Annotated in this window: 94 protein-coding genes and 2 pseudogenes (1 of these 96 running past the window's edge); 79 read left to right on the top strand and 17 right to left on the bottom strand. The window is 70.6% G+C overall.

Annotation, left to right across the window (positions count from 1 at the left end; genetic code table 11):
- From mraZ to EDF19_RS19225, 22 genes are all read left to right on the top strand, one after another.
- A protein-coding gene (mraZ, locus tag EDF19_RS14735; RefSeq protein WP_017886616.1) for a division/cell wall cluster transcriptional repressor MraZ crosses the window boundary here: on the top strand, window positions 1-77 show its 3' end. The gene continues 355 nt to the left of window position 1, outside the view; only the last 77 of its 432 coding nucleotides appear in the window; its start codon lies beyond the left edge, outside the window; its stop codon occupies window positions 75-77.
- 106 nt (window positions 78-183) lie between these two features.
- Entirely contained in the window at window positions 184-1,149 is a 966-nt protein-coding gene (rsmH, locus tag EDF19_RS14730) for a 16S rRNA (cytosine(1402)-N(4))-methyltransferase RsmH (RefSeq protein ID WP_123681741.1), read from the top strand.
- Between the two features lies 1 nt (window position 1,150).
- Window positions 1,151-1,918 (top strand): hypothetical protein, encoded by a 768-nt coding sequence (locus EDF19_RS14725; RefSeq protein WP_123681617.1) that lies wholly within the window; start codon window positions 1,151-1,153, stop codon window positions 1,916-1,918.
- A gap of 49 nt (window positions 1,919-1,967) precedes the next feature.
- Window positions 1,968-3,737 carry a penicillin-binding protein 2 gene (locus EDF19_RS14720; RefSeq protein ID WP_260217215.1) on the top strand — a complete coding sequence of 590 codons (1,770 nt, stop codon included), beginning with the start codon at window positions 1,968-1,970 and terminating at the stop codon, window positions 3,735-3,737.
- Window positions 3,738-3,751: 14 nt separating this feature from the next.
- A complete protein-coding gene (locus tag EDF19_RS14715) occupies window positions 3,752-5,398 on the top strand; it encodes a Mur ligase family protein (RefSeq protein ID WP_123681739.1) in 1,647 nt (548 codons plus the stop codon).
- Window positions 5,395-6,963, top strand: coding sequence for a UDP-N-acetylmuramoyl-tripeptide--D-alanyl-D-alanine ligase (murF, locus tag EDF19_RS14710; RefSeq protein ID WP_123681616.1), 1,569 nt, complete (start codon window positions 5,395-5,397; stop codon window positions 6,961-6,963). Before EDF19_RS14715 ends, murF begins: the two co-directional genes overlap by 4 nt.
- Window positions 6,960-8,063 carry a phospho-N-acetylmuramoyl-pentapeptide-transferase gene (gene mraY, locus EDF19_RS14705; protein WP_123681615.1) on the top strand — a complete coding sequence of 368 codons (1,104 nt, stop codon included), beginning with the start codon at window positions 6,960-6,962 and terminating at the stop codon, window positions 8,061-8,063. The genes murF and mraY overlap by 4 nt, the downstream gene beginning before the upstream one ends.
- A gap of 4 nt (window positions 8,064-8,067) precedes the next feature.
- The gene (gene murD / locus EDF19_RS14700) at window positions 8,068-9,597 is read left to right on the top strand and encodes a UDP-N-acetylmuramoyl-L-alanine--D-glutamate ligase (protein ID WP_123681614.1); all 1,530 of its coding nucleotides are present in this window, start codon (window positions 8,068-8,070) and stop codon (window positions 9,595-9,597) included.
- Window positions 9,566-10,804 (top strand): putative lipid II flippase FtsW, encoded by a 1,239-nt coding sequence (gene ftsW, locus EDF19_RS14695; protein ID WP_123681613.1) that lies wholly within the window; start codon window positions 9,566-9,568, stop codon window positions 10,802-10,804. The genes murD and ftsW overlap by 32 nt, the downstream gene beginning before the upstream one ends.
- A complete protein-coding gene (locus EDF19_RS14690; protein ID WP_260217213.1) occupies window positions 10,801-11,937 on the top strand; it encodes a glycosyltransferase in 1,137 nt (378 codons plus the stop codon). The genes ftsW and EDF19_RS14690 overlap by 4 nt, the downstream gene beginning before the upstream one ends.
- Complete coding sequence (gene murC, locus EDF19_RS14685) at window positions 11,934-13,337, top strand: UDP-N-acetylmuramate--L-alanine ligase (protein ID WP_123681612.1); 1,404 nt, start codon at window positions 11,934-11,936, stop codon at window positions 13,335-13,337. Before EDF19_RS14690 ends, murC begins: the two co-directional genes overlap by 4 nt.
- Window positions 13,334-14,707 carry an FtsQ-type POTRA domain-containing protein gene (locus tag EDF19_RS14680; RefSeq protein WP_221180679.1) on the top strand — a complete coding sequence of 458 codons (1,374 nt, stop codon included), beginning with the start codon at window positions 13,334-13,336 and terminating at the stop codon, window positions 14,705-14,707. Before murC ends, EDF19_RS14680 begins: the two co-directional genes overlap by 4 nt.
- Window positions 14,708-14,853: 146 nt before the next feature.
- On the top strand, window positions 14,854-16,017 hold the full coding sequence (gene ftsZ, locus EDF19_RS14675; protein ID WP_123681611.1) for a cell division protein FtsZ: 1,164 nt from the start codon (window positions 14,854-14,856) through the stop codon (window positions 16,015-16,017).
- A 7-nt stretch (window positions 16,018-16,024) separates the two neighbouring features.
- Window positions 16,025-16,750, top strand: a complete 726-nt coding sequence (locus EDF19_RS14670) for a YggS family pyridoxal phosphate-dependent enzyme (RefSeq protein ID WP_123681610.1) — start codon at window positions 16,025-16,027, stop codon at window positions 16,748-16,750.
- Between the two features lie 42 nt (window positions 16,751-16,792).
- Window positions 16,793-17,368 carry a cell division protein SepF gene (locus tag EDF19_RS14665; RefSeq protein WP_123681609.1) on the top strand — a complete coding sequence of 192 codons (576 nt, stop codon included), beginning with the start codon at window positions 16,793-16,795 and terminating at the stop codon, window positions 17,366-17,368.
- Between the two features lie 71 nt (window positions 17,369-17,439).
- Entirely contained in the window at window positions 17,440-17,742 is a 303-nt protein-coding gene (locus EDF19_RS14660; RefSeq protein WP_123681608.1) for a YggT family protein, read from the top strand.
- Window positions 17,743-17,930: 188 nt separating this feature from the next.
- A complete protein-coding gene (locus EDF19_RS14655; RefSeq protein WP_185022875.1) occupies window positions 17,931-18,614 on the top strand; it encodes a DivIVA domain-containing protein in 684 nt (227 codons plus the stop codon).
- A 2-nt stretch (window positions 18,615-18,616) separates the two neighbouring features.
- Window positions 18,617-19,282: a signal peptidase II gene (lspA, locus tag EDF19_RS14650; protein ID WP_260217211.1), complete on the top strand. Its 666-nt coding sequence runs from the start codon at window positions 18,617-18,619 to the stop codon at window positions 19,280-19,282.
- A complete protein-coding gene (locus EDF19_RS14645) occupies window positions 19,279-20,208 on the top strand; it encodes an RluA family pseudouridine synthase (RefSeq protein WP_123681606.1) in 930 nt (309 codons plus the stop codon). The genes lspA and EDF19_RS14645 overlap by 4 nt, the downstream gene beginning before the upstream one ends.
- Window positions 20,209-21,281: 1,073 nt before the next feature.
- Complete coding sequence (dnaE, locus tag EDF19_RS14640) at window positions 21,282-24,764, top strand: DNA polymerase III subunit alpha (RefSeq protein ID WP_395860447.1); 3,483 nt, start codon at window positions 21,282-21,284, stop codon at window positions 24,762-24,764.
- 11 nt (window positions 24,765-24,775) lie between these two features.
- Complete coding sequence (locus EDF19_RS14635; protein WP_123681604.1) at window positions 24,776-25,126, top strand: DUF2200 domain-containing protein; 351 nt, start codon at window positions 24,776-24,778, stop codon at window positions 25,124-25,126.
- On the top strand, window positions 25,123-26,040 hold the full coding sequence (locus EDF19_RS19225) for a hypothetical protein (protein WP_185022874.1): 918 nt from the start codon (window positions 25,123-25,125) through the stop codon (window positions 26,038-26,040). Before EDF19_RS14635 ends, EDF19_RS19225 begins: the two co-directional genes overlap by 4 nt.
- Window positions 26,041-26,097: 57 nt before the next feature.
- On the opposite strand, the gene EDF19_RS14625 is transcribed toward EDF19_RS19225, so the two are convergent.
- Both EDF19_RS14625 and EDF19_RS14620 read right to left on the bottom strand, forming a co-directional pair.
- The gene (locus EDF19_RS14625; protein ID WP_123681603.1) at window positions 26,098-27,552 is read right to left on the bottom strand and encodes a glycosyltransferase family 2 protein; all 1,455 of its coding nucleotides are present in this window, start codon (window positions 27,550-27,552) and stop codon (window positions 26,098-26,100) included.
- A complete protein-coding gene (locus tag EDF19_RS14620; RefSeq protein ID WP_123681602.1) occupies window positions 27,549-28,919 on the bottom strand; it encodes a glycosyltransferase family 4 protein in 1,371 nt (456 codons plus the stop codon). Before EDF19_RS14620 ends, EDF19_RS14625 begins: the two co-directional genes overlap by 4 nt.
- 168 nt (window positions 28,920-29,087) lie before the next feature.
- On the opposite strand from EDF19_RS14620, the gene EDF19_RS14615 reads away from it, so the two are divergent.
- From EDF19_RS14615 to EDF19_RS14605, 3 genes are read left to right on the top strand one after another with little or no spacing between them, the layout of a single operon-like run.
- Window positions 29,088-29,909, top strand: a complete 822-nt coding sequence (locus EDF19_RS14615) for an ABC transporter permease (RefSeq protein WP_123681601.1) — start codon at window positions 29,088-29,090, stop codon at window positions 29,907-29,909.
- Window positions 29,906-30,634 carry an ABC transporter ATP-binding protein gene (locus EDF19_RS14610; protein ID WP_221180678.1) on the top strand — a complete coding sequence of 243 codons (729 nt, stop codon included), beginning with the start codon at window positions 29,906-29,908 and terminating at the stop codon, window positions 30,632-30,634. Before EDF19_RS14615 ends, EDF19_RS14610 begins: the two co-directional genes overlap by 4 nt.
- A 41-nt stretch (window positions 30,635-30,675) precedes the next feature.
- Window positions 30,676-31,374: an acyltransferase gene (locus tag EDF19_RS14605; protein ID WP_260217209.1), complete on the top strand. Its 699-nt coding sequence runs from the start codon at window positions 30,676-30,678 to the stop codon at window positions 31,372-31,374.
- Here EDF19_RS14605 and EDF19_RS14600 read toward each other — a convergent pair.
- A complete protein-coding gene (locus EDF19_RS14600; RefSeq protein ID WP_123681600.1) occupies window positions 31,308-34,037 on the bottom strand; it encodes a CDP-glycerol glycerophosphotransferase family protein in 2,730 nt (909 codons plus the stop codon). The two genes, EDF19_RS14605 and EDF19_RS14600, sit on opposite strands and share 67 nt — an antisense overlap.
- Before the next feature lie 150 nt (window positions 34,038-34,187).
- On the opposite strand from EDF19_RS14600, the gene EDF19_RS14595 reads away from it, so the two are divergent.
- Window positions 34,188-35,723 carry a glycosyltransferase gene (locus tag EDF19_RS14595; RefSeq protein ID WP_221180677.1) on the top strand — a complete coding sequence of 512 codons (1,536 nt, stop codon included), beginning with the start codon at window positions 34,188-34,190 and terminating at the stop codon, window positions 35,721-35,723.
- Window positions 35,720-37,447, top strand: a complete 1,728-nt coding sequence (locus tag EDF19_RS14590; protein WP_123681598.1) for a glycosyltransferase family A protein — start codon at window positions 35,720-35,722, stop codon at window positions 37,445-37,447. The genes EDF19_RS14595 and EDF19_RS14590 overlap by 4 nt, the downstream gene beginning before the upstream one ends.
- Here the strand turns inward: EDF19_RS14590 and EDF19_RS14585 are convergent.
- Both EDF19_RS14585 and EDF19_RS14580 read right to left on the bottom strand, forming a co-directional pair.
- Window positions 37,437-38,309 carry a DUF6270 domain-containing protein gene (locus EDF19_RS14585; RefSeq protein ID WP_123681597.1) on the bottom strand — a complete coding sequence of 291 codons (873 nt, stop codon included), beginning with the start codon at window positions 38,307-38,309 and terminating at the stop codon, window positions 37,437-37,439. The genes EDF19_RS14590 and EDF19_RS14585 overlap by 11 nt on opposite strands.
- Window positions 38,310-38,329: 20 nt before the next feature.
- Window positions 38,330-39,445 carry a glycosyltransferase gene (locus tag EDF19_RS14580; protein WP_123681596.1) on the bottom strand — a complete coding sequence of 372 codons (1,116 nt, stop codon included), beginning with the start codon at window positions 39,443-39,445 and terminating at the stop codon, window positions 38,330-38,332.
- A 53-nt stretch (window positions 39,446-39,498) separates the two neighbouring features.
- Here EDF19_RS14580 and EDF19_RS14575 point away from each other — a divergent pair, with 53 nt between their 5' ends.
- Entirely contained in the window at window positions 39,499-40,077 is a 579-nt protein-coding gene (locus tag EDF19_RS14575) for an SGNH/GDSL hydrolase family protein (protein WP_123681595.1), read from the top strand.
- A gap of 18 nt (window positions 40,078-40,095) precedes the next feature.
- Here the strand turns inward: EDF19_RS14575 and EDF19_RS19220 are convergent, their stop codons facing one another.
- The 4 genes from EDF19_RS19220 to EDF19_RS14560 form a co-directional block, all read right to left on the bottom strand.
- A complete protein-coding gene (locus EDF19_RS19220; RefSeq protein WP_181441561.1) occupies window positions 40,096-40,251 on the bottom strand; it encodes a hypothetical protein in 156 nt (51 codons plus the stop codon).
- Window positions 40,252-40,353: 102 nt separating this feature from the next.
- Entirely contained in the window at window positions 40,354-43,017 is a 2,664-nt protein-coding gene (locus EDF19_RS14570) for a glycosyltransferase family 2 protein (protein ID WP_123681594.1), read from the bottom strand.
- Complete coding sequence (locus tag EDF19_RS14565; RefSeq protein WP_123681593.1) at window positions 43,017-44,468, bottom strand: glycosyltransferase family 2 protein; 1,452 nt, start codon at window positions 44,466-44,468, stop codon at window positions 43,017-43,019. Before EDF19_RS14565 ends, EDF19_RS14570 begins: the two co-directional genes overlap by 1 nt.
- Window positions 44,465-45,835, bottom strand: a complete 1,371-nt coding sequence (locus tag EDF19_RS14560) for a hypothetical protein (protein WP_123681592.1) — start codon at window positions 45,833-45,835, stop codon at window positions 44,465-44,467. Before EDF19_RS14560 ends, EDF19_RS14565 begins: the two co-directional genes overlap by 4 nt.
- A 52-nt stretch (window positions 45,836-45,887) precedes the next feature.
- Between EDF19_RS14560 and hisD the strand changes: the two genes are divergently transcribed.
- Genes hisD through EDF19_RS14545 form a run of 3 tightly spaced genes read left to right on the top strand, consistent with a single transcriptional unit; the run spans window position 45,888 to window position 48,758 of the window.
- Window positions 45,888-47,195 (top strand): histidinol dehydrogenase, encoded by a 1,308-nt coding sequence (hisD, locus tag EDF19_RS14555; RefSeq protein WP_123681591.1) that lies wholly within the window; start codon window positions 45,888-45,890, stop codon window positions 47,193-47,195.
- A gap of 13 nt (window positions 47,196-47,208) precedes the next feature.
- On the top strand, window positions 47,209-47,685 hold the full coding sequence (nrdR, locus tag EDF19_RS14550; RefSeq protein ID WP_123681590.1) for a transcriptional regulator NrdR: 477 nt from the start codon (window positions 47,209-47,211) through the stop codon (window positions 47,683-47,685).
- On the top strand, window positions 47,682-48,758 hold the full coding sequence (locus EDF19_RS14545) for a quinone-dependent dihydroorotate dehydrogenase (protein ID WP_123681589.1): 1,077 nt from the start codon (window positions 47,682-47,684) through the stop codon (window positions 48,756-48,758). Before nrdR ends, EDF19_RS14545 begins: the two co-directional genes overlap by 4 nt.
- A 476-nt stretch (window positions 48,759-49,234) precedes the next feature.
- Here EDF19_RS14545 and EDF19_RS14540 read toward each other — a convergent pair whose 3' ends face one another.
- Window positions 49,235-49,810, bottom strand: coding sequence for a DUF3043 domain-containing protein (locus EDF19_RS14540; protein WP_123681588.1), 576 nt, complete (start codon window positions 49,808-49,810; stop codon window positions 49,235-49,237).
- Window positions 49,811-49,863: 53 nt separating this feature from the next.
- Between EDF19_RS14540 and EDF19_RS14535 the strand changes: the two genes are divergently transcribed.
- The 6 genes from EDF19_RS14535 (at window position 49,864) to EDF19_RS14510 (ending at window position 56,637) form a co-directional block, all read left to right on the top strand.
- Window positions 49,864-51,315 carry a dipeptidase gene (locus tag EDF19_RS14535; protein WP_123681587.1) on the top strand — a complete coding sequence of 484 codons (1,452 nt, stop codon included), beginning with the start codon at window positions 49,864-49,866 and terminating at the stop codon, window positions 51,313-51,315.
- Window positions 51,316-51,373: 58 nt separating this feature from the next.
- A complete protein-coding gene (locus tag EDF19_RS14530; protein WP_123681586.1) occupies window positions 51,374-51,745 on the top strand; it encodes an iron-sulfur cluster assembly accessory protein in 372 nt (123 codons plus the stop codon).
- A gap of 280 nt (window positions 51,746-52,025) precedes the next feature.
- On the top strand, window positions 52,026-52,928 hold the full coding sequence (coxB, locus tag EDF19_RS14525) for a cytochrome c oxidase subunit II (RefSeq protein ID WP_123681585.1): 903 nt from the start codon (window positions 52,026-52,028) through the stop codon (window positions 52,926-52,928).
- A gap of 11 nt (window positions 52,929-52,939) precedes the next feature.
- Window positions 52,940-54,676: a cytochrome c oxidase subunit I gene (gene ctaD / locus EDF19_RS14520; RefSeq protein WP_185022870.1), complete on the top strand. Its 1,737-nt coding sequence runs from the start codon at window positions 52,940-52,942 to the stop codon at window positions 54,674-54,676.
- A gap of 4 nt (window positions 54,677-54,680) precedes the next feature.
- Window positions 54,681-55,097: a cytochrome c oxidase subunit 4 gene (locus tag EDF19_RS14515; protein ID WP_123681584.1), complete on the top strand. Its 417-nt coding sequence runs from the start codon at window positions 54,681-54,683 to the stop codon at window positions 55,095-55,097.
- A 166-nt stretch (window positions 55,098-55,263) separates the two neighbouring features.
- Window positions 55,264-56,637 (top strand): glucose-6-phosphate dehydrogenase, encoded by a 1,374-nt coding sequence (locus EDF19_RS14510; RefSeq protein ID WP_123681583.1) that lies wholly within the window; start codon window positions 55,264-55,266, stop codon window positions 56,635-56,637.
- A gap of 97 nt (window positions 56,638-56,734) precedes the next feature.
- Here EDF19_RS14510 and EDF19_RS14505 read toward each other — a convergent pair whose 3' ends face one another.
- Entirely contained in the window at window positions 56,735-58,642 is a 1,908-nt protein-coding gene (locus EDF19_RS14505; protein ID WP_123681582.1) for a glycoside hydrolase family 15 protein, read from the bottom strand.
- Window positions 58,643-58,718: 76 nt separating this feature from the next.
- Complete coding sequence (locus EDF19_RS14500) at window positions 58,719-59,783, bottom strand: App1 family protein (protein ID WP_123681581.1); 1,065 nt, start codon at window positions 59,781-59,783, stop codon at window positions 58,719-58,721.
- A 141-nt stretch (window positions 59,784-59,924) separates the two neighbouring features.
- On the opposite strand from EDF19_RS14500, the gene EDF19_RS14495 reads away from it, so the two are divergent.
- The 13 genes and pseudogenes from EDF19_RS14495 (at window position 59,925) to holA (ending at window position 77,141) form a co-directional block, all read left to right on the top strand.
- Window positions 59,925-60,572, top strand: coding sequence for a TetR/AcrR family transcriptional regulator (locus EDF19_RS14495; protein ID WP_123681580.1), 648 nt, complete (start codon window positions 59,925-59,927; stop codon window positions 60,570-60,572).
- Window positions 60,573-60,752: 180 nt separating this feature from the next.
- Window positions 60,753-61,622, top strand: a complete 870-nt coding sequence (locus EDF19_RS14490) for an ABC transporter ATP-binding protein (RefSeq protein ID WP_123681579.1) — start codon at window positions 60,753-60,755, stop codon at window positions 61,620-61,622.
- Window positions 61,619-62,341, top strand: a complete 723-nt coding sequence (locus EDF19_RS19215) for an ABC transporter permease (protein WP_185022869.1) — start codon at window positions 61,619-61,621, stop codon at window positions 62,339-62,341. Before EDF19_RS14490 ends, EDF19_RS19215 begins: the two co-directional genes overlap by 4 nt.
- Window positions 62,338-63,078, top strand: a complete 741-nt coding sequence (locus EDF19_RS19210; RefSeq protein ID WP_185022868.1) for an ABC transporter permease — start codon at window positions 62,338-62,340, stop codon at window positions 63,076-63,078. Before EDF19_RS19215 ends, EDF19_RS19210 begins: the two co-directional genes overlap by 4 nt.
- A complete protein-coding gene (locus tag EDF19_RS14480; RefSeq protein WP_260217207.1) occupies window positions 63,075-64,010 on the top strand; it encodes an ABC transporter substrate-binding protein in 936 nt (311 codons plus the stop codon). Before EDF19_RS19210 ends, EDF19_RS14480 begins: the two co-directional genes overlap by 4 nt.
- A 282-nt stretch (window positions 64,011-64,292) precedes the next feature.
- Window positions 64,293-65,705 (top strand): cytochrome ubiquinol oxidase subunit I, encoded by a 1,413-nt coding sequence (locus EDF19_RS14475; RefSeq protein ID WP_123681578.1) that lies wholly within the window; start codon window positions 64,293-64,295, stop codon window positions 65,703-65,705.
- 1 nt (window position 65,706) lies between these two features.
- A complete protein-coding gene (gene cydB, locus EDF19_RS14470) occupies window positions 65,707-66,711 on the top strand; it encodes a cytochrome d ubiquinol oxidase subunit II (protein WP_123681577.1) in 1,005 nt (334 codons plus the stop codon).
- Between the two features lie 10 nt (window positions 66,712-66,721).
- Window positions 66,722-68,386: a thiol reductant ABC exporter subunit CydD gene (gene cydD, locus EDF19_RS14465; RefSeq protein WP_123681576.1), complete on the top strand. Its 1,665-nt coding sequence runs from the start codon at window positions 66,722-66,724 to the stop codon at window positions 68,384-68,386.
- The gene (gene cydC / locus EDF19_RS14460; protein ID WP_123681575.1) at window positions 68,383-70,071 is read left to right on the top strand and encodes a thiol reductant ABC exporter subunit CydC; all 1,689 of its coding nucleotides are present in this window, start codon (window positions 68,383-68,385) and stop codon (window positions 70,069-70,071) included. The genes cydD and cydC overlap by 4 nt, the downstream gene beginning before the upstream one ends.
- Before the next feature lie 50 nt (window positions 70,072-70,121).
- Complete coding sequence (gene leuS / locus EDF19_RS14455; RefSeq protein ID WP_123681574.1) at window positions 70,122-72,662, top strand: leucine--tRNA ligase; 2,541 nt, start codon at window positions 70,122-70,124, stop codon at window positions 72,660-72,662.
- A 188-nt stretch (window positions 72,663-72,850) separates the two neighbouring features.
- On the top strand, window positions 72,851-73,708 hold the full coding sequence (locus EDF19_RS14450; protein WP_123681573.1) for a ComEA family DNA-binding protein: 858 nt from the start codon (window positions 72,851-72,853) through the stop codon (window positions 73,706-73,708).
- Window positions 73,709-73,717: 9 nt separating this feature from the next.
- Window positions 73,718-75,466 (top strand): annotated as a pseudogene (locus tag EDF19_RS19540) (ComEC/Rec2 family competence protein); the annotation flags it as partial.
- Between the two features lie 655 nt (window positions 75,467-76,121).
- Entirely contained in the window at window positions 76,122-77,141 is a 1,020-nt protein-coding gene (holA, locus tag EDF19_RS14440) for a DNA polymerase III subunit delta (protein ID WP_123681572.1), read from the top strand.
- Between the two features lie 266 nt (window positions 77,142-77,407).
- Here holA and rpsT read toward each other — a convergent pair whose 3' ends face one another.
- The gene (gene rpsT / locus EDF19_RS14435) at window positions 77,408-77,668 is read right to left on the bottom strand and encodes a 30S ribosomal protein S20 (protein ID WP_123312910.1); all 261 of its coding nucleotides are present in this window, start codon (window positions 77,666-77,668) and stop codon (window positions 77,408-77,410) included.
- Window positions 77,669-77,868: 200 nt separating this feature from the next.
- On the opposite strand from rpsT, the gene EDF19_RS14430 reads away from it, so the two are divergent.
- Together EDF19_RS14430 and lepA are read left to right on the top strand one after the other, a co-directional pair.
- Window positions 77,869-79,035 (top strand): pyridoxal phosphate-dependent aminotransferase, encoded by a 1,167-nt coding sequence (locus EDF19_RS14430; protein ID WP_123681733.1) that lies wholly within the window; start codon window positions 77,869-77,871, stop codon window positions 79,033-79,035.
- Between the two features lie 207 nt (window positions 79,036-79,242).
- Window positions 79,243-81,090, top strand: a complete 1,848-nt coding sequence (gene lepA, locus EDF19_RS14425; protein ID WP_123681571.1) for a translation elongation factor 4 — start codon at window positions 79,243-79,245, stop codon at window positions 81,088-81,090.
- A gap of 176 nt (window positions 81,091-81,266) precedes the next feature.
- Here lepA and EDF19_RS14420 read toward each other — a convergent pair whose 3' ends face one another.
- Window positions 81,267-81,758 (bottom strand): hypothetical protein, encoded by a 492-nt coding sequence (locus tag EDF19_RS14420; protein WP_123681570.1) that lies wholly within the window; start codon window positions 81,756-81,758, stop codon window positions 81,267-81,269.
- A 113-nt stretch (window positions 81,759-81,871) separates the two neighbouring features.
- Here EDF19_RS14420 and EDF19_RS14415 point away from each other — a divergent pair, with 113 nt between their 5' ends.
- On the top strand, window positions 81,872-82,519 hold the full coding sequence (locus EDF19_RS14415; RefSeq protein WP_123681569.1) for a DUF1990 family protein: 648 nt from the start codon (window positions 81,872-81,874) through the stop codon (window positions 82,517-82,519).
- 74 nt (window positions 82,520-82,593) lie between these two features.
- On the opposite strand, the gene EDF19_RS14410 is transcribed toward EDF19_RS14415, so the two are convergent.
- Complete coding sequence (locus EDF19_RS14410; RefSeq protein ID WP_185022867.1) at window positions 82,594-83,286, bottom strand: HAD family hydrolase; 693 nt, start codon at window positions 83,284-83,286, stop codon at window positions 82,594-82,596.
- 28 nt (window positions 83,287-83,314) lie between these two features.
- Between EDF19_RS14410 and hemW the strand changes: the two genes are divergently transcribed.
- Window positions 83,315-84,556, top strand: a complete 1,242-nt coding sequence (gene hemW, locus EDF19_RS14405; RefSeq protein ID WP_123681567.1) for a radical SAM family heme chaperone HemW — start codon at window positions 83,315-83,317, stop codon at window positions 84,554-84,556.
- Window positions 84,557-84,564: 8 nt separating this feature from the next.
- Here hemW and EDF19_RS14400 read toward each other — a convergent pair whose 3' ends face one another.
- Entirely contained in the window at window positions 84,565-84,972 is a 408-nt protein-coding gene (locus EDF19_RS14400) for a DUF4870 domain-containing protein (protein ID WP_260217204.1), read from the bottom strand.
- Between the two features lie 108 nt (window positions 84,973-85,080).
- On the opposite strand from EDF19_RS14400, the gene hrcA reads away from it, so the two are divergent.
- The 18 genes and pseudogenes from hrcA to EDF19_RS14310 all read left to right on the top strand — a co-directional run bounded on the left by hrcA (window position 85,081) and on the right by EDF19_RS14310 (window position 103,351).
- Complete coding sequence (hrcA, locus tag EDF19_RS14395; RefSeq protein ID WP_123681566.1) at window positions 85,081-86,103, top strand: heat-inducible transcriptional repressor HrcA; 1,023 nt, start codon at window positions 85,081-85,083, stop codon at window positions 86,101-86,103.
- Between the two features lie 42 nt (window positions 86,104-86,145).
- Window positions 86,146-87,258: a molecular chaperone DnaJ gene (dnaJ, locus tag EDF19_RS14390; protein ID WP_123681565.1), complete on the top strand. Its 1,113-nt coding sequence runs from the start codon at window positions 86,146-86,148 to the stop codon at window positions 87,256-87,258.
- Window positions 87,258-87,995 (top strand): 16S rRNA (uracil(1498)-N(3))-methyltransferase, encoded by a 738-nt coding sequence (locus EDF19_RS14385; protein WP_123681564.1) that lies wholly within the window; start codon window positions 87,258-87,260, stop codon window positions 87,993-87,995. Before dnaJ ends, EDF19_RS14385 begins: the two co-directional genes overlap by 1 nt.
- A gap of 40 nt (window positions 87,996-88,035) precedes the next feature.
- Entirely contained in the window at window positions 88,036-88,389 is a 354-nt protein-coding gene (locus EDF19_RS14380; RefSeq protein WP_123681563.1) for a histidine triad nucleotide-binding protein, read from the top strand.
- Window positions 88,390-88,459: 70 nt separating this feature from the next.
- Window positions 88,460-89,521: a PhoH family protein gene (locus EDF19_RS14375; RefSeq protein ID WP_260217232.1), complete on the top strand. Its 1,062-nt coding sequence runs from the start codon at window positions 88,460-88,462 to the stop codon at window positions 89,519-89,521.
- Window positions 89,518-89,979, top strand: a complete 462-nt coding sequence (gene ybeY / locus EDF19_RS14370) for an rRNA maturation RNase YbeY (protein ID WP_123312898.1) — start codon at window positions 89,518-89,520, stop codon at window positions 89,977-89,979. Before EDF19_RS14375 ends, ybeY begins: the two co-directional genes overlap by 4 nt.
- 3 nt (window positions 89,980-89,982) lie before the next feature.
- A complete protein-coding gene (locus tag EDF19_RS14365) occupies window positions 89,983-91,305 on the top strand; it encodes a hemolysin family protein (protein ID WP_123681562.1) in 1,323 nt (440 codons plus the stop codon).
- Window positions 91,302-92,246: a GTPase Era gene (gene era, locus EDF19_RS14360; RefSeq protein WP_123681561.1), complete on the top strand. Its 945-nt coding sequence runs from the start codon at window positions 91,302-91,304 to the stop codon at window positions 92,244-92,246. Before EDF19_RS14365 ends, era begins: the two co-directional genes overlap by 4 nt.
- Window positions 92,212-93,549, top strand: a complete 1,338-nt coding sequence (locus tag EDF19_RS14355; RefSeq protein ID WP_260217199.1) for a sensor histidine kinase — start codon at window positions 92,212-92,214, stop codon at window positions 93,547-93,549. Before era ends, EDF19_RS14355 begins: the two co-directional genes overlap by 35 nt.
- Window positions 93,546-94,235, top strand: coding sequence for a response regulator transcription factor (locus EDF19_RS14350; protein ID WP_123681560.1), 690 nt, complete (start codon window positions 93,546-93,548; stop codon window positions 94,233-94,235). Before EDF19_RS14355 ends, EDF19_RS14350 begins: the two co-directional genes overlap by 4 nt.
- Before the next feature lie 139 nt (window positions 94,236-94,374).
- On the top strand, window positions 94,375-95,127 hold the full coding sequence (locus EDF19_RS14345) for an ABC transporter ATP-binding protein (RefSeq protein ID WP_123681559.1): 753 nt from the start codon (window positions 94,375-94,377) through the stop codon (window positions 95,125-95,127).
- Complete coding sequence (locus tag EDF19_RS14340; protein WP_123681558.1) at window positions 95,124-96,524, top strand: ABC transporter permease; 1,401 nt, start codon at window positions 95,124-95,126, stop codon at window positions 96,522-96,524. The genes EDF19_RS14345 and EDF19_RS14340 overlap by 4 nt, the downstream gene beginning before the upstream one ends.
- Before the next feature lie 618 nt (window positions 96,525-97,142).
- Window positions 97,143-98,918, top strand: coding sequence for a 2-isopropylmalate synthase (leuA, locus tag EDF19_RS14335; RefSeq protein ID WP_123681557.1), 1,776 nt, complete (start codon window positions 97,143-97,145; stop codon window positions 98,916-98,918).
- Window positions 98,919-99,110: 192 nt separating this feature from the next.
- Window positions 99,111-99,833 (top strand): annotated as a pseudogene (recO, locus tag EDF19_RS14330) (DNA repair protein RecO); the annotation flags it as partial.
- 155 nt (window positions 99,834-99,988) lie between these two features.
- Window positions 99,989-100,786, top strand: a complete 798-nt coding sequence (locus EDF19_RS14325) for an isoprenyl transferase (protein WP_123681556.1) — start codon at window positions 99,989-99,991, stop codon at window positions 100,784-100,786.
- 119 nt (window positions 100,787-100,905) lie between these two features.
- Entirely contained in the window at window positions 100,906-102,291 is a 1,386-nt protein-coding gene (locus EDF19_RS14320) for a glycine--tRNA ligase (RefSeq protein ID WP_123681555.1), read from the top strand.
- 110 nt (window positions 102,292-102,401) lie between these two features.
- Window positions 102,402-103,136 carry a DsbA family protein gene (locus tag EDF19_RS14315; protein ID WP_123681554.1) on the top strand — a complete coding sequence of 245 codons (735 nt, stop codon included), beginning with the start codon at window positions 102,402-102,404 and terminating at the stop codon, window positions 103,134-103,136.
- A complete protein-coding gene (locus EDF19_RS14310) occupies window positions 103,133-103,351 on the top strand; it encodes a hypothetical protein (protein ID WP_123681553.1) in 219 nt (72 codons plus the stop codon). The genes EDF19_RS14315 and EDF19_RS14310 overlap by 4 nt, the downstream gene beginning before the upstream one ends.
- Before the next feature lie 138 nt (window positions 103,352-103,489).
- Here EDF19_RS14310 and EDF19_RS14305 read toward each other — a convergent pair whose 3' ends face one another.
- The gene (locus EDF19_RS14305) at window positions 103,490-103,975 is read right to left on the bottom strand and encodes an aminoacyl-tRNA deacylase (RefSeq protein WP_123681552.1); all 486 of its coding nucleotides are present in this window, start codon (window positions 103,973-103,975) and stop codon (window positions 103,490-103,492) included.
- A gap of 47 nt (window positions 103,976-104,022) precedes the next feature.
- On the opposite strand from EDF19_RS14305, the gene dusB reads away from it, so the two are divergent.
- The 7 genes from dusB (at window position 104,023) to EDF19_RS14270 (ending at window position 115,243) form a co-directional block, all read left to right on the top strand.
- The gene (gene dusB / locus EDF19_RS14300; protein WP_123681551.1) at window positions 104,023-105,177 is read left to right on the top strand and encodes a tRNA dihydrouridine synthase DusB; all 1,155 of its coding nucleotides are present in this window, start codon (window positions 104,023-104,025) and stop codon (window positions 105,175-105,177) included.
- Complete coding sequence (locus EDF19_RS14295) at window positions 105,174-106,481, top strand: deoxyguanosinetriphosphate triphosphohydrolase (RefSeq protein ID WP_123681550.1); 1,308 nt, start codon at window positions 105,174-105,176, stop codon at window positions 106,479-106,481. Before dusB ends, EDF19_RS14295 begins: the two co-directional genes overlap by 4 nt.
- A gap of 68 nt (window positions 106,482-106,549) precedes the next feature.
- Window positions 106,550-108,469, top strand: a complete 1,920-nt coding sequence (gene dnaG, locus EDF19_RS14290) for a DNA primase (RefSeq protein WP_123681549.1) — start codon at window positions 106,550-106,552, stop codon at window positions 108,467-108,469.
- A gap of 1,271 nt (window positions 108,470-109,740) precedes the next feature.
- Window positions 109,741-111,357, top strand: a complete 1,617-nt coding sequence (locus EDF19_RS14285; RefSeq protein ID WP_123681548.1) for an ABC transporter substrate-binding protein — start codon at window positions 109,741-109,743, stop codon at window positions 111,355-111,357.
- Window positions 111,358-111,474: 117 nt separating this feature from the next.
- Window positions 111,475-112,551 carry an ABC transporter permease gene (locus EDF19_RS14280; RefSeq protein ID WP_123681729.1) on the top strand — a complete coding sequence of 359 codons (1,077 nt, stop codon included), beginning with the start codon at window positions 111,475-111,477 and terminating at the stop codon, window positions 112,549-112,551.
- A gap of 2 nt (window positions 112,552-112,553) precedes the next feature.
- The gene (locus EDF19_RS14275; RefSeq protein WP_123681547.1) at window positions 112,554-113,558 is read left to right on the top strand and encodes an ABC transporter permease; all 1,005 of its coding nucleotides are present in this window, start codon (window positions 112,554-112,556) and stop codon (window positions 113,556-113,558) included.
- Complete coding sequence (locus EDF19_RS14270) at window positions 113,555-115,243, top strand: ABC transporter ATP-binding protein (RefSeq protein WP_123681546.1); 1,689 nt, start codon at window positions 113,555-113,557, stop codon at window positions 115,241-115,243. Before EDF19_RS14275 ends, EDF19_RS14270 begins: the two co-directional genes overlap by 4 nt.
- Window positions 115,244-115,343: the final 100 nt, after the last annotated feature.

Raw genomic sequence — 115,343 nt, 5'->3', positions numbered from 1 at the left:
CGTGGGAGGCCTACTACGCCGAGGCCGAAGAGGCGTTCGCCGACAACGACGAGGAGGTGATCCCGGGGATCTTCTGATCCGTGGATCGGGACTCCCAGCCGTGAAGCCCTGACATCACTTCCCCGATGTCAGGTCGCATGGATGGGGATCCGGACCCGCGGCCCGGAGGACGAGGGGCTGCACATGGCCGAGAACGACAACGAGACGCCACGCTTCCCGCACACGCCGGTGATGCTCGAACGCATCGTCGACCTGTTCACGCCGACGCTCGAGGGACCGGGCAAGGTCGTCGTCGATGCGACGCTCGGCATGGGCGGTCACTCCGAGGGGCTGCTCGAACGGTTCCCGGAGCTGACGCTGATCGGGCTCGACCGCGACACCGACGCGCTCGGCATCGCGGGGGAGCGGCTCGCCCGCTTCGGTGACCGCGTCCGCCTGGTGCACACCGTCTACGACGGCATCGTCGACGCGATCGAAGGCGAAGGGTTCGCCAAGGTGGACGGCGTGCTGTTCGACCTCGGGGTGAGCTCGCTGCAGCTCGACCGGGCCGAGCGCGGATTCGCGTACAGCCAGGACGCTCCGCTCGACATGCGGATGGACCGGACCGAGGGGCAGACCGCCGCCGACGTGCTCGCCACGTACGACGAGGGCGAACTCCGCCGGATCTTCCAGCGCTACGGCGAGGAGAAGCTCGCCGGCCGCTACGCCCGCGCGATCGTCGACCGGCGGGCAAGCAAGCCGTTCGAGATGTCCGGCGACCTCGTCCAGGTGCTGCACGACGCCACCCCGGTGGCGATCCAGCGCCAGGGCCACCCGGCCAAGCGCGTGTTCCAGGCGCTGCGCATCGAGGTCAACGCCGAACTGAGCGTCCTCGAGCGGGCGATCCCGGCGGCGCTCGACGCCATCGCGGTCGGTGGCCGGATCGTCGTCGAGTCCTACCAGTCGCTCGAGGACCGCATCGTCAAGCGGGCCCTGGTGGAGCGCACGAAGTCGAGCGCCCCCGCCGGCCTGCCGGTCGAGCTGCCCGAGCACGCCCCCACCTTCTCCCTGATCGTCAAGGGCGCCGAACTGGCCGACGAGGCCGAACGCGCCGCCAACCCCCGAGCAACACCCGTGCGACTCCGCGCGGCCGAGCGGATCCGGAAGTGACATGAGCACGAACCTCGCACTCGTCGACCCCGCCGTCATCCCGTCGCGGACCGCGCGTCCCGAGCGGACCGACCGCCCCGACCGGGCGCACCGGCCGGAACTCGTCGAGGTCACCCCGACCAAGGCCCAGCGCCGCGCTCGTCCCCGCATCGGGTACGCGGTCACCGCCGTCGTGGCGCTCGGCATCCTGCTCCTGGCACAGCTCGGCATCAGCATGGTCCTGAGCCAGGGGGCGTACACGCTGAACTCCCTCAGCACCGAGCAGACGAACCTCTCCCGCACGCAGCAGTCGCTGTCCGAGGAGCTCCGGGTGCTCGACTCGCCGCAGAACCTCGCCCGCAACGCGCAGGCACTCGGCATGATCGCGAACTCGACGCCGGTCTACCTCGACCCGAAGACCGGTCGTGTCTACGGCACGCCGACTCCGGCGGTCGCCGACCAGGCCACGGCAGCGACCTCGAACCAGGTGCCGAACTCGCTGCTGGACGACGTGCCCCTCGCGGCGAAGCAGGGTGACACCTCGGCGAGCAAGGAGACGGGGTCGAGCACGGGCAGCACGAGCAGCACCGGCACCGGCACCGGCGGCACCGGCGGCACCGGCGGCACCAGCACGGGCACCGGCACCGGCACCACCGGCACGACCACTTCGACTGAGAAGACGGGCACGGCGTCTGAGAAGACCGGCGGCGCCAGCGCGTCGGACGGGGCTTCGTCGAAGTCGTCCGTAGAGTCCGACGCGAACCAGCTCCAGGCGCCCTCCACCCGGTGACCTGCGGGTCTGCACCACCCTCAGCTCCACCCGGGAAGGACCGCACCGCGTGACGAAGACGATCCGCAACCGACGCCTGCGCTACAGCATCGTGATGCTCGCCGTGATCGCCCTGGTGGGCGTGTTCGTGGTGCGACTGGTCGACATCCAGGTCGTCCAGGCGGCCGAGCTGAACAAGCAGTCCGCCGAGAAGCGCAGCATCCCGGTGACGATCTACGGCACCCGCGGCTCCATCGTCGACCGCAACGGCACCGAGCTCGCCGACAGCGTCACGCGGTACAACATCACGACCTCGCCCCGCCTGGTGAAGAAGTTCGAGGGCAAGCTCGGCGGCACCCGCGTCAAGGAGGTCACCGTCGACACCGCCCTGAAGGCGCTGGCGAAGGCCTCCGGCGGGGACGTCGCCACCATGCAGAAGAACATCGCGGCGAACCCGAAGTCCGACTTCGCGTACCTGGTCAAGGGCCTCGACGTGAAGCACTACGAGGCCGTCACCGACCTCGGCATCCCGTGGATCTACAAGGAGCAGCAGGCCTCACGGGTGTACCCGACGGGTGCCACGACCGGCAACATCACCGGGTTCATGGGGACCGACGGAGCCCAGGCCGGACTCGAGTACGCGTACAACAAGTGCCTCGCCGGGACGAACGGTTCGGAGACCTACGAGCGCGGTGAGGACGGCGTCCAGCTGCCCGGCAGCACCGTGACGAAGAAGCTGGCCAAGGACGGCGGCACGCTCGAGACGACGATCGACAGCGACCTGCAGTACATGGCGGAGCAGACGATCGCCTCGGCCGCGAAGGACCTGCAGGCGGTGTCCGCCACCGCCACGGTCACGAGCGTGAAGACCGGTGAGCTGCTGGCCGTCGCGGACTACCCGACGGTCGACCCGAACGACGTCGACGCGACGACCGACAAGGGCGCCTTCGGGTCCCGCGCGCTGACCGACTCGTACGAGCCCGGCTCGACGATCAAGGCCGCCATCGCCGCCGCCCTGATCGACCAGGGCAAGTCGAGCCCCACCGACCAGGCCGTCGTGCCGTACTCGCGCACGTTCCCCTGGGGCGGCACGATCCACGACTCGGAGTTCCACGACACCGAGAACCTGACACTGACCGGGATCCTCCGCGACTCGTCGAACGTCGGCATCACCGAGCTCGGGTCGCGCCTCACCGCGCAGCAGCGGTACGACTACATGCAGAAGTTCGGGCTGTTCGAGCCGGAGTCGGCGATCGACTACCCGGGGCAGCCGTCGATGGACTACGGCTCGAGCCCGAACTGGGACCAGCAGACCAACATCAACTCGATGTTCGGTCAGGGCATCTCGACGACCGCGGTCCAGGTCGCGAGCGTGTTCCAGACGATCGCGAACGGCGGGGTCCGGATCCCGCTGCACTTCGTGAAGGGCTGCGAGACGGCCGACGGCACGACGATCGACGCGCCCGACGTGCAGAAGGAGCGCGTCGTGTCCGAGAGCGCCGCGACGCAGGTGACCGACATGCTGCAGAGCGTCGTCACCGGTGGCACGCTCGTGGGCATGAAGCCGATCTCGGGCTACAACATCGCCGCGAAGACGGGTACCGCCGAGGTGGCCGAGGGCTCGAAGGGCTACGGCTCGCAGCGCATCACCTCGGTGGCCGGAATGGCACCCGCAGAAGACCCCCAGTATGTTGTCACGGTGACGTTCACGAAGCCGCAGACCAACAAGTGGTCGAGCGGAGCGGCTCCGGCGTTCCGCACACTCATGTCCCAGGTGCTCGAGAAGTACCGTGTCGCCCCCTCCACGACGCAGGCGAAGACCTACCCGTCCACGTGGTGAGGAAGAAGGAGCACTTGTCCGCACGGATCCCCCCGGTCCTCCGACCGGAACACCCGACGCCGAGGCCCGTCGCCGAACTCGCGAACGCGTTCGGTCTGCGTGTCGTCGGCTCGGTCGACGCCGTCGAGACGACCGGTGTCACCCTGAGCGCCGCCGAGGTGCAGCCGGGTGACCTGTTCGTCGGCGTGCACGGTGCGAACCGGCACGGCGCGCAGTTCGCGACCGAAGCCGCCGAGCGCGGCGCCGTGGCCGTGCTGACCGACGCCGACGGTGTCGCGCTCGTCGAGCCGTCCGGCCTGCCGGTGCTCGTCGTCGACGACCCCCGCGCAGCGCTCGGTGACGTCTCCGCGTGGGTCTACCGCACCCACCCGGACGAGGCGACGGACCTGCCGCAGCTGTTCGCCGTCACCGGCACGAACGGCAAGACGAGCACGTCGTACATCCTCGAGGGGATCCTCAAGCAGCTCGGGCTCGTCACCGGCCTCAGCTCGACCGCCGAGCGCCACATCGGCACGCTTAGCGTCACCAGCCGTCTCACCACGCCCGAGGCCAGCGAGATGCACGCGCTCCTCGCCCGGATGCGCGAGAGCGAGGTCCGCGCGGTCGCCGTCGAGGTGAGCGCGCAGGCCCTCAGCCGGCACCGTGTCGACGGCATCGTCTTCGACGTCGCGGCCTTCACGAACCTGTCGCACGACCACCTCGACGACTACGCCGACATGGAGGAGTACTACCAGGCGAAGCTCCCGCTGTTCCAGCCCGAGCACGCCCGTCGCGGCGTCGTCTCGCTGGACACCGACTGGGGCCACCGCGTGGTGCAGGACTCCCGCATCCCGGTCACCACGATCACCGTGCACCCCGACGTCGAGGCCGAGTGGCACGTCGACATCGTCGAGGCGCACGCGGCCTACACCGAGTTCCGTCTGACGGGGCCCGAGGGTCGCGAGCTCACCACCCGTGTGCCCCTGATCGGGTGGCACATGGCCGCGAACGCCGCGCTGGCGATCGTCATGCTGGTCGAGGGCGGCTTCGAGCTCGGCGCCATCGCGCACGCGCTCGGGAGCAACCACCGTCGCTACCCCGACGAGGACGACACGAGCGACCGCGACGGACAAGGCTCCTCCGTCTCCGCCATCGAGTGCTACCTGCCGGGCCGCACCGAGCGGGTCTCCGGGGACCGCGGGCCCAGCGTGTACGTCGACTTCGGCCACAGTGCCGACGCCTTCGAGAACACCCTCGCCGCCGTCCGGCAGTTCACGTCGGGCAAGGTCCTCATGCTCTTCGGCGCGGACGGCGACCGCGACAAGACCAAGCGCGGCGACATGGCCCGCGTGGCGGCCGCCGGCTCCGACATCCTCGTCGTGACCGACCACCACCCCCGCTTCGAGGACGCCGCGTCGATCCGGACGACCCTCGTCGAGGCCGCTCGTGCGGCCTACCCGGACCACGAGCTCTACGAGGTCAGCCCGCCCGAGGCTGCCATCCGCAAGGCCGTGAGCCTGCTCGGCGAGGGGGACTCGATCCTCTGGGCCGGCCCCGGCCACCAGGACTACCGCGACATCGCGGGCGTCCGCACCCCGTACTCGGCACGCGACGAGGCCCGTGCGGCGCTCCGCGAAGCCGGTTGGGAGCCGAACTCCGGTCCGGCCGAGGACCTCCGATGATCGCCATGACCCTCGCCGAGATCGCCACCGCGATCGGCGGCGAGCTGATCGGCGGCGCCCAGGCGACGGACGTGGCCGAGCCGGGCGACCTCGTGGTCGAGGGCTCGGTCGAGACCGACTCGCGCCTGGTCACCCCCGGCAGCGTGTTCTTCGCGCTGCCCGGTGAGGTCACCGACGGACGACGCTTCGTGGCCGCGGCGGTCGACGCCGGTGCCGCGCTCGTGATCACCCAGGAGCGCGTGGACACCACCGCGCCGCAGATCGTGGTGGCGGACGGCTACGCGGCCCTCGCCGCGCTCGCGCACGAGGTCGTCACCCGTGTCCGGATGTCGAGCGCCGACCGTGTCGACGCCGCCGGACGCCCGGCCGGCCTGCAGGTCGTCGGCATCACCGGCTCGAACGGCAAGACGAGCACGAAGAACATGCTCCGCACGATCCTCGAGCAGCACGGCGAGACCGTCGCGCCCCAGGGGTCGTTCAACAACCACGTCGGCGCACCGATCTCGATGCTCCGGATCACCCACGACACGCGGTACCTCGTCGTCGAGATGGGTGCGAGCGGCATCGGCCACATCGCCTCGCTCGTCCGCATCGCCGAGCCGGACGTCGGTGTCGTCCTCAAGGTGGGCCTCGCGCACGCCGGTGAGTTCGGCGGCATCGAGGCGACGCAGCGCGCGAAGTCGGAGATGGTCGCCGACCTGCCGGCCACCGCGACCGCCCTGCTCAACGTCGACGACGACCGCGTCGCGTCGATGCGTGCGCTGACGGCTGCGCAGGTCGTCGGGTTCGGCACGTCGGCCGAGGCCGACTACCGCATCACCGGCATCGAGACGGACCGCAACGGCACCCGCTTCACCCTCACCGCGCCTCCCGTCCGCCAGGAAGGCGAGCGTCCGACGGACGTGACCCAGCCTGGGCCCACGCCGCCGGTTCCGGATCGACGCGCCAGCGGCGAGACGGCCGTGCCGGCGGGGAGAGGCACGGATCACGTCGACGTGCAGCTCGCGATCCTGGGTGAGCACCACGCCATGAACGCGGCCGCCGCCCTGACGGTCGCCCACCGCTGGGGCGTCCCGCTCGCCGACGGCGCCGCGGCGCTCGCGTCGATGACGCGCGCCGAGCGCTGGCGCATGGAGCTGCTCCCCGGCGGCCCCGAGGGCGTCACCGTGATCAACGACGCCTACAACGCGTCGCCCGACTCCACCGCGGCCGCGCTGCGGACCCTGGCGCAGATCGTGCGCCCGGGGGAGCGGACCGTCGCCGTGCTCGGCGAGATGGCCGAGCTCGGCGAGTTCTCGACGGAGGAGCACGACCGCATCGGCCGGCTCGTCGTCCGTCTCGGCATCGGGCAGCTCGTGGTCGTCGGCCGCGGCGCGATGCCGATCCACCAGGCCGCCACCCTCGAGGGATCGTGGGACGGCGAGTCCGTGTTCATCGAGGACGTCGACGACGCCGTCCGTGCCGTGCAGGAGATGCTCCGCCCCGGCGACGTCGTCCTGGTCAAGTCCTCGAAGTCGGCCGAACTGCGATTCCTCGGCGACCGCCTCGGAGGTGTCACCGAATGATCGCGCTCCTCATCGCCGGCGCTACGTCGCTGGTGTTCACGTTGCTGCTCACCCCGTTCTTCATCAAGCTCTTCCACCGTCTCGGGTGGGGCCAGTTCATCCGTGACGACGGTCCCCAGTCGCACCACACCAAGCGCGGCACGGCGACGATGGGCGGCATCGTCCTCATCATCGGCGCGGTGCTCGGCTACTTCGTCGGGCACCTGGTCGGGCGCGACTCGATCACGCTGTCGGGCCTGCTCGTGCTGTTCCTGATGGTCGGCCTCGGCTTCGTCGGGTTCATCGACGACTTCCTCAAGGTCCGGCGCCAGCGGAGCCTCGGCCTCGGCGGGTGGGCGAAGATCCTCGGTCAGGTCATCGTCGGTGTGATCTTCGCCACGATCGCCCTGGTCGTGCCGACGTCGAACGGCAAGCCGCCGGCGTCGACGATGATCTCCGCGATCCGCGACATCCCGTGGCTCGACTTCATGGCGCTCGGCACGGTCATCGGCACGGTGCTGTTCCTCGCGTGGATCGTGCTCCTGACGGTGTCGACGTCGAACGGCGTCAACGTCGCGGACGGGCTCGACGGTCTCGCGACCGGGTCGAGCATCCTGGCGATCGGCTCGTACGTCATCATCGGCTTCTGGCAGTCGAACCAGATCTGCGGCGGTGCCCGGCTCGACGCGAGCACGGAGCACGCCTGCTACACCGTGACGAACCCGCTCGACCTCGCCGTGGTCGCGGCGGCGGTCTGCGGTGGCCTGATCGGCTTCCTCTGGTACAACACCTCGCCGGCGCAGATCTTCCTCGGCGACACCGGTTCGCTCGGCCTCGGCGGCGCGCTGGCGGGTCTCGCGATCCTCAGCCGTACCGAGCTCCTGCTCGTCCTCATCGGCGGCCTGTTCTTCATCGTCACCGGCTCGGTCATCCTGCAGCGGGCGTACTTCAAGATCACCCACGGCAAGCGCATCTTCCGCATGAGCCCCCTGCACCACCACTTCGAACTGAAGGGGTGGGCTGAGGTGACGGTCGTCGTCCGCTTCTGGATCATCGCCGGACTCTTCGTCGCGGCGGGGGTCGGCCTCTTCTACCTCGAATGGATCGCACGCGTTGGTTGACCCGGTGTCCTCGCCGTCCCGCCTCCAGTCCCTCGACAGCTGGTACGCCGAGGGGTGGAAGGGCCTGAACGTCGCCGTCCTCGGGCTCGGCGCCACCGGTTTCTCGGTCGCCGACACCCTGGTCGAGCTCGGAAGCGACGTGACGGTGTACTCGTCCGACGCGCCGTCCGACAGCGTCGAGCTCCTCGACGTGATCGGTGCGCGGTTCGTGCAGACGCCGCTCGACACCGTGCCGGCAGGACTGCAGGAGCAGGCCCCTGACGTCGTCATCGTGTCGCCCGGCCTGCCGCCGCACAACGCGACCGTGCAGTGGGCGGTCCGGAACAGCACCGTCTGGGGCGACATCGAGCTCGCCTGGCGCGTCCGTGACAAGGTCGTGCGCGGGCCGGTCGCGGCGCCGTGGATCACGATCACGGGCACGAACGGCAAGACCACCACGACGCAGCTCACGACCGCGATGTACGAGGCCGGTGGGCTCCGTGCCGTGGCGTGCGGCAACATCGGCGTGCCGGTGCTCGACGTCGTCCGCGACCCGGACGGCTACGACGTGCTCGTCGTCGAGCTCTCCAGCCACCAGCTGCACTACATGGCGGACGCCGGCGACGGTGCGGTGGTGCCGCTCGCGAGCGCGTGCCTGAACATCGCCGACGACCACCTGGAGTGGCACGGGTCCGCCGAGGCGTACCACGCCGCGAAGGCGAAGGTCTACCAGCGCACCGTGATGGCGTGCGTCTACAACACCGCCGACGACGTCACCCGCGCCATGGTCGAGGACGCGGACGTCGTCGAGGGCTGCCGTGCGGTCGGCTTCACGCCGGGGGTGCCCGCTCCGGGTGACGTCGGCATCGTCGAGGACGTCCTCTGCGACCGCGCCTTCACCGAGGACCGCCGCAACAGCGCCCTCGAGCTCTCCACCGTCGCCGACCTCGAGGTCGCCGGGCTCGCGAGCCCCCACATGACGATGAACGTCCTGGCCGCAGCGGCACTCGCCCGCGCCGGCACGGTCCAGCCGAGCGCGATCCAGGGCGCCGTCCGCGCCTTCCGCGCCGACCACCACCGGACCGAGCGCGTCGCGGAGTCCGGCGGGGTCAAGTGGGTGGACGACTCGAAGGCCACGAACCCGCACGCCGCGACCGCGTCGCTCGCGTCGTTCGACACCGTGGTGTGGATCGTCGGCGGGTTGTTCAAGGGCGTCGACATCGACGGCCTGGTCGAGCGCTTCGGCCCCGAGGTCCGCGCGGTCGTCGTGATCGGCACCGACCGGACCCCCGTGCTCGAGGCATTCGCGCGACACGCGTCCGCGGTCCCGGTGCTCCAGGTGGAGACGACGGACACTGATCAGGTCATGCCCGAGGCGGTCCGGCATGCCGCATCGGTCGCGAGGCCGGGCGACACGGTCCTCCTCGCCCCGGCGGCTGCGTCGTTCGACCAGTTCGGCTCCTACGCCGACCGGGGGCGTCGTTTCGCGGCGGCGGTCCACGAGCACCTGGGAGGCAACGCCGATGGCGACGACGGATCTTCCGAACAGTCGTAACGCGCCGACGACGGGCAGCCCTCGTCGGACGAACGGCGCGTTCGTCGCCGTCAAGAACGTCTTCGTCGCCGAGTCCAGCACGTTCTACACGATCCTCGGCGTCACGCTCTTCCTCGTCGTGTTCGGGGTCGTCATGGTCCTGTCCTCGTCGAGCGTCGAGCAGTACGCGGCGACGCACGACTTCTTCGGCGCAGCGTCCCGCCAGGGTCTCTACGCGGTCCTCGGCGTCCCGCTCATGCTCATCGCGAGCCGCCTGCCCGCGCGCTTCTGGCGCCGCTGGGCAATGTGGATCGTCGGTGCCGGTCTCGTCGTGCAGGCCCTCGTCGTCCTGACGCCGCTCGGCTACTCGATCCAGGGCAACCGGAACTGGATCAAGGTCGGCTCGTTCACCGCGCAGCCGTCCGAGATCCTCAAGCTCGCCCTGGTGCTCGGCATCGGCGCGATCATGTACGTCAAGCGCGACAAGCTCGACGACTGGAAAGAGGTCTTCATCCCGATCGGGATCGCGAGCCTCGGGTCGATCGGCCTCGTCCTGCTCGGTGGCGACCAGGGCACCGCGATGATCATGCTCATCCTGGTGTTCGGGGCGCTCTACGTCGGTGGGGCCCGAGCCCGGCACCTGCTCGTCGGCGTGCTCGCCCTGGCGGTGGCGCTGCCGTTCGTCACGATGGCCTCGAGTTCGCGGCAGTCGCGCATCGGCGCCTGGCTGTCCGGCTGCACCGACACGAGCCAGTACCAGGACCTGTGCTGGCAGCCCGTGCACGGCATGTGGGCGCTCGCATCCGGTGGGGTGTTCGGCGTCGGGCTCGGCAACTCGAAGGCCAAGTGGTCGTGGCTGCCCGAGGCGGACAACGACTACATCTTCGCCATCATCGGCGAGGAGCTCGGGTTGATCGGCGCAGTCGTCGTGCTCGGCCTCTTCGTGGTGCTCGCCGTCTCGATGATCAAGATCATCCGGCAGTCCCGCGACCCCTTCGTGAAGACCGTCACCGGTGGCGTCCTCGCGTGGATCATCGGCCAGGCGCTCGTGAACATCGCCGTGGTCCTCGGCCTGCTCCCCGTCCTCGGCGTGCCACTCCCGCTCATCTCGGCCGGTGGCTCAGCCCTCATCATGACCCTGGTGGCGATCGGCGTCGTGCTGTCCTTCGCCCGTGAACTCCCCGGCAAGAACGACCCGCGCGCGACCATGAACGGAACCATCCGGTGAGCAAGTACCTCTTCGCCGGCGGCGGCACCGCCGGGCACGTCAACCCGCTGCTCGCGGTCGCCGACCGGCTGACCGAGCGTGTGCCCGACGCCGAGGTGCTCGTGCTCGGTACCGCCGAAGGCCTCGAGTCCCGGCTCGTCCCGATGCGCGGCTACGAGCTCCTGACGATCCCGCGCCTGCCGTTCCCGCGGAAGCTCAACGGCGCAGCGCTCCGCTTCCCGCAGCGCTTCGCCGCCGCGGTCAAGCGCACCGAGCAGATCATCCGCGACAACGACGTCGAGGTCGTCCTCGGCGTCGGCGGCTACGCGGCAGCGCCGGCGTACATCGCCGCCCGACGCACCGGCACCCCGATCGTCGTGCACGAGCAGAACGCGAAGCCCGGGCTCGCGAACCGTCTCGCCGCGTTCCTCACCGAGCACGTCGGTCTGACCTTCTCGAACACCCGGCTGCGGCACGGCCGCGTCGTCGGGATGCCGCTCCGGCGCGAGATCGAGTCGCTCGACCGTCGCGCGAGCCGGGCGGAGGCCCTCGCCGAGTTCGGGCTCGACCCGGAGCGCCCGGTGCTGCTCGTCACGGGCGGCTCGTCGGGTGCCCGGAGCATCAACCGCACGATCAACAAGTCCGCGGCGTCCATCGTCGGCGCCGGCTGGCAGGTCCTGCACGTGGTCGGCGCGGCGTCGGACATCGGTCCGAGCGACCTCGACGGCTACCACGTGCTGGCGTACTGCGACCGGATGGACCTGGCGTACGCGGCGAGCGACTTCGTCGTGTCCCGCTCGGGCGCCGGCATGGTCTGCGAGCTCACCGCCGTCGGGCTGCCGAGTGTGCTGGTGCCGTACCCTGTCGGCAACGGCGAGCAGCGGCACAACGCGAAGGACGTCGTCGACGCCGGGGGAGCGGTGCTGGTGGCGGACGGGGAATTCGACCAGGACTGGGTGACGTTCCAGCTGCTGACCATCCTGCAGGACCGGTCCCGGATCGCGGACATGACCGTCCGCGCCGGCAGCGTCGGCCACCGCGACGGTGCTGACCGCATGACCGACCTCGTCCTCGACGCCGCCACGCACGCACAGCACGGCACCGGGCGCGACGCCGGCCCGACCGGCACCGCCAGCACCACGGAGGAACCATGACCATCAAGCCGGACCTGACGCAGCCGATCCCGGACGACCTCGGCACCGTCCACTTCGTCGGCATCGGCGGCGCCGGCATGAGCGGCATCGCCCGGATGTTCCTCGCCGCGGGCCACCGCGTCACGGGCAGCGACTCGCGCGAGACCGGGACGACGGGCATCATGCGCGACCTCGGCGCCGACGTGCACATCGGCCACGACGCCGCGAACCTCGGCGACGCGGACACGATCGTCGTCACGAGCGCGCTCTGGCCGGACAACCCCGAGCTCCTCGAGGCGCAGCGTCGCGGCCTGCCGGTGCTGCACCGGTCGCAGGCCCTGGCCGCCCTGATCGCCGAGCACCGCCTCGTCGCGGTCGCGGGCGCGCACGGCAAGACCACCTCGACCGGCATGATCGTCACCGCGATGGTGGAACTCGGCCTCGACCCGAGCTTCGTCAACGGCGGTGTGATCCAGTCCCTCGGCACGAGCTCGGCCCCCGGGTCGAGCGACCTGTTCGTGGTGGAGGCCGACGAGTCCGACGGCTCGTTCCTGCTCTACGACGTCGCCGTCGCGCTCATCACGAACGTCGACGCAGACCATCTCGACCACTACGGCAGCGAGAGCGCGTTCATCGAGGCCTTCGTCGAGTTCGCCGCGAAGGCCAGCGAACGCATCGTGATCTCGAGCGACGACGCCGGTGCCAAGACCGTCACGGCCGGCATCCGCAAGCGCGCGGACGCCCCCGAGATCGTCACCTTCGGCGAGGCCGTCGACGCCGACGTCCGCATCGAGCGGATCGTCGAGTCCGCCGGTGTCGAGGTCGAGTTCCGCGCCGGCGGCGAGGCGCACCACCTGACCCTCCGCGTGCCCGGTCGGCACAACGCGATCAACGCGGTCGGCGCGTTCGCGGTCCTGATCGGCCTCGGTGTGCGTGCCGAGGATGCGATCCGCGGCCTCGAGGCCTTCGGCGGCACCCAGCGCCGCTTCGAGCTGCACGGCGTCGAGCGCGGAGTGTCGGTCTACGACGACTACGCGCACCACCCGACCGAGGTCGCCGCGGCACTCAAGGCCGCCCGGAACGTCGTCGGCGACGGTCGCATCATCGCGATCCATCAGCCGCACCTGTACTCCCGCACCCGGTTGATGGCCGGCGACTTCGCGAAGGTCTACGAGGAACTCGCTGACCACACGGTCGTGCTCGACGTCTACGGCGCCCGCGAGGACCCGGAGCCCGGTGTCACCGGCGCCCTGGTGCAGGAGCGCTTCGTCGACCAGTCGCGGGTGGAGTTCCTGCCCGACTGGGACGAGGCCTCCGCCCGTGCCGCCGCGGTCGCGCAGGACGGCGACATCATCATGACGCTCAGCTGCGGCGACGTGTACCGGATCATCCCGCAGGTGTTGGGAGCGCTGTCCCGGTGAGGCGCCCGGAGGGGTTCGACGAGGGGGACGCCCGCAGGGACGTCCCGGCCGAGGGTGCCGACGCGCCCCGGCAGCGTCGTGGTCCCTCGATGCCGCGGCTCCCGTTCCGCGAGCGCACCACCGACGACCGGGAGGCCCGTCCCGCGTCCGACGAGTCGGCTGCGGCCGTCGAGACCCCGGCCATCACCCCGGCCCCCGGTTCCTCCTGCACGCGCCCCCCAGCGGTCGGTGCGCCCCCGAGCGTCGGGGCGCAAAGGCCGTCCGCGGGCGCGGATCCGACCACCGATGCCGCCGACTCGACGCGCGACCGCGTCGGCGCCCTCGCGGGCGCGGCCGGCCGCCGCGTCGGCGCCGGCTTCGGGGCCGTCGTCGACCGCCTGCGCGAGTACACACCGGACGAGGACCACCGTGACCCGCGCCCCGACGCGGGCAACGCGCCCCGTGGAGACGGGGCGCGACGACCGTCGGGGGGCGCGGCGGGCGGTGCACGTGACCACGACGCGACCGTGACCGACGTGCTCGACGCGACCGGTGCCTCCCGGACCGACCAGCACGCCGAAGCACCCATCGGTGCCGGCGTGCGCGCGGCGGAGACCGCACGCGAAGCGCGCGTCGCGAAGCGCCGTCGTCGTCTGCTCGAACGCGCCGAGGTGCGTCGGTTCACCCGGCGCAGCCGGCACCGTCGTGCCGCCTGGATCACCGCCGCCGGGATCGTCCTGGTGCTCGGCGTCTCCATCCTGGTCGCCGTGTTCTCGCCGCTGATGGCCCTGCAGACGATCGAGGTCAAGGGCACGAACCGTGTGGACGAGACCGCGCTCCGCCAGGCGCTGTCCGACCAGATCGGCACGCCGCTCGCCCGGCTCGACTTCGACGAGATCAAGCAGGACATCGCCGGGTTCCCGCTCATCGAGAGCTACGTCACCGAAGAGGCGCCGCCGCACACCCTCGTCGTGACGGTCACGGAGCGCACGCCCGTCGTCGCGGTGAAGTCCGGCTCGACCTTCGACCTGGTCGACCCCGCCGGCATCGTCGTACAGTCCTCGCCGACCCGTCCGGCCACCATGCCGCTCGCCGACATCGGTCGTGCGCGGCTCGGGTCCTCGAGCTTCCGCACGATGACCGAGGTCGTGCTCTCGCTGCCCTCGACCGTGCGGTCGCAGGTGACGCGGGTCGCCGGGTCGACCGCCGACGACGTGACCCTGACGCTCAGCGACAAGTCGACGGTCGTGTGGGGGAGCCCGGACGACTCCGAGGCGAAGGCCGCGCTGCTCGCAGCACTGGTCGAGGACCACGCGGCGCGGAACCCCGGCGTCGTCGTGGAGTACGACGTCTCGGCACCGGACAACGGCGTGATCCGCGCGAAGGACTGAATTGCCGGACGTGATCCGCGACACGCGGCGTGGCGGGGCGACAGTGCCCGGAGCGCACCCGTAGCGTCGAAGCCAGCACCACATCTACCAGCATTGCCCCTGAACTTCAAGTAGAGGTTGAGGGTTCGACCGGAGGCCTGACTGACGTGACCACGAACCACAACTACCTCGCCGTCATCAAGGTCGTCGGTGTCGGCGGCGGCGGCGTCAACGCCGTCAACCGCATGATCGAGCTGGGCCTCCGTGGGGTCGAGTTCATCGCGATCAACACCGACGCGCAGGCGCTGCTGCTCAGCGACGCCGACGTCAAGCTCGACGTCGGCCGCGAGATCACCCGCGGCCTCGGCGCCGGCGCGGACCCCGAGGTCGGCCGTCGTGCCGCCGAGGACCACGCCGAGGAGATCGAAGAGGCCCTCGCGGGTGCCGACATGGTCTTCGTCACCGCTGGCGAGGGTGGCGGCACCGGCACCGGTGGCGCCCCGGTCGTTGCCCGCATCGCGAAGTCGATCGGCGCACTGACCATCGGCGTGGTGACCAAGCCGTTCAGCTTCGAGGGCAAGCGTCGCCAGTCCCAGGCCGAGAACGGCGTCGCCGGGCTCAAGGACGAGGTCGACACCCTCATCGTCGTGCCGAACGACCGCCTGCTCGAGATCAGCGACCGCGGCATCTCCATGGTCGAGGCCTTCGCGACCGCCGACCAGGTGCTCCTCGCCGGTGTCCAGGGCATCACCGACCTGATCACCACCCCGGGCCTGATCAACCTCGACTTCGCCGACGTGAAGAGCGTCATGCAGGGTGCGGGTTCCGCACTCATGGGCATCGGCTCGTCGCGCGGTGCCGACCGTGCCATCAAGGCCGCCGAGCTCGCCGTGGCGTCCCCGCTGCTCGAGGCCTCCATCGACGGTGCGCACGGCGTGCTGCTGTCGATCCAGGGTGGCTCGAACCTCGGCATCTTCGAGATCAACGACGCGGCCCGCCTCGTGCAGGAAGCCGTCCACCCCGAGGCGAACATCATCTTCGGTGCGGTCATCGACGACACCCTCGGCGACGAGGTCCGCGTGACCGTCATCGCCGCCGGGTTCGACGGCGGCGAGCCGGCGCAGCAGCAGAAGGAGCGTCGCTCGAGCTACGTCGACCCCGACGCCGGCTCCTCGGTGCCGGTGGCCGCGAGCGCGACCGGTGCGATCGAGGACTCCACCACCTCGGCGCCGTCCTGGGCTTCGCAGGAGCACGAGCCGCCGGTGCAGCGCGCCGCCGACCCGGCGTTCGACGACGACGACGAACTCGACGTCCCCGACTTCCTGAAGTAAGTCGCCCTTGGTAGCCGACCCGCGCCTCCCGTCCGCCTCGTCCCACGACGACGGACTGGAGGCGCGTCTCGCGTCCGTCAGGAGCGGCATCGCCGACGCGGCGCGCGCCGCAGGGCGCTCGGCCGACGACCTGACGCTGGTCGTCGTGACGAAGTTCCACCCCGCGTCCCTCGTCCGCGAGCTCGCTTCGCTCGGCGTCACCGACGTGGGGGAGAACCGCCACCAAGAGGCGCAGGCCAAGGCCGAGGAGCTCGCTGACGTGCCGCTCACCTGGCACTTCGTCGGCCAGCTGCAGTCGAAGAAGGCCCGGCAGGTCCGGCGGTACGCACACGTCGTACAGTCCCTCGACCGCTCGTCCGTCGTGGACGCCTTCGCGCCGACCGAGGCCGAACCGGAGCCGCCCGTCATCGACGGGTTCGTGCAGGTGAACCTCACCGACGACCCCGGACGCGGGGGTGTGCAGCCCGACGACGTCGAGGCGATGGTGGCGCGCGTGCTCGAGACCGGCACGATCCGGTTGCGCGGCGTGATGGCGGTCGCACCCCTCGACGAGGAACCCCGACCGGCCTTCGCACGACTGCGCGCGATCTCGGACCGGGTGGCGGCACTCGCTCCCGGCGCGACCGACATCTCGGCCGGGATGAGCGGCGACTACGCCGAAGCGATCCTCGAGGGCGCGACACACCTGCGGATCGGCACCGCAATCACGGGAAACCGGCCGGTCGCGCCCTAGCCTCGTTGCAGGGCATCCACGAGCACGAACTCCGGAGGAACCATGGCCAACCCGCTGAAGAAGACGATGGTCTACCTCGGCCTCGCCGACGAAGAACTCGACTACGAGGACGAGCCGCAGCAGGCTGCGCCCGCGCGCCAGCAGGCGCCGGAGACGAAGGCCGCTGCTCCGGAGACGCCCGCGCCCGCGGCTGCCCCCGTGGCCACCGCCGCTCCTGCCGCGGCACCCGCTGCGGCTCCGGCTGCGACGAAGAACACCCACCAGCGCGGCGCCCAGGTCACTCCGCTCCGCCGCTCGCACACGACCGCACAGAAGGCGACCCCGGTCCAGGAAATGAACGAGATCCTCACCGTCCACCCGCGCGAGTACAAGGACGCCCAGTCCATCGCCGAGAGCTTCCGCGACGGCATCCCCGTCATCATCAACCTCTCGCAGATGACCGAGAACGACGCGCGTCGCATGATCGACTTCGCCTCCGGCCTCTCGCTCGGGCTGTACGGCAAGATCGAGCGCGTCACGAACAAGGTCTTCCTGCTCTCGCCCGCCCACGTCGCAGTGAGCGGTGAGCCTGCTGAGGTAGAGTCCGACATCGAGGCGAACTTCTTCGCCCAGTCCTGAGTACCTCAGGCCCACCCGCCCCGTGAGCTCGGTCGCCTGACCGATCCCACCCGAGCTGAGCGAGCCCCATCGTGACCGTGATCCTCACGATCGTCTACTACCTCCTCCTGCTGTACATCCTGGTGCTGTGGGGGCGGTTCATCTTCGACCTCGTCCAGCAGTTCAATCGTTCGTGGCGACCGCGAGGGGGGATGCTCGTGGTGGCCGACCTGGTCTACACGGTCACCGACCCGCCGATCAAGGCGGTCAAGAAGGTCCTGCCGCCGATGCGGATGGGGCCCGTGGCGATTGACTTCGGATGGACGATCGTGCTCCTCGCGGCGATCATCCTCCGGTTCGTGGTCGCCCTGCTCATCCCGGTTTTCGCAAACTGATCCACGTGGCGAAAGCCACGACACGCGCCACGCCAACGGCATGGTCACGGTTCCGCCCCATCGTCGGTGTACGGTGGTCGGGATCGATGCACGCTCCGGCGTGACATCCGCACCGCACGGCTCGACTGGTACATTCGGTCGCACCGAGACGGTTCCACACGTTCAGCAGTTCTATTGAGGTGACGGCAATGGCTTTGACGCCGGAAGACGTAGTCAACAAGCGGTTCCAGCCGACGAAGTTCCGCGAAGGCTACGACCAGGACGAGGTCGATGACTTCCTCGACGAGGTCGTGGTCGAGCTCCGCCGCCTGACCGCGGAGAACGACGAGCTCCGTCAGCGCCTGCAGGCGGCCGAGTCCGCTCCGCAGCAGCCGGTGCAGCTCGAGAAGGCCGAGCCGGAAGCCGCGCCCGAGCCGGAACCGGCTCCCGTCGCAGCAGCACCGGAGCCCGCTCCGGTCGCAGCGGCCGCGCCGGCCACTACGGTCCCGGCGGACGAGGACACCGAGGGCACCACGAACCTCCTGACCCTCGCGCGTCGTCTCCACGAGGAGCACGTCCGCGAAGGCGTCGAGAAGCGCGACGCGCTCATCGCCGAGGGCACCGCCCAGGCAGCGCGTCTCGTGTCCGAGGCCGAGGCCAAGCAGCGCCAGATCATCGCCGACACCGAGAACACGAACCGTCAGCGTGTCGCGGTGCTCGAGCAGGAGCAGCGCCAGCTCGAGGGCAAGATCGACGAGCTCCGCACCTTCGAGCGCGACTACCGTGCGCAGCTCAAGAGCTACATCCAGGGGCAGCTCTCCGAGCTCGACTCCTCGGGCGAGCAGTCCGGTCTCACCCCGGCGCCGGCTTCGGCGCAGGGCTTCGGCAACTGACGTTGTCGCGACCAGCATCACGAGCGAAGGTCAGTGTCCGCGCGATCGCGGCACTGGCCTTCGCCGCTGTCGTGGTGGTGGCGTTCGACCAGGTCGCGAAGGCGCTGGTCGTCGCCAACCTGCCGTACGGCACCCCCGTCGCGGTCCTCGGCGGGGCGCTCCAGTTCCTGTACGTCCGGAACCCGGGGGCCGCGTTCTCGTTCGCGGTGAACATGACCTGGGTGTTCTCGATCGTCTCGGCCGCCGTCGTGGTCGCGATCATCGTCTACGCCCGGCGCATCCGGTCGATGTGGTGGGCGATCGTGCTCGGCATGCTGCTCGGCGGCGCGCTCGGCAACCTGGTCGACCGACTCTTCCGTGAGCCCGGCTTCGGTCGCGGCCACGTGGTGGACTTCATCTCGACGCCGTGGATGATGCCGGCGATCTACAACATCGCTGACTCGTTCATCTGCATCAGCATGGTGATCTTCGTGCTGCTCGTGATCCTCGGCGTGAACCTCGACGGCTCCCGCACGGTGTCGGCGAAGCGTGCCGAGGCGGACACGACCGAGCCGCTCGACGGTGGGGCCGCGTTCTCGTCGGCCGACGCCGACGTCGACGAGTCGACCCGTGCCTCCGGTCAGGATCACCGTGACCGACGCGACACGCTGGGCCACGACGCCACGTGACCGATTCGCGTTCCCTTCCCGTGCCCGACGGGCTCGCCGGTGAGCGTGTCGACGCCGCCATCGCGAAGCTCCTCGGGTTCAGTCGTTCCTTCGCCGCCGACGTCGTCGCTGCCGGCGGTGTCCGTGTCGACGGCGTCGTCGTCGACAAGTCCGACCGGCTGCACGCCGACTCGTGGCTCGAGGTCGAGTGGTCCCCGAAGGAGCCGCCGCGCATCGTGCCGGCGGTGGTCCCCGGCATGACGATCGTGCACGACGACGAGGACATCGTCGTCGTCGACAAGCCCGTCGGCGTCGCCGCACACCCGTCGCCCGGGTGGGACGGCCCGACCGTGCCCGGTGGCCTGGCGGCGGCCGGCTTCACGATCGCGACCTCCGGTGCCGCCGAGCGCGCGGGTATCGTGCACCGGCTCGACGTCGGCACGTCCGGGCTCATGGTCGTGGCGAAGACCGAGCTCGCGTACACGCACCTCAAGCGCGCCTTCAAGGAGCGCACGGTCGAGAAGGTCTACCACGCCCTCGCGCAGGGCCACCCGGACCCGACGTCCGGCACCGTGGACGCACCGATCGGTCGGCACCCGTCGAGTGACTGGAAGTTCGCCGTCACCGCCGACGGCAAGCCGAGCGTGACGCACTACGAGACCCTCGAGGCCTTCCGCTCCGCGACCCTGCTCGAGGTCCACCTGGAGACCGGGCGCACCCACCAGATCCGGGTGCACATGGCTGCGACACGCCACCCGCTCGTCGGCGACACGATGTACGGGGCCGACCCGGTGCTGGCCGAGGAGCTCGGGCTGACCCGGCAGTGGCTCGACGCCGTCCGACTCGGCTTCGCGCACCCGCGCACTGGCGACTGGGTGGAGTTCCAGGCGTCGTACCCGGAGGACCTGCAGCGTGCGCTCGACCGCATCCGGAGCGCCTCCGCCTGACGCGGCCAGCGCGCCCTCCCCGGCGGCTTGCGCCGGGGTCACTCTGACGCTTGGGCGGGCGCGCCCGCCCCGGCCGCTTGCGCCGAGGGGTCACGAACGGTCGCCCGCGGCGCCGCCAGGCGACGCTTTGCGTCCCCGTGGCGGCCTGCTCGCGGCGTGTTGCGGAACCTCGGCGTGGCGCCCCGCGCGTGTCGCAACCCGGTGCCGGCCTGGAGGCGCGGTGCGACCCCGCCACGCGCCTCCCGGCCGTCGCCGCGCCGTCCCCGGCTGCTTGGGCCGAGGGGTCACGAACTGTCGCCCGCGGCGCCGCCAGGCGACGCTTTGCGTCCCCGCGGCTGCCTGCTCGCGGCGTGTTGCGGACCCTCGGCGTGGCGCACCGCGCGTGTCGCGACCCCGTGCCGGCCTGGAGGCGCGGTGCGACCCCGCCCCGCGCCTCCCGGCCGTCGCCGGGCCGTCCCCGGCCGCTTGCGCCGAGGGGTCACGAACTGTCGCCCGCGGCACCGCCAGGCGGCGCTTTGCGCGCCCGCGGCGGCCTGCTCGCGGCGTGTTGCGGAACCTCGGCGTGGCGCCCCGCGCGTGTGGCGACCCGGTGCCGGCCTGGAGGCGCGGTGCGACCCCGCCACGCGCCTCCCGGCCGTTGCCGTGCCTTCTCCGGCCGCTTGCGCCGAGGGGTCATGAACTGTCGCCCGCGGCGCCGCCAGGCGACGCTTTGCATCCCCGTGGCGGCCTGCACGCGGCGTGTTGCGGGACCTGGGCGTGGCGCCCCGCGCGTGTCGCGACCCGGTGCTGGTCTGGAGGCGCGGTGCGGCCCCGCCACGCGCCTCCCGGCCGGCGCCGGGCGCGCCCACCCCGCATGGTGAGCAGAAATGGTCGGGTCGCGTCCTGCCACTCGACCATTCCTGCTCACCGAGCGGGGGCCGCACGAGGCTCGGACGCCGATGCCGTCGGACACGCGCGGGTTTGTCCGAGCTCGCGGTTAGGCTTGTCCCACCCCGCCGCAGACCGTACGAACCGGAGGTTCCGTGTCGGATTCCGACTCCTTCGTCCACCTGCACGTGCACAGCGAGTACTCGATGCTCGACGGTGCCGCCAGGCTCAACGACCTCGTCGCCGAGACGGCGGCGCAGGGCATGCCCGCCGTGGCGGTGACCGACCACGGCAACATGTTCGGCGCGTTCGAGTTCTGGAAGGCCGCGAAGGCCGGCGGCGTGAAGCCGATCATCGGGACCGAGGCGTACATCACGCCCCGCACGCACCGCACCGACAAGACCCGCGTTCGTTGGGGCGACGGCGGTGGTGACGACGTCTCCGGTGCGGGTTCGTACACGCACATGACGATGTTCGCCGAGAACACCACGGGCATGCACAACCTGTTCCGGCTCTCGTCGAAGGCGTCGCTCGAGGGGTACTACTTCAAGCCCCGCATGGACATCGAGCTCCTGCAGGAGTACCACGAGGGCATCATCGCGACGACGGGCTGCCCCTCTGGTGAGATCCAGACGCGCCTGCGCCTCGGCCAGTACGACGAAGCGATCAAGGCCGCGGCCGACTACCGCGACATCTTCGGCAAGGAGAACTACTTCGCCGAGATCATGGACCACGGGCTCGAGATCGAGCGTCGGATCATGAGCGACCTGATCCGGCTGGCGAAGGACCTCGGCATCCCGCTGGTCGGCACGAACGACCTGCACTACACGCACGCGCACGACGCCAAGTCGCACGCGGCGCTCCTCTGCGTGCAGTCCGGCTCGACCCTCAACGACCCGAACCGCTTCAAGTTCGACGCCGACGAGTTCTACCTGAAGACCCCGCAGCAGATGCGGCACGTCTTCCGCGACAACCTCGAGGCCTGCGACAACACGCTGCTCATCGCCGAGCGCTGCAACGTCGAATTCGACACCTCGGCCAACTACATGCCGAAGTTCCCGGTGCCCGACGGCGAGACCGAGCACTCCTGGTTCGAGAAAGAGGTCGCGGCGGGGCTGGAGTACCGCTACCCGGGCGGCATCTCGAAAGAAGTCCAGGATCGTGCCGACTACGAGGTCGGCATCATCAACCAGATGGGGTTCCCCGGCTACTTCCTGGTGGTCGCCGACTTCATCAACTGGTCGAAGAACAACGGCATCCGCGTCGGACCCGGTCGTGGTTCCGGTGCCGGCTCGATGGTCGCGTACGCGATGCGCATCACCGACCTCGACCCGATCCGGCACGGCCTGATCTTCGAACGGTTCCTCAACCCGGACCGCGTCTCGATGCCCGACTTCGACGTCGACTTCGACGACCGGCGCCGCGGTGAGGCGATCAAGTACGTCACCGAGAAGTACGGGTCGGAGCGCGTGGCGCAGATCGTCACGTACGGCACGATCAAGGCGAAGCAGGCGCTCAAGGACTCCTCGCGCGTGCTCGGGTTCCCGTTCGGCATGGGCGAGAAGCTCACCAAGGCGATGCCGCCGCCCGTGATGGGCAAGGACATCCCGCTCACCGGGATCTTCGACAAGGACCACCCCCGCTACAAGGAAGCCGTCGACGTCCGCACGGTCGTCGAGACCGACCCCGAGGCGAAGACGGTGTTCGACACCGCGCTCGGGCTCGAAGGGCTGAAGCGCCAGTGGGGCGTGCACGCGGCCGGCGTGATCATGTCGAGCGATCCGCTGATCGACATCATCCCGATCATGAAGCGCGAGCAGGACGGCCAGGTCGTCACGCAGTTCGACTACCCGGCAGCGGAGTCGCTCGGCCTGATCAAGATGGACTTCCTGGGGCTCCGCAACCTCACGATCATCAGTGACGCCCTCGACAACATCAAGACCAACCGCGGGATCGACCTCGACCTCGAGACGATGGGGCTCGAGGACCCCGAGGCGTACGCGCTCCTGCAGCGCGGTGACACCCTCGGCGTGTTCCAGCTCGACGGCGGGCCGATGCGTGGCCTGCTGCGGCTGATGAAGCCCGACAACTTCGAGGACATCTCCGCGCTCATCGCCCTGTACCGACCGGGGCCCATGGGTGCGAACTCGCACACGAACTACGCGCTCCGCAAGAACGGCGAGCAGCCGATCACCCCGATCCACCCGGAGCTCGCCGAGCCCCTGCAGGACATCATCGGCACGACCTACGGCCTGATCATCTACCAGGAGCAGGTCATGGCCATCGCGCAGAAGGTCGCTGGGTTCTCCCTCGGCCAGGCGGACATCCTCCGTCGCGCGATGGGCAAGAAGAAGAAGTCCGAGCTGGACAAGCAGTACGCCGGCTTCGAGAAGGGCATGCTCGACAACGGCTACTCGCCCGCGGCGATCAAGACGCTGTGGGACATCCTGTTGCCGTTCTCCGACTACGCGTTCAACAAGGCGCACTCCGCCGCGTACGGCGTGGTCTCCTTCTGGACCGCCTACCTCAAGGCGCACTACCCGGCCGAGTACATGGCGGCGCTGCTGACCTCCGTCGGTGACGCCCGCGACAAGCTCGCGCTGTACCTCAACGAATGCCGCCGGATGGGCATCAAGGTCATGCCGCCGGACGTCAACGAGTCGATCGGCTTCTTCGCCGCCGTCGGTGAGGACATCCGTTTCGGCATGGGCGCGATCCGCAACGTCGGGTTCAACGTCGTCGACGACATCGTGAAGGCCCGCACCGAGAAGGGCGCGTTCGAGTCGTTCCACGACTTCCTGCGCAAGATCCCGATCTCGTCCGCGAACAAGCGCACGGTCGAGTCGCTCATCAAGGCGGGTGCCTTCGACGAGTTCGGCGACTCCCGCCGCGCGCTGGTCGAGATCCACGAGGGTGCGGTCGAAGGCGCCGTCAAGGTCAAGCGCGACGAAGCCCACGGCAACGTCGGCTTCGACTTCGACTCGCTGTTCGCCGAGGTGGCCGAGGAATCGCCGGCCGCCGGTCCGGTGTCGCAGGTGCCCGACCGTCCGGAGTGGTCCAAGCGCGACAAGCTCGCGTTCGAGCGCGACATGCTCGGGCTCTACGTCTCCGACCACCCGCTCGCCGGTCTCGAGATCGAACTCGCGAAGCACCAGTCGATCACCATCGCCGACCTCATCGCGGCCGACGACTCGGTCGAGGGGGAGACCGTGACGGTCGCGGGGCTGCTGACGAGCGTGCAGCACCGCGTGGCGAAGACGAGCGGCAACCCGTACGGCATCGTCGACATCGAGGACTTCGGCGGCCAGATCGGCGTGATGTTCCTGGGCAAGACCTACCAGGAGTTCGGGCCGTCCCTGGTGGCGGACTCGATCGTGGTCCTGCGCGGCCGTGTGAACGTCCGCGACGATGGCAAGGCCCTGCACGCGGTGAGCATGTTCCAGCCGGCGATCGGCGACGCGATGGGCTCCGGCCCGCTCACGTTGTCGCTGCCGGAACGACAAGCCACGACGAGCACGGTCACCGAGCTCGCCGCGGTGCTCAGTCGGCACCAGGGCGAGACCGAGGTGCGACTGAAGCTCCTGAAGGACGACGTCGCCCGCACCTTCGAACTGCCGTTCCCGGTGAACCTGACCCCCGACCTGTTCGGCGAGCTGAAGAGCCTGCTCGGGCCGCGCTGCCTGGTGTAGAGGAGACGACCGTGGCCGAGCACCGGATCTTCGACACGCCGTTCGCGTCGGTCTACCCGCACTACCTGGCGAAGGTGGAGCGGAAGGGCCACACGAAGGCGGAGCTCGACACCGTCGTCGAGTGGCTCACGGGCTTCGACGACGCCGCGCTCGACCGGCACCTGGCGGACGAGACCACGTTCCGTGACTTCTTCGCCGCCGCACACCTGAACGAGAACGCACCGCTCATCACGGGTGTGATCTGCGGCGTGCGGATCGAGGAGCTCGACGATCCGCTGATGCGGCAGATCCGGTACCTCGACAAGCTCGTCGACGAGGTCGCCAAGGGCCGTCCGATGGCGAAGGTGCTCCGGACAGCGTGACCGGCGCGGGGACGGCCGCTCCCGACGCCGGGGTGCTCCGGGCGTTCGGGGTGGGGGAGTCCACGCCCGTGCCGCTCGCCGGCGGTCGCGGGCTGTCCTGGCGTGCCGACGCCGCCGCGGACGCCGGTGCCGCCGCGGACGCCGGTGCCGCCGCGGACGCCGGTGCCGCCGCGGACGCCGGTGCCGACGCGGCCGCCGGTGTCGGCACACGAGCCCGTACCCGCGCCGTCGTCCTCCGGCCGCACGACGGCGCCGACGTGACCGACTGGCGCGCTGAGCTGCTGTCCCACCTCGGGCACACCCCGGCGTTCCGGACACCCCGGCCCGTCCCCACCCGTGACGGGGGCTGGCGGTCGGGCGACTGGGAGGCGTGGGAGTTCGTCGCCGGTGCCGCGGACGAGTCCCGCGTCACCGACGTGATCCGGGCCGGCCGAGCGTTCCACCGGGCGGTCGCCGACGTCGACCGACCCGACTTCCTGCGCGTCGCCGGAGCCGACACCGACGACCCCTGGCGTCGTGCCGACGGCATGGCCTGGGGCGAGGAACCGCTGCCGGCCGACCCGACCCTCGACCGGCTCGCTGCCGCGTTCCGTCCCGTCGACGCCCCGGCGCAGCTGGTCCACGGCGACCTGCTCGGCAACGTCCTGTTCGCCGCCGGGCACGCGCCCGCGATCATCGACTGGCCGCCGTACTGGCGCCCTGCCGGGTTCGGGCTCGCGGTCGCCGCCGCCGATGCGGTCTGCTGGCACGGCGTCGCCGTCGACCGGCTCGACGCCCTCGGCGCGGGTGAGCCCGAGTGGCGGCAGCTCCTCGTGCGGGCCCTGGTGTTCCGCATCGCGACGCTGCACCTGGTGGGTGCGTGGGACGCGACGACCGTTGCGCGGCACGTTGCGGTCGTCGACGCGGTCACCTGACGGACTGGAGGCCCGTGGCGGCGCCGCCACGGGCCTCCCGTCAGCCGACGGGTCGCGTCACGCGCCCCGCCCGGTGATCGCGCGGATCCGCGCGACGATGCGTGGGTTCCGTGCCCCGAAGCTCAGTGCGGTCAGGCGACGGAAGGAGACCGTGGCGCGGTGCACGAGCAGGCCGGTGGCCTCGGCGATGTCCGAGACGGCGTGCCAGCGCGCACGGAGCGCCGCCGGGTCGATCTCGGTCCCCGCTGCCATCCGGATCAGCCCGATGAGCTCGTCGCCACCCCGCCAGGAGGTGCTCTGGTTCTCGAACCGACGCAGGATGCGGTCGATCGCGGACGCCCGGTGGTTCGCGACGGCGTGCGACCAGCGGATGTCGTGCGACACCGGGTCGACCAGGATCCAGCGGGGTGCGTTGGCGTTCAGCGTGGAGAGCTGCGCGAAGGTCGTCAGCGCGCCGAGGGCGACCGCGACGTCGAAGATCTGCCGGGGGCGGCCACCGGCGGCGATGAGTGCGCCCGGGAAGGCCTGCCTGGCTACTCGGATCTGCGCCTTCGCGACGATGACCGTCACGACGACGTCCTCCGGAGCGGCGGCGAGGACCGAGCGGACGCGGGCCGTGACGTCGTCGGAGAGTTCGGCCGGCAGGTGCAGCGCGACGCGCACGACGTCGTCGTCTGGGAGGAACGCGTCGGCGAAGACGTCGACGGCGTCGCGGTAGCGCGCCAGGAACAGGGCGACGGCGCCGGCGTAGAAGGGGTACCGCTCGAGCAGGATGCGCTCGTGCTCCAGGCGGAGGGACGGGCCGCGGTCACCGCTGAAGCTCGTCGACCCGGTGTGCAGGACGAGGGCGCGGTTGGCGAGGACGGAGGTGAAGCCGTGCTCGTTGATCCGCAGGCAGAAGTCGTTCTCCTCGCCGTAGCCCGGGGAGAAGACCTCGTCGAACAGGCCGTACCGGTCGATGACCTCGCGCCGGATGAGGAAGCAGAAGCCCATCGCGACCGGCGACACCGTCGACCGGGGGAGCAGGTACTTCGTACGGCCGTGCAGCTCCCGCGTGCGGCGCGGGGAGAGCGTCGCGCGCGGGTTGCGGCGGGCGTAGGGGAACGAGGCGATGGTGGCGTTGTCGCTCCGGGCGCACACCACGCCGATCGAGTCGTCCGAGGCGAGCACGTCGGTCATCTCGTCGAGGAAGCCGGGCATCGGCACCGTGTCGCTGTTGAGCAGCAGGACGTCGTTGCCCGTCCGGTCGAGGTCGAGCACCGCGCGGTTGCAGTTGCCGACGAACCCGAGGTTCGCCGCGTTCCGCGTGTACTCGAAGCCGTCGCGGTCGCCGACGAGCTCGAGCACCCGGGCCTCGATCGTGTCGACGTGGGGGCCGACGTCGTTCGCCAGCAGGACGCGGTCGATCGAGAAGTCGACGGTCTCGAGCAGCGCCTCGATGCAGCGTTCGAGCCCCGGGAGGTCGTCGTAGATCGGGACGACGATCGTGACCGGTCGGCGTTCGCGCGTCATCGTCTGGCCAGCTTCCGGAGCACCACGCCGGGGCGGGCGAGGAGCCGGCCGACCGCACCGGAGCGCGACCGCACGCGGTTCGCCAGCAGGCCCGCTGCGGCACGGGCGCTCGTCGCACCGAGGGACGCGTACGCCCCGGGGAGCTCGAACCAGTAGCGCGCGGCCTGGGGGAGTCGGTAGCCCTCCGTCCCGACCAACGCGACGAGGCGCGCGATCGCTGCGGCGTTGTCGTGACCAGCACCCGTGACGGCGGCGAGCCGGTCCGGGGCAGCCGCGCCGTGCCTCCTGGCCGAGTCGGGGTCCGTCGCGTACGCGGCCAGCGTCTCCGCGAGGGCGGTGACGTCGTCGGCGTCCACCAGGACGCCGGTGACGCCGTCGTCGACGAGTTCGGCGCTGCCGCCCTGACGGGTCGCGACGACGGCCTTGCCGAGCGTCATGTACTCCGCCGTCGTGCGGCCGAAGGCCTCGATCGTCGAGGGGGTGATGCAGATGTCGGCGGCCGCGATGTACGGAGCGGGCGTGTGCTGCTCGCCCGCGAAGACGACGCGGTCGGCGACGCCGAGGGCCCGCGCGCGCTCGGCGAGACGCTGGTCCTCGCCGGGGTGCTTCCAGCTGCCGACGAAGCAGACGCTCGCGCCGATGCCGCGCTCGTGCAGCGCGCCGAGGGCGTCGACGACGCGGTGCTGGCCCTTCGACTCCTCCACCCGGCCGACGACGGTGATGCGGAGACCGGGGTCTGCCTGCGGGAACGGGGCGACCGTCGGGGTCTCGTCACGTGTGCCGAGGAGTCGTTCGGTGTCGACCGTCGGGTAGGCGACCGAGAGCTTCTCGGCGGGGATGTACTGGGCGAGGTGCTCGCGCATCGCCTCGGAGTTGGTGACCACGGCGCCGGACAGCAGCCCGATGTCGCCGAGGACGCCCGCACGGCCCGTCTGGAACTGCAGCCCGTGGTCGAGGTCGCCGTACTCGCGGACGAACCACGCCTGCGGGATCCCGAGGACCGCCGCGGCGAAGGACGCCCACGGAGCGACGAGGGTGTTCGTGACGACGAGGTCGGGGCGCTGTCGTTCGTACAGCCGGATGATCGCGTTCACGGCGGCGTAGTCGACGGTCGCGAACGCGGCGCGCTCGGCAGCCGGAGCCGGCTGGGGGCTCGGCAGTGCCCAGCCGCGGAACCGCAGGGCGTCGTACGACCAGCCGCGGGCGTCGAGGGCCTCGATGAACTTGCCCTTCGGGGCCTTCGTGACGAAGGTCGGGGTCATCGTCGGGTCGATCGCCTGCCAGTCCTCCACGAACCGGAGGAGGGACCGCTCCGCGCCGCCCAGGTTCACGGGCGCCGTGGAGTGGTTGGCGAAACTGACGATCACCCATTGACTCTACTGAGGTTTTACCAAGTGTTCGTGCGCCAGGCACCCTCTGTGGACAGCCGTCACCGTGGCGAACGTGTCTTGTGCAACGTTTGTGCGAGAATGTCTCGTCCCTGAATCCCTGTGAGGAGCGCTCTGCTGCGCCCCGGAGGAGCCTGCACCCGAAGCATGACGTACCTGAACGAGCTCATGTCGTCACGGGAGCTCCTGGCGAACCTCACTGCGCGTGAGGTGAAGGGCAAGTACCGCCGCACCGTCTTCGGGCAGCTGTGGTCGTTGATCAACCCGCTCGCGACGATGTTGATCTACACGATCGTCTACTCGTTCATCTTCCGGGCGAGGCTCGAGGTCGGCGACCCCAGTGGGCTGAACATCTACCCGCTGTGGCTCATGTGCGGCCTGCTGCCGTGGATCTTCGCGCGCAACGTCATCAACTCGGGGATGACCTCGATCGTGGCCAACGGCTCGCTGATCAAGAAGGTCTACTTCCCCCGGATGACGCTGCCGCTCGCAGCCGTCGGGTCCTTCGGCTTCACCTGGCTGGTCGAGATGGGTGTGCTGCTCATCGCACTGGCCATCGCCGGGTCGAACTTCTGGCTCTACCTGCCGCTCATCGCGCTGACGATGGTGTTCCTCGCCATGTTCGCCGCCGGCCTCGGGCTGATCCTGTCGATCATCAACGTGCACTTCCGCGACATGCAGCATCTCGTCGGCATCGGCCTGCAGATGTGGATGTACCTGTCGCCGATCATCTACCCGCTGTCGCTCGTCGAGGACGCCGCGAACAAGGCCGGGCACCCGTGGATCATCCACGTCTACAAGCTCAACCCGATCGAGCGGTTCTCCGAGGTCTTCCGGAACCTCATGTACGACAACCGTCTCCCGAACTGGACCGACCTGGTCGCGTGCGCCATCGCTGGATGCGCTTCGCTCGCACTCGGCTACTTCGTGTTCTCCCGCAACGAGAAGAAGCTGGCTGAACTGCTGTGACCGACTCCGCTGTCTCCGTCGAACACATCTCCAAGCGTTTCCGCATGTACCACGAGCGGAACGATTCGCTGAAGAGCATGGTCATGCGTGGCAAGAAGTCCGTGCACGAGGACTTCTGGGCACTGAAGGACGTCTCGTTCGAGGTTCCGCACGGGTCGACCTTCGGCCTGATCGGCAAGAACGGCTCGGGCAAGTCCACGCTGCTCAAGTGCCTGGCCAAGATCCTCTGGCCTGAGGAGGGTTCGATCACCGCGCGCGGCAAGCAGGCGTCGCTGCTCGAGGTCGGTTCCGGGTTCCACCCCGAGCTCTCCGGTCGCGAGAACGTGTTCCTGAACGGCTCCATCCTCGGGATGAGCCGGAAGGAAGTGGCGCGGAAGTTCGACGACATCGTCTCGTTCTCCGGCGTGGGCAACTTCATCGACCAGCCGGTGAAGAACTACTCGTCCGGCATGTACGTGCGCCTCGGGTTCTCCGTCGCGGTCGCCGTCACGCCGGACATCCTGGTGGTGGACGAGGTGCTGGCCGTCGGTGACGCGACGTTCCGCAAGCGCTGCCAGACGAAGTTCAAGGAGATGAAGGACGAGGGTCGTACGGTCATCCTCGTCTCGCACTCGATGGGCACCGTCAAGGACATGTGCGACCAGGTCGCCTGGCTCAACGAGGGTGAACTGAAGATGATCGGTCCGACCAAGAAGGTCGTCTCGGCCTACGAAGCCACCGTCTGACCCTGCCCCGCGTCGGCCGTCCGTGCCCGTAGGGTTGATCCGTGCAAACGGATGTTGAGGAGCTGTCGGCGTACTCGGACGAGCGCGGCAACCGGATCGAGTACAGCGGCGCGAAGCGCGGGAACGTGAAGATCACGTTCCGAGGGTCGAACAACGTCGTCAAGGTCCACGAACGCGCGCGCCTCGGGCGACTCGTGCTGAGCATGGACTGCGACAACGGACGGTTCGAGATCGCGGAGAACCACGGCGCGCCGGCGTTCGTCGCGAACATCCGGATCGGTCAGGACTCCTCCGTCCTCGTGGGGGCGAACTCCTCGACGACCGCGAACTGCGTCATCTCGGCCACCGAGGGGACGACCGTGCGGATCGGCGACGACGTCATGATCGCCTCACACGTCCAGATCCGCGCCGACGACGCGCACCCGATCTTCGACGTGCGCACCGGCGAGCGTGTCAACGTCTCACGGTCCATCGACATCGGGGACCACGTCTGGCTCGCCCTCGGGGTGACGGTCCTCGGCGGGACCACAGTCGGGCGCGGTTCGGTCATCGGCACTGGGTCGATCGTCACCAGCCGGGTGCCGAACAACTGCATCGCCGTCGGGACCCCGGCGCGGGTCGTCCGGCGGGACGTCGCGTGGGAACGCCCGCACCTGTCGCTCAAGGAGCCGTTCTACAAGCCGGACGCGTCCACGGTCGAGCGATCGCCGTTCTGGGAACTGACCGAAGCCGACGACTGATCGACCGCGGGCTGTTCGGCCTGCGGCTCGGCCGGCCGCGGTCCGCCGGTCAGCCACTCCATCATCTGGATGACCCGCTCGGAGTTTCGGCCGTCGCGGGTGACGAAGGTGCGTCGAGCCCGCTCCCGGAACGTGTCCGACGGGCGGAAGCCCGCTGCCGCGATCCGCTCGATCGCGTCCTCGACCTCCCGCACCGAGCCCGTCACCTCGCCGAAGCCAGCCTCGTCGTAGTCGAAGTACCCGCGACGGCCGCTGTGTGAGCCGCCGAAGAACTCGCGGAGGTCGAAGTGGAAGTACACGACGGGCACGTCGATGAAGGCGGCGTCGAACGCCAACGACGAGAAGTCCGTCACGAAGGCGGCGCTCCGCGACAGGACGTCCTGCACGCCGTCCACTGCGAAGTCGAGGATCTCCACGTCGTCGGGCAGGTGGAAGTCACTCAGGTACGGCCGGAGGAGCGGGTGCGGCATGAGCGCGAGGCGCTTGCCGGTCCGCTTCGCGAGCGCGCGGAGTTCCGGTGACGACATCAGCGCCGTGTACTCCTTCGCGAAGCGGCTCTCCATGAACCGGTCGTCGCGCTCCCAGGCGCCGGACCCCGCGACCTGCGCGCCGACCAAGTAGTGACGCCAAGTCGGCATCACGAGGATGAGGTCGCGCTCGACTTCTTGCTTCGCCCGACTCTTCTCGAGCAGGGCGTCGAAGCGTGGTAGCCCGGTCAGGACGACCTCGTGCTCGGAGAAGATCCACTGGCCGTGGCCGGCGATCGCGTCCCGCTCCTGGGGCGTCGAGACGACGAACAGGTCGGGTCGCTTGGAGTTGAGCCACCGCGACAGGTCGTAGTTGATCACGCCGTGCTGCAGGAACGTGAAGTGGAAGCGTGGGTTCCCGAACTTCGAGACGGGCAGGGGCTTCGTGACGAAGTCGGCGATGTGCGACGAAGCGACATGCTCGGCGTGGAGCATGAGCTGCACCCACTCGAGCGAGCGGAACGCGACCATGCGGAACCCCTCGCGCTCGAGGCGGTCCCAGTCCTTCGAGTCGCGGTTCAGCACGAAGAAGGCGTTGATGTCCGGCCGGTGTCGCTGCACGTACCGGTACGCGTGCTCCGCGTTGTCGTTCGCGTCCGTGTCCCGGTCGATGAACACCCACGCGCCCTGGAACCGTTCGCGAGCGCGTCGCGTGCGCGCGAGCGCCGGCGCGACAGCGTTCCGGAGTGCGGTCTTCCGGAGCGAGTTCCGCGTGCTGATCGCGCGCTCACGCACGGCCCGCCAGACGTGCTGCTTGTTGGTGAGCTCGACCTCGTTCGGGTCGATCACCCGGCGGCGCTGCGCGAGGATCTGCGGCTCGAGCTGCCGACGGGTGAGGGTCGCGTAGTGGTTCGGCACCTCGCCGCGCGCGAACACGACCTGCTGGCCGTCCACGTGCATCTCGGTGACGAAACCACGCGGGATCCACAGGACACGTCGTCGGACCAAGGGGCGCCCGTAGAAGACGAAGTCCTGGACGGTCTCGAAATCGGGCGTGACCTCGTGACCGTCGACCGTGATCTGTTCGACGGGGATGTCCCGCGTGAACCAGTACTGCAACTGGACGAGCTGATGGGATTCGTCGACGCGAGCCAGGTTGACGGTGCTGGGACGATCGGGATCGGTCTGGTAGCCCACGAGCATCGCCCGCCGGACCGCGAACTCGACCGGGAGGAGGTCGAAGGAGCGCACGGCCTCGGATCCAACTCGGTCGAGGACCGCCGCCGCCAGCTCGTGGAACTCGTCGAACGCGTCGACCGGAGCCAGCGCGGAGGGGGAGCGGATGGCGCGCTCGCGCCGGAAGTACCCGACGAGGTCGTAGAGGACGGTGTTGGCGACCCATCGATCGACGGTACCGATCGCCGAGGCCTCCTCGAGGAGGCCGAGGTGGCCGTGACGGAGCACATCGGTGTACTTCCGGCGGTCCTCGTGGCTCGTCTGCATCGTGGAGGTACCGTCGCCCCGCTGACGGTACCGGTACTTCGCGGAGGCCATCAGGCCGATCTTGTGCAGTCCGTTCCGGAGCAGGTACCGGGCGACGAAGTGGGCGTCCTCGAAGGTGGGGCGGACGCGTCCGTCGAACTCGAGAGCAGTCGCCTCGATGAGGTCGCGGCGCATGAACGCCGCGTTGACCCCGGTCTGCACGATGGGGTCCAGGCGCATGTCGACGATGCGCGAGCCCTTCTCGAAGCGCTTGCGGGAGGGGTGGCCGTCCGTCACGACGCCGTCGTCGTCGAGGAGGAGCTGGTGGGCTGCGAGCAGCGCGACCTCGTCCGACGCGTGCAGTTCGATGAACTTCGCGACCTCCTCGAAGTAGCGCTCCTCGAGCTCGTCGTCGGCATCGACGAAGGTGACCCACCGTCCGGTGGCCCGGGCCAGACCCGCGTTGCGTGCACCGGCGATCCAGGTGTTGGTCTGGTGGATCACGGTCACATCCGCACCGGAGGCCCGACTCCACTCGTCCAGCTGGGCGCCGGTCGAGTCGGTCGATCCGTCATCGACGAACACGAACTGCAGGCGGTCCTTGTCGAACGACTGCCGCTCGAACGACTGCAGGAGCGTCGGCAGGTAGCGCGCGACGTCGTGCGCCGCGACGACGACGGAGATGAGTGGCGTGGTCCGGATCGCTGAGTCCATCGGTCGAGCGGCTCCCTGTCGTCGTGAGGCACGTGCTGCGATAGTTTAGGGCGGAAGTCGAGGTTGGCTCGTCGCGCACTGCGCAACCCGAACGTGATGAACTCCTGGAGAAGTGCTGTGGGTGGACCCCTTCCTCTGCTGTCGGTCGTCGTGCCGGTCGGCAGCGTCGGGCCGTGGTTCGACCGGGCGCTCGACGCCCTCCGGTCACAGAGCCACCGTCGGCTCGAGATCATCCTCGTGCTCGACGGCCTCGGCTCCGACGCGTCGGACGCGGTCCACTCCGTGGCAGCCGAGGACCCGCGCATCGTCGTGGTCGAGAACGCGGAGCGTCGCGGGGCCGGCAACGCCCGGAACGTCGGGCTGCGCGTCGCGACCGGTGACCACGTGGCGTTCGCCGACGCCGATGACCTGGTGCCGCCCGATGCGTACGAACGCCTGCTCGCCGTCTTCGCCGAGTCCGATCCGGACGTCGTCAGCGGGAGGGCCGAGCAGTTCACGGCGGACGGGCGCGAGGTGACCTACTGGACGACGGACGACGCACTCTGGGCGACCGGGGGGTCCGCGCTGCGGATCTCTGACACGCCGCAGCTGGCGTTCGACCACACTCCGTGGAACAAGGTCTTCACGCGGACGTGGCTTCGCGGGTCCGGTGTCGAGTTCCCCACCGGCACGACGTGCGAAGACGTCTCGTGGTGGGCTCGGCTTGCGGTGCGGGCGACGGTCGACGTGCTGCCGGAGGTCGTCTACCGCCACCGGAGGCACGATGAATCGGTGACGTCGGGCATCGGGCGCGGAGACGACCTCGACGACTGGATCGCGCAGACCCGCGCCGCAACGGGGACGTACACGGCGCACGGGGCACGCGAGGCGACGGCCGCTCTCGGACGACGGCTGATCCGTCGCGAGGCCTGGACGCGGGTGCGCGGGATCGATGCGCTCGGTCCGGACGGTGCTCGCCTGCTCGTCGACTTCGTGCGGTGGATCGAGACCTGGGCCGACGTGAGCGAGTTCGACCAGCTCAGTGCGTTCCCGAGGACCGCTTACGCCCTGCTCCGGCAGGGGGAGCCGGAGCTCGCGGCCGACCTGGTCCAGACCTTCGACCGACCGAGCGAGGACGCGGTTGCGCTGTGGCGGGACCTCGCGACCGGGTGCGACCGGGCGATCGGGCCCGACGCGGAACGCGCTGCGGCACTCTGGCGCGAACGGATGTTCCGACCGGCCGTCGATGCCGCGCAACGTGGCGAGACCCTTCCCGTCCGTCCAGAGGTCGTGGCAGCGTTCTGGGACGAGTTCATCGGCGGCGGGCTGGACGAGCACGAACAGGTCGTGCTGTCGGCGTTGCGCGACGGAGCGGTGGACGACGTCGCGTTCCTCCGGCGGAACCGGCGCGTCCGCCCCACCGCCGACCGCCGCCGCGGTGGCCTCCGGATCAGCGTCGCGGGTCTCGAGCGTGCAGTGCACGGGCGCATCGTGCTCGAGCGCGGTGGGGCCAGGACGATCGTCCACGAGGGCGCCGTGTCGTCGGATGCGGTCGTCATCTCCACCTCCCATCGGCCTGGTGATCGCTGGAGCGTCGACTTCCCGCTGAGCAACGGTCGCAGCCACCGCGTCGCGGTGACCGTCGCGCCGTCCGGTCTGACACGCTTCGTCGGTGCCGTCCGGACGATGAGCGGTCGTCGGGCATGAGTGTCCGGCTCTCCGTCGTGATGCCCGTGCACGACGTCGCTCCGTGGATCGAGGAACAACTCGACTGTGTGCTCCGGCAGGACGTCGACCTTGAGCTGATCGTCATCGACGACCGGTCGAGCGACGAGACGTTCGCGATCGTGGAGCGGATCGCGTCCGGCGACCCGCGCGTGCGACTGCACCGGTCCCGAGTCGCCGGGGGAGGCGCCGCCCGCAACCAGGGCATCGACCTCGCGCAGGGCGAGTACGTCGTCTTCGCCGACGGTGACGACCTCGTGCCGGACGGGTCGTACCGAGCGCTCGTCGATGCGGCGGACCGCGGCGACGCCGTGATCGCACTCGGGCGACACCTGAAGTTCAGTTCGGGATCGACGTGGGAGCCGATGTCGAGTTGGTACGACGTCCTGGAGGAGTCGGTGACGGACCTCGAGACGATGCCGAGGCTCCTGGCGAACCGCGCGTGCTGGAACCGGGTCTTCCGGACCGAGTTCGTGCGTGCGGCGGGTGTCCGGTTCCCGGACGTGCCACGGTCCAACGACATCGTCCCGATGGTCCGTGCCGTCCTCGCGGCGGACCGGATCGCGGTGGTGCCGGAGGTCGTCTACCTCTACCGGGAGCGTCCCGGGACCTCGTCCATGACGGCCAGGGCGTCGGGCGTCGACGGCGTGATGAGCTACTTCGATCAGGAGCTCGAGGTCGCATCCCTGCTCGCCGACACAGCACCGTCGGTCCGCGCGGCGCACGCCGAGGTCGTCCTCGCCGCTGACGGGTACGTCCACCTCAAGCGGTTCCTCCGCGGACAGCCGGATGCGCACGACCTCGACCGGGTCGTCCGAGCGGTGCGCGACCTGCTTGCGGCCCTGCCGACCACCGATCGTGCGACGATCCGTGCGGAACGACGGGCACTCTGGTTCGCGGTGGCGAACGGCGAAGGCGGACTCGCAGTGCGTCTCGCGTCCGCGCTGCATGATGCGCGCGATCACCACGAGGCGACGCCGACGTTGCTCCGTGCCTGGGCGGACGCGGTCCGCTCGGTCGGAGCGCTCGGAGGATCCGCCGTCTTCTCGCTCGATCGCGCGTCCCTCGTGAACGACGGGCCGTTGGTGCTCCTCGCCAACCGCGCCGAGCACACCGACGTGACGGTGCTCCGATCCGCCGTCGCGGACCTCGGTCCGGAGGTGCAGGGGATCGACGGTCACTCCGAGCTCCTGCACGCGGTCGCCGAAGCCGTCCGGGCGAACGACCCGCTCGCACTGCAGCTGGTGTCGGCGGTGCGGCACCTCGCGCCGCTCGTGGTCGACGAGGCGCACCCGGACACCGACGGCGTGAGCCTGACCGGACCACTGGTCGCAACGGTGCCGGACGGCGCTTCCCTCGAGATGGTGCTGACCGCGGTCGGAACTGCCGAGGGGCCCGCGACTGCGGGGGCCGAGGTCGTCTTCGGGCTCGAGCACGAAGCGCCCCGCTGGTCGCTCCGCATCGCGAACGGAGACCTCGCGACGGGGAGGCACCGTGCTGCCGTCCGGATCGCGTTCCGTGGTCTCCGGCTCGAGTTCCCCGTCGTGACCGCGAGGATGCCGCTCCCGCCCGTCATGGAAGGGGTCCAGCTGCAGCCCCTGGCCGACCGTGCCGACGGCTGGCGGTTCCTCGTCGACCGTCGGGCGGGCGGCGTGCCGCTCGCCCGACGGCTCCTGCGCGCAGCGCGCGCCAGGCTCAGGAGCTGACGGCGGCGAGTTCGTCGGCTGAGCGCGCGGCGGTCAGGGCGTCACCGAGGACCATGCGGTCCAGGTCGGCCATGAAGTCCTGGAAGAACGGCCGGCCGAAGTGCCACGGCGAGATGCCGTAGGGGTGCGCGCCGTCGGAGTGGTACGAGCGGTCGCGGTTGTCGATGGTGCGGAGGTCGTGCCGGGCCGTGATCGAGCGGTAGAGCGAGTCGTACCGGTCGTTCTCCCGCAGCAGTCGGCGGTACAGGTCGTCCCGCTTCTGGTCACCGCGGTACTTCACGAACTCGAGGTCGCCGGTGCTCGTCCGGTAGTACGAGCTGTACCGGAAGCAGTTCAGCACGAGGGTCGTGTTCGGGAGCGCCCGCTGCTGCCAGTCCACCAGCTCGTCGACCGCTGCTTCGAGGAGTGGCACGTACTCCGCGCTCGAGTTCGCCATGTGGAGGGTCGTGAACCCCTCGCCCGCGGCGAAGAAGTCCGTCTTGCGGAAACTGTTCGGGTTGTTCGTGATCGTCGCGTCGCCGATCCGGGCGAGGCCGTAACGGACGTCGGAGTACAGGTCGAACAACAGGTAGTCGGGCGCGAACGCCTCGAGTTCCGCTCGGTCCGACTTGGCGATGTCGCGCCCCATGGTGCGCGCCCCGTGCTCGTTGACCTTGTCGCCCGGTTCGATGCGCGCTGCGACGTCCGGCGCGACAGGGCTCGACAGGAAGCTCACGAGTCCGGTCTGCCACGCCAGCGGGCCGAGGTCGTAGACGTCCTTGTATTGCGGGTTGTTCCGCGTGATGAACGCTTCTCGCGTGACGCACGAGCCGATGATGGCCACCTTGATCCGTGACACCGAGTTCTCCGTTCGATCGAGCATGAGCCAGCGACAAGGACTGATTATGCCTCAGGGCCAGATGCGGCAACGTCCGACCGGCCGACCGTCATGTCCCGGAGGAGCGCGTCGTACCGTCGGGAGACGGCGAACGGCGAGAGCCGTGTCGTGAACGCGCGCGAGGCTCCTCGCTCCGGCACGGGCCCCGACAACACCCGAGCGAGTGCGCCAGGATCACCGGGCTCGAACCACCGGATCCAAGGTTCACTTCCGAAGTCGCTCCGGAGGTGCGGTTCGTCGGGCAGCACAGCGGGCACGCCGAACGTCGCAGCGAGGTGCAGGCTGCCGGAGTTCAGGATGCGACGGTACGGCAGCACCGCGACGTCCGCCGCGTCGAACCAGACCTTGACGTCCGCATCGTCCACGTAGTCGTGGTGTCGAACCGTGCGGAGTCCGTCGGGCAGGAGCCGATCGATGATCGCTTCGTCCTCTGCCGACGTCCTCCCCGCGAGGAGGAGGACGAAGCGGCGCGCCGGCTCCGCTCGCTCGAGGGCCTCGATGAGGACATCGACCCCCTTGTACGGACGGATCTGCCCGAAGAACAGCACCGCAATCTCGTCGTCGTCGAGTCCGAACCGCGATCGTGCCTCTGCCCGGGACCCGACGCCGTCGTAGATCCCTCGGTAGCTCGGATGCGGGATGTGCTCGACCGTTCGCCCCGAGAGGTCGTAGAACGCTGCGACCGCATCGGGCGTGCGCGTGTTCATGACGTGGACCACATCAGCCGTCGTGGCCAGGTAGCGGTTGAGCGCGATCTCGAGGTCCTCGTGCCGCACGTCGTGCGCGAGCGCGTTGTGGACCGTCCAGAGGATCCGGGCGCCGCGTGTGCGTGCATTGTCGACCGCGGTCCGGAACCGACCGAGTCGGTCGGCTGCCTCGTCGGTGTCGTCCGCGCGCTGCACGATGGGAGCCGTCCAGTGCACGTGCGCGACGTCCCCGGTGCCGAGGGACGCGAGGTCCTGCTCGAAGCGCTCGAGCCTCGCGGACTCGAGGACGTCCCAGCCCGACGCCCGTGGGGCCAGGAGCATGAGGTTCAGGTACGGGTTGTCGCGGTAGACCGGGAAGACCGCGAGCCGCGGTGGACGGCCTCCGCGAGACCGCGAGCGCGCTGTTGCTGCCACAGAGCGATCCTACGAGGGCTCGAGGGCGTCGCTGTGATCGATAGCATCGAGGGATGTTCAGAGCTCGTTCCAGGATCACCGCCGATACATCGCTGACCTTCGCCGTGTCGGGTGACTCCGTCACTGCGCGGCCGGAGTCCTGGCGTGACCAGATCGGCGACCGGCGCCTGCGGCTCGTGGGCGGCTTCGCCGAGGACGACGCGACGTCAGAACGTGCGTTCGGTCAGGTGCGTCGTTCGTTGGCCGACGTGCTCGTGGTCATGCTCGGGATGAACGATGTCCGCCAGGGCGTCCCCTTCGAGGAGATGACGGCGAACATCGAGAAGATCGTGCGGTTCGCCGAGTGCCAGACCGCGCTCCTGTGTCTCGTGCCACCGAGCAACCACAGCGACGGTGCCGTGAACCAGCGGGCGAACGGCGTCGTGGCGAACCGGCACTTGTTCGACCTCGGCGCACGGCGCGGGTGGGTCGTCGCCGACCCGTTCGCGTTCGCCCGGGCGTCCAACAACTCATGGGGTGGCGGCTCGTCCGACGACGGGACGCACCCGCTCCCGCACGTCTCCACGGAGGCGGCGGTCCGCATGCGGCTCTTCATCCGGCAGGCCGCAGCAACCACCGGCCTCAACCAGTGAGCTGAGGACGGGCCGACGTCAGTCGAGCGTCGCGACGATGTACTCGGCCTCGTGCAGGACCGAGCAGAACGCGTGTCCGTCGTGGTCGAGCGCGTCGCGCTTGCGGATGACTGCGCTGCACACCACGCACTTGGTCGTGAAGGTCGACCGCATTGCTTCCGAGAGGAGCGACATACCCGGAACTCTGCTCCGCGAAGGTGAACGCTCTGCGGCACACGACCATGAGGACGGTGAACATGTCCGAAGAATCAGCCCCGGACGCGAGGGAGCCTCGCGTCAGAGCGCTCGCACGACCTGCGCAGCATCGTCCCCGGCCGCGACGACCACCGCGAAGTCCCCCTCCGTCACGGCCTGCCCCGCACCGAGCCACACGATGTTCCGGGCACCCGGCTGCGGGACCCACGAGACGGACCCGGAGTCCGTGCCGCCGCTGACCAGCACGGTGACGTCGTCGAGCCCGCTCGATCCCCGGTACCAGGACGTCGGGACGTCGACCTGCACGGTGTGCCCGGCCGTCTCGAGCGCGGACAACAACGCGGTGACGTCCGCCACCCGTGACCCGTCGTGCTTCAGAGCGACCCGAAGACCGGAACCACCCGCAGCACCCGCAGCATCGGAGCCGCCCCGGACGACGACCGGCCGCGACGACCGCACCATCACCCGGTGCCCCTTCGGCAGCCCTGGCTCGACACCGAGGTACCGGAGCCCGGCCGCCTCGTAGCGCTCCGCAGCGTCCGCCGCTGGGTACCGCCCTCGCCACCGCTCGTCGAACACCCGCCGGTTGTCGACGCGGGCGTCGTCTCGACCTGGGGAGCGGCTCTCGTGGTGCACGACGACCGAGGACGGCACGACGACGAAGGCCGAGCCGGCCGGTGACGACGCGAGCGCCCGCAGACACAGGTCGACGTCTTCGAGCCCGTTCGCGAACACGGGGTCGAACCCCTGCCAGCGGATCAGGTCGGCGGCCCGGAACGCAGCAGCCGCAGCCGTGATCGCGGAGAACCGTGGAAGCCCCGCAGGCCGAGCAGCACCAACCAACGGCCCGGCGGGCCGCGCAGCACCAACCGACGGCCCGGCAGCCCCGCCCCCGAACGCCCGCTCCGCATCGTGCCGCGGGTGGTCGCCGAGGAAGTGCCACGGCAACACCTTGTCACCGCCGAACACCGTGCCGGCGGCCTGCACGACGCCGTCCGGGTAGACGAGCAGCGGTTGCGCGCCGAGCACCGACGGGTCCTCGAGCGCCGACACCAGCGGCCGCAGCCACCCGGCCCCGACCTCCGTGTCGTTGTTGAGCATCACGACGACGCCACCACCGGACCGCGCGAGCCCGAGGTCGCTGCCGAGCCCGAAGTTCCGGTTCCGGTCCTCGCGCTGCAGCAGCACGCGTGGTTCGTCGCGGAACCAGGCCCCGAGGACGGCGGACACCGACCGTGGGGAGCCGTTGTCGACGAGCACGACCTCGACGCGGTCGCCGTCGTGGTCCGCCGCACCGAGCACGGCGTCGACCGCGCGGCGGGTCATCGTCCAGTCGCGGAACACCGGCACGACGACCGAGACGAGCCCGCCGTCGCGTGACGGTGCGGCGGCGGCCAGGGCGTCCCAGTCGATGCGGTGCCTGGCGAGCGCGACCTCCTGCCACGACGCGGGCTGGGCGGAGGAGACCCGTCGCGGGTCCCGCACGTTGTCGTAGTCGACGCCGATGACGGGCACGTACGTGGGCACCCCGAACCGTTTCCCGATGCGGAGCAGCCACTCCCAGTCGATCCAGCGGCGGAGCGTCTCGTCGAACGGCCCGACGGCTGCGGCGACGTCACGGCGGACGACGAGCGCGTTCAGGTCGATGAAGTTGCCGGCGAGCAGGTCGTCGAGCGTGCCGTCCTCGCCCCGGTACGTCTCGACGGGGGCGGTGGAGTCGTCGGCGTTGTTCGCGCCGATCATCCGGACGCCGGTGTGCACCCCGGCACCGTCGGTCTCGAGCAGCGCCGCGACGGCGGCGGACAGGTGCTCGGGCCGCCAGGTGTTGTCGGCGTCGAGGAAGGCCACGAAGTCGCCACGGACCGCGGCGAGTCCGGTGTTGCGTGCGGCGCCGGCACCGCCGTTCGCCCGTTCGATCAGGCGTGTGCGCGGTTCGTCGGCGGCCGCGGCCCGGACGACGTCGACGGTGTCGTCCCCGGAGCCGTCGTCGACGACGAGCAGCTCCCAGTTCGCGTACTGCTGCGCGCGGACGGACGCGATCGCCGCGCCGACGACGTCCGCGCGACGGTGCACGGGCATGACGACGGAGACGAGCGGCTGTTCGGCGTCGCGGCGTGCGGCTCCGCGCGGGTACCGGCTGAGCGCCTCGGCGACGTCCGGCCCGTCCCACGCGCTCCGGTAGCGCCGGCGGGTGCGGTGCTGCGCGTCGGCGAACGCGCGGGCCGCCGACATGGCTGCGTCGCGCGCGGCGCCCCAGGTGGGTGCGTGGCCACGTCGGCCTGGAGGCACGGGGAGCGTGGTCGCGTCGGTCGCGTTCCGCAGGAAGTCGCGGAGCGCATCGAGCGTGGACGCCGGGCGGTCGGCCGCCGGCCGCGATGCTGCGTGGACGCCGGCGTCGAAGAGGGGTCCGGTCTGGAAGAGCTCGGGGCCCTCCTGGTGGAGCGCGTCGTACCAGGACATCGCGGGCACGGGCTGGTGCTCGCGCATCCACTCCGGTTCGATGAGCGGGCTGAGCGAGAGTCCACGCTGGCCGTCGTTGTGGACGTAGAAGGAGACCGCCTCGGCGTCGCTGGCGAACCTCCGGCCGGTCTGCGCCTCCAGGTACGCGCGGTCGAGGACGCCGAACTCGACGATCCGTTGCGCCCAGCGGTCGAGCCGGTCTGCTGTGGTGAGCGGTCGTTCGGGTCCGCGCAGCCGCCGTGCGACCCGGCGTGCGACCCCGCCGATGCCCCCGCGGTCGACCATCAGCGGCGCCCCGGCAGACGGGAGGCGACCTTCGCGATCGCCTGGCCCGTGCGGAACGAACGGCTCGCGCGCAGGTCGTCGAGTTCACGGCGCAGGCGCACGACCTCGTCGGCGGCGCTGGCTGCGGCGACGTCGGCGGCCGTGAGGTCGAGGGGGAGCAGTGCCGCCCACCGGCTTTCGAGCGCGGCGGCCGTGCCGTCGACGGGAGCCATCAGGGAGTTCTCGATGCCCTCGCGGGCGTCGGCGACCTCGCCGGGTGCGACGACCTCGGCGAAGCGGTCCACGACGGCCGCGACGGTGTCGGCACCCGTCCGGTGCGCCCGTGACGACCACGGCACCGTCGGGGGAGCGGACCGGACGACCACGAGGTGCAGCGCCCGACGGTTGGCCGCGACGACCTCGGCGGGCGAGGGGTCCACGAGCACGGCGACGGTCACGAGGTCGTCGGGATCGGGGTCCTTCGAGGTGACGGTCCACGCGGCCGGAGCGGTCGTGCCGGCGGGGAGCCGCGCCTCCAGGGCGAAACCGTCCCCGAAGGCCGCGTCGATCTCGCGGACCAGCGCGTCGGCGTCCGCGACGTGCCGCAGGTCAACGGCGAGCCGCGGGGGCTTCCCGGAGGGGACCAGGACGTCGGCGAACCGTTCGGTGGCCGTCATGCCGTGCCGCTGGTAGGCGGCCACGGCGTCCGGCAGGAACGGGTACCGACCTTCGAGCACACGCTGGTGCGCGGCGCGCAGGGCGGTGCGGTTGCCCGAGAAGCTCTTGCCGCCGGCGTGCAGCACGAGCGCACGGTTCGCGATCTTCGCCAGCCAACCGTGCTCGGCGATGCGCAGGCAGTAGTCGTTCTCCTCGCCGTACCCGGGGGCGAAGGCCTCGTCGAACAGCCCGTGCTCGGCGATGAGCTCGCGGCGGGTGAGGAAGCAGAAGCCCATCGCGACCGGCAGGACCTGCGACACGGGCAGCAGCGGCGCGAGTTCGCCCCAGACACGGCGTGTGCGTGCCTCGGTGCGGGCGGCACCGCGGTCGGTCAGGCGGTACGGGATGCTCGCGATCGTCGCGTTGTCGCTCCGCGCCGTGACGACGCCGGTGTGGTCCTCGTCGAGCACCTGGAGCATCGCGTCGAGGAAGCCCGCTGTGGGCACCGCGTCGCTGTTCAGCAGGAGCACGGCCTCGGGGGCGCTGGTGTCGCCGGTGTCGAGCTCGAGGACGGCACGGTTGCAGGTCCCGACGAAGCCGAGGTTGGCGTCGTTGCGCTCGTACCGGAACCCGGGGCGTCCGTCGATCCGCTCGAGCAGGGCACGCTCGATCGCGTCGACGTCGGGGCCGCAGTCGTTGACGAGCAGGGCCCGGTGCACCGATGTGTCGAGGTGCTCGACGAGCCCGTCGACGCAGCGCAGCAGGGAGTCGAGGTCGCCGTACACGGGGACGACGACCAGGCTGGAGCGGCTCATCGGGTGGTCTCCTCGTGTGCGTCCGTGCGGTCGAGTTCGGTGGCGAGCGCGTCGACCGCGGCGTCGAGCGGGCCGCCGAGCGCACCGTCGGCGAGCGGCACGAACCCGGTGGGTCCGTCCGCTGCGGCGCGGCGGACGGCATCGGCGACGGCGAGTCCGAGGGACCGGGCGTCGGCGGGGACCGCGGTGAGGTTCGGGTGCAGGTGCGCCCGGGTGTCGCGGAACTCGTTCGTCACCACCCGTGCGCCGGAGATCGCACCGTCGAACGGCGGGTGGCTGGGGTGCGGGCTGTGCTGCAACGACAGGACCACGTTCGTCGACGCGATGAAGCGGAAGTAGTCGTCCCAGGGCATCGTGCCGTGGCTCACGAGCTTGACGTCGCCCCGGCCGCCGTCGAGCTCGACGTCGCCGTGCTGCTCGCCGGCGGAGTGGAACTCGACCCGGATGCCGTCGGCGGCGAGCTCCTGCACGGCGACGCGCAGTGCGGCGACCCCGAGCCGGAACAGGTTGCGGTGCTTGCCCGGACGGCCGTAGAAGAGGACGCGCACGACGTCCTCGTGCTGCCGGGCACCCGCGACACGGTCGAGCAGGTCGACGTCGAGGTGCGGGGCGAAGGTGCGCTCGGACGGCACGTCGAGGCCCTCGACCTCGGAGAGGTACCGGCGGAGCGGCTCCGAGTTCACGAGCATCCGGAAACCGGCGCGGTAGGTGGAGGCAGCGACCGCGTACTCGGTCGACCACGGGCTGAAACCGGGCTCGTAGTCCTGCACCAGGTACACGACGCGGTCGCGGGCGATCACGCCGGCGGTCACGGCGACGTCGATCGGGTGCGCCGTCTTCCAGTGCGTGGCGATCCACACGTCGTCGCGGCCGAACTCGGTGCCGAGGACGTCCTCGCGGCGGACGACCTGGACCCCCGGGCGGCCGTCGACGCGCGACTCCGGGAACCGGTCGGCGACGAGAGCCTCGGCGGCGGCGGCGCTGTTGCCCGGTGTCGTCCAGCGGACCATGACGACCCGGACCGGGCGTCCGAGTCGCGCACCGAGCGCGATCGCGACGGCGAGGGCGGTCTGCACACCGGCGAACGCGGCGCCCTCGCGCAGCTCGTCGACGACGAGGACGACCTCGGGCGCGCGGTCGACGGTCCGGATGCCGGCGATCGCCAGGCTCGTCTCGACCAGCCCCTCGAACGGACGGGCGGTCAGCGGTGCACGGTCGCGCTCCCGCCGGGCGACACCGACGTCGATGCGGGACACCGTCCGGCCGAGTCGTTCGCGGACGTCGTTCCTGTAGTGGCCGTCCCGCGCGTACCGCTCGTTGACGCGCACGAGGTCGCTGACGAGGCGCCGGGCCTTCTCGAAGTTCATCGTCCCTCACGTTACTGGGCCGCGCGGTCCGCCTCGGTAGGCTTGTCCCCTGATGATGCAGCGAATCGACCTCCGCGGCGGCCTGCCCGCCCGTGCCGAACTCCTCCGACTCATGCCCCGTGCCATCGGCGACGTCTCGCACGCCGTCGACGCCGCGCGCGAGCTCGTCCAGGACGTCCGACACCGGGGAGCGGACGCGCTGCGCGACCAGGCCGAACGGTTCGACGGCGGTGCCCCCGCGAACGTCCGCGTGCCCGCCGCCGAGATCGCCGCGGCCGTCGCCGGTCTCACCCCGGAGCTCCGGACGGCCCTCGACGAGGCCATCCGCCGCGTCCGGGCCGCCAGCGCCGCCCAGGTGCCCGCCGCCTCGGTCACCACGCTCGCCGACGGCGCCGAGGTCCACCAGCGCTGGCAGCCGATGCGCCGCGTCGGCCTGTACGTGCCCGGCGGCAAGGCCGTGTACCCGTCGAGCGTCGTGATGAACGTGGTGCCGGCCCAGGTCGCCGGCGTCCGCTCGATCGCCCTCGTGTCCCCGCCGCAGCGCGACCACGGCGGCGCGGTGCACCCGACGATCCTCGCCGCGGCCGGGCTGCTCGGCATCGACGAGGTCTACGCGATGGGCGGTGCCGGCGCGATCGGTGCGCTGGCGTACGGCGTGCCGTCGATCGACCTCGAACCGGTCGACCTCGTCACCGGCCCTGGCAACAACTACGTCGCCGCGGCGAAGCGCCTGGTGCGCGGGGTCGTCGGCATCGACGCCGAGGCCGGTGCCACCGAGATCCTCGTGATCGCGGACGACACCGCCGACCCCGGGTTCGTCGCCGCCGACCTCATCAGCCAGGCCGAGCACGACGAGCAGGCCGGCAGTGTGCTGGTGACGACGTCGGCGGCGTTCGCCGACGCGGTGGAAGCCGCCATCCCGGAACGCACGGCGGTGCTCGGGACGGCTGCGCGCCTCCAGGCCGCCCTGGACGGACCGCAGTCGGCGGTCGTGCTGGTGGACTCGCTCGCCGACGCCGCGACCGTCAGCAACGCGTACGGGCCGGAGCACCTCGAGATCCAGACCGCGGACGACGACGCCGTGCTCGCCGACATCGACGCCGCCGGTGCGGTGTTCGTCGGACCGAGCACGCCCGTCAGCCTGGGGGACTACCTGGCCGGGTCGAACCACGTGCTGCCCACCGGCGGCCAGGCACGCTTCGGCTCCGGGCTGTCCGCGTCGACGTTCCTCCGGCCGCAGCAGGTCATCCGGTACTCGGCCACGGCCCTCGACGAGGTCGCCGGGCACATCGTCGCCCTGTCGACGGAGGAGCAGCTCCCCGCGCACGGCGCCGCCGTGACGGAGCGCACGAACCGGTAGCCTGGGCGACGACATGTTCTGCCCCTTCTGCCGCCACCCGGACTCCCGCGTCGTCGACTCCCGGACGAGCGACGACGGTACCTCCATCCGACGCCGCCGCCAGTGCCCCAACTGCGGGCGCCGGTTCTCGACGACCGAGACCGCTTCGCTCAACGTGGTGAAGCGCAACGGCGTCACCGAACCCTTCAGCCGCGACAAGATCGTCTCCGGCGTGCGCAAGGCGTGCCAGGGCCGCCCGGTCACCGACGGCGACCTCGCGGTGCTCGCGCAGCGGGTCGAGGAGACCGTGCGGTCCTCCGGCTCGAGCCAGATCGACGCGAACGACATCGGGCTCGCGATCCTCGCGCCGCTCCGTGAGCTCGACGAGGTCGCGTACCTCCGGTTCGCCAGCGTCTACCAGGCCTTCGACTCGCTCGAGGACTTCGAGGACGCCATCGGCCAGCTCCGCATCGACCACCACAGCGCCACGGCGACGGGCGCCGACGCGTGAGCAACATCGCGGAACGACTCGTCCGCGGTGGCTACGCCGTCGTGTTCCGTTCCGTGTTCGCGAACATGGACCCGGAGCGGGCCCACCACCTCGCGTTCGCGGTCATCAAGGTGTTGCCGCACGTCCCGATCGTGAGCGGTCTGGTCGAGCGGTACTCCCGGCCCTCGGGCAAGGACGGCATCACCACGATGGGGATCCACTTCCCGTCCCGGTTCGGCCTCGCCGCCGGGTTCGACAAGGACGCCAAGGGCATCGGCGGACTCGGTCTGCTCGGCTTCGGCCACGTCGAGGTCGGCACGATCACCGCGAAGCCCCAGCCCGGCAACGAGCGACCGCGACTCTTCCGGCTCATCGCCGACCGGGCGCTCATCAACCGGATGGGCTTCAACAACCACGGCGCGCCCGCTGCAGCACGACGCCTCGAGCGAGCCCGGCGGAACCCCGGCCGTCCCGTCATCGGTGTGAACATCGGCAAGAGCCGGGTCGTCGCGGTCGAGGACGCCGTCGACGACTACCTCGAGTCCACCCGCCTGCTCGCGCCGTTCGCCGACTACCTGGCGGTCAACGTCAGCTCGCCGAACACCCCGGGTCTGCGCGGCCTGCAGGAGCTCGACCAGCTCCGTCCGCTGCTGTCCGCGGTGCGTGACTCTGCCGGCCGGGTCCCCGTGCTCGTCAAGATCGCGCCGGACCTGACCGACGAGCAGGTCGACGCCATCGCGGAGCTCGCGGTGTCGCTCGGGCTCGCCGGGGTCATCGCGAACAACACCACGATCTCGCGCGAGAACCTGACCGCCGACCCGTCCGACGTCGAGGCGATGGGCGCCGGGGGGCTCTCCGGCGCACCCGTCGCCGCACGGTCGCTCGAGGTCCTGCGGCGCGTCCGTGCCGCCGTGCCGGACGACTTCTGCGTGATCGCGGTCGGCGGTGTCACCACCGAGCAGGACGTCCAGGACCGCATCGAGGCCGGCGCGACGCTCGTGCAGGGCTACACGGCGTTCCTCTACGAGGGGCCGACCTGGGCGACCCGCATCAACCGCTTGCGGCGGCGTCGCTTGCGGCGCGCCACGCGCTGAGCGCGCTGCGCTGCGCGTGCTGCGCTGCGCGTGCTGCGCTGCGCTGCGCGTGCTGAGCGCGCTGAGCGCTGAGCGCGCTGAGCGTGCTGACCCGGACGCGCTGACGCACCACGGGGCCGCCCCCGGCGTCACGCACGCCCCGGACGGCCGGGAGGTCCGTGGCGGCGCCGTCCCGCGCCTCCCGTCCGCCCTGTGCGCGCGTGGGGCTCGCGCCGCCTGCCGCTTGATGAGCAGAAATGGTCGGGTGCGCGCTGCCGACTCGACCATTTCTGCTCACCATCGCGCCGCGCGCGCTGCGCGCCGCGCCGCGCGCCGCGCCGCGCGCCGCCCGCCCCTCCGTTTCGTGAGCAGAAATGGTCGGGTGCGCGCTACTGACTCGACCATTTCTGCTCACCATCGCGCCGCGCGCGCTGCGCGGGAACGACGAAGCGCCGCCCGGCGAGGCCGGACGGCGCTTCGGTGCGCTCGCGCGCGGGTCAGAGCGTGGGGTACTGGCCCCGCTTGACCTGCGGCTTCGGCAGACGCAGGAAGCGCAGCTGCCACGCCCGCGTCAGGATGTAGAGGAACGTGCCGCGCTGCATCTCGCCGAACTTCGTGGTGAGCTTGCGGCGCAGGGAGAGCCAGAGCACGACGCAGTCGATCACGAAGAGTGCCACGAACGCCCAGACGAGCAGGAGCGAGTACGAGGCGAGTGCGGTCTGCGACGCTGCGAAACCGACGATCAGGAAGACGACGAGCACCGGCATCATGATCTCGCCGACGTTCCAGCGGGCATCGATCCAGTTGCGGACGAAGCGTCGCTGGTCACCGCGGTCCTTCGCCGGCAGGTAGCGCTCCTCGCCGTTCGCCATGCCGACTCGGGCACGCTCGCGGTCGGAGTTGAGCCGTGCACGCGCCGCCTTCTTGTCCACCGGCGTGTTGCCGACGAGCGGGCGACGGTTCGCGGCCTCGCGCTCACGGCGGGACGGCGTCGGGCGGCCCTTGCCCTGCTCGAGGAGTTCTTCCTCGGAGGGGTTCACGGTCGTGTTGGTCTTGGGGGCTGCCTTCGCCACGGTGCGTTCCTAACGGCGGTGTGCGTGCGGGATCGTCCTCTAGATTACCGGGCATGACCGACACCGAACAGCACAGCACCGCGACCGACCCCGCACTCCTCGACGCCCTCCGCGAACAGGTGCAGGGCGCACTGCCCGCCACGATCGCCGATCTGTCCGCGCTCGTGCGCCTGCCGTCGGTGTCCTGGTCGGCGTTCGACCCCGCGAACGTGCGGGCGAGCGCCGAGGCCGTCGCGGACCTGGCGCGGTCCACCGGCGTGTTCGGCGCCGACGACGTGCGGATCATCCGCTCGGCCTTCGACGGCTCCACGGCCGCCGTCGCCGAGGCGGACGCGGCGACGGGCCTCGGCCAGCCGGCGGTCCTCGCGGTGCGACCCGCCCGGAACGGCAAGCCGACCGTGATGCTCTACGCGCACCACGACGTGCAGCCGCAAGGCGACGACGCACTCTGGGAGACGCCGCCGTTCGAGCCGACGCTCCGCGGTGACCGGCTGTACGGCCGCGGTGCCTCGGACGACAAGGCCGGCGTGATGACGCACATCGCCTCGCTGCGGGCGATCCACGCGCAGTTCGGCGACGACCTCGACCTCGGTGTCGTGCTGTTCGTCGAGGGCGAGGAGGAGTTCGGCTCCCGCTCGTTCCGCACGTTCCTGCGGGAGCAGAAGGAGCACCTCGCCGCCGACGTCATCGTGGTCGCGGACAGCGACAACTGGTCGGTCGACGTCCCCTCGATCACGGTGTCCCTGCGCGGGAACGTGACGTTCAAGCTCACGCTGACCACCCTCGAGCACGCGAGCCACAGCGGCATGTTCGGGGGAGCGGCCCCCGACGCGATGATCCCGATGGTGAAGCTGCTCTCCTCGCTGCACGACGATGCCGGCTCGGTCGCGGTCGAGGGCCTGACCTCGTACGACGCCGACGTGCCGGACCGCACGGACGACGAGCTCGCCGCCGACGCCGCACTGCTGCCCGGCGTCCGCCCGATCGGCACCGGCGCGGTGCTGTCGCGGATGTGGTTCCAGCCGTCGATCACCGTGACCGGCATGGACGTCCCGAGCGTCGCGAACGCCTCGAACACGCTCCTGCCGACGGTGTCCGCCCGCGTCTCGGTCCGCATCGCCCCCGGGCAGGACGGTCCGGCGGCGTACGCGGCCGTCGAGCGGCACCTGCGCGAGCACGTGCCGTTCGGCGCGAAGCTCGAGATCACCGAGGCGGACAGCGGCGACGGCTTCCTCGTCGACACCGCCGGCTGGGCCGTGCAGGAGGCCCGGACCGCCATGCGCGAGGGCTGGGGCGCCGAGGCGGTCGAACAGGGCATCGGCGGCTCGATCCCGTTCGTCTCGGACCTGGCCGCCGAGTTCCCGGAGGCGCAGATCCTGGTGACGGGCGTCGAGGACCCGGACACCCGTGCGCACAGCCCGAACGAGTCCCAGCACCTCGGCGTGCTGCACCGTGCGATCGCGTCGGAGACGATCCTGCTCGCCAGGCTCGCGACGCGCAGCTGACGGTGCTTACAATCGACGCCAGGCGCGGTGAACGGCACCGCCCGGAGGGAGACGCGCGATGAGCGACACCATCACCGACGAAGCACCGGCGACCGAGGCAGCGTCCCACGGCGTCCTCCTGAGCGACGCCGCTGCCGGCAAGGTGGCCAGCCTCCTCGAGCAAGAGGGGCGCGACGACCTCCGACTGCGCCTCGCCGTGCAGCCCGGTGGCTGCTCCGGCCTGATCTACCAGCTCTACTTCGACGAGCGTCTGCTCGACGGTGACACCACCGCCGAGTTCGACGGGGTCGAGGTCGTCGTCGACAAGATGAGCGTCCCGTACCTCGACGGCGCGACGATCGACTTCGAGGACACGATCCAGAAGCAGGGCTTCACGATCGACAACCCCAACGCGCAGGGCAGCTGCGCGTGCGGTGACAGCTTCCACTGATCGCCGAGCGATCCGACACGCGAGCGGGGAGTGGCCGACACGGCCGCTCCCCGCTCGCGTTCTCCATGGGGGAGCGGGCGCACTCGAGCGCGGCATGACCGGGGAAAACCCGGACTCCGGGGGTGCGGATCGGGGCCAGAGGCGTGTCGGGTGTGCGCGAGCGGTACCGAGCTGCGAGTAAGCTAGGAGTGTTCCAATCAAGCTGGGAGCCACCCAAGAGCCGCCTCCGTGCTGCTCGCTGTGCTCGGCTCCGAGCTCACGTCTTTTGCGAGAGGTAACAGTGCGTTCGAATCGCCGTATACGTTGGGCGGCCGTCCCGGTGGCCGTCGGTCTGGTCATCGCACTGGCTGGCTGCACGCAGCAGCAGATGAACGGATGGCTCCCCGGCACGGAGGAGACGAAGGACGTCACGAACCACACGAGCCGCATCGTCGGCCTGTGGACCACCAGCTGGGTCGTGCTCCTCGCCGTCGGTCTCATCGTGTGGGGCCTGATCATCTGGGCAGCGATCGTGTACCGCCGCCGGAAGGGCCAGACCGGCCTGCCCGTGCAGATGCGCTACAACATGCCGCTCGAGATCTTCTACACGATCGTGCCGCTGATCCTGGTGCTCGGCTTCTTCGCCTTCACCGCGAAGGACCAGGCCGCGATCGAGAAGCCGTTCACGAACCCCGACGCGACGATCCACGTCTACGGCAAGCGCTGGGCGTGGGACTTCAACTACATCGACAAGAACAACCCCGAGGACAGCGTCTACTACCAGGGCATCCAGGCCCAGGAAGAAGAGAACGCCGACGGGGCCATCGACGAGTCGCAGCTCCCGACCCTGTACCTGCCCAAGGGCAAGAAGGTCGCGATCGAGCTCTCCTCGCGTGACGTCGACCACTCCTTCTGGATCATCGACTTCCTCTACAAGAAGGACATGCTCCCGGGCAAGACGAACTGGGAGTACTTCATCCCGGAGAAGCTCGGCACCTACCAAGGCAAGTGCGCCGAGCTCTGCGGTGAGTACCACTCGCTCATGCTCTTCCAGGTGAAGGTCGTCACGCCGACGCAGTACCAGGCGTACCTCGACACCCTCACCGAGCAGGGCAAGGTCGGCCTCCTCGGCGACGAGTACAACACCAACACGAACGAACCGAACAACAAGGCGCCGGTCGAGGCGTCCAGCGAGAACAAGTAGGGGCTCGTCAGATGACAACGTCACTCGTCGGCCAACCGACCCAGACCTCGACGCCGGACTTCCAGGCGTCGAAGGTGGGCCGGAAGGGCAACATCATCGTCCGGTGGATCACCTCCACCGACCACAAGACCATCGGGTACATGTACCTGATCGCGTCGTTCGTCTTCTTCCTGCTCGCGGGTGTGATGGCCCTGGTCATCCGCGCCCAGCTGTTCGAGCCCGGCCTGCACGTGGTCGCGACGAAGGAGCAGTACAACCAGCTCTTCACGATGCACGGCACGATCATGCTGCTGATGTTCGCGACGCCGCTGTTCTCCGGCTTCGCGAACGCGATCATGCCGCTGCAGATCGGTGCCCCCGACGTCGCCTTCCCGCGACTCAACGGGTTCGCCTTCTGGCTGTACCTGTTCGGCTCGCTCATCGCGGTCGGTGGCTTCCTCACCCCGCAGGGCGCCGCGTCCTTCGGCTGGTTCGCCTACGCCCCACTGAGTGACACGACGTTCACACCAGGGCTCGGCGGCACGTTGTGGGTCTTCGGGCTCGGCATGACCGGCTTCTCGACGATCCTCGGTGCGGTGAACTTCATCACCACGATCATCACGATGCGTGCCCCGGGTCTGACCATGTTCCGCATGTCGATCTTCACGTGGAACACCCTCGTGACGGCCCTCCTCGTGCTGATGGCCTTCCCGGTCCTCGCGACGGCGCTGTTCGGCCTCGGGCTCGACCGCGTGTTCGACGCCCAGATCTTCAACCCGGCCAACGGCGGAGCCCTGCTCTGGCAGCACCTCTTCTGGTTCTTCGGCCACCCCGAGGTCTACATCATCGCCCTGCCGTTCTTCGGCATCGTCTCCGAGGTCTTCCCGGTCTTCAGCCGCAAGCCGATCTTCGGGTACAAGACCCTCGTCTACGCGACCATCGCCATCGCAGCCCTGTCGGTCACGGTGTGGGCGCACCACATGTACGTCACCGGAGGCGTCCTGCTCCCGTGGTTCTCGCTCATGACGATGCTCATCGCGGTCCCGACCGGCGTGAAGATCTTCAACTGGGTCGGCACGATGTGGCGCGGTTCGGTCACGTTCGAGACGCCGCTCCTCTGGGCCGTCGGCTTCCTCATCACCTTCACCTTCGGTGGTCTCACCGGTGTGATCCTGGCGTCGCCGCCGCTCGACTTCCACGTGTCCGACTCGTACTTCGTCGTCGCACACTTCCACTACGTGGTCTTCGGCACCGTCGTCTTCGCGATGTTCTCCGGCTTCTACTTCTGGTGGCCGAAGTGGACCGGCAAGATGCTCAACGAGCGTCTCGGCAAGATCCACTTCTGGCTCCTGTTCATCGGGTTCCACACCACGTTCCTCATCCAGCACTGGCTGGGCGTCATCGGCATGCCGCGTCGGTACGCGACGTACCTGCCGAACGACGGCTTCACCTGGATGAACCAGCTGTCGACGATCGGCTCGATGATCCTCGCGATCTCGTTCCTGCCGTTCATCTTCAACGTCTACGTGACCGCTCGGAACGCACCGAAGGTCGCCGTGAACGACCCGTGGGGCTACGGCCGCTCGCTCGAGTGGGCCACCAGTTGCCCGCCGCCCCGCCACAACTTCACGTCGATCCCGCGGATCCGTTCCGAGTCCCCGGCCTTCGACCTGAACCACCCCGAGGCGGGTGTGCCGATCGGTGTCGGTCCCGCCAAGGACGCCCCGGACGCTCCGACCTACGACGCCGCGAAGGGCGAGGTGAAGTAAGGCCATGCGCGCCAACGTCAACCTGTTCTGGATCCTCTTCGGGTTCTTCATCCTCGCGGACGCCGCATACACCATCTGGGCACTGATCTACTTCGGTGAGCCGGAGTGGGTCGGCACCGTGGCCATCGGCCTCACGGGTCTGATGTCCGCCTTCATCGCGTTCTACCTGGGCAAGGTGATGTCGTCCCAGGGCGGCGACCTGCCCGAGGACCGTCCGGACGCCAACATCGAGGACGGCGACGCCGAGCTCGGGCACTTCAGCCCGTGGTCGTGGTGGCCCATCCTGCTGGCCGGCGCGGTCGCGCTCTGCTTCCTCGGTGTCGCAGCCGGGCTGTGGATCGTCCCGATCGGGCTCGTCTTCGTGGCGATCACCCTGGTCGGCTGGGTCTACGAGTACTACCGCGGCAACTTCGGGCACTGACCCAGCGCTCCAGCGCACCTGACACATTCGGGCGGCACCGCACACGGTGCCGCCCGAAGTGCGTCCGGGGGCCAGCCACAACCTCCGGTCCCGATCCGGAACAAACGGGCCCGCCCGCGACTTGACTGGAGCGGACCTCCCACCACAGCGAAAGGAGTCACCTCAGGTGACCGACAAGCGCACCCTCATCATCTTCGGCGCGACGGGCGACCTCGCCTCCCGCCTGCTGCTGCCGGGCCTCGGCACGTTCCTGCAGAGCGGTCGAGCGGTTCCCGTCCAGCTGATCGGCACGGGCCGCAGCGCCCGGTCCGAGGAGCAGTGGAAGGACATCGTCACGAAGTCCTTCGCGTCGCAGGACGTCAAGGGCCCCGAGGTCGACGCGACCCTCGCCTCGACGGAGTTCATCCAGGGCGACCCCACCGACCCGGAGCACCTGAAGGCACTGCTCGCAGCGGCCGACGCCGAGCCGATCCTGTACTTCGCACTCCCGCCGCAGATCGCCTCGGACATCTGCGAGGCGCTCGAGCACGTCGAGCTCCCCACCGGCACCACGCTCGCGTTCGAGAAGCCGTTCGGCACCGACGTCGCCAGCGCGAAGGCCCTCAACGAGACGGTGCTCAAGCTCGTCCCCGAAGAGCGCGTGCACCGCACCGACCACTTCCTCGGTCGCACCACGGTGCTCAACATCATCGGTCTGCGCTTCGCGAACCGGCTGTTCGAGCCGATCTGGAACGCGGACAACATCGAGAAGGTCGACGTCTTCTACGACGAGACCCTCGGTCTCGAGAACCGTGCCCAGTACTACGACGAGGCCGGTGCGATGGTCGACATGATCCAGTCGCACCTGCTGCAGATCCTCGGCCTGGTCACGATGGACGCCCCGGCAGCCATCGACGCCGTCGAGTTCCGTTCGTCGCTGGCGCGTGCGCTGCGTTCGACGCGGCTCAAGGGCGACGACCCGAAGATCGCCTCGCGTCGTGCCGTCTACACGGCCGGCACCATCGACGGCAAGGACCTGCCGTCGTACCAGGACGAGGACGGCGTCGACCCGTCGCGCCAGACGGAGACCCTCGCCGAGATCTCGGTCGAGGTCGACACCGCCCGCTGGGCCGGCGTCCCCTTCACGCTGCGCTCCGGCAAGGCCCTCGGCGCCAGCCGCAAGGAGGTCCTCATCACCTTCAAGCCGGTCACGCGTCTGCCCTCCGGCCTGAGCGGTCGTCCGAAGACGGACACGCTGCGCATCGTCCTGAACCCGGACGAGATCGAGCTGACCGTGTCGGCCAACGGTGGCGGCAACCCGTTCGAGATGGGCCAGGTCACGCTGTCCTCGTCCTTCAGCGACGGCGAGCTCACCCCCTACGGCGAGGTCCTCAACGGCATCTTCCACGACGACCCGCTGCTCTCGATCCGCGGCGACGTGGCCGAGCGCTGCTGGGAGATCGTCGAGCCGGTCGTCAAGGCCTGGAAGGCCGACGAGGTCCCGCTCGAGGAGTACCGCGCCGGTTCGCGTGGTCCGGCGGACTGGGAGTCGTCCTCCTGACGCACGCCGTGTCCTGATGCGCTCCACCTGACGGACGGGAGGCGCGGTGCCAGCTGGCACCGCGCCTCCCGTCCGTTTCGTGGTCAGGACCACCCCATCAGGCGGGTGCGCCTGCGCGCTCACCCTCGCCGGTCCACGACCGGGTCCCGCCGTCGTGGACGGGGAGCCGGGTGCGGTGGCCGGTCGCGGCACCCCGCGCGCGCTGGATCGCGTCCGCCGCCGACACCAGCGTCAGGTGTGAGAGCACCTGCGGGGTGTTGCCGACGTGGTGCCCGGTCTCGACGTCGATCTCCTCGGAGAGCATCCCGACGTCGTTCGCGAAGCCCACCAGGACGTCCATGAGCCGCTCGGCGTCCTCGACCCGACCGGACCCGGCGTACTGCTCGACGAGCCAGAACGAGCACGCCAGGAACGGGTGCTCGGTTCCGGAGAGCCCGTCGAAGCCAGCCTGGGTCCGGTACCGCAGCACGAGACCGTCGGAGCCGACCCGGAGGTCCTCCTCGATGGCCCGGACCGTGCCGATCATGCGCGGGTCACCGGCCTTCAGGTAGCCGATCTGCGGCAGCACGAGCAGGCTCGCGTCGACCTCGTCGGTGTCGTAGTGCTGCCGGTACGAGCCGCGCTCGGCGTTCCAGCCGTGCTCCTCGATCTCGGCGCGGACGGTGTCGCGCAGGCTCCGCCAGCGGTCGGCTGGGCCCTCGAGCCCGAACTCCTCGACGGCGGCGACCCCGCGGTCGAACGCCGCCCAGATCATCGCCCGCGAGTGCGTGAAGTGACGGCGGGGGCCGCGCATCTCCCAGATGCCGTTGTCGGGTTCCTGCCAGTGCTCCTCGACGTAGCCGAGCAGGGCGCGCTGCAGCGCCCAGGAGTCCGCGTTCTCCTCGACGCCGAGCTCGCGGGCGTCGTGCAGGGCGTTGAGCACCTCGCCGAAGACGTCCCCCTGGTACTGCGTGTACGCGCCGTTGCCGATCCGGACCGGCGTGGACCGGGCGTACCCGGGCAGGTTCGCGAGCTCGCGTTCGGGCAGCTCGCGTTCCCCGGCGATGCCGTACATGATCTGCACGTCGGCGGGGTCCCCGGCGATCGCGCGGAGCAGCCAGCCGCGCCAGTGCATCGCCTCGTCGCGGTACCCGTGCGCGATGAGCGACGCGAGCGCCAGCGAGGCGTCCCGGAGCCACACGTACCGGTAGTCCCAGTTCCGCTCGCCACCCGGGTCCTCGGGCAGGCTCGTGGTGGCGGCTGCCACGACGCCGCCGGTCTCGCCGTGCGTCATCGCGCGGAGGAACATCAGCGACTGCCGGGTCGCGGCGACGTACCGGCCCTCGGTGCGGATGGGCGCCATCCACTCACGCCACCACGCCGTCGTGCGGGCGAGCGCCCCGTCGACGTCGAGCCGCTCCGGCGGCTCGCGGTGCGACGGGTACCAGGTGAGGACCGTGTCGAGGACGTCGCCGTCCAGGATCGTCGCCGTCGCGACGTGCCGGTGGTGGTCGGCGTGGAAGTGCGGACCGCGCACGATGACCGAACCCGGGCCGGCGGTGGCGAGGAGCGCCGGGTCGTCCTCGTCGCCGATCTGCCGCACCCAGGGCAGGGCCCGGGCGTAGTCGAACCGGATCCGGAGCGCTTGGCGCACCTCCACCGAGCCGCTGAGCCCACGGACACGGCGGACGATGGTGGCCCGGTGCGCGCCGACGGGCATGAACTCGGTGACCTCGACGACGCCGTCGGTCGTCGTCCAGACCGTGGTGAGCACGAGGGTGTCCTCGCGGTACTGACGGACCGCGGTGGCATCGGGGTCGGTGGGACGGAGGGTCCAGTGCCCGTGGTCCTCCGTCCCGAGGATCGACGCGAACGTGGACGGGCTGTCGAACCGCGGCAGGCACGCCCAGTCGATCGTGCCGTCCCGGCCGACGAGCGCGGCGGTGTACGTGTCACCGATCAGTGCATGGTCCTCGATGCGGTTCGGCGGCGAGGTCGGTCCCGGTGCTCGGTGCTCGGTGCTCATGCGTCGATCGAACCACCGGTTCCCGCACGTCGCGGATCGGTGGTGGCCCGGCGCGCGTTCCTGGCTGAGGGACCCCTCAGGCCGGGTCGGACGCGTCGGCCTCGGCGAGCCCGACGCGGGTGAGCTCGCTCCAGAGTCCGGCACCGTCCGGCGCGAACACCCACGGAGCGGCGGTGTCGCGCGATCGCTCCTGCGCACGGGACCGGCCACCGGCCAGCACCGCCTCGCTCGTGGAGAGCTGGCGGATCGCCACGCCGGCGACGTTCTCGGGGTGCTCACGGGCGAACTCGCCGTACAGCGACTCGTCGTGCTGTCCGTCGTCACCGACGAGCAGCCACTGCACGTCCGGGAAGTCCTCGGCCAGCCGACGGAGGTTCTGCTGCTTGTGCAGCTGCCCGCTCCGGAAGAAGCGGTCGTGGGTGGGGCCCCAGTCGGTCAGGAGCAGCGTGCCTGACGGGTACATGTTGCGGGTGAGGAAGCGCTGCAGCGTCGGCGCGACGTTCCACGCCCCGGTCGACAGGTAGACCGTCGGCGCTCCCGGGTGCTGCGCGAGCACGCGTTCGTAGAGCACAGACATGCCGGGGACGGGTCGCCGCGCGTGCTCGGTCAGGACGAAGGAGTTCCAGGCCGCGAGCATCGGGCGGGGGAGCGAGGTCACCATCACGGTGTCGTCGATGTCGGACAGCAGGCCGAACCGGGTGTCCGGGTGCACGACGAAGACGTCGGCCTCGACGTCGCGCCCGCCACCGGCGGAGAGCCGCACCGTGCGCCAGCCCGGCTCGAGGTCGATCGGGACGATCGTGTCGACGACGCCGCCGCGGTCCGTCTCGACGACGTGCGAGACCCCGCCGGCGGTGACGGTGACCTCGGCGTGGTCGACGGCGACGCTCGTGAAGCTCTTCCAGCCGCGGACCCCGGCGTACGAGACGTCGGAGGCGAGCCCGCGACGGGTCAGCAGAACCCGGCAGAGGATGCGGACCCAGCCCGGTGCGCCGTACCCGGTGTACGGGACCACGGTGGGCACGAGGCCACGTCGGACGGCGCGCTGTTCGCGGAACTCCTGGACGGCGTCCTCGATCCGCGCTGCGCGGTGCAGGAGCGGCTCGGCCAACGACGGCTCGTGGGGCGTCGGGTCGGGCATGCACCGATCATCCCACGCCCGACCCGGATGTCCACGAACCGGGGTACGGACATGGTGAGTCGCAGCCACGTTCCAGCCACTCTCTGCGAAAGTTGACCCCGTCACACCAACCAACCGCGCTGGAGCGCAAGAGGAGAACACGTGCTCGTCACCGAGGTAACGAACGCTCTGCCGGGGGGATCATCACTGCTCAGGAACGAGCCGGTCCAAGCCCGCAGTTCGGCGCGCCTCGCCGGCCTCCTCGACGCCGCTGCCGCGGTCATCGACGAGATCGGGTTCGAGCGGCTCACGACCGCCATGGTCGCCGAGCGGGCGGGGGCGTCCATCGGCACCGTCTACCGGTACTTCCCGGACCGCATCGCCGTGGTCGAGGCGCTGGCGATCCGCTGCACCCAGCGGCTCGCGGCCCGCTTCGTCGAGGCGCTCGACGCCAGCGGCGCCGAGACCTGGCAGGACGCCTGCGACGCGCTCATCGACATGACCGCCGAGATGTACCGCACCGAACCGGGCTTCCGGGCGATCCGCTTCGGCGACCCCGCGGACACCGGCACCGGTGACGCCGAGGACCGCATGGGAGCGCTCGGCGGTGCCGTCGGTCAGATCATGCGGGACCGTTTCGGGCTGCCGGACACCGAGCGCATGAACCGTGCCTGGGTCGTGCTCGCCGAGTCCGGGCACGCCGTACTCGCCCGGGCGCACCGCGACCGCGAACACCCCGACACCGCGCTCATCGAGGAGTACCGCACGATGAACCACGCGCACCTGGAAGCGGTCATCGCCGCGTCCTGACCGGCCGCACCCATCCGACGACGCCCGTCCCTCCGAACAGGAGGGGCGGGCGTCGTCCGTCGTCCCGCCGTGTCGCGAACACGTCACGGAAGCGTCACGGATCGTCACGGCTGAACCACCGTCGGACCCTGCGGGTACTCTCGTGCGGAGTCGGGCTACCTCCGAACAGAAGGGCACCCCATGATCGAGTTCCGCTCGGTGCGCAAGACCTACCCGGACGGCACCACCGCGGTCGACGACTTCGACCTCGTCATCCCCTCCCGGACCACCACCGTCTTCGTCGGATCCAGCGGCTGCGGCAAGACCACCCTGCTCCGGATGATCAACCGCATGGTCGACCCCACCTCGGGCTCGGTCCAGATCGACGGCTCGGACGTCGCGGGCGTCGACCCCGTCAAGCTGCGACGGAGCATCGGCTACGTCATGCAGAACTCGGGGCTGCTGCCGCACCGCAAGGTCGTCGACAACATCGCGACCGTGCCGCTGCTGACCGGCGTCTCCAAGGCCGACGCCCGGAAGCGTGCGCTCGAGCTGATGGACACCGTCGGGCTCGACCGGGCGTTCGCGGACCGGTACCCCTCGCAGCTGTCCGGGGGGCAGCAGCAGCGCGTCGGTGTCGCCCGCGGTCTCGCGGTCGACCCGAACATCCTGCTGATGGACGAACCGTTCGGCGCCGTCGACCCCCTCGTGCGCAACGACCTGCAGGACGAGCTCATCCGGCTGCAGCGCGAGCTCGGCAAGACCGTCGTGTTCGTGACGCACGACATCGACGAGGCCTTCAAGCTCGGCGATCAGGTCGTCATCCTGAAGAAGGGTGGCGAGATCGCCCAGCAGGGCACGCCGTCGGAGATCCTGGCCGAGCCGGCGGACGACTTCGTCGCGAACTTCATCGGCGCCGGTCGGGGCCGACGGGCGCTCCGCGTCGAGCAGACACCGACCGGGCCGATCGTCGTGGACGGTGAGGGCCGCGCAGCCGGTGTGCTCACCGGTCCGGTGCAGGTGGTCGATGCTGCAGCGGCGGTCGAGCAGACCCCGCGGAGCGACGCGTGAACTGGGTCTTCGGCAACCTCGACACGATCACGTCGAACCTGATCGCGCACGTCTGGCTGTCGATCCCGCCGATCGTGATCAGCTTCGTGCTGTCCGTGCCGATCGGGTTGCTCGTGTCCCGGCTCCGCGCCCGGACCGGACCGGCGCGTGCCACGGGTTCGACGGTCGTGGTCATCGCCAGCCTGCTCTACACGATCCCGGCGCTCCCGCTGTTCCTCGTGCTGCCCGCGATCCTCGGCACGAGCTACCTCGACCCGGTGAACGTCATCATCGCGCTCACGATCTTCGGTGTGGCGCTGATGGTCCGGTCCGCCGCCGACGCCATCGACGCGGTCGACCCGGACGTCGTCCAGGCGTCCGAGGCGCTCGGCTACTCGCCGGTGCAGCGGTTCTTCCGCGTCGAGCTCCCGCTGTCCGGTCCGGTGCTCCTGGCCGGCATCCGGGTCGTCTCGGTGTCGACGATCAGCCTCGTCACGGTCGGTGCGCTGATCGGCATCCCGAACCTCGGCTTCCTGCTGACCGACGGGCTCAAGCGCGGCATCAGCGTCGAGATCCTCACCGGCATCGTCCTGACGATCGTGCTCGCACTGGCGATCGACGGCCTGCTCGTGCTCCTCGGTCGCCTCGTGATGCCGTGGACCCGGGGCGGCAGCCGTGCCGCCAGGGCCGTCCGCCGCCGTGCCGCCGCCGACGTCGAGACCCAGAAGGTGGCCGCGTGAACCTCTTCGCCCAGGGCTTCGCCTGGATCTTCGACCCCGCGAACAACACCGGCAGCAACGCCATCGGTGTGCGGCTGTGGGAGCACGTCTGGATCACCCTGCTCGCGGTGGCGATCGCCGTCGTGATCGCGGTGCCGCTCGGGCTGCTCATCGGGCACACCGGCAAGGGGCGCTCCATCGCGGTCGGCGTCTCCGGGGGCATCCGCGCGCTCCCGACGCTCGGTCTCCTCACCCTGCTCGCGCTCGCACTCGGCCTCGGACTCGGCGCGCCGCTCATCGCGCTCGTCGTGCTCGCGATCCCGTCGATCCTCGCCGGTGCGTACTCCGGGGTGGAGGCGATCGACCGCGTGACGATCGACGCCGCGCGGGCCCAGGGCATGACCGCCTGGCAGATCCTCGGCAAGGTCGAGATCCCGCTCGCGCTGCCGCTAATCGTCGGTGGCATCCGAGCCGCCGTGCTGCAGGTCGTCGCCACCGCGACCCTCGTGGCCTACATCAACGCCGGAGGGCTGGGCGGCTACGCCTTCTCCGGCATCGCCAACTCGGACTACGCCGAGGTGCTGGGCGGCTCGATCGTCGTCATCGCCCTCGCCATCGCCTTCGAGATCCTCTTCGCCGTGCTGCAGCGGCTCGCCGTCCCCGCGGGTGTCTCCGCCGGCGCGGCCAGCCGGTCAGGGCGGAGCACCCGTCGCTCGGCACCACGAGCATCAACCCCTGTGGAAGGAACCACACCGTGATCACAGCAACCACCCGGCGTCTCGCCGCGACCATCGCCGTCGCGTCCGCTGCCGCCATCGCCCTCGCGGGCTGCTCCTCGAGCGACCCGCTGTCCTCGGGCTCGGGCGGCGGCTCGGGCGACACCATCACCGTCGGCTCGCAGGCCTACCCCTCGAACGAGATCATCGCCGAGCTGTACGCGCAGGAGCTCGAGCACGAGGGCTTCACCGTCAAGAAGCAGCTCAACATCGGCCAGCGCAAGGCGTACTGGCCCGAGGTCGAGAAGGGGAGCATCAACGTCTTCCCGGAGTACAACGGCAACCTGCTGAACTACCTCCTGCAGGAGGACGGCAAGGACACCACGACCGAGACGACGACGGACGGCATCAACGACGCCCTGTCGGGCATCCTGCCCTCCGACGTCAAGGCACTCGCCTCCGCCGACGCGTCCGACGCCGACACCTACACGGTGACGCAGGCGACGGCCGACAAGTACGACCTCAAGTCGATCGCCGACCTGTCGAAGATCGGCGGCACGATCTCGATCGCCGCCAACCCGGAGTTCGCCACCGCTGCCTACGGTCCGAAGGGCCTCAAGGCGAAGTACGGCATCACCGGTGAGGTCAACCAGCAGAACGACTCCGGTGGCCCGCTGACGATCAAGGCGATCCAGGACGGCGACTCGCAGGTCGCCGACATCTACTCGGCCAGCGCCTCGATCAAGACCGAGAAGCTCGTCACGCTCGAGGACCCGAAGCACCTGGTGCCGGCGAACAACGTCACGCCCATCGTGTCGAAGGACCTCGACTCGAAGGCGGCCGACGCCATCGAGAAGGTGAACAAGCTGCTCACCACCGACGTGCTCATCGAGCTGAACCGCCAGAACTCGGTGGACGAGAAGTCGGCGGCCTCGGTCGCGAAGACCTTCCTGCAGGACAACGACCTGCTCTGAGGACCGCGCGGGACCTCCGCAGAGATAAACGACAGGCGTCGGGCAACTGCCCGGCGCCTGTCGTCGTTCGTGATCCGGACACGCAGCACATCCGTGCCGCACGGTTGTGCCGTGCAATGCCCCTGCACGTTCGTGCAGAGAGTACTTCTACAAGTTGTCGAACGGGGGTTCGGAGCGGTAGCGTTGCAGTGTCCCAACGGCTGTGACACCTGATGTACCCGTTCCACAGGAAGCAACCAAAGTGCCCGAACAGCGCGCGGCGACCCGGCTGGGAAGTGCCGCATGAACGACCTCCTCGATCCGCTCCTCCTGTCGCGGTGGCAGTTCGGTCTGACGACCATCTACCACTTCCTCTTCGTCCCGCTGACGATCGGCATGGCCGCCGTGGTGGCCGTGTTCCAGACCGCCTGGTACCGGACGGGGCGCGCGCACTACCTCCAGCTCACCCGGTTCTTCGGGCGCATCTTCCTCATCAACTTCGCGATGGGTGTCGTCACGGGCATCGTGCAGGAGTTCCAGTTCGGCATGAACTGGTCGAACTACTCCCGCTTCGTCGGTGACGTCTTCGGGGCACCGCTCGCGCTCGAGGGGATCCTGGCCTTCTTCTTCGAGGCCGCCTTCATCGGGATCTGGATCTTCGGCTGGGACCGCCTGCCGAAGGGCCTGCACCTGGCGAGCATCTGGTGCGTCAGCGCGGGGACGATCATGTCCGCGTACTTCATCATCGCCGCGAACGCGTTCATGCAGCACCCGGTCGGGTTCTCGATGAACGAGGCCAAGGGGCGCGCGGAGCTCACCGACATCTGGGCCGTCCTCGGCAACAAGGTCGCCCTCGCCGCGTTCCCGCACACCCTGTTCGCCTGCTTCATGGTCGCCGCCGCGGTCATCATCTCGGTCGCCGCGTACCACCTGGCGCGCAACCAGAACCTCGAGACGATGATGCCGGCGCTGAAGTTCGGCATGTGGACGATGGTCGCCGCCGGCGCGCTCACGGTGCTCACCGGTGACCAGCTCGGCCTGACGATGGTCGACACGCAGCCGATGAAGATGGCCGCGGCCGAGGCGCTGTACAACACCGCCACCGGCAAGGACGCCTCGTTCTCGATCTTCACGCTCGGCACCCCGGACGGCGTGCACGAACTGTTCTCGATCCGGGTGCCGTACCTGCTGTCCTTCCTGTCGACCCACACCTTCAACGGCACGGTGGAGGGCATCAACGACCTGCAGGCCGAGTACACGCAGGTGTACGGCCCCGGTGACTACAAGCCGATCATCTGGGTCACCTACTGGTCCTTCCGGTGGATGATCGCCCTCGGCGTCGGTGCCGTCATGGTCTCGCTCGCCGGACTCTGGCTGACCCGCAAGGGCCGGTTCCCGACGAAGCGCTGGATCTGGCGGATCGCCACGTGGACGGTGCCACTGCCGATGGCCGCGATGATCGTCGGCTGGGTCTTCACCGAGATGGGTCGACAGCCGTGGCTCGTGTTCGGGCTGCTCAAGACCAGCGACGGTGTCTCGCCCAACGTGACGGGGCTCGAGGTGCTCATCTCCCTCGTCGTGTTCACCGTCATCTACGGCTCGCTGGCGGTGGTCGAGTTCAAGCTCATCAAGAAGGTCGCCCAAGAGGGCCCCGCCGACCCGGCGGAGGTCGACGAGGAGACCGGCGAGGTCAAGCACGAAGTGACGGTGTATTGAGATGGACCTGCCCGTTCTCTGGTTCGCGATCGTCGGCGTCTTCTTCGTCGGCTACTTCGTCCTCGACGGCTTCGACTTCGGGGTCGGCATGTCCCTGCCGTTCCTCGGCAAGGACGACACCGACCGTCGCGTCCTCATCAACACCATCGGCCCGGTGTGGGACCTCAACGAGACCTGGGTCATCGTCGCCGGGGCGTGCCTGTTCGCCGCGTTCCCGGAGTGGTACGCCACGATGTTCTCCGGCTTCTACCTGGCGCTGCTGCTGATCCTCGCCGCGCTCATCGCCCGCGGGGTGTCGTTCGAGTACCGGCACCAGAACAAGCACCTCGAGTGGAAGCGCCGCTTCGACCTGATGATCATCGTCGGCAGCGCCGTGCCGTCGTTCCTCTGGGGCGTCGCGTTCGGCAACGTCGTGCGGGGGATCCCGATGGACTCCGGGCACAACTACACCGGCACGCTGTTCGACCTGCTCAACCCGTTCGCGCTGCTCACCGGTGTCGCGACGCTCCTGGTCTTCTTCACGCACGGCGTCGTGTTCGTCGCACTGAAGACCGAGGGCGAGATCCGGGAGCGTGCCAAGCGCCTCGCCACCAGGGCGGGCATCGTGACGATCGTCGTCGGTGCCGCGTTCCTGGTCTCGATGGCGTTCGTCCGCGCGACCCCGGCGTCGCTCGTGCTCTCGGTCGTGGCGGCGCTCGCGCTGGTCCTCGCCGTGCTCTGCAACGCTTGGGGGAAAGAGGGTCGTGCGTTCACGCTCATGGCCGTCACGATCGCCGCGATCGTGCTCGCCATGTTCACGGCGATCTTCCCGGACGTGATGCCCGACTCGGTCGACGCGGCGAACAGCCTCACCGTGTACAACGCGAGCAGCGGTTCGTACACGCTGACCGTGATGAGCTGGGTGGCGCTGATCTTCGTCCCGCTCGTGTTCGCCTACCAGGCCTGGACGTACTGGGTGTTCCGCAAGCGTGTCTCGCGGGCCCAGATCACCCAGGCGGCGCACTAGGCGGGCGACGGTGAAGCCGTTCGATCCGCGCCTCCTGCGCCACTCGCGGTCGGCGCGCGGCTTCATCGTCGCGGCCGCCGGCACCGGCCTCCTCCGCACGCTCGCGACCATCGCGATCGCGTGGGGGATCGCCGCCGCGGTCACGATCGGCGTGGACGCCGTGCGGCAGGGCAGCCTGCCTGCGGCGTTCGTCCAGTCCCTGGCGCTGCTCGGTACCGCGTTCGTGGTCCGGGCCGTCGCTGCCTGGGCGACCGACGACCTGGCGGCACGTGCGGCCGCGACGGTGAAGAGCGAGCTCCGCACCGCGGTCCTCGCCCGTGCCGCCGAACGCGGGCCGGGCTGGCTCGCGGGGCGGTCGAGCGCCGGGTTCGCCACGACGCTCGGTCCGGGTCTCGACGCGCTCGATGCCTACTTCGGTCGGTACCTGCCCCAGCTCGCGCTGACGGCCGTCGCGACGCCGGTGCTCCTCGTCGCGATCGGTCTCGGTGACCTGACGAGCGGGCTCGTGATCCTCTGCGCGCTGCCGGTCATCCCGGTGTTCATGATCCTGATCGGCCTCGCGACGCAGTCGCTGCAGCGGGCGCAGTCCGACGCCCTCGCGCGGCTCGGTGGCGCCTTCACCGAGGCCGTCGAGGGGCTCGCAACCCTGAAGGTCTTCGGCCGTGCGCGGCGACAGGTCGACCGCATCGGCGCGGTGACCGACGCGTACCGGCGCGGCACGCTCGGCGTGCTCCGGCTGTCCTTCGTCAGCGGCTTCGCGCTCGAACTCGCCGCGAGCCTGTCCGTCGCGCTCGTCGCGGTGTCCATCGGCATCCGGCTCGTCGACGGCTCGCTCGGCCTCGGCGCGGCGATGTTCGTCCTCGTCCTCGCTCCGGAGGCCTTCGCGCCGATCCGACAGGTCGGCGCCGACTTCCACGCCGCGCAGGACGGCGTCGAGGCGGCCACGGCGGTCCTCGACGTCCTCGACGACGACGCAGCAGCGGCCGCGGACCAGGACGCCCCGGGAGCAGCCCCGACGACGACGACGCTCGCGACGGCCCTCGTCCTGCGCGGCCTGACCGTCCGACGCCCCGACGTCGTGATCGGTCCGGTCGACCTGCACGCCGAGCCCGGCACCGTCGTGGTGCTCGCCGGCCCGAGCGGGTCCGGCAAGTCGAGTCTCATCGCGGCGATCCGCGGCGCGCTGCCGCACGACGGCTCGGTCCTCGTCCCCGGTCCGGCCGGCTCGACCACGGCCGAGCGCACCACCTGGGCCGACCAGCGCCCGCGCCTCGTGCGCGGCAGCATCGCGGAGAACGTGGCGCTCAGCCAGGCCCCCGACGCCCTGGACGTGCGGAGCGCGCTCCGTGACGCGGGGCTGGGACTCGACCAGGGCCTCCAGGTCGGTCCAGGCGGGAGCGGACTGTCCGGCGGCCAGGCGCAACGCGTCGCCGTCGCGCGGGCGCTCTACCGGGCCCGCCGCGCGGCGACGCCGCTCGTCCTGCTCGACGAACCGACGTCGGCACTCGACGCCGAAGCCGAGGCGCGGGTGGTCGACGCGATCCGCGGCCTCGCCGCGGACGGCGCCGTGGTCGTCGTCGCGAGCCACCGACCGGCGGTCGTGGCCGCCGCCGACGTCCGGGTGGACATCGGCACCAGCGGGTCCGTCACGGTCCGCAAGGGGGTGCGAGCATGAGCCGGGAGGCGCGTGGAGCGTCCGTCCTGCGGCTCGCGATGCCGCACGGGTCGGGTTGGGCGAAGGCCGTGGCGGCCGGGGCGCTCAGCGCCGTCTGCGCCGTCGCGCTCCTCGCCGCGAGCGGCTACCTCATCACGCGGGCCGCCGAGCACCCGCCGATCCTGTACCTGACGCTCGTGATGGTCGGCGTGCGGGCGTTCGCGCTCGGGCGGGCGGCCCTGCGGTACGTCGACCGACTGGCCGGCCACGACGCCTCCTTCCGGCAGCTCGCCGTGGTCCGCACCGAGATGTACCGGCGGCTGGCCTCGGTCGCGCCGGCGGGGCTCGGCAGCACCGGTCGCGGCGACCTGCTCACACGGCTGGTCACCGACACCGACCGGCTGCAGGACCTGCCGATCCGGGTCGTCGGGCCGCTGGTGTCCGCCGGGGTCGTCGCCGTCCTGTCGGTCGTCGCGGTCGCGATCGTGTCGGTGCCCGCGGCCCTCGTGCTCGTGCTCGCCCTCGTCGTCGCCGCCCTGCTCGGCACCGTCGTGACGTTGTCCGTGGCGAAGCGTTCCGACGCCGAGACCGCCGCGGACCGGGGTCGGGTGGCCGACCTCGTGCTCGACACCGTCCGGACGCTCGACGTCTTCGCCGCGTACGGCACGCTGGACGAGCGCCTGGCGCACATCGCCCGCCTCGACGCCGGCGTGACCCGTGCGGTGCGCCGACGTGGCACCGTCGAGTCGCTCGTCGGCGCGCTCGTCGGACTGGTCGGCGGCGCCGCGGTGATCGGGATCCTCGCCGTCGGGGCGCCCGCAGTCGTCAGCGGTGCGCTCGACGGGCCGCTCTGGGCGCTCACGGTCTTCGTGCCGCTCGCCCTGTTCGAGGTCATCGGGGGCGTGCCGCTCGCCGTGCTGACCCTGCGCCGGGTGCGTGCCGCAGCGGACCGCGTCGAGCGGGTCGTCCCCGCCGAGGTCCCCGCCGGCATCGTCCCCGAGCCGGAGACCCCTGCCGACCCGGCGTCGCTCGAGGTCACCGGCCCCGTCGCCGTCGCCGTGCGGGACCTCACCGTGCGGTGGCCCGGAGCAGCGGTGCCCGCCGTGGACCGGGTCTCGTTCGACCTGCACCCGGGGGACGTCGTCGTGCTCGAGGGGCCGAGCGGCGCGGGGAAGTCCACCCTCGTCGACGCCCTGGTGCGGTTCGTCGACCACGAGGGGTCGTACACGCTCGACGGGGTCCCGGCGAAGGAGATGCACCCGGACGCCGTCCGTGCCCGCATCGGGCTCATCGAGCAGGACCCGTTCGTGTTCGACCAGTCGGTCCGGCAGAACCTGCTGTTCGCCCGGGACTCCGCGACCGACGACGAGCTCCTCGCGGTGCTCGACCGGGTCGGGCTCGGTGAGTGGGTCGTCCGGCGGGGCGGACTCGACGCATCGGTGGGGGAGCGCGGCGGGCTCGTCTCCGGCGGACAGGCGCACCGGCTCGCCCTGGCCCGCGCGCTCCTGCACGCCTTCCCGGTGCTGGTGCTCGACGAGCCGACCGCGGACATCGACCCCGACCTCGGCGACAGCGTGCTCACCGACCTCGTGACGACCGCCCGCGCAGCGGGGCGGACCGTCGTGATCGTGTCGCACGTGCCGGTCCGGGCGGACCTGGTCGACCGCACCATGCGGATGCGCGACGGACGCCTGCTCGCCCGGTGAGCCGACCGGCGGACGCAGGACGGGCCTCCCGGCTTGTATCGTTGACGTCCGTGACCACCGAGCAGCACGCCGAGGACCCGAACGCCTACGACTTCCGTCGTATCCAGGAGAAGTGGCAGCCCCGCTGGGAAGAGCTCGGGCTCTTCACCACCGACCTTGACGACACGCGTCCGCGCAAGTACATCCTCGAGATGTTCCCGTACCCGTCCGGCGACCTGCACATGGGCCACGCCGAGAACTGGGCGCTCGGCGACTTCGTGGCGCGCTACTGGCGCCAGCAGGGCTTCAACGTGCTGCACCCCATCGGCTGGGACTCGTTCGGCCTGCCCGCCGAGAACGCCGCCATCAAGCGCGGGGTGGACCCGAAGGACTGGACCTACGCGAACATCGCGCAGCAGAAGGCGTCCTTCAAGCGCTACGCACCGTCCTTCGACTGGACCACCGAGATCCACACCTCGGACCCCGAGTACTACAAGTGGAACCAGTGGCTGTTCCTGAAGATGTACGAGAAGGGACTGGCGTACCGGAAGGACAGCTGGGTCAACTGGGACCCGGTGGACCAGACCGTGCTCGCCAACGAGCAGGTCCTGCCGGACGGCACGTCGGACCGCTCCGGCGCCGTCGTCGTGAAGAAGAAGCTCACGCAGTGGTACTTCAAGATCACCGAGTACGCCGACCGTCTGCTCGACGACCTCAACCAGCTCGAGGGCCGCTGGCCGGCGAAGGTCATCGCGCAGCAGCGGAACTGGATCGGCCGCTCGGTCGGTGCCGACGTCGACTTCGTCATCGAGGGCCGCGACGAGCCGGTCACCGTGTTCACGACGCGTCCGGACACGATCCACGGCGTGACGTTCCTGGTCGTGGCACCCGACTCGGACCTGGCCGCCTCGCTCGTGGAGTCGGCTGACGAGTCCGTCCGTGCGGACTTCGATGCCTACCTCGTCGCCACGCAGAAGACGTCGGAGATCGACCGGCAGAACGCGGACCGCCCGAAGACCGGTGTGCCCCTCGGTCGCTTCGCGATCCACCCGCTGACGGGGGAGCGCCTGCCGATCTGGGCCGCCGACTACGTGCTGGCGGACTACGGCCACGGTGCCGTCATGGCCGTCCCGGCACACGACCAGCGCGACCTCGACTTCGCCCGGGCGTTCGACCTGCCCGTGAAGGTCGTCGTCGACACGAACGCCGCCGTCACCGGGGCGATCCCCGTCATCACCGACGAGACCGAGCTGCCCGACCTGAACCCCGCCACCACGGGCGAGGCGCTGACGGGGCAGGGCCGGATGATGAACTCCGGGCCGCTCGACGGCATGTCGAAGCAGCACGCCATCACCGCCGCGATCGCCCTGCTCGAGGAGCGCGGCACTGGTCGCGCCGCGAAGACCTACCGCCTGCGCGACTGGCTCATCTCGCGTCAGCGCTTCTGGGGCACGCCCATCCCGATCATCCACGGCGCCGACGGCTCCGAGCACCCCGTGCCGCTCGACCAGCTGCCGGTCCGCCTTCCGGACACCGAGGGCCTCGACCTCAAGCCGAAGGGCACCTCGCCGCTCGGCGGCGCCACCGACTGGGTGAACGTCCCGAACCCCGTCGACGGCACCCCGGCACTCCGCGACACCGACACGATGGACACGTTCGTCGACTCGTCGTGGTACTTCCTGCGGTTCCTGGCGGCGAACGACGACACCCAGGCGTTCGACCCCGCCATCGCCCGCAAGTGGGCCCCCGTCGACCAGTACATCGGCGGCATCGAGCACGCGATCCTGCACCTGCTCTACGCACGCTTCGTCACCAAGGTCCTGTTCGACCTCGGGTACCTCGACTTCACCGAGCCGTTCTCGGCGCTGCTCAACCAGGGCATGGTGCTCTCCGGCGGCTCGAAGATGTCGAAGTCGAAGGGTGGCGTCTCACTCGGCGACGAGCTCGACGCGAACGGCGTCGACGCGATCCGCCTGGTGATGGGCTTCGCCGGACCGCCGGAGGACGACATCAACTGGGAGGACGTCTCCCCGTCGGCCTCGGCGCGCTTCCTGGCCCGGGCCTACCGACTCGCCGTCGACGTGACGTCCACGCCCGACGTCGTGTGGGCCGACGGCGACCGTGCCCTCCGCCAGGTCACCCACCGGTTCCTCGCCGACGCCCCCGGCATGATGGAGTCGTTCAAGTTCAACGTCGTGATCGCGCGACTGATGGACCTGGTGAACGTCACCCGCAAGGCGATCGACAGCGGCCCCGGTGCCGGCGACCCCGCCGTCCGTGAGGCCGTCGAGACCATCACGCTCGGCCTGAGCGTCTTCGCGCCGTACACCGGCGAGGAGATGTGGGAGAAGCTGGGCTACGAGGCCACCGTCGCGACGCACGGTTGGCGGAAGCCCGACCCGACGCTGCTGGTGCAGGAGTCCCTCACCGCGGTCGTGCAGGTCAACGGCAAGGTCCGCGACTCGTTCGAGGTGTCGAAGTCGATCGAGGCCGACGAGCTCGAGCAACTGGCGCGGTCCTCGGCGGCCGTGCAGCGGTACATCGGCGACCGGGAGATCGTGAAGGTCATCGTGCGGGCGCCGAAGCTCGTGAACATCGCGATCAAGGGGTAGGGGCCCGGCGCCGCCCCGGGCCGCCCCGGCGCCGCCCCGGGCCGCTCCGTCGCCGTCCCGGGCCGCTCCGTCGCGGCCCCGGCGCCGGGGCGGCGCCGTCTGTGCACAGGCGCTGCTCCGGTGGCGGCTGTCCCCAGTGTCGACGGACGGAGCCCGGCCGGTCGGCCGGGCTCCGTAGCGTTCGGGGCATGTCGTCGTCCTCGTCCTCGTCCCCGTGGTGGTCGCGGTTCGCGTTGTCGCCACGGGCTGCCGTCGTGCTGGCCGGGGTCGTCGTGGTGGTGGCGCTCGTCGTGGTCCTGCTCGGTTCGCTGTCGGGTCCCGACGGGGGCGGAGCTGGCGGGGTCGTCGTGAGCGGGGCGCCGACGGTGGCGGCGTCGGGGGAAGGGGTGCCGTCTGGTGCTGGTGCTGGTGCTGGTGCTGGTGCTGGTGCTGCCGGTGCGGGTGCTGGTGGTGCTGGTGCTCCGTCCGGGTCGGCGTCGGGTGCTGGTGTGCCGTCGGGGGCGGGCGGTGCGCGGGTCGTCGTGCACGTGCTCGGGGCGGTGCGTCGGGACGGCGTGGTCGACCTGCCGGCGTCGAGCCGGGTGGCCGATGCCCTGGAGCGGGCGGGCGGCGCCACCGACGACGCCGACCTCGCGCGGCTGAACCTGGCCCGGCCGGTCGCTGACGGTGAGCGGTTGTACGTGCCGAGGGTGGGGGAGGACGACGTGCCGGCGGCGCTCGAGCCCGTCGTCGGGGGCGCGGGTGCCGGCGGTGCGGGCGCTGCGGGTGGTAGCGCTGCGGGTGGCGGTGCGGCCGGTGGCGGTGCGGCCGGTGGTGGCGGAGGGGCTGGTGTGGCCGGCGGCGGCGACTCGGGCGTGCTCGTCGACCTGAACGCTGCGGACCAGGCGGCGCTCGAGACGCTGCCCGGCATCGGCCCGGGACTGGCCGGCCGGATCCTCGCCTGGCGTGACGAACACGGGCGGTTCGCCGCGGTGGAGGACCTGCTCGACGTCAGCGGGATCGGTGACGTCCGGTTCGCGGACCTCCGCGACCGCGTGCGGGTCTGAGCGGCCGCGGTGCCCGTGCAGCTCGCACCGCGTGCGACGGACCTCCGGGTGGCCGCGCCGGTCGTGGTCGCCTGGATCGTCGTCGCGCTGCTCGTCGGAGCGCCGGGACTCGCCGGACCGGTCGGCGTCGGTGCGCTCGTCGCCGCACTCGTGAGCGGCACGGTGCTGCGGTGCGGACGGGCCCCGGTGCCGCGGGCGGTGGCCGGCCTGCTGCTCTCCACGACGGCGCTGATCGGCCTGCTGTCGGTCGCCGTCGTCGTGGGCGAGGCCCGGCGCGGACCGGTGGCTCTGCACGAGGTGGTGGGTGGTGCAGGTGCCCTTCCGGTGGAGGCGGTCCTGGCCCGTGACCTGGTGCCCGGTGACCGCTCGGTCCTCGCCACGGTGGTGCGCGTCGATGCGACCGCCGGGCTCCGGGTGCCGGTGCGACTCGTCCCCGACGGCCAGCGCGAGGAGACCGAGGGCGTCCTCGCCGCAGGCACCCGGCTCGTCGGCCGGGCAGTGGTCGAGCCCGACGACCCGGGGGCACCGACGGCCTGGGTGCTCTTCGTGCGGGGCACACCGACCGCAGAGCCGCCGGGGGGACTGCTCGGAGCCACCGACACCGCTCGGCAGGCGTTCGTGGGAGCCACCGCCGGGCTGCCCGAACCCGGGGCCGGTCTGCTGCGCGGGCTTGCCATCGGCGACCGCTCGGGGCTCGACCCGGCGACCGAGGCAGCGATGCAGACGTCGGCTCTGACGCACCTCACGGCGGTCTCGGGTGCGAACTGCGCGGTCGTGGTCGGGCTGGTCGTGGTCGTCGGCCGTGCGTGCGGGCTGTCCCGGGGTGGCCGTGCCGTGGTCGCGATCACGATGCTCCTGGCGTTCGTGGTGCTCGTGCGGCCGGACCCGTCCATCGTCCGGGCCACGGTGATGGCGGTGGTGGTGCTCGTCGTGCACCTCGCCGGCAGACCGGTGCGCGGCGTCCCGCTGATCGCCCTCGCCGCGATCGGCATGCTCGTCGTGGACCCCTGGTTCGCACGGTCGTTCGCGTTCGGGCTGTCGGTCCTGGCGACGAGCGGGATCGTCGTGCTCGGACCGCCGCTCACCGCGCTGTTCGCCCGACGTCTGTGGACACCGTTGGCGGCCGTCGTCGCGGTCCCCGTCGCCGCGCAGGTCGCGTGCTGGCCGCTCACCATCCCCCTGTCGGCGGCGGTCCCGACGTACGCCGTGCCCGCGAACCTGCTCGCCGAACCGCTCGCCCCGATCGTCACGGTCGTCGGGCTCGCGGCGTGCCTGCTCGCGCCGTTCTGGGCACCCGGCGGCGCGGCCCTCTCGGCGGTGGCGTGGGTGCCGGCCGCCGCGGTCGGTGGGGTCGCCCACGGTGCTGCCGCGCTGCCGTACTCGTCGGCGCCCTGGCCGGGTGGTGTCGTCGGGGTCACCGCGGCCGTGGTGGTCAGCGGGTGCCTCGCCGTCGCGGTGTTCGCCTCCCGGACCGTCCGGGCACGGCTGCTGCTCGCGGCCGGGGTCGTCGTGGTGATCGGGGTCGCCGCCGTCGCGGTCCCCGTGCTGGTCGTGCGGGGATCGGTGCCCGGCGACTGGAGCGTCGCGGCGTGCGACGTCGGGCAGGGGGACGCGGTGCTCCTCCGCGCTGGGGCCGCCGTCGCCCTCGTCGACACCGGGGACGACGAGGAACGACTCGCCGCCTGCCTCGAGCTGCTCGACGTCGAGCACGTCGACCTGCTGGTCCTGACGCACTTCGACCGCGATCACGTCGGCGCGGTCGGTGCCGTCACGGGGATGGTCGGGTCGGCGCTCGTCGGACCGGTCGGGCGGGCATCGGACGCGCGGGTCGTGCTGGAGCTGCAGCGCGCCGGGGTCGACGTCCGACAGGCCGACGACCGGGTGACCGGGGAGCTCGGTCCCCTCGGATGGCGGGTGGTCTGGCCCCGCGCGGGGAGCTGCGACGACGGCAACGACGCGAGCATCGTCCTCGTGACCGGGCCGAGGCCGGGAACCGCGTGCGAGGGCTGTCTGACGGGGGTCTTCCTCGGGGACCTCGACGAGAACGCACAACGACGACTCCGTGACGGCGGCGGACTGCCGACCGGGCCCGTCGACGTCGTGAAGGTCTCCCACCACGGCTCCGCCGACCAGGACCCACTGCTCTACCGACAGCTCGCGGCACGCGTCGGACTCATCGGCGTCGGTGCGGACAACACCTACGGACACCCGACGCCGTCGGCCATGGCGATGCTCGGGTCGTCGGGGACCACGTCGTTCCGGACGGACGAACGCGGCACCGTCGTGGTGGGTCGTGCGGGCGCCGACGACCTGGAGGTGTGGACGGAGCGCGCGCCGTCGGTGGCCGCCCGTAGGATCGTCGGAGCACCACTCGACCCGGCACCGTCCGGGCCGGCACCACCGGAAGGACCGCATGCCCGCCAAGAAGCCCGCGCGCGCCGCAGCGAAGATCGACCAGGTCCCCTGGTCGGGGATCCGCCCGGCTCCCGTCGTGCTCATCACCGGGCCCGAAGCGTTCCTGGCCGACCGTGCCAGGGGGGTGCTCAAGGACCTCCTGGTGGGCGAGGACCCCGCGCTCGAGGTCCACGACCTCGAAGCCGACCAGTACGCACCCGGGGTGCTGGCGACCCTCGCGAGCCCGTCGCTCTTCGGCGAGCCCCGACTCGTCCGGGTCACCAACGTCGAGAAGTGCACCGACGCGTTCATCACCGAGACGATCTCGTACCTGCAGGCCCCGGCGGACGACGTCACGTTGGTGCTCCGGCACGGCGGCGGCGTCCGCGGCAAGAAGCTGCTCGACACGATCCGCAGCGGCGTCGGCGGTGGGGTCGAGGTCCTCTGCGACGAGCTCAAGCGGGAGACCGACCGCATCGACTTCGTGAACGCGGAGTTCCGCGCCGCGCGCCGCAAGATCGCCCCTTCCGCCGTTCGCACTCTCGTCGCGGCGTTCGCGGACGACCTGGCCGAGCTCGCTGCGGCGTGCCGGCAGCTCCTCGCCGACGAAGCGCAGGAGATCACCGACAAGGTCGTCGACAAGTACTACGGCGGCCGGGTCGAGACGAACGCGTTCAAGGTGGCCGACATCGCCCTGGCCGGCCGATCGGCCCCGGCGATCGTCGAGCTGCGGCACGCCCTCGCCACGGGAGAGGCGCCGGTGCCGATCGTCGCCGCGTTCGCGAGCAAGATCCGCACGATGGCGAAGGTCAGTGCCTTCCGCGGGCCGAGCGGGCAGGCAGCCTCCGCGCTCGGCATGGCACCGTGGCAGGTGCAGCGCGCCCAGCGTGACGTCGCGGCATGGAGTGAGGCGGGACTGGCCAACGCGATCACCAGCATCGCCGAGGCGGACACCGCGGTGAAGGGTGGCTCCCGCGACGCGCACTACGCGCTTGAGGTCATGGTCCGCACCATCGCCCGTCGCGGCGAGTCTCGCTGAGCCGACCCGAGCCTCCCGGCCGCGCCCCGCGCCCACGTGCCGTGCCGCGCCGCGCGCCCCGCGCCCCTCGTGCCGCGCCACTTGGTGAGCAGAAATGGTCGAGTGCGGCCCCGCTACCCGACCATTTCTGCTCACGAAGCGCGTCCGCGCCGCGCCCGCGCCGCCCCCGCCCGCCCCGCGCCGCGCCCGCGCGCGCGCGCCGCGCACCCGCACACGACGAAGGCCCCGCACCAACGGTGCGGGGCCTTCGTGCTGCGCTCAGGAGATCAGAGCGAAGCAACCTTCTTCGCGATGGCCGACTTGCGGTTCGCGGCCTGGTTGCGGTGGATGACACCCTTGCTCACGGCCTTGTCGAGCTTCTTCGACGCGGTGGCCAGGGCGGCAACGGCCTTGTCCTTGTCGCCAGCGGCAACGGCCTCGTTGGTGTGACGGATGAACGTCTTGAGCTCCGACTTGTACGCCTTGTTGCGCTCGGTCGCCTTGAGGTTGGTCTTGATGCGCTTGATCTGCGACTTGATGTTCGCCATGTGTAGCTCCTGCTTCGTCTCGTACGGGTGGGCGCGACCGCGGGGTAGAGGGGCCCTCGGTCGCATCGCGTTCCACCCGTGGGCGGGGAACGCGCAAGCCAGCCACCAACATTACCAGGCGAACGGCCTGCCACCAAAGCACGAAACACCGCCGGATCGGCGTGATCTCGCGGCAACATGCACCGGATACGGTGACGGACATGCCATCCCTCGCACCTCGGATCGACACCGTGCCCGCCTCCGGCATCCGGAGGGTCTTCGAGCAGGCCGCCCTGATGCGCTCGAGCGGCACCGACGTGACGATGCTCGTGATCGGTGAACCGGACGTCGCGGTCGCGCCGCACATCGGCGACGCCGCGCGCCGGGCGTGGACCGAGGACCGCACCGACTACACGCCGAACGGTGGCATCGCACCCCTCCGCGAGGCGGTCCGCGACAAGCTGCGCCGCGAGAACCGGATCGAGGTCGACCTCGAGCAGATCTGGATGACGATCGGTGCGACGCAGGCACTGTTCCAGGCGATGACGCTGACGCTGAGCCCTGGTGACGAGGTCCTGGTGCCGGACCCGGGCTACACGACCTTCACGATGAACGCCCACATCATCGGCGCGACCCCGGTGCCGTACCGGCTCGAACCGCAGCACGGGTTCGAGCCCGACCTCGAGGCCCTCGAGGCGAGCGTCACCGAGCGCACTCGGGTCCTCGTGGTGAACTCGCCGTCGAACCCGCTCGGTTCGGTGTTCGGCGAGGACACCCTCCGCGCGCTGCTCGCCTTCGCGAAGCGGCACGACCTGTGGGTGATCAGCGACGAGGTCTACGAGTACTTCACCTACGGCACCCGGCACGTCAGCCTGGCCGCGCTGGACGAGGACGACCGGGTCTTCTCCGCGTTCTCGCTGAGCAAGACGTACGCGATGACGGGCGTGCGCGTCGGGTACCTCGTCACGCCGAAGGGGCTCGGGCCGACGATGCGCACCACGCAGGAGGCCATGATCAGCTGCGTCGCCGAGCCGGACCAGTACGCGGCGCTGGCGGCGATCGTGGGGGACCACTCCGCGGTGCGTGACGCCCGGGAGCACTACCGCGCGAACCTCGAGGTCGCGAAGGAGGTCCTGGACGCTGCTGGATTCCGCTACCTCGACCCGCGCGGGGCGTTCTACCTCTGGATCGACGTGTCGCACGCCGCCGACGGGGACGTCGCCGCGTGGGCGCTCGCCTTCCTGCAGCGCGACGGCGTCGCGGTCGCCCCGGGCAGCGCCTTCGGCCGCACCGGCGAGGGCTGGATCCGCGTCTGCCTGGCCGCCACCCCGGACGACCTGCGGCGCGGCCTGGGCGCACTGCCGGCGCCGGTGCACGCCTCCGTCTGACGGCCTGGAGGCCCGCCCCGCGTCCGCAGGGCATCGCACCGTGCGAGGTCTGGTCGCGTTCCGTGCCCGGTTCCGGTCACCGTGCGAGGTCCAGCACCTCGCACCGTGACCGGAACGCCGCACGGTGGGGACGGACCCGCACATCTGCGCGACGCCCGCACGCAACCGTGGGAGACTTGTCCGACCGTCCGACCCACCTGAGGAACCGTGAGCCCACAAGCATCTGCTCCGCTCGAGCCCGCCGCGACCCCGGCCGACGCGATCCGCAACTTCTGCATCATCGCGCACATCGACCACGGCAAGTCCACGCTGGCCGACCGCATGCTGCAGATGACCGGCGTCGTCGAGGAGCGCGCGATGCGTGCGCAGTACCTCGACCGCATGGACATCGAGCGCGAGCGCGGCATCACGATCAAGTCGCAGGCCGTCCGCATGCCGTGGGAACTCGACGGTGAGACCTTCGCGTTGAACATGATCGACACCCCCGGGCACGTCGACTTCTCGTACGAGGTCTCCCGGTCCCTCGCTGCGTGCGAGGGCGCGATCCTGCTCGTCGACGCCGCACAGGGCATCGAGGCCCAGACGCTCGCGAACCTGTATCTGGCGCTCGAGAACGACCTCGAGATCATCCCGGTCCTCAACAAGATCGACCTGCCGGCGGCCGAGCCCGAGAAGTACGCGGCCGAACTGGCCCAGCTCATCGGTGGCAAGCCGGAGGACGTCCTGCGCGTCTCCGGCAAGACCGGCGTCGGCGTCCCCGAGCTCCTCGACCTCGTGGTCCGCCGCGTGCCCGCCCCGGTCGGCGACGTCGAGGCCGCGCCCCGCGCGATGATCTTCGACTCGGTCTACGACAGCTACCGCGGCGTGGTGACGTACATCCGGATGATCGACGGCTCCATCAAGCCGCGCGAGAAGGTCCAGATGATGTCGACCAAGTCGACGCACGAGATCCTCGAGATCGGGGTGTCGAGCCCCGAGCCGATCCCGACGAAGGGGCTCTCCGTCGGCGAGGTCGGCTACCTCATCACCGGCGTGAAGGACGTCCGCCAGTCCAAGGTCGGCGACACGGTCACGAGCGCGCAGAAGCCCGCGACCGACGCCCTGCCCGGCTACACGGACCCGAAGCCGATGGTGTTCTCCGGCCTGTACCCGATCGACGGGTCGGACTACCCGGACCTCCGCGACGCGCTCGACAAGCTCAAGCTCTCCGATGCGGCCCTGGTCTACGAGCCCGAGACGTCCGTGGCGCTCGGGTTCGGCTTCCGCTGCGGGTTCCTCGGCCTGCTGCACCTCGAGATCATCACCGAGCGGCTGTCCCGCGAGTTCGGCCTCGACCTCATCACGACCGCGCCCAGCGTGATCTACGAGGTCACGAACGAGGACAACTCCGTCACCGAGGTCACGAACCCGTCCGAGTTCCCCGGCGGCCGCATCGTCGAGGTCCGCGAGCCGATGGTCCGTGCTGCCGTCCTCGCCCCGAAGGACTACGTCGGCGCGATCATGGAACTGTGCCAGTCGCGCCGTGGCTCCCTGCTCGGCATGGAGTACCTCGGCGAGGACCGCGTCGAGATCCGCTACGAGATGCCCCTCGGCGAGATCGTGTTCGACTTCTTCGACCAGCTGAAGAGCAAGACGCAGGGCTACGCGTCGCTCGACTACGAACCGATCGGGGACCAGGCGGCCGACCTCGTGAAGGTTGACATCCTGCTGCAGGGCGACCAGGTCGACGCGTTCAGTGCGATCGTGCACCGCGACAAGGCGTACGCCTACGGCACGCTGATGACCGAGCGCCTGCGCAAGCTCATCCCGCGTCAGCAGTTCGAGGTCCCGATCCAGGCGGCCATCGGTGCGCGGATCATCGCCCGCGAGAGCATCCGCGCGATGCGCAAGGACGTCCTGGCGAAGTGCTACGGCGGTGACATCACCCGCAAGCGCAAGCTCCTCGAGAAGCAGAAGGAGGGCAAGAAGCGCATGAAGACCATCGGCCGGGTCGAGGTCCCGCAGGAAGCCTTCATCGCAGCCCTCTCCGGCGACGTCGAAGAGAAGAAGAAGTAGCCCGAGAAGCAGAAGTAGCCCGGGAAGAAGAAGGAGCCCGCGCCGCGGCGGGTGCCGACGTTTCGCGCTGAGCGACACCGCACGCGCGGAGGCGGCCGTGAAGTGTCGCTGGGCGCGAAGGTTCGTCCGGGCCGTCGGCGCCGGCGGCCGTCGGCGACGGCGGCCCGTCGGCACCGTCAGCGGAGGCGCGCGGCGCGGGTCCGCAGGGCGGCCAGGCAGAGGGCCGGGAGGCTCGCCGCGGCCAGTCCCGCCAGTGCGGTCCGCAGGATGGTCCAGCCGGCAGCAGCGTCGAAGTCGTCCTGGGCGCCCGCAGTGATCCCGGCCGCCACGGCGCCGACGACCATCGTGAGCGTCACGACGGCGAGCAGGTGCGGCAGCCGAGCCGCACGGTGCCGACGGACCGCGACGACCAGGGTGGCGCCGAACAGCAGGACACCGGCCCCCGCGCAGCACGCACCGACGCCGGCGATCACGTTGGCGGTGTCGAACGCGTCCCACTGCGCGGCCGGCACGGCGACGGAGCGCGCCGACGAGCCGATGCTCGCCGTCGTCACGTCGACCAGGACCCGTGCTGAGGCCGCGGCGCCGAAGGCGACGAGCGTGAGCACGGCGAACGCCGCGGTCCGACGGTCGACCGACTGCCGGGGTGAGGGGGTGGAGCGGGGCACGAGCCGACGATAGCGGCGTGGCGGGCGGGTGTCGGGCCTCCAGTTCGGGGCGCGCGGAAACCGGACGACCGCTCGGTTCGATCCGACGGGGCACGCCCAAGTAGCATTGCCGCATGAGCATCCGCGGGAGCTACCGGACCGCCCTGACGTACGGCGCCGTGGGGGCGACCCAGGCGTCGGACCTCATGACGTACCCGCCGGAGGGGTTCACCCCCTCCGAGTCGCGCTCGCGCATCGGTCACGGCGACCAGCGGTTCGAGACCGCGGTGACGCAGGCGCTGACCTGGCAGATCCAGGAGCGCAGCGGCATCCGCGTGCAGGTCGAGGAGCAGCCCGACGACGACGAGGTCCGGTACAACCCGGTGACCTTCGACGACGACGGTGTCCCGATCGCACCGGCGTCCATCGGGACGCCCCGGGTCGAGAAGTTCGCGCCGGACGGCACCCCGCTGGTGACCGCGGGCACGAGCGCGACGCTCACGATGCACGCGTTCGGGCAGACCGTGCTCGCCCCGGTCCGCGTCGTCTCGATCATCGACGAGCACGACCGGAAGGGCTTCGCCTACGGCACGCTCGAGGGGCACCCGCTCTCCGGCGAGGAGTCCTTCGTGATCGAGCGCACCTCCGACGGGTCGGTGTGGCTGCAGATCCGGCAGTTCTCGCAGCCGTCGAGCCGGAAGTGGCAGTTCGTCGCACCGCTGGTGCGTCGGCAGCAGAAGGTGATGGCGGAGAAGTACCTGGCGGCGTTGCGCGGGGACTAGCGCAGGGGCGGCAGCGCGGCGACTAGCGCAGGGGCCGCAGCGCGGGGACTAGCGCAGGGGCCGCAGCGCGGGGACTAGCGCAGGGGCGGCAGCGCGGCGATCGCGTCCTCGATGAGGGCGGCGTCCTGCTGGCAGTCCCGGGCCACCGTGACGGCGTTCGTCGCCCGGAGTTCGTCCACGTCGTAGACCCCGGTCGCCACCGCGAGGAACGGGATGCCCGCGGCGTCCGCTGCCTCGCCGTCGCGCGGGGTGTCGCCGACGATGACCGCGCGAGTGCCGGCGAGTCCTGCAGCGGCCCGTGCGGTGACCCCGGCCCGGTCGACCTCGGTGTCGCCGAAGTAGGAGTGCTCCCAGTCGAACACCTCGGCGTCGAACCCGGCGCCGGTGAGCTTCACCCGGGCGCGGTACTCGGAGTTGCCGGTCAGCAGTCCGTTCCGCCAGCCCAGTTCGGCGAAGCGGGTGAGCAGCGCCTTCGCGCCGGGGACCGGGCTGCGGTGGTCGCCGGACTCGTGCCGTTCCGTCGTGAGGTCGCGCAGGTGTCCGCTCACGGTGGGGATGATGGTGTCCTCGAAGGCGTGCGCGCGGACGTGCTCGGCGATGAGCCCGGCGTCGGTCCGCCCGTGCTGGTGGCCGACCCGCAGCGTGAGGTCGCGGCCCACCGCCCGCTCGAGGGCGAGGTGGTACAGGTTGCCCGGGGACGACGCGTTCATCACGAGGGTGCCGTCGATGTCCCACAGGACCGTGGTGGGGACGGGGTGGTGCTCCATGTCTCCATCATGACGGAGAATGGACTCCATGCCGAGTGCTCTCCCGATCGCCGATCCGGCTCCCGCTGACGGGCTGATCGCGCCGCGAGCGGCGGCGGGCTCCGCCGCTGGCTCCGACCCGGCAGACGTCCCCTTCGGCGTCTACGTGCACGTGCCGTTCTGCCGGGTGCGCTGCGGCTACTGCGACTTCAACACCTACACGGCGTCCGAGCTCCGCGGTGTGCGCCGCGACGACTACGCCGGACACGCCGTGCGTGAGATCGAGTGGGCGGCGACGGTCCTCGACCGCTCCGGGGTCCCGCGTCGGCCGGTGTCGACCGTGTTCTTCGGCGGCGGCACCCCGACGATGCTGCCCGCGTCCGACCTCGTGATGATCCTGCGCGCGATCGACGACACCTGGGGGATCCTGCCCGGCGCCGAGGTCACGACCGAGGCGAACCCGGACTCGGTCGACGCGTCCTCGTTGCAGACGCTGCGCGAAGGTGGCTTCAACCGGATCAGCTACGGCATGCAGTCGGCCGTGCCGCACGTCCTCGCGACGCTCGACCGCACGCACGATCCGCTCCGGGTGCCGGTCGTGGTCGACCTCGCGAAGCAGCAGGGCCTCGACGTCTCGCTCGACCTCATCTACTCGACGCCGGGGGAGTCCCTCGCCGACTGGCGCACGTCCCTCGACGCCGCACTCGCCTGCGAACCCGACCACGTCTCCGCGTACTCACTCATCGTCGAGGACGGCACCGCGATGGGCCGCATGGTCGCCCGTGGAGAGCTGCCGGCTCCGGACGACGACCTCGCCGCGGACATGTACGAGCTCGCCGACCAGGTCCTCGGAGACGCCGGGTACTCCTGGTACGAGGTGTCGAACTGGGCGCGCGGCTCCGCGCACGCGAGCCGGCACAACCTGTCCTACTGGAAGGGCCACGACTGGTGGGGCGTCGGTCCCGGCGCCCACTCCGCCGTCGCCGGCACCCGCTGGTGGAACGTGAAGCACCCAGCCGCGTACGCGAACCGGGTGCTGTCCGGCGAGTCGCCGGCCGCCGGCCGCGAGGTCATCGACGACGAGACGCGCTACGTCGAACGGCTGCTCCTCGCGGCTCGCGTCCGTGGAGAGCTCGCGACGAACGAGATCCGCCAGGAGGCCCGTGGCCGGGTCGCGGGACTCATCGCACGTGGTCTCGTGGACGGCTCGGCCGCGGTGCGGGGACGCATCGACCTGACCCTGCAGGGGCGCCTGCTCGCCGACGCGGTGGTGCGGGAGCTGCTCGACTGAGCGGGTGACTACTGCTTGATGAACTCGATCGTGAGCGGGTAGCGGTAGAACTGCCCGCTGTTCGCCGCGACGGCCGCCAGGATGCCGAAGACGATCGTCACGATGGCGATCGCGGGCAGCAGGAACAGGCCGATCAGCACGATCGTGAGGATCCCGGACACGACGTACGCGATCGCCATCGTGATGTGGAAGTTCAGCGCGGCGCGGGTGTGCTCCCGGATGAACCCGCCGCGGTCGCGCAGCACCAGGTAGGCGACGAGCGGGGCGACGAAGTTGAAGAAGATGCCGCCGATGTGGGTCAGCGTGGCCCAGAGCCGCTGGTCCTCGGGGCTCATCGGCTTCGGGGGCGTGTACCCGCCGGGGTACTGCGGTCCGCCGGGGTGCTGGGGGCCGCCGGGCTGCTGTCCGTAGGTCATGGGCGAAGCGTAGCGGCCGCTCGGTCCGAAGTCCCGAGCTGACGGTGGTCGGGCGTAGGATCAGCAGTCGACACGTCCGAGTGCCAGATCGACCAGGAAGGAGCCCGCGTGGTCAGTGAACGCAGCCTCGAGGTCCTGAAGGCGATCGTGCGCGACTACGTGGCCTCCCGTGAGCCCGTCGGGTCGAAGACCATCGTCGAGCGGCACGCGTTCGGGGTCAGCGCCGCCACGATCCGCAACGACATGGCCCTGCTCGAGGACGAGCAGCTCATCGTCGCGCCGCACACCTCGTCCGGCCGGGTCCCGACGGACAAGGGCTACCGGCTCTTCGTCGACCACCTCGCTGCCGCCCGACCGCTCTCCAGCGCCCAGCGGCACGCGATCGAGACCTTCCTCGGCGCCCCGAACGACCTCGACGAGGTCCTCGGGCGCACCGTCCGGCTCCTCAGCCAGCTCACGAACCAGGTCGCCCTCGTCCAGTACCCGTCGATGGTGCGGGCACGGGTGCAGCACATCGAGCTCGTCCGCCTCGGGGACAACCGACTCATGGTGGTCCTGATCACCGACACCGCCCGGGTGGAGCAGCGGGTCGTCGAGACCGACGTGGCCCTCGACGAGCCGTCCCTGAACGAACTCCGCACGGTGGTGAACGGCGCGTCGGTCGGACTCCTGCTGCAGGACGTCGCGACGGCGCTCCGCGCGGTGCCGCAGCAGCTCCGACCCGGGGCCCAACCGCTCGCCGGCGTCGTCGTCGCGACCCTCATCGAGCAGGTCGCCGCGAACCGCCAGGACCGCCTGCTGATGGCGGGGGCCGCGAACCTCGCGAAGAGCGAGCAGGACTTCTCCGGCGGCCTCTTCCCGGTGCTCGAGGCGATCGAGGAACAAGTCACCCTGCTCCGGTTGTTCGGGGAGATGCAGGTGGACGACATCGCGGTGGCGGCGAGCATCGGCGTCGAGAACGCCGAGTACGGACTCGACGCCACCAGCATCGTCGCCGGCGGGTACCTCGCCGGTGGCGGCGAGGTCGCCCGACTGGGTGTCCTCGGACCGACCCGGATGGACTACGGCACGAACATGGCGGCCGTCCGCGCCGTCGCACGCTACCTGTCCAAGCTCCTGGGCGAACACTGACCGACCTGACCGACCGACCGAACCCAACCGACTGAGGGATACGTGGCAGACCACTACGACGTCCTCGGCGTCCAGCGAGACGCCTCCGATGCCGACATCAAGAAGGCCTACCGCCGACTGGCGCGTGAGCTCCACCCGGACGTGAACCCCGCGCCCGAAGCCGCCGAGCGCTTCAAGGACGTGACGCACGCGTACGACGTGCTGAGCGACCCCGAGCAGCGGCGCCGTTACGACGCCGGTCCGCAGGCCGACAGCCCGTTCGGCGGTGGCGCCGGCGGGTTCAGCGACATCTTCGACGCGTTCTTCGGTGGCGGCGGCGGTGGCGGCCGGGGCAACGGTCCCCGCAGCCGTGCCGAGCGTGGGCAGGACGCCCTGCTCCGCATCGAGGTCGACCTCGACGAGGTCGTCTTCGGCACCCACAAGGACGTCGAGGTCGACACGGCCGTGCTCTGCGAGACGTGCAACGGTTCCTGCTGCGCGCCCGGCACCAGCCCCCGCACCTGCGACATCTGCGGCGGCTCCGGGCACATCCAGCGCCAGGTCCGCTCGCTCCTCGGCAACGTCGTGACGAGCGCACCGTGCGGCACCTGCCGCGGCTACGGCACCGTCATCCCGAACCCGTGCCCGACCTGCCAGGGTCAGGGCCGTGTCCGTGCCCGCCGCACGGTGCCGGTGGACGTCCCCGCCGGTGTCGACTCGGGCCTGCGGCTGCAGATGCCGGGTCAGGGCGAAGTCGGCCCGGCCGGCGGGCCCTCCGGTGACCTGTACCTCGAGATCCGGGTGCGCCACGACGACGTCTTCAGCCGTGACGGCGACGACCTGCTCGCCACGCTCGAGGTCGCGATGACCGATGCCGTCCTCGGCACGACCACCACGATCGACGGGCTCGACGGCCCGGTCGAGCTCGAGATCCGCCCGGGTGTGCAGAGCGCCGACGTCCTCGTCATCAAGGACCGCGGCATCACGAAGCTGCGCGGGAACGGCCGCGGTGACCTCCGGGTCGGCGTGCAGGTGGTCACCCCGACGAAGCTCTCCCACAAGGAGCGCCAGCTCGTCGAGCAGCTCGCGAAGTCGCACAAGGCGCAGCAGCCGCAGCTCGCCCGGTTCCAGCAGGGCATGTTCGGCAAGCTCCGCGACCGTTTCTTCAACTTCTGATGGCGTCGCTCTACCTCGTCGACTCGCTCGAGGGCGTGACCGTCGGCGACCTCGTGTCGCTCGACGGCGCCGAGGGCCGGCACGCGGTGTCGGTCTCCCGGGTCCGGGTCGGCGAGGTCCTGCGCATCGCGGACGGTCGCGGCACGGTCGTGACCGGGTCCGTGACGAGCGTGGGTCGTGACGCCCTCGAGCTCCTCGTGGCGTCGGTGTCGGTCGATCCAGCACCGACGCCGTCGCTCACGTTGGTGCAGGCCCTCGCCAAGGGCGGTCGCGACGAGATGGCGGTCCAGGCGGCCACCGAGATCGGCGTCGACCAGGTCATCCCGTGGGCGGCGTCGCGGAGCGTCTCCCGGTGGGACGGACCGAAGGTCGAGAAGGGCCGTGCCCGCTGGGGCGCGATCGTGCACGAGGCCGCCAAGCAGGCGATCCGCTCCCGGGTACCGTCCGTCGGACCGCTCGTCACGGCGGCCCAGCTCGCCGCCGGCGCCCGAGAGCGCGTCGCCGTGCTGCTGCTCGAGCCCACCGCGACGGTGCGGCTCGCGACCTGGGAGCCGCCGGCCGACGTCGACGAGATCGTCCTCGTGGTCGGGCCCGAGGGCGGGATCGACGGTGCGGAGCTCGACCGGCTCGAGGCCGCCGGCGCCGTCCGGGTCCGCCTCGGTGACAGCGTCCTCCGGACCTCGACCGCCGGGCCCGCCGCACTGGCGATCCTGCAGGCCCGACTCGGGCGATGGTGAGGGAAGACCCACGGTCGGTCGTGCGTTCTACGATGGAGTCATGAGCACCAGCACGCCCAGCGTCTTCACGAAGATCATCGCGCGCGAGATCCCGGCGACCGTCGTCGCCGAGGACGACCGTGTGATCGCGATCGAGGACATCGCGCCGAAGGCCCCCGTCCACGTGCTCGTCGTCCCCAAGACCGAGCAGTACGCGAACGTCGCCGAACTCGCGGCCGGTGACCCCGACCTCCTCGCCCACGTGGTCGCCACCGCGCAGCGCATCGCCGACGAGCGCGCCGGCGGCCAGTTCCGTCTCGTCTTCAACACCGGCGAAGCCGCCGGTCAGACCGTTTTCCACGTGCACGCGCACGTACTCGCAGGAGATCTGCAGGAAGGGAACCTTGCCGGCTAACGAACCAGCACAGCCCACCACCGACGACGAGCAGGTCGTCTCCGTCGCGATCCAGGTCGACGGGATCGCGATGGTCCAGCTGCTCGGCCCCCAGGACCGCCTCCTCAAGACCGTCGAGCGGCAGTACACCGGCGTCCGCGTCGTGGTCCGCGGCAACGAGGTCACACTGACCGGGCCGGAACGCGACGTCGCACGGGCGAAGGCGCTCGTCGACGAACTCGTCGGCATGGTCAAGCGCGGCCAGGACATCGGGCCGTCCGACATCCCGATGTCCGCACGGATCCTCGACGACGACCGGAAGCCGTCGGACACCTTCGGCACGCCGATCGTCTCGAGCCGCGGCAAGTCCGTTCGCCCGAAGACCGACGGGCAGCGCGCATACGTCGACGCGATCGACGAGAACACGATCACGTTCGGCATCGGCCCGGCCGGTACCGGCAAGACGTACCTCGCGATGGCGAAGGCCGTGCAGGCGCTGCAGCGGCGTGAGGTCACCCGGATCATCCTGACGCGTCCCGCGGTCGAGGCCGGCGAGCGGCTCGGCTTCCTGCCCGGCACGCTCACCGACAAGATCGACCCGTACCTGCGGCCCCTCTACGACGCCCTCAACGAGATGATGGACCCCGAGCTCGTCCCGAAGCTGCTGGCTGCGGGCACGGTCGAGGTCGCACCGCTGGCGTACATGCGCGGCCGGACGCTCAACGAGTCGTTCGTCGTGCTCGACGAAGCGCAGAACACCACCCCCGAGCAGATGAAGATGTTCCTGACCCGTCTCGGCTTCGGCTCGAAGATGGTCGTCACGGGCGACATCACCCAGGTCGACCTGCCCGGCAACGTCTCCGGACTCCGGCTCGTGACGCGCATCCTCGAGGACGTGGACGACATCCACTTCGCCCGTCTCGGCAGCGAGGACGTCGTCCGCCACACGCTGGTCGGACGCATCGTCGACGCCTACACGGTCTACGACGAGGAGCGCCTCGCCGAGCAGGCCGGTCACCGTCCGGGCGGCCGCGGCACCGCGCCCGCCGGCAACCCGGACGGCGTCAACCGCGCCGAGCGCCGCGGCCGGCCGCCGCAGGACCGCCAGCGGTCCCCGTACCCCCAGAACGACGCCCGAGGAGGCAACCGGTGAGCATCGAGCTCAACAACGAGTCCGGTGTCGAGGTCGACGAGGCAGCGATCCAGCGCCTCGCCGCCTTCGCGCTCGACGCCATGCACGTCCACGCCGACGCCGAGCTGGCGATCGTGCTCGTGGACGAGGGCGCGATGGAACAGCTCCACGTGCGCTGGATGGACGAGCCGGGCCCGACCGACGTCCTGAGCTTCCCGATGGACGAGCTCCGACCGGGCACCGAGGACGACCCCACGCCCGCCGGGCTGCTCGGGGACATCGTGCTGTGCCCGCAGGTCGCCGAGGAACAGGCGAAGACCGCCGGACACTCGAGCACCGACGAGATGCTCCTGCTGACCTGCCACGGCATCCTGCACCTGCTCGGCTTCGACCACGCCGAACCCGACGAGAAGGCCGAGATGTTCGGCCTGCAGGGCGAGATCCTGACGGCGTTCGCGGCCCAGCGCCGGGGACGGTAGCCGATGCTCGTCGTCGTCGGACTCATCGCGGTCGCGCTGGTCCTCGTCGTCCTCGGCGGGCTCCTCGCCGCGAGCGACGCCGCGCTCTCCGTGGTGTCCCGAGCCGACCTCGACGAGATCGCGCGGGGCAACAAGCGCCGCCGTGCACTCGAGGCCATCGCCGACGACGTCGGGGCGCACGTCAACGCCCTGAACTTCTTCCGGGTCCTCGCCGAGACGGCTGCGGCAGTGCTCGTCACCGTCGCCCTGGTCCGTGCGTTCGACAGCTGGTGGGTGGCGCTCGTCGTCTCCGCCGCGATCATGACGGCGGTCTCCTTCGTCCTGGTCGGGTCGAGTCCCCGGAGCGTCGGCCGTGCCCACGCCGAGCGGCTCCTCGGTGCGACCGGTGGACTCGTCCGCGGCGTCCGGATCGTGCTCGGGCCGCTCGCCGGGCTCCTCGTCAGGATCGGTGACCGGGTGACCCCGGGCCGTGGCCGGAGCGCCTCCACGGTGTCGAGCGAGGAACAGCTGCTCTCGCTCGTCGACGAGGCGACCGAGAGCAACGTGCTCGAGGACGAGGACCGTGAGCTCATCCACTCGGTGTTCGAGTTCAGCGACACCCTGGTGCGCGAGGTCATGGTGCCCCGCACCGACATGCTCACCGTCGACGGCGACGACACCCTGTCCGCAGGCATGGAGCAGTTCCTCGCGGCCGGGGTCTCCCGCATGCCCGTCACCGGCAAGGACAGCGACGACGTCCTCGGTGTCCTGTACCTGCGCGACGTGTCGCGAGCGCTGTACGAGCGCCCGGGCTCCGGCAGCGAACGGGTCACCCGGCTGCTGCGTCCGGCCGAGTTCGTGCCGGAGTCGAAGCCCGCCGATGACACCCTGCGCCACATGCAGGTCGCGAAGAACCACCTGGTCCTCGTGGTGGACGAGTACGGCGGCGTCGCCGGACTCGTCACGATGGAGGACCTCATCGAGGAGCTCGTCGGTGACATCTCCGACGAGTACGACCGCGCCGTGGTCGACCGCGTCGAGGTCGAGCCGGGGCTGTGGCGCATCTCCGCACGCCTGCCGGTGGACGAACTGGGCGACCTGTTCGGCATCGAGCTCGACGACGACGACGTCGACACCGCCGGCGGTCTCCTCACCAAGGAGCTCGGGCACCTCGCCGTCTCCGGCGACACCGTCACGGTGTCGGGGGTCGTCCTGACCGCCGACCGTGTCGAGGGCAAGCGCCGCCACCTCATCACCGTGCTCGCCGAACGCACCGACGCCCTCGCCGGCGTCGAGGACGCCTTCGCCGACGCCGCACCCACCACGACGGGAAACCCGCACGCATGACCGACTCCGACACCACCCCCACCGGCGGCGACTCCGGCAAGCCCTACCGTGCGGGTTTCGTCTCGTTCGTGGGGCGCCCGAACGTCGGGAAGTCCACGCTGACGAACGCCCTCGTCGGTGAGAAGGTGGCGATCACCTCGTCGAAGCCGCAGACGACCCGCCGGGCGATCCGCGGCATCGTGCACCGCCCCGACGGCCAGGTCATCATCGTCGACACCCCCGGTGTCCACCGGCCACGCACGCTCCTGGGCGAGCGGCTGAACGACCTCGTGCAGTCCACGCTCGGCGACGTCGACGTGATCGGCTTCTGCGTCCCGGCGAACGAGCCGATCGGGCCCGGCGACCGGTTCATCAACGACACGCTCGACCAGTACCCGCGTGCGAAGAAGATCGCGATCGTGACGAAGATCGACCGCACCGCGAAGGACAAGGTCGGTGAGCAGCTGCTCGCCGTCTCGAAGCTCCGCGAATGGGACGCCATCGTGCCCACCTCGGGTACCCGCGGGCTCCAGCTGGAGGACCTGCTCGGCGAGATCACGTCGATGCTGCCGGAGTCGCCGCAGCTCTACGACTCGTCCGCCGTGACCGAGGAGACGGATGAGGAACGGATCAGCGAGCTCATCCGCGAAGCGGCACTCGAGGGCGTCCGCGACGAGCTGCCGCACTCGCTCGCCGTGGTCATCGAGGACATCGTCGAACCGGACGAGGACGACGACGCCGACGGGCCGCTCCGGATCTTCGCGAACCTGTTCGTCGAGCGCGACAGCCAGAAGGCGATCGTCATCGGACACAAGGGCGAACGCCTGAAGGACGTCGGCTCCCGGGCTCGCGTCGAGATCGAGTCGCTGCTCGGCGGACGCCACGTGTACCTGAACATCCGCGTGAAGGTCGCCAAGGAGTGGCAGCGTGACCCGAAGCAGCTCGGACGCCTCGGCTTCTGATCACGAGCGTCGTGTCATCCGGGCGGCGGACGCGCGGGTGAACGGTTCGCCGTACCGTGGACGCGTGTTCCGTCCGATGCTCCGCGCGCAGGTGGTGACCGACGTCGTCCTCGCGGTCGTGCTCGGTGCCCTGGTGCTGTTCGCGTCCGCCCGCGGGATGGACTCGCCGCTGTCGATCGTCACGGTCGTGGGGATGACCGGCGCGCTCGCGCTCCGTCGGCTCTCGCCCGGCCTGGCCCTGACCGTGGCATGGCTGTTCGCGGTCTTCGAGATGGTCACCGGCCAGGTGCCCGACCTGTCGAACGTCTTCGTCGCCGGGGTGCTGTTCACCACGAGCGCCTACGGCAGCCGACGGGTCCGCCTCGCGGGCCTGCTGTCCGCGATCGTGGGGTCGGTGACCGCAGCGCTCTACCTCGGCATCGACGACTACCGGAACCGCTTGACGATCGACACCGGGTCCTCGCCGGCGCAGGAGTCGATCCAGGTCACCTTCGCGTACTTCGCGGTCGTCCTGCTGCTGTTGCTGCTGCCGTGGCTCGCGGGACTCGTCATCCGCACCCGCCGTTCGGCGAGCATGAGCCGCGAGGCCCAGCTGCTCGCCGAGCGCGACGCCGCACGTGCGGACCGGGCGGTCGCCGTCGAGCAGGAACGCGTGCGGATCGCGCGGGACATGCACGACATCGTCGCGCACTCGCTCGCGGTCGTGATCGCCCAGGCGGACGGCGCCCGGTACGCGCTGAAGGCGGACCCCGCCGTCGCCGACCAGGCCCTCGGGACGATCTCGACCACAGCCCGCCGTGCCCTCGGTGACGTCCGGGAACTCCTCGGTGCACTCCGGCACGAGCAGGGCATCGTCCCGACACCGGAGATCGACGACATCGAGCGGCTCGTCACCGAGATGCGTGCGGTCGGCCTCGACGTCCGGGTCGAGCGCGAAGGGGACCCGTCCGGCCTGCCGACGACGACCCAGCTCGCCGTGTACCGGATCGTCCAGGAGAGCCTGACGAACGCGTACAAGCACGGCGAGCCGGGCACACCGGTGCACACGACGCTGACGTACCGGCCCGACACCGTCGAGATCGCCGTGGTGAACCGCCGCGCCGACGACGGCCTGCGCGGCCCGGGGACCGGACACGGGCTGGTCGGGATGCGCGAGCGCGCGACGATGACCGGCGGCACCATGACGGCCGGGGTCCGCGGGGACGACTTCGCCGTCGCCGTCCGGATGCCGGCGGTCCCCGCGAGCGGGCAGATGCCCCGCGACCGCATCACCTCGATCCAGCAGGAGCGCACCGAACGATGACCACGTCCCAGCCCGCCGAGACCCGGATCCGCGTCGCGCTCGTCGACGACCAGGCACTGTTCCGCACCGGCATCCGGATGCTCATCGACTCCCAGCCCGACCTGCAGTTCGTCGGAGAGGCCGGCGACGGAGCCGAGGGCGTCGAACTCGTCCGGCGCACGCGTCCCGACGTGGTGCTGATGGACGTCCGGATGCCGGTGATGGACGGCATCACCGCGACCGCGCACATCGTCGAGCAGTCCGGGACCGACGGCGCGAAGGTCCTCGTGCTCACCACGTTCGACTTCGACGAGGCTGCGGCGAAGGCGATCCGAGCCGGTGCGAGCGGCTTCGTGCTGAAGGACGCCGACCCCGAGTTCCTGCTCGCCGCGGTCCGCACCGTGCACGCGGGGACGGCGGTGTTCGCGGCGTCCGCGACCCGGGAGCTCCTGCGGCGCTACGACGACGCACGCGAACAGGCGGCGTCGGTGCCGGCGTCGTTCGACGACCTCACCCCGAGGGAGCGCGAGATCTTCGACCTCGCCGCGCGGGGGTTCAGCAACGGTGAGATCGCGCAGCACGAGTACGTCAGCGAGGCGACCGTGAAGACCCACATCTCGCGGGTCCTGACGAAGCTCGGACTCCGGGACCGCGTCCGGCTGGTGGTCTTCGCGCACGAACACGGACTGGTCACGAAGGCCGAGTGAGCGGAACGCTCCGGCGGCGCCGGCGGGGTCCGCGTCATCCGATGGGATGACTCCTCCACAGCGAACCGAGCCGAGCGGACCATCCACAGGAGCCACGCGGCGGACGCGGGACGGGCCTCCCGGCAGCCATCGTTGGTGCATGACCAACAGCCACGCTCCGATCATCCGACTCGACCACGTGTCCAAGCACTACGGTGCCGCTGCGCGCCGGGTGACCGCCCTCGACGACGTCAGCGTCGACATCGGCGCGGGGGAGTTCACGGCGGTGATGGGCCCCTCCGGCTCGGGCAAGTCGACGCTCATGCACGTCGCGGCCGGACTCGACGCGGTGTCGGCGGGGCGGATCGAGATCGACGGCGTCGACATCACCGGGCTCGGGGACAAGGAGCTCACCGAACTGCGGCGGCAGCGCCTCGGCTTCGTGTTCCAGTCGTTCAACCTCGTGCCGACACTCGACGTCAGCGAAAACGTCCGGCTGCCGTTCCTGCTCGGTGGGCAGAAGCCCTCGCGGGAGCAGAGCGCGTGGATCGACCGGCTCGTCGACATGCTCGGACTCGGTGACCGCCTGAGCCACCGGCCGCACCAGCTCTCGGGCGGACAGCAGCAGCGGGTCGCGATCGCCCGTGCACTCGCGTCGCGGCCAGCCGTCGTCGTCGCCGACGAACCGACCGGCGCGCTCGACTCCCGGACCGGGCGCGACGTCCTCGCGATCCTCCGCGGGGCCGTGCAGGAGTGGGGACAGAGCGTCGTGATGGTCACCCACGACCCGGTGGCAGCCGCCAACGCCGACCGGATCCTGTTCCTCGCCGACGGCCGGGTCGTCGCCGACCGCCCGGCCATGGACGCCGGGGCGATCTCCACCACGATGCTCGGGATGGAGGCTGCAGCGTGAACGGCATCCGCGCCTTCGCCCCCACCGTCCTGGTCGCCGCGCTCGGCACCACCTTCGGGTCGGCGCTCGTCATCGCGCCGGGGATCGTCACCGAGGCACTCGGTGCCACGGGCTACGCCGACCTCGGCCCGGTCAAGGCGATCCTGTCGGTCGTCGGGTGGCTCTTCCTCGGCATCGCGCTGTACGTCGGTGCCATCGTCACCGCGAACACGTGCGCGACGCTCATCGCCGGCCAGACCCGGATCATCGCGCTGCAGCGGCTCGTCGGTGCCACCGGTTCGTCGCTCCGCGCCAGGATCACCCGGACCGGCCTGGCCGTCGGGGTGCTCGGTGGCCTCATCGGCGCTGTGGTCGGCACCGGGCTGTCCGCGGTGTTCGTGACGGTCCTCCGCGGCAACGGGTTCCTACCGGCCGCCAGCTACACACTCGTCCCGTGGGAGCTCGTGCTCCCCGTGATCGCCGTCGTCCTCGCGACTTGCGGAGCCTTCGCCGCCGGTTCACGCCGCGTCCTGACCGTGACCCCGCTGCAGGCGCTCGCTTCGAACGTCGAGCCGAGCCACGAGGACGTCCGCTCGGGCAGGGCACGCACGGTCTGGTCGATCGTGCTGATGGCGGGCGGCGGGCTCCTGCTGGTGCTCGGGCTGGCAGTCAGCGCCGCGTCGCCCCTGGCCGTGTTGCCCGCGGCGCTCGGCGGCTTCGTCTCGTTCGCCGGGGTCGCCGTCGGCGCCACGATCGTGATGCCGCCGGTGCTCCAGCTCATCGGCCGGATCGGGTCCCGCGACCCGGTGGTCCTGCTCGCCGGGCGCAACGCGATGCGTGCTCCCGGCCGGTCGTCCCGCGCGACGATCGGACTCGTCATCGGCGTGACCCTGCTCGTGACCTTCGCGGTGGCGCTCGGCATCATGCAGCACGTGCTCGAAGTGCAGCTCCAGCGGATGGGCCAGGGCCGGATGACGACGGAGATGGTCCAGCAGCAGCGGGACTTCTTCGTCCAGCTGAACGCCGTCGTCAGTGTGATCGTCGGGTTCTCGGCCGTGATCGCCGCCGTCGGCGTGGTGAACGCCCTCGCTCTCGGGGTGCTGCAGCGTCGGCGTGAGCTCGGGCTGCTGCGCGTGCTCGGCCTCACCGGGGCGCAGGTCCGTCGGATGATCGTCACCGAGGCAGTGCAGATGGTCGTCGCCGCCGTCGTCACCGGGCTCGTGCTCGGCACCTTCTACGGCTGGGCCGGCGGGCAGACGCTGCTCGGGTCGCTCGGCACCCCGGTCACGCCGGTGCTGCCGCCGCTCACCATCGGCATCGTGGTGGTCGGCGCCCTCGTGCTCGCGGTCGTCGCGACGATCGCGCCGGTTCGGCGCGCGATGCGCGTCCCGCCGACGGAGGCCCTCGCGGTCGACTGACGGGGCGCCCTGGTCGCGACCACGACCCGGACGGGAGGCGCGGTACCAGCTGGCACCGCGCCTCCCGTCCGTCGTGCGCGCGCGCCCACCGCCGCGCCCCTGCCCACTCCGCCCCGCGCCTCTCGTCCGTCGTGCGCGCGCCCGCCGCGCCTGCCGCGCCCGCCGCGCGTGCCGCGCCCGCCGCGCGTGCCGCGCCTCGCCGCGCGTGCCGCGCCTGCCGCGCTGCCCCGTCCGCCCGCCACGCTGGCCCGCGCCCCGCGCCGCGCCTTCCGCGCCGCGCCCGCCGCGCTGCCCCGTCCGCCCGCCACGCTGGCCCGCGCCCCGCGCCGCGCCGCTCATGTCCGCCGAGTGGTCGCAAACCGTCGTCCAGAGGCGTCGGGGGCGACAGTTCGTGACCACTCGGCGTTCGACCGGCGGCATGTCGTGACCACTCGGGCCCTCACCCACCGACGGGCTTGTCACACAGCAGCCCGCCGGTGCTACCGTGGACTCGATGTACTCGGCACTCCTCCTCCTTCGCTGCCGCGACGAGGCCTGACACAACGGCCCACCTCGTCGCGGAGTCCGTCGTGGCCGCACTCACCAGAGCACACGAACACGCGACGAAAGCGACGAACGATGCAGAACACGCAGCAGCCCTCCGGGATGCCGATCCACAAGTACGTCCCCTTCCACGAGCAGATCTCGGTCGAGCTGCCGGACCGGACCTGGCCGACGAAGCGCATCGAGAAGGCCCCGCGCTGGTGCGCCGTCGACCTGCGTGACGGCAACCAGGCACTCATCGACCCGATGGACGCCGAGCGGAAGCGCGCGATGTTCGACCTCCTCGTCCGGATGGGCTACAAGGAGATCGAGGTCGGGTTCCCGAGCGCCTCGCAGACCGACTTCGACTTCGTCCGGTCCCTGATCGACGAGGGCGCGATCCCCGACGACGTCACGATCCAGGTGCTGACGCAGGCGCGCGAGCACCTCATCCAGCGCACCTACGAGGCGATCGACGGGGCGAAGCAGGCCATCGTCCACCTGTACAACTCGACGTCGATCGTGCAGCGCGAGGTGGTCTTCCGCACCGACGTGCAGGGCGTCGTGGACATCGCGGTCGCCGGTGCGAAGCTCTGCAAGGCGGCCGAGGCCACGCTGCAGCACGACACCACGATCTACTACGAGTACTCGCCGGAGTCCTACACGGGCACCGAGCTCGAGGTCGCGCTCGAGATCTGCAACGCCGTGCTCGAGGTCTTCGAGCCGACCCCCGACCGCAAGGTCATCATCAACCTGCCCGCCACGGTCGAGATGGCGACGCCGAACGTCTACGCCGACTCGATCGAGTGGATGTCGCGCAACCTCGCGCACCGGCAGGACGTCATCCTGTCGCTGCACCCGCACAACGACCGCGGCACCGCCGTCGCCGCCGCGGAGCTCGGCTACATGGCCGGCGCCGACCGCATCGAGGGCTGCCTGTTCGGCAACGGTGAGCGCACCGGCAACGTCGACCTCGTCGCCCTCGGCATGAACCTCTTCACGCAGGGCATCGACCCGGAGATCTCGTTCGCGGACATCGACCAGATCAAGCGCACGGTGGAGTACTGCAACCAGCTGCCGGTGCCGGAGCGCCAGCCGTGGGCGGGTGACCTCGTCTACACGGCGTTCAGCGGTTCGCACCAGGACGCCATCAACAAGGGCTTCGACGCGATGAAGGCCAAGGCGGCAGCGGCGGGCAAGGACATCGACGAGATCGAGTGGGCGGTGCCGTACCTGCCCGTCGACCCGAAGGACATCGGCCGGTCGTACGAGGCCGTGATCCGCGTGAACTCGCAGTCCGGCAAGGGCGGCGTGGCCTACCTGCTCAAGACCGACCACGCCCTCGACCTGCCCCGCAAGCTGCAGATCGAGTTCTCCGGCGTCGTGCAGCGGCACACCGACACCGAGGGCGGCGAGTTCTCGTCGCAGCGCATCTGGGACGTGTTCCAGGACGAGTACCTGCCCGCCACGGCGGAGGACGAGAAGTGGGGCCGCTACGAGCTCACGAAGACGGCGACGTCGAGCGACTTCGCGGGCACGACCTCGCTGTCGGTCGCGCTCCGCGTCGACGAGGGCTCGGTGACCGCCGACGCCGTCGGCACCGGTCCGATCGACGCGTTCCTCAAGGTCCTCGCCGAGCAGGGCGTCCAGGTCACGCTGTACGACTACTCGGAGCACACCATGAGCGCCTCGGGTGATGCCAAGGCTGCGTCCTACGTCGAGCTCGACGTCGACGGTGTCCGGCTCTGGGGCGTCGGCATCGACGCCGACATCTCGACGGCCTCGCTCAAGGCGATCGTGTCCGCGGTGAACCGCGCGGTGCGCGCCGGTGCTGCTGCCGGAGCCGACGCGCCGGAGCTCGTCTCGGCCTGAGAACGCGACACCGCCGGGAGGCGCGGCCTGAGAACGCGACACCGCCGGGAGGCGCGGCCTGAGAACGCGACACCGCCGGGAGGCGCGGTGCGGGTCCGACCCGCACCGCGCCTCCCGTCTGTGCGCACGTCCACGTCGCGTGGTGCGATCGCCGCGCACGCGGGTGTCGGCGGGGCGGGGGATACTGGGGACATGCCGCTGTACCGGGACGAGTGCGTCGTGTTGCGCACCCACAAGCTCGGTGAAGCCGACCGCATCGTCACGATGCTCTCCCGCCAGCACGGCAAGATCCGGGCCGTGGCGAAGGGCGTGCGGCGGACCGCGTCGAAGTTCGGCAGCCGGCTCGAACCGTTCATGGTCGTCGACGCCCAGTTCTACGAGGGCCGCTCGCTCGACATCGTCACCCAGGCCGAGTCGCTCGGCGCGTACGGGGCGCAGATCGTCGCGGACTACGGCGCCTACACGGCCGCGAGTGCGATGGTCGAGACCGCGGACCGACTGAGCGAGGCGGACGCTGGACTCCAGCAGTACCTGCTGCTCGTCGGTGCGCTCCGGTCGCTGTCCCGCGGTGAGCACCACTCCAGCGCCACGCTCGACTCCTACCTGCTCCGCGCGATGAGCATCGCCGGTTGGGCGCCCTCGTTCAACGACTGTGCGGTGACGGGGGAGCCCGGTCCGCACTCCGCCTTCGTGGTGCAGCTCGGCGGGGTCGTCGCGGACCGTGCGGCGCCTCCCGGCACGCCGCGGCTCGACCCGGCGACCCTCGCGGTGCTCGGCTCGCTGCTCGCGGGCGACTGGGCGAGCGTCGACGCCACCGACGAGCGGACGCGTTCCCGGGCGTCCGGCGTGGTCGCCGCCTACGCCCAGTGGCACCTGGAACGATCGCTCCGGTCCCTGCCGCACGTCGACCGCTCGGAGCACCCGCTGCCCGTGCCGGCGACCCACGACGGACCCGAGGCGACGGCTCGAGCGGTCGCCTCCACCCCGGCACCCGCCGTGCCCGACCCCGCCGACGCCGACGCAGCCGCCGACGCCGACCACGATCCCGCCGCCGAAGGAGCCCCCACCGCATGAGCCCCCGCCGCCACGACGACGCCGAGCCGTTCCGCCCGATCGACTGGACCGGCGAGACGCCCCCGGCGATCCCGGCCCGGTTCGTGCCGGAGCACGTGGCGATCGTGATGGACGGCAACGGGCGCTGGGCGAACGGCCGCGGGCTCACGCGGATCGAGGGGCACAAGGCCGGCGAGGCCTCGTTGCTCGACGTCGTCGCCGGCGGCATCCAGATCGGGGTCAAGCACATCTCGGCGTACGCGTTCTCGACCGAGAACTGGAAGCGCTCCCCGGAAGAGGTCCGGTTCCTGATGGGGTTCAACCGCGACGTCATCCGACGTCGGCGCGACCAGCTGAACGAGTGGGGCGTGCGGGTGCGCTGGGCTGGCCGGCGTCCGCGGCTCTGGCGGAGCGTCATCGACGAGCTCGAGCACGCCGAGCGGATGACCGCCGGCAACGACGTGCTCACCCTGACGATGTGCGTCAACTACGGCGGCCGGAACGAGATCGTCGACGCGGTGCGGGGGATGGCGGAGGACGTCGCCGCCGGTCGCCTGAAGCCGAGCCAGGTCACCGAGAAGGCCCTCGCGAAGCGGCTCTACGTGCCCGAGATGCCGGACGTCGACCTGTTCCTCCGCAGTTCGGGGGAGCAGCGGACGTCGAACTTCCTGCTGTGGCAGTCCGCGTACGCCGAGATGGTGTTCCTCGACCGGCTCTGGCCGGACTTCCGCCGCACCGATCTGTGGGGAGCGATCGAGGAGTACGCGCGCCGCGACCGACGCTACGGCGGGGCCGTGGACGCACCGACGGCCTGACGGTTGCTGCAGGGCGGAACCGCGCCGCGCCTCCCGTCCGACGGGCCGGCGATCGCCGGTAGTCTTGCCCGGACCGTTTCCGCACCGAGCACCCAGCTCGGCGACCTCTGGAGCACCCTTTGGCACAGCCCTCCCGTCTCGACAGCGTCATCGCCCTGGCCAAGGGCCGCGGCTTCGTCTTCCAGTCGGGGGAGATCTACGGCGGATCCCGCTCCGCGTGGGACTACGGGCCCCTCGGCGTGGAGCTGAAGGAGAACATCAAGCGGCAGTGGTGGCAGCGGTTCGTCCGCGGCCGCGGCGACATGGTGGGCCTCGACTCCGCCGTCATCCTGCCCCGCAAGGTGTGGGAGGCCTCCGGCCACGTCGCCACCTTCACCGACCCGCTCGTCGAGTGCCTGCACTGCCACCACCGCTTCCGCGAAGACCACCTGATCGAGGCGTTCGAGGCGAAGAAGGGCCGCGCGCCCGAGGGCGGCATGGCCGAGATCGCCTGCTCGAACTGCGGCACCCGCGGCCAGTGGACCGAGCCCCGCGAGTTCTCCGGCATGCTCAAGACCTACCTCGGCCCGGTCGAGTCGGAAGAGGGCCTGAACTTCCTCCGCCCCGAGACCGCGCAGGGCATCTTCGTCGACTTCGCGCAGGTCGTCACCACCAGCCGCATGAAGCCCCCGTTCGGCATCGGCCAGGTCGGCAAGGCGTTCCGCAACGAGATCACGCCCGGCAACTTCATCTTCCGCACGCGCGAGTTCGAGCAGATGGAGATCGAGTACTTCGTCCCGCCGGCCGACGCCGACGAGCACTACGAGCAGTGGATCGCCGACTCGATCGCCTGGTACACGGACCTCGGTATCGACCCCGAGAACCTGCGCCGCTTCGACGTGCCGGACGGTGAGCGCGCGCACTACTCCGACGCCACCGCCGACATCGAGTACCGCTTCGGGTTCCAGGGCTCCGAGTGGGGCGAGCTGATGGGTGTCGCGAACCGCACCGACTTCGACCTGAAGAACCACATCGAGGCATCGGGCAAGGACCTGCGGTACTTCGACCAGGCCGCGAACGAGAAGTACGTGCCCTTCGTCATCGAACCGTCGTTCGGCCTGACCCGCGCGCTGATGGCCTTCCTGCTCGACGCCTACCACGAGGACGAAGCCCCGAACGCGAAGGGCGGCGTCGACAAGCGCACCGTCCTGCGGCTCGACCCGCGCCTGGCCCCGGTCAAGGCCGCGGTGCTCCCGCTGTCCCGCAACGAGCAGCTGTCGCCGGTCGCCCGTGGCCTCGCCGACGACCTGCGGAAGAACTGGAACGTGGACTTCGACGACGCCGGCGCGATCGGTCGCCGCTACCGTCGCCACGACGAGATCGGCACGCCGTTCTGCATCACGGTGGACTTCGACACGCTCGAGGACAAGGCCGTCACGGTGCGTGAGCGCGACACGATGGCGCAGGAGCGCGTCTCGCTCGACCAGCTGCAGGGGTACCTCGCGCAGCGGTTGCTCGGCGCGTAGGGCGCGGGTCAGGAACCGGGTTCCGGACACAGCACCGCGCAGATCCGCGGTGCTGTGTCCGGAGCCTGGTTCCGTGGGAATGAGCGCGAGAGCACCGCGTTGCACCCAGCATGAACGACTCCGTGAAGGTCGATGTCTGGTCGGACATCGCCTGCCCCTGGTGCTACATCGGCAAGCGCAAGTTCGAGGCCGGCGTCGCCGGGTTCCAGTCCTCGGGCGACGGCCGCCCGGTCGAGGTCGAGTACCACTCCTTCGAACTGAGCCCGGACACCCCCGTCGACTTCGAGGGCACCGAGGCCGAGTTCCTCTCCAGCCACAAGGGCATGCCGGTCGCGCAAGCGCAGCAGATGCTCGACCAGGTCACCGGGATCGCCGCGAGCGTCGGCCTCGACTACGACTTCGAGGCGATGCACCACACCAACACGGTGAAGGCGCACCAGGTCATCCACCTCGCGAAGCAGCACGGCAAGCAGCTCGACATGGTCGAGCGGCTCTTCACCGCCTACTTCGAGCGCGGTGAGCACGTCGGTGACGAGTCGACCCTGGCCGACCTGGCCGCGGAGATCGGCCTCGACCGCGACGAGGTCCTCGCCACGCTGCGGGACGACTCACAGCTCGCCGCCGTCCGCGCCGACCAGGCCCAGGCACAGGCGTTCGGCATCAACGGCGTCCCGTTCTTCGTCATCGACGGCAAGTACGGCGTCTCCGGCGCGCAGGACCCGGCCGCGTTCGAGCAGGTGCTGACGCAGGTCGTCGCGCTGCGCGGGACGACGCCGGAGGAGGTCGCCTCGGCGACCGAGCGGGCCGCGGACGACGCGACCGCGGACGTAGAGGCGACCCGATGACGGACATGACGATCAGTGACCAGGGTGCTGTGCGCCTCCAGGCCGTGACGTCGGTGCCGTCCGTCCCGGACGCGCTGACGGGCCTGGAGGCACGACCCGCCCTGCTGACGCTCGTCACGCCCGGCGGTGCGCCGGTCTGCGACGGCGATTCGTGCCTGATCGACGCCGGCTCGTTCGCCGGCGCCGAGGGCGACTGGGCCGAGGTCCCCGACTGACGGTTCCGTCGGTCGCGCGTTGCGCGCTGGTGGTCCCGCGCCCCTGTGCGGTCGTTGCGCCCCTGTGCGGTCGTTACGCCCCGATTCTGCGGGGCGCGACGGCGGTGCGGGGGCGCAATCCGTCGGTCGCCGGACCGATCAGGCGCGCTGGGGTTCCTCGTCCGTGATGTCGGCGACCGTCGCGGCGTACGCAGCGATGAGGTCGTCGGCGTCGACGAAGGCGCTCGCGCCGTGACGGCCCGCGCCGAGGGCCACCCGCCGGCCGACGATCCGCTCGTCGGCGTACACGGGCAGGCCGCCCGTCGCTCCGATCGGCGTGATGGTGCCGCGCTCGTAGCCCGAGGCCTCGAGCGCGGTGGCGGCGTCCGGCATCGAGAGCTTGTTGACGCCGACGACCGTTCGGAGCTTCTTCCACGCGATGCTGCGGCCCCCGGGCACCAGTGCGAGCAGGAAGCCGCCGTCGTGACGCTTGACCACCAGGGTCTTCACGATGTCGCCGGGTTCGATCCCGAGGAGCGAAGCGGCCTCGTGCAGGGAGTCCGCGGCGGGGCGCTCGACGACCTCGACCGCGAGGCCGCGGGTCGCTGCGTCGGTGTCGAACCTGGTGTTGGCCTCGATCGTCATGTGGAGAACGCTACCGGGCAGCACCGACGTGGGAGGATGGGTCTGGTATGACGATCACACAGACACCCGTGAAGCCCTTGCGCATCGGCCCCATCGAGGTCGACGTGCCGGTCGTGCTCGCGCCGATGGCGGGCATCACGAACATGGCGTACCGCCGGCTCTGCCGTGAGTACGGCGCCGGCTTGTACGTCTGCGAGATGATCACCTCGCGTGCGCTGGTCGAACGGACCCCGGTGTCGATGCAGCTCATCCAGCACCACGAGTCCGAGACCCCGCGGTCCATCCAGTTGTACGGCGTCGAGCCGAACACCGTGGCCGAGGCGGCGTCGATCCTGGTGGGCGAGGACCGTGCGGACCACATCGACCTGAACTTCGGGTGCCCGGTGCCCAAGGTCACGCGGAAGGGCGGTGGGGCGGCGCTGCCCTGGAAGCTCGACCTGTTCCGCGAGCTCGTCACGAAGACCGTCCGCGCCGCCGGCGACGTGCCGGTCACGGTGAAGATGCGCAAGGGCATCGACGAGGACCACCTGACCTACCTCGACGCCGCCCGCATCGCGCGGGACGCCGGTGTCGCCGCGGTCTCGCTGCACGCACGCACCGCGAACGAGCACTACTCCGGCCACGCCGACTGGTCCGCGATCGCGACGCTGAAGGAGACGGTGACGGACATCCCGGTCCTCGGCAACGGGGACATCTGGTCCGCAGCCGACGCGCTCCGGATGATCGACGAGACCGGCGCGGACGGCGTCGTCGTCGGGCGCGGCTGCCTCGGCCGACCGTGGCTCTTCGGCGACCTGGCCGCGGCGTTCCGCGGCGAGGGGCTGCGCTACATGCCCTCCTTGGGCGAGGTCGCCGACGGGTTCCGCCGGCACGCAGAACTGCTCGTCGAGTTCTTCGGCGCCGAGGAGCACGGATGCCGCGACATCCGGAAGCACGTGGCCTGGTACTTCAAGGGGTACCCGATCGGCAGTGACGTGCGGGCCGGCCTCGCGATGGCCTCGAGCCTGCAGGAGATCGACGACCTGCTCGCACAGCTCGACCACGACGCGCCCTACCCCGGTGCCGACGCCGAGGGTCCCCGCGGTCGCTCCGGCAACCCGAAGCGCACCGCCCTGCCCGACCGGTGGCTCGAGTCCCGCGACGTCGACAGTGAGTTCCGCAAGGTCCTGGCCGCCGCCGAACTGCACCACAGCGGCGGATGAGCGCCACCGCCTCGTACGGCCCGGCCGACGCCGAGCGCTGGCTGCCGGAAGAGCACGGCAACCGCCGATCGGACTTCGCCCGTGACCGCGCGCGCCTGCTGCACTCGAGTGCGCTCCGCCGCCTGGCCGCCAAGACCCAGGTGCTCAGTCCCACGACGGGGCTCGACTTCGCCCGCAACCGGCTGACCCACTCGCTCGAGGTCGCGCAGGTCGGCCGTGAGCTCGCGGACTCGCTGGGGCTCGACCCCGACGTGGTGGACACCGCCTGTCTGGCGCACGACATCGGCCACCCGCCGTTCGGGCACAACGGCGAGACGGCCGTCAACGCCTGGGCGACCGGGATCGGCGGGTTCGAGGGGAACGCGCAGACCCTGCGGCTGCTCACCCGGCTCGAGCCGAAGGTCTACGGGCCGCGCACGAGCGCGGACGGTGTGACCGACGGCGACCGGCCGTACGGGCTCAACCTGACGCGCGCATCGTTGGACGCCAGCTGCAAGTACCCGTGGCCGGCTGCGCAGGGCGTGTCCGAGGCCTCGTCGGGGCGCACCAAGTTCGGCTTCTACGACGACGACCACGACGCGTTCGAGTGGCTCCGCGCGGGCGCTCCCCGCCGGCAGCGGTGCATCGAGGCGCAGGTCATGGACCTCTCCGACGACATCGCGTACTCGGTGCACGACTTCGAGGACGCCGTCGTCGCCGGGTTCATCGACGTCGCGGCGCTCGGCGACCGTGTCGGCGAGAACGACATCGTCACCGCCATGCACGCCTGGGTCGGCGACGACCTGAGCCGCGACGAGCTGCTCGAGGCGTTCGACCGCCTCCGGGCACTGCCCCTGTGGATGACGTCGTACGACGGCTCCCGCCGCGACGCCGCACGCCTGAAGAACCTCACGTCGCAGCTGATCGGCCGGTTCGCCCGGACCGCGACCCGGGCGACGCGGGAGTCCTACGCCTCGGGGTCACTCGTGCGGTTCGCCGCGTCGGTCGTCACGCCACCCGAGATCATCGGTGAGATCGCGGTGCTCAAGGGCATCGTGGCCGCCTTCGTCATGACCCACGGCGACCGGCAGCCCGTGTACGAGGAACAGCGGCGCATCCTGACCGAGTTGCTCGATGCACTGGCGGCGTCGGGTGCGTCCGACCTCGAGCCGGGCTTCGCCGCCGACTGGCGTGCGGCGTCCGACGACGACGGGCGGCTGCGTGCCGTGGTCGACCAGGTCGCGAGCCTGACGGACCAGGGCGCCATCGCGTGGCACCGCCGTCTCGTCGTCGGGGAGCGGGAAGCCGTCCACATCCCGGTCTGACCGGCCTCGCCGTCCACATCCTGGCCGACCGGTCGGCCGGTGTCGCTCCCACGAACTAGGATCAGAGGGTGGCTGGCAGGATCGCGCGGAACGACATCGACGAGGTCCGCTCGCGTGTCAACATCGCCGACGTCGTCGGCGACTACGTCACGCTGAAGAACGCGGGCGTCGGGTCGATGAAGGGCCTCTGCCCCTTCCACGACGAGCGCTCCCCGTCGTTCCACGTCCGCCCCCAGGTCGGCCGGTACCACTGCTTCGGCTGCGGCGAGGACGGCGACGTCTTCAGCTTCATCATGGCGCAGGACCACACCACCTTCGCCGAGGCGGTCGAGCGCATGGCCGCGAAGATCGGCTTCACGCTCCACTACGAAGAGGGCGACGGCCCCCGCACCGACTACAACACCCGTGCCCGGCTCATCGCTGCGAACGAGGCGGCGCTCGAGTACTACACGGCGCAGCTCACCACCCCCGCGGCCGACCCCGCTCGCCGGTTCCTGGGGGAGCGCGGCTTCGACCCCTCGGCCGCGCAGCACTTCGGCGTCGGCTTCGCCCCGAAGTCGTACGACATGCTCAAGGACCACCTGCGCGGGCGCGGCTTCACGATGGAGGAACTCGTCTCCGCCGGGCTCGTCAGCCAGGGCGACCGGTCGCCGTACGACCGGTTCCGCGGTCGCCTGATGTGGCCGATCCGCGACGTCACCGGTGCGACGATCGGGTTCGGCGCCCGACGGTTGCTCGACGACGACAAGGGTCCGAAGTACCTCAACACGCCCGAGACCCCGATCTACCACAAGAGCCAGGTGCTCTACGGGCTCGACCTGGCCCGCCGTGACATCTCGAAGCAGAAGCAGGTCGTCATCGTCGAGGGCTACACCGACGTCATGGCCTGCCACGTCGCCGGCGTCACGACCGCGGTGGCCACGTGCGGCACGTCGTTCGGCGTCGACCACATCAAGGTCCTGCGCCCGATGCTCGGCGACCTGGCCGGAGCCGACCCCAACGCCAACGGCGAGGTCGTCTTCACCTTCGACCCGGACGAGGCCGGGCAGCGTGCCGCATCCCGCGCCTTCGCCGAGGAGCAGCGCTTCGCCGCTCAGACCTACGTCGCCGTCGCGCCGGGCGGGCTCGACCCGTGCGACCTCCGGCTCGCCCGGGGTGACGACGCGATCCGCCGCCTCATCACGAACAAGCGTCCGATGTTCGAGTTCATGATCCGCCGCACGTTGGAGGGCCACGACCTCGAGACCGTCGAGGGCCGCGTCGGTGCCCTCCGCGCCGCCGCCCCCGTCCTCGCCGGCATCCGCGACCGGTCCCTGACGCAGGGCTACGTCCGCGAGCTCGCCGGTTGGCTCGGCATGGACATGCCGGAGGTCCGTGGATCGGTCGAGACCGCGCGTCGGCGCGCGGGCTCAGGTGGCCAGGACGACCGGACTGGAGGCACGGGGCGCGACGGTCGCACCGGTCACGCCACCGACGGGGCCGGCCCGGTCGAGGAGCCCGTCGCCGGGATCCGCTCCCTGCCGAACGACCCGATCAGCCGGATGGAACGCGACGCCGTGATGGCGATGGTGCAGCAGCCCACGTCCGTCGGGGCGCCGTTGCTCGGGCTCGCCGCATCCGCCACGTTCTCGGCACCGATGCTCGCGGTGGTGCGGGACGCCGTGGTCGCCAACGTCGACGTCATCGGGGCGGGGGACTGGCTCGACCGACTGCTCGCGGACGTCCCGGCACCGCTCCGGACCCTGACGCACGAGCTCGCGCTGGCGCCGATCCCCGCGCGGAACGCCGACGACCTCGCGGCCTACTGCCGGAGCATCGTCGTCGCCCTGGTCGAGCGGGACCTGCTCGCCCGCAAGGCCTCGTTGCTCGGACAGCTGCAGCGTGCCGACCCGCACGAGCAGGCCGAACGGCGCTCCGAGATCCAGCGGCAGCTCGTCGACATCGATGCCCAGCGCATGCGGCTCCGCGCCGACGCCGAGGCCTCCTGACCCTTGCCGCGTGCTCTCGGGGGTTCGTGAGCGGTCAGGACGTGCCGCCGGTGGGGCGTCGAGTGGTCGCACACCGTCGGTTGGCCGAGGTTTGGCCGACGGGATGTGACCGCTCGGGGTGGGGTGGGCGGTGTGTCGTGACCAGTCGGCGGGGGTGTGGGGCAGGACGGACAGGGGCGGGCCTCCAGGCCGGACGTGCCGCGGGTGGGGCGTCCAGTGGTCGCAAACCGTCGGCTGGCCGAGGTCTGGCCGACGGGACGTGACCGCTCGGGGTGGGGCGGGCGGTGTGTCGTGACCAGTCGGCCGAGGTGGGGCGGGCGGTGTGTCGTGACCAGTCGGGGTGGGGTGGGCGGGCGCGGGGCAGGACTGACAGGTGGCGGGCCTCCTAGCCGCCCTCGCGTGCCCTCGGGAGTTCGTGAGCGGTCAGGACGTGCCGCGGGTGGAGCGTCCATTGGTCGCATACCGTCGGCTGGCCGACGTCTGGCCGACGGGAGGTGACCGCTCGGGTGGGGCGGGCGGTGTGTCGTGACCAGTCGGCCGGGGCGTGGGGCAGGACGGACAGGGGTGGGCCTCCAGGCCGGAGGTGCCGCGGGTGGGGCGTCGAGTGGTCGCAAACCGTCGGCTGGCCGAGGTCTGGCCGACGGGACGTGACCGCTCGGGGTGGGGCGGGCGGTGTGTCGTGACCAGTCGGCGGGGGCGTGGGGGCGTGGGGCAGGACGGACAGGGGGTGCACCTCCTAGCCCTCCTCGCGTGCCCTCGAGGGTTCGTGAGCGGTCGGGACGTGCCGCGGGTGGGGCGTCGAATGGTCGTACACCGTCGGCTGGCCGAGGTCTGGCCGACGGGACGTGACCGCTCGGGGTGGGGCGGGCGGTGTGTCGTGACCAGTCGGCCGGGGGTGCGGGGGCGTGGGGCACCGGTGCGCGCGGGGGCGTGGGTGCGGGGGGTGCGTGAGGGCGGGGGCGTGGGGCAGGACGGACGGGGCGGGCCTCCAGGCGGGTGCACGAGAGCGCACGAACCATCGCCGGGCGGGCGCGCCCGAGCGCCGAGCGACCCAGGTTGCACCACGCAACATTCGTGTGCGACGCGCCGCTCGTGAACGCACGAATGATGCATCACGCGACGCGCTCGTGCATTACAGCGGTGTAAACAAATCGCCCTCGGTTCGTTGAGTTCCGTGACAGGGTGATAGCAATGAGCGTTCCTGGCCGGGCACACAGACGTTCCACCCGCCGGCCAGCACCCTTGCAATCATGACCAGAGAGGCAGCGGACATGGCATCCGTGACCAAGTGGGGCAAGCGCGGCATCGCGCTCGGCGCCGGAGCAGCAGCGACGGCGCTGGTGCTCACCGGCTGTGCGAGCAGCAGCGTGAGTGACACCGAACTGAACGGCCTGAGCATCGGGACGACGGACAAGATCACGTCCCTCGACCCGGCCGGTTCCTACGACAACGGCTCCTTCGCCGTGCAGAACCAGGTCTTCCCGTTCCTGATGAACACCCCCGTGGGGAGCCCGGACGTGAAGCCGGACATCGCCACCAAGGGTGAGTTCACGAACCCGACGACCTACACGGTCACCCTCAAGGACGGGCTCGAGTTCGCGAACGGCAACAAGCTGACGTCGAGCGATGTGAAGTTCTCGTTCGACCGCGAGCTGAAGATCAACAACGAGAACGGCCCGCAGTCGCTGCTGGCCAACCTCAAGAGCATCGACACCCCGGACGACACGACCGTGGTGTTCAACCTCGACCACGCCGACCAGACCTGGCCGCAGGTGCTCTCGAGCCCCGCCGGCCCGATCGTCGACGAGGACGTCTTCAGCGCGACGAAGCTCACCAGCGCCGACGACATCGTCAAGGGCAAGGCGTTCGCCGGGCAGTACCAGATCAGCTCCTACAAGGAGAACCAGCTGATCCAGTACAAGACGAACCCGAAGTACGACGGCCTGCTCGGCAAGGCGAAGACGTCCGAGGTGACGGCCAACTACTACACCAAGGAGACCGACCTCAAGCTCGCCGTGCAGAAGGGCGACGTCGACGTGGCGTACCGCTCCCTGACGCCGACGGACATCTCGGACCTGCGCAAGGACGACTCCCTCAAGGTCACCGATGGCCCCGGCGGCGAGATCCGCTACGTGGTCTTCAACTTCAAGACCCAGCCGTTCGGCACCGGCCAGGACGACGCGGACGAGGCGAAGGCCCTCGCCGTCCGTCAGGCCGCTGCTGACGTGGTCGACCGCGCAGCGCTGGCGAAGGAGGTCTACAACGACACCTTCACCCCGCTGTACTCGATGGTGCCGGACGGCCTCACCGGTGCGGTCCAGCCCTTCAAGGACATGTACGGCGACGGCGACGGCGGTCCGGACCTCGACAAGGCGAAGAAGACCCTGTCGGACGCCGGCGTCACCGGCAAGGTGCAGCTCGACATCCAGTACGCGCCCGACCACTACGGTTCGGCCTCGGACGACGAGTACGCGCTGCTGAAGACCCAGCTCGAGGACTCCGGCCTGTTCACCGTCAACATCCAGTCGACGGTCTACACGACCTACGCCCAGGAGCGCACCAAGGACGCCTACCCGGAGTACCAGCTCGGCTGGTTCCCCGACTTCTCCGACGCCGACAACTACCTGTCGCCGTTCTTCACCAAGGAGAACTTCGTCCAGAACCACTACGACGACTCGGTCATCCAGGACCTCATCGCGAAGGAGCAGGCGGAGTCCGACCCGGACAAGCGCGCCGACCTGATCGAGCAGGCCCAGGAGCGCGAGGCCTCGCAGATCTCGACGCTGCCCCTGCTGCAGGGCAAGTCCGTCGCGGTCGCCGGCAAGGACGTCAAGGGCCTGACCCTCGACGCCTCGTTCAAGTTCCGGTACGCCACCCTCAGCAAGTAGCACCAAGCCCCACGCGCAGGCCGCGGGCGTTCCCACGAGGAACGCCCGCGTGCCTGCGCATCGGCACGAAAGGCACCCCTCCCCGTGACCCTGAGCACCCCAGAGGCGACCCAGGACGTGAACGGCACCGATCCCACCAAGCCACAGGCACAACGCAGTGCCAAGAGCAGTGGTGGCGGACTCGGCCGGTACGTCCTCGTCAGGTTCCTCCTCATCATCCCGACCGTCTTCATCCTGGTGACGCTCGTCTTCTTCCTGATGCGCGTCATCGGGAACCCGATCACCGCCTCGGTCGGCGGTCGGCTCACCCCGACCCAGCTGGCGGAGCGTCTGCACGCCGCCGGGTACGACCGTCCGGTGCTCGTGCAGTACTTCGAGTACCTCGGCAACATCCTCCGCGGTGACTTCGGCACGGCGTCCACGGACAACCGCCCGATCACCGAGATCATCCTGCAGTACGGCGGCGCGACCGCCGAGCTCGTCTTCTACGCGCTCATCGTCGCCCTCGTGCTCGGCATCCCGCTCGGCATGCTGGCCGCGTACATGCGCGACAAGTGGCCGGACGTGCTCCTCCGTGCGCTCGCGATCCTGACGTACGCCACCCCGGTGTTCTTCGGTGGTCTGCTCCTCAAGCTCGTCTTCTCGGTGTGGCTCGGCTGGCTGCCGCTCGGCGACCGTGCGTCCACCCGGGTCGAGCTGATCCTCGACGGCATCCCCGGCGCGACCGGCATCTACATCATCGACGCGCTCCGGACCGGCAACGCGGCGATCATCGGCGACGTGCTCCAGCACGCCGTCCTGCCCGCGCTGACCCTCGGGCTGCTGACCGCCGGCATCTTCCTGCGCCTGGTGCGCGCGAACATGATCGGTTCGCTCGGCTCCGAGTACGTCGACGCGGCCCGCTCCCGCGGTGTCCGTGAATCACGCCTCGTCCGGACGCACGCGTTCCGCCCGGCGCTGGTGCCGATCATCACGGTGATGGGGCTGCAGATCGCGATGCTGCTCGGCGGCTCGGTCCTGACCGAGACCACCTTCGGGTGGCGCGGCCTCGGCTTCGAGCTCAACCAGTACCTGTCCGCCCGTGACTTCGTCGCCGTCCAGGGCATCGTCGCGATGCTCGCGGTCATCGTCGCGGTGACGAACTTCGTCGTCGACGTCGTCGCCGCACTGATCGACCCGAGAGTGAGGTTCTAGAGATGGCTGACACCTCCCTCGTCGACCGCCACGAGCCGCTCTGGAAGCGGCTGCCCGTGGTGGTCCAGCTCCGCAAGAGCACCGGCTGGCAGCGCGCCATGCTCATCACCGGCGTGGTCATCTGCGCCGTCTACATCATCGTCGCGATCGCGGCGCCGCTCATCGCCCCGTACGGCTTCGGCCAGCTGCAGGGTGCCGACGGCGAGAGCTTCCCGCGCACGGCCGCACCGAGTCCCGAGCACATCTGGGGCACCACGGTCGGCGGCTTCGACGTGTTCAGCCGCGTCGTCTACGGCGCCCGCACCGCGGTCCTCGTGGTGATCGTGGCCGTCGTGGTCTCGATCATCGTGGGCGTCCTGCTCGGTCTGGTGTCCGGCTACCTCGGTGGCTGGCTCGACCGGGTCCTCGTCGTGGTGGCGGACGCGATCTACGCGTTCCCGTCGCTGCTGCTCGCGATCGTGGTCTCGATCGTGATCTCCGGCGGCAACTCGAGCTACGCGGGCGGCATCATCGCGGCGGCGATCTCGATCACCGTCGTCTACGTGCCGCAGTACTTCCGGGTTGTCCGTGCCGAGGCCGTGCGGCTGAAGAACGACGCCTTCGTCGAGTCGGCACGCGTGATGGGCACGAACCCGTGGCGCATCATGACGCGGCACGTGCTGCGGAACTCGACGCGCTCCCTGCCGCTGATCCTCACCCTGAACGCCAGCGACGCGATCCTGACGCTCGCGGGCCTCGGGTTCCTCGGCTTCGGCATCGGTCCGACCTCCGGCGCGGAGTGGGGCTACGACCTCAGCCGCGCTCTGTCCGACGTCGCGAGCGGCGTCTGGTGGACGGGTGTCTTCCCGGGTGTCGCGATCGTGGTGCTCGTGCTCGGTGTGACGTTCATCGGCGAGAGCCTCAACGACATCTCCGACCCTCGTCTCCGTGCACGCCGCCGGCTCAAGCAGCTGGTGTCGACGCGCGACGCACGCAACAAGGCCACCGCGGAAGGAGCGGGCGCATGACGAACGACGCAACCGCCCAGAACGAGAACGCACCCGTCGTGGTCGTCGACGACCTCACCGTCACCTTCGCGACCGACGGCGGCGCTGTCGACGCGGTGAAGGGCGTCACCCTCGACGTCCGTCCCGGCGAGGTCCTCGCCCTCGTCGGCGAGTCCGGCTCCGGCAAGTCGGTCACCGCCCGTGCCATGTTGCGGCTGATGCCCGAGACGGCGACGCTCGGCGGCGCCGTGCTGCTCGACGGCACCGACGTCGTCAGCGTCGGGGCGCAGAAGCTCCGCAGCCTGCGCGGGACGGCCGGGGCGATGGTGTTTCAGGAGCCGAGCACCGCGCTCAACCCCGTCTTCACGGTCGGGTGGCAGATCGCCGAGGGACTCCGTGCCCACGGCGGCGTGTCCAAGAAGGAGGCGCGGGCGAAGGCGATCGACTACCTCGGTCGTGTCGGGATCCCGGACCCCGAGACCCGTGTCGACCACTACCCGCACCAGTTCTCCGGCGGGCAGAAGCAGCGCGTCGTCATCGCGTCCGCGCTGGCGCTCGAGCCGTCGGTGATCATCGCCGACGAGCCGACGACGGCGCTCGACGTCACGGTGCAGGCGGAGATCCTCGACCTCCTCCGGCGCTGCCGCGACGAGTTCGGCACCGCGATCGTGATCATCACGCACAACATGGGCGTGGTCGCCGACCTTGCCGACCGCGTCGCCGTGATGTACCAGGGCGAGATCGTGGAAGAGGCGTCGGCGACCGACCTGTTCGCCCGTCCGCAGGCCGACTACACGAAGCGGCTGCTGGCCGCGGTGCCCCGGCTCGAGGCGTCGACGGGCACCGCTCGCCGTGCCGCGATCACCGAGGACGTCACCCCGCTGGTCGAGGCGAAGGGGCTCGAGATCGAGTACCCCGGCCGTCTCGGTTCGCCCGCGTTCCGCGCGGTGAAGGGTGTCGACCTGGCGATCCGTCCCGGCGAGGTCCTCGGTCTGGTGGGGGAGTCCGGCTCCGGCAAGACCACCATCGGGCGTGCCATGGCCGGCCTGACGAAGGTCACCGGCGGGTCCCTCAAGGTCCTCGGCACCGAGATGCTCGGGTACCGCGAGCGGGACTTCAAGCACCTCCGCAAGGACATCGGGTTCGTGTTCCAGGACCCGGCGACGTCGTTCAACCCGCTGCTCACGATCGCCGAGTGCGTCGCCGAGCCGTTGGTCGTGCACGGTGTGGTGTCGAGTCCGCGTGCCGCCCGGAAGCAGGTCGACGAGCTGCTGGAGGCCGTGCAGCTCCCGAAGGCGTACGGCGACCGCTACCCGCACGAGTTGTCCGGTGGGCAGCGGCAGCGTGCGTCGCTCGCCCGGTCGCTCGCGCTCCGGCCGAAGCTGCTCATCGCCGACGAGCCCACGAGCGCCCTCGACGTGTCCGTGCAGGCCCGCGTGCTCGAGCTGTTCCTCGAGCTCCAGCAGGACCTCGGCTTCGCCTCGTTGTTCATCAGCCACGACCTCGCGGTCGTCGGCGCGCTCTCCGACCGGATCGCGGTGCTGTACCGCGGTGACCTGGTCGAGGTGGGCACCACCGCGCAGGTCCTCGGTTCGCCGCAGCACCCCTACACGCAGCGGCTCCTGGCGTCGCTGCCCGTGCCGGACCCAGCGGAGCAGGCCGAGCGACGGCGTACGCTGGAGCAACTGGAGAACGCCGGGTCCTGACCCGACGTGACCCGTCCTGGAGGCGCGGGGGGGGGGGGGGGCGCCCCCCCCCCCCCCCCCGGGGGGGCCCCCCCCCCCCCCCCCACCCCCGAGCAGCCCC

The sequence above is a fragment of the Curtobacterium sp. PhB115 genome, from assembly GCF_003752025.1.
In the GTDB taxonomy this organism is placed as follows: Bacteria; Actinomycetota; Actinomycetes; order Actinomycetales; family Microbacteriaceae; genus Curtobacterium.
The sequence above is the reverse complement of the archived record's forward strand: the minus strand, read 5'-3'. Positions and strand labels throughout refer to the sequence as shown.

Coding starts and splice junctions, on each gene's coding strand:
- EDF19_RS14345 (WP_123681559.1), top strand. CDS start 94,375: ATGACCAACAGCCACGCTCCGATCATCCGACTCGACCACGTGTCCAAG.
- EDF19_RS14655 (WP_185022875.1), top strand. CDS start 17,931: ATGGCTTTGACGCCGGAAGACGTAGTCAACAAGCGGTTCCAGCCGACG.
- EDF19_RS14490 (WP_123681579.1), top strand. CDS start 60,753: ATGATCGAGTTCCGCTCGGTGCGCAAGACCTACCCGGACGGCACCACC.
- EDF19_RS14560 (WP_123681592.1), bottom strand. CDS start 45,835: ATGAACTTCGAGAAGGCCCGGCGCCTCGTCAGCGACCTCGTGCGCGTC.
- EDF19_RS14625 (WP_123681603.1), bottom strand. CDS start 27,552: ATGACGCGCGAACGCCGACCGGTCACGATCGTCGTCCCGATCTACGAC.
- EDF19_RS14305 (WP_123681552.1), bottom strand. CDS start 103,975: ATGACGATCGAGGCCAACACCAGGTTCGACACCGACGCAGCGACCCGC.
- leuA (WP_123681557.1), top strand. CDS start 97,143: ATGCAGAACACGCAGCAGCCCTCCGGGATGCCGATCCACAAGTACGTC.
- EDF19_RS14415 (WP_123681569.1), top strand. CDS start 81,872: ATGAGCATCCGCGGGAGCTACCGGACCGCCCTGACGTACGGCGCCGTG.
- EDF19_RS14385 (WP_123681564.1), top strand. CDS start 87,258: ATGGCGTCGCTCTACCTCGTCGACTCGCTCGAGGGCGTGACCGTCGGC.
- EDF19_RS14570 (WP_123681594.1), bottom strand. CDS start 43,017: ATGGTCGACCGCGGGGGCATCGGCGGGGTCGCACGCCGGGTCGCACGG.
- EDF19_RS14725 (WP_123681617.1), top strand. CDS start 1,151: ATGAGCACGAACCTCGCACTCGTCGACCCCGCCGTCATCCCGTCGCGG.
- dnaE (WP_395860447.1), top strand. CDS start 21,282: ATGCTCGACGGTGCCGCCAGGCTCAACGACCTCGTCGCCGAGACGGCG.
- EDF19_RS14350 (WP_123681560.1), top strand. CDS start 93,546: ATGACCACGTCCCAGCCCGCCGAGACCCGGATCCGCGTCGCGCTCGTC.
- holA (WP_123681572.1), top strand. CDS start 76,122: ATGCCCGCCAAGAAGCCCGCGCGCGCCGCAGCGAAGATCGACCAGGTC.
- rpsT (WP_123312910.1), bottom strand. CDS start 77,668: ATGGCGAACATCAAGTCGCAGATCAAGCGCATCAAGACCAACCTCAAG.
- EDF19_RS14535 (WP_123681587.1), top strand. CDS start 49,864: ATGACCGACACCGAACAGCACAGCACCGCGACCGACCCCGCACTCCTC.
- EDF19_RS14615 (WP_123681601.1), top strand. CDS start 29,088: ATGACGTACCTGAACGAGCTCATGTCGTCACGGGAGCTCCTGGCGAAC.
- era (WP_123681561.1), top strand. CDS start 91,302: ATGACCGACTCCGACACCACCCCCACCGGCGGCGACTCCGGCAAGCCC.
- EDF19_RS14575 (WP_123681595.1), top strand. CDS start 39,499: ATGTTCAGAGCTCGTTCCAGGATCACCGCCGATACATCGCTGACCTTC.
- EDF19_RS14310 (WP_123681553.1), top strand. CDS start 103,133: ATGACGGACATGACGATCAGTGACCAGGGTGCTGTGCGCCTCCAGGCC.
- EDF19_RS14380 (WP_123681563.1), top strand. CDS start 88,036: ATGAGCACCAGCACGCCCAGCGTCTTCACGAAGATCATCGCGCGCGAG.
- EDF19_RS14530 (WP_123681586.1), top strand. CDS start 51,374: ATGAGCGACACCATCACCGACGAAGCACCGGCGACCGAGGCAGCGTCC.
- hisD (WP_123681591.1), top strand. CDS start 45,888: ATGATGCAGCGAATCGACCTCCGCGGCGGCCTGCCCGCCCGTGCCGAA.
- EDF19_RS14565 (WP_123681593.1), bottom strand. CDS start 44,468: ATGAGCCGCTCCAGCCTGGTCGTCGTCCCCGTGTACGGCGACCTCGAC.
- EDF19_RS14325 (WP_123681556.1), top strand. CDS start 99,989: ATGAGCCCCCGCCGCCACGACGACGCCGAGCCGTTCCGCCCGATCGAC.
- EDF19_RS14665 (WP_123681609.1), top strand. CDS start 16,793: ATGGCCAACCCGCTGAAGAAGACGATGGTCTACCTCGGCCTCGCCGAC.
- EDF19_RS14475 (WP_123681578.1), top strand. CDS start 64,293: ATGAACGACCTCCTCGATCCGCTCCTCCTGTCGCGGTGGCAGTTCGGT.
- EDF19_RS14585 (WP_123681597.1), bottom strand. CDS start 38,309: ATGCTCGATCGAACGGAGAACTCGGTGTCACGGATCAAGGTGGCCATC.
- mraY (WP_123681615.1), top strand. CDS start 6,960: ATGATCGCGCTCCTCATCGCCGGCGCTACGTCGCTGGTGTTCACGTTG.
- nrdR (WP_123681590.1), top strand. CDS start 47,209: ATGTTCTGCCCCTTCTGCCGCCACCCGGACTCCCGCGTCGTCGACTCC.
- EDF19_RS19220 (WP_181441561.1), bottom strand. CDS start 40,251: ATGTCGCTCCTCTCGGAAGCAATGCGGTCGACCTTCACGACCAAGTGC.
- cydC (WP_123681575.1), top strand. CDS start 68,383: ATGAGCCGGGAGGCGCGTGGAGCGTCCGTCCTGCGGCTCGCGATGCCG.
- EDF19_RS14365 (WP_123681562.1), top strand. CDS start 89,983: ATGCTCGTCGTCGTCGGACTCATCGCGGTCGCGCTGGTCCTCGTCGTC.
- EDF19_RS14400 (WP_260217204.1), bottom strand. CDS start 84,972: ATGACCTACGGACAGCAGCCCGGCGGCCCCCAGCACCCCGGCGGACCG.
- EDF19_RS14515 (WP_123681584.1), top strand. CDS start 54,681: ATGCGCGCCAACGTCAACCTGTTCTGGATCCTCTTCGGGTTCTTCATC.
- EDF19_RS14295 (WP_123681550.1), top strand. CDS start 105,174: ATGAGCGCCACCGCCTCGTACGGCCCGGCCGACGCCGAGCGCTGGCTG.
- cydB (WP_123681577.1), top strand. CDS start 65,707: ATGGACCTGCCCGTTCTCTGGTTCGCGATCGTCGGCGTCTTCTTCGTC.
- EDF19_RS14430 (WP_123681733.1), top strand. CDS start 77,869: ATGCCATCCCTCGCACCTCGGATCGACACCGTGCCCGCCTCCGGCATC.
- ftsW (WP_123681613.1), top strand. CDS start 9,566: ATGGCGACGACGGATCTTCCGAACAGTCGTAACGCGCCGACGACGGGC.
- murF (WP_123681616.1), top strand. CDS start 5,395: ATGATCGCCATGACCCTCGCCGAGATCGCCACCGCGATCGGCGGCGAG.
- EDF19_RS14375 (WP_260217232.1), top strand. CDS start 88,460: ATGGTCCAGCTGCTCGGCCCCCAGGACCGCCTCCTCAAGACCGTCGAG.
- EDF19_RS14285 (WP_123681548.1), top strand. CDS start 109,741: ATGGCATCCGTGACCAAGTGGGGCAAGCGCGGCATCGCGCTCGGCGCC.
- EDF19_RS14450 (WP_123681573.1), top strand. CDS start 72,851: ATGTCGTCGTCCTCGTCCTCGTCCCCGTGGTGGTCGCGGTTCGCGTTG.
- EDF19_RS14410 (WP_185022867.1), bottom strand. CDS start 83,286: ATGGAGCACCACCCCGTCCCCACCACGGTCCTGTGGGACATCGACGGC.
- EDF19_RS14275 (WP_123681547.1), top strand. CDS start 112,554: ATGGCTGACACCTCCCTCGTCGACCGCCACGAGCCGCTCTGGAAGCGG.
- EDF19_RS14590 (WP_123681598.1), top strand. CDS start 35,720: ATGAGTGTCCGGCTCTCCGTCGTGATGCCCGTGCACGACGTCGCTCCG.
- murC (WP_123681612.1), top strand. CDS start 11,934: ATGACCATCAAGCCGGACCTGACGCAGCCGATCCCGGACGACCTCGGC.
- ctaD (WP_185022870.1), top strand. CDS start 52,940: ATGACAACGTCACTCGTCGGCCAACCGACCCAGACCTCGACGCCGGAC.
- EDF19_RS14505 (WP_123681582.1), bottom strand. CDS start 58,642: ATGAGCACCGAGCACCGAGCACCGGGACCGACCTCGCCGCCGAACCGC.
- EDF19_RS14315 (WP_123681554.1), top strand. CDS start 102,402: ATGAACGACTCCGTGAAGGTCGATGTCTGGTCGGACATCGCCTGCCCC.
- hemW (WP_123681567.1), top strand. CDS start 83,315: ATGCCGAGTGCTCTCCCGATCGCCGATCCGGCTCCCGCTGACGGGCTG.
- EDF19_RS14500 (WP_123681581.1), bottom strand. CDS start 59,783: ATGCCCGACCCGACGCCCCACGAGCCGTCGTTGGCCGAGCCGCTCCTG.
- EDF19_RS14600 (WP_123681600.1), bottom strand. CDS start 34,037: ATGGACTCAGCGATCCGGACCACGCCACTCATCTCCGTCGTCGTCGCG.
- dusB (WP_123681551.1), top strand. CDS start 104,023: ATGACGATCACACAGACACCCGTGAAGCCCTTGCGCATCGGCCCCATC.
- EDF19_RS14270 (WP_123681546.1), top strand. CDS start 113,555: ATGACGAACGACGCAACCGCCCAGAACGAGAACGCACCCGTCGTGGTC.
- rsmH (WP_123681741.1), top strand. CDS start 184: ATGGCCGAGAACGACAACGAGACGCCACGCTTCCCGCACACGCCGGTG.